Origin of the sequence: Bradyrhizobium sp. 6(2017) (assembly GCF_011058295.2) — a bacterium.
In the GTDB taxonomy this organism is placed as follows: domain Bacteria; phylum Pseudomonadota; class Alphaproteobacteria; order Rhizobiales; family Xanthobacteraceae; genus Bradyrhizobium; species Bradyrhizobium septentrionale.
Window position 1 is genome coordinate 1,816,073 of the sequence record NZ_CP049289.2, and the last position, 111,750, is coordinate 1,927,822.

Annotated in this window: 114 protein-coding genes, 2 tRNA genes and 5 pseudogenes (1 of these 121 running past the window's edge); 72 read left to right on the forward strand and 49 right to left on the reverse strand. The window is 63.2% G+C overall.

What is annotated here, in order from left to right:
- The first annotated feature begins 12 nt into the window (after positions 1–12).
- On the forward strand, positions 13–2,406 hold the full coding sequence (locus G6P99_RS08580) for a heavy metal translocating P-type ATPase (protein WP_029081979.1): 2,394 nt from the start codon (positions 13–15) through the stop codon (positions 2,404–2,406).
- Positions 2,407–2,511: 105 nt separating this feature from the next.
- Here G6P99_RS08580 and G6P99_RS08585 read toward each other — a convergent pair whose 3' ends face one another.
- The 3 genes from G6P99_RS08585 to trxB all read right to left on the reverse strand — a co-directional run bounded on the left by G6P99_RS08585 (position 2,512) and on the right by trxB (position 5,854).
- Complete coding sequence (locus G6P99_RS08585) at positions 2,512–3,429, reverse strand: 4-hydroxy-tetrahydrodipicolinate synthase family protein (protein ID WP_029081980.1); 918 nt, start codon at positions 3,427–3,429, stop codon at positions 2,512–2,514.
- Positions 3,430–3,965: 536 nt separating this feature from the next.
- Complete coding sequence (locus G6P99_RS08590; RefSeq protein ID WP_029081982.1) at positions 3,966–4,886, reverse strand: LysR family transcriptional regulator; 921 nt, start codon at positions 4,884–4,886, stop codon at positions 3,966–3,968.
- A gap of 2 nt (positions 4,887–4,888) precedes the next feature.
- Positions 4,889–5,854, reverse strand: a complete 966-nt coding sequence (gene trxB, locus G6P99_RS08595; RefSeq protein ID WP_029081983.1) for a thioredoxin-disulfide reductase — start codon at positions 5,852–5,854, stop codon at positions 4,889–4,891.
- 283 nt (positions 5,855–6,137) lie between these two features.
- Between trxB and G6P99_RS08600 the strand changes: the two genes are divergently transcribed.
- A complete protein-coding gene (locus tag G6P99_RS08600) occupies positions 6,138–6,617 on the forward strand; it encodes an Lrp/AsnC family transcriptional regulator (RefSeq protein WP_029081984.1) in 480 nt (159 codons plus the stop codon).
- Between the two features lie 52 nt (positions 6,618–6,669).
- On the opposite strand, the gene G6P99_RS08605 is transcribed toward G6P99_RS08600, so the two are convergent.
- Entirely contained in the window at positions 6,670–7,872 is a 1,203-nt protein-coding gene (locus tag G6P99_RS08605; protein WP_051346422.1) for an alpha/beta hydrolase, read from the reverse strand.
- A 371-nt stretch (positions 7,873–8,243) separates the two neighbouring features.
- On the opposite strand from G6P99_RS08605, the gene G6P99_RS08610 reads away from it, so the two are divergent.
- The 5 genes from G6P99_RS08610 (at position 8,244) to G6P99_RS08630 (ending at position 11,633) form a co-directional block, all read left to right on the forward strand.
- Positions 8,244–8,939 carry a thioesterase domain-containing protein gene (locus tag G6P99_RS08610; protein ID WP_165127766.1) on the forward strand — a complete coding sequence of 232 codons (696 nt, stop codon included), beginning with the start codon at positions 8,244–8,246 and terminating at the stop codon, positions 8,937–8,939.
- A gap of 129 nt (positions 8,940–9,068) precedes the next feature.
- The gene (locus tag G6P99_RS08615) at positions 9,069–9,608 is read left to right on the forward strand and encodes an SGNH/GDSL hydrolase family protein (protein ID WP_029081985.1); all 540 of its coding nucleotides are present in this window, start codon (positions 9,069–9,071) and stop codon (positions 9,606–9,608) included.
- A 256-nt stretch (positions 9,609–9,864) separates the two neighbouring features.
- Positions 9,865–10,449, forward strand: a complete 585-nt coding sequence (locus tag G6P99_RS08620) for a protein-S-isoprenylcysteine O-methyltransferase (RefSeq protein ID WP_029081986.1) — start codon at positions 9,865–9,867, stop codon at positions 10,447–10,449.
- A gap of 192 nt (positions 10,450–10,641) precedes the next feature.
- Positions 10,642–10,842: a hypothetical protein gene (locus G6P99_RS08625; protein WP_165127768.1), complete on the forward strand. Its 201-nt coding sequence runs from the start codon at positions 10,642–10,644 to the stop codon at positions 10,840–10,842.
- Positions 10,843–10,928: 86 nt separating this feature from the next.
- Complete coding sequence (locus tag G6P99_RS08630; protein ID WP_035977171.1) at positions 10,929–11,633, forward strand: hypothetical protein; 705 nt, start codon at positions 10,929–10,931, stop codon at positions 11,631–11,633.
- Between the two features lie 225 nt (positions 11,634–11,858).
- Here the strand turns inward: G6P99_RS08630 and G6P99_RS08635 are convergent, their stop codons facing one another.
- The 6 genes from G6P99_RS08635 to G6P99_RS08660 form a co-directional block, all read right to left on the reverse strand.
- On the reverse strand, positions 11,859–12,260 hold the full coding sequence (locus G6P99_RS08635; protein WP_371261186.1) for a DoxX family protein: 402 nt from the start codon (positions 12,258–12,260) through the stop codon (positions 11,859–11,861).
- A gap of 96 nt (positions 12,261–12,356) precedes the next feature.
- Positions 12,357–12,761, reverse strand: a complete 405-nt coding sequence (locus tag G6P99_RS08640; protein ID WP_029081990.1) for a DoxX family protein — start codon at positions 12,759–12,761, stop codon at positions 12,357–12,359.
- A 175-nt stretch (positions 12,762–12,936) separates the two neighbouring features.
- On the reverse strand, positions 12,937–13,410 hold the full coding sequence (gene greA / locus G6P99_RS08645) for a transcription elongation factor GreA (RefSeq protein WP_156928677.1): 474 nt from the start codon (positions 13,408–13,410) through the stop codon (positions 12,937–12,939).
- Between the two features lie 196 nt (positions 13,411–13,606).
- Positions 13,607–17,071, reverse strand: a complete 3,465-nt coding sequence (gene carB / locus G6P99_RS08650; RefSeq protein ID WP_029081992.1) for a carbamoyl-phosphate synthase large subunit — start codon at positions 17,069–17,071, stop codon at positions 13,607–13,609.
- Between the two features lie 301 nt (positions 17,072–17,372).
- Positions 17,373–17,448: transfer RNA gene (locus G6P99_RS08655), tRNA-OTHER, on the reverse strand.
- A gap of 77 nt (positions 17,449–17,525) precedes the next feature.
- Entirely contained in the window at positions 17,526–18,215 is a 690-nt protein-coding gene (locus G6P99_RS08660; RefSeq protein ID WP_165127770.1) for a class I SAM-dependent methyltransferase, read from the reverse strand.
- A 123-nt stretch (positions 18,216–18,338) separates the two neighbouring features.
- On the opposite strand from G6P99_RS08660, the gene G6P99_RS08665 reads away from it, so the two are divergent.
- Positions 18,339–18,866, forward strand: a complete 528-nt coding sequence (locus tag G6P99_RS08665) for a Dps family protein (protein ID WP_029081994.1) — start codon at positions 18,339–18,341, stop codon at positions 18,864–18,866.
- A gap of 274 nt (positions 18,867–19,140) precedes the next feature.
- On the forward strand, positions 19,141–20,529 hold the full coding sequence (locus tag G6P99_RS08670; RefSeq protein ID WP_165127772.1) for a hypothetical protein: 1,389 nt from the start codon (positions 19,141–19,143) through the stop codon (positions 20,527–20,529).
- Here the strand turns inward: G6P99_RS08670 and G6P99_RS08675 are convergent.
- Positions 20,502–20,714 (reverse strand): hypothetical protein, encoded by a 213-nt coding sequence (locus G6P99_RS08675; protein ID WP_165127774.1) that lies wholly within the window; start codon positions 20,712–20,714, stop codon positions 20,502–20,504. The genes G6P99_RS08670 and G6P99_RS08675 overlap by 28 nt on opposite strands.
- 9 nt (positions 20,715–20,723) lie before the next feature.
- Positions 20,724–20,927, reverse strand: coding sequence for an Arc family DNA-binding protein (locus tag G6P99_RS08680; protein ID WP_165127776.1), 204 nt, complete (start codon positions 20,925–20,927; stop codon positions 20,724–20,726).
- 90 nt (positions 20,928–21,017) lie between these two features.
- Here G6P99_RS08680 and G6P99_RS08685 point away from each other — a divergent pair, with 90 nt between their 5' ends.
- From G6P99_RS08685 to G6P99_RS08720, 8 genes are all read left to right on the forward strand, one after another.
- Positions 21,018–21,383, forward strand: coding sequence for an Arc family DNA-binding protein (locus G6P99_RS08685; protein WP_165127778.1), 366 nt, complete (start codon positions 21,018–21,020; stop codon positions 21,381–21,383).
- A 28-nt stretch (positions 21,384–21,411) separates the two neighbouring features.
- A complete protein-coding gene (locus G6P99_RS08690) occupies positions 21,412–21,747 on the forward strand; it encodes a hypothetical protein (RefSeq protein WP_165127780.1) in 336 nt (111 codons plus the stop codon).
- A gap of 403 nt (positions 21,748–22,150) precedes the next feature.
- Positions 22,151–23,071, forward strand: coding sequence for a hypothetical protein (locus tag G6P99_RS08695; RefSeq protein WP_165127782.1), 921 nt, complete (start codon positions 22,151–22,153; stop codon positions 23,069–23,071).
- 4 nt (positions 23,072–23,075) lie between these two features.
- On the forward strand, positions 23,076–23,768 hold the full coding sequence (locus G6P99_RS08700; protein WP_165127784.1) for a trypsin-like peptidase domain-containing protein: 693 nt from the start codon (positions 23,076–23,078) through the stop codon (positions 23,766–23,768).
- 118 nt (positions 23,769–23,886) lie between these two features.
- Complete coding sequence (locus G6P99_RS08705) at positions 23,887–24,195, forward strand: hypothetical protein (RefSeq protein WP_165127786.1); 309 nt, start codon at positions 23,887–23,889, stop codon at positions 24,193–24,195.
- Entirely contained in the window at positions 24,192–24,542 is a 351-nt protein-coding gene (locus G6P99_RS08710) for a hypothetical protein (RefSeq protein WP_165127788.1), read from the forward strand. Before G6P99_RS08705 ends, G6P99_RS08710 begins: the two co-directional genes overlap by 4 nt.
- Before the next feature lie 30 nt (positions 24,543–24,572).
- Positions 24,573–25,715, forward strand: coding sequence for a hypothetical protein (locus G6P99_RS08715; RefSeq protein WP_165127790.1), 1,143 nt, complete (start codon positions 24,573–24,575; stop codon positions 25,713–25,715).
- 981 nt (positions 25,716–26,696) lie between these two features.
- On the forward strand, positions 26,697–27,443 hold the full coding sequence (locus tag G6P99_RS08720; protein WP_165127792.1) for a DUF5131 family protein: 747 nt from the start codon (positions 26,697–26,699) through the stop codon (positions 27,441–27,443).
- On the opposite strand, the gene tcmP is transcribed toward G6P99_RS08720, so the two are convergent.
- The 3 genes and pseudogenes from tcmP to G6P99_RS08735 all read right to left on the reverse strand — a co-directional run bounded on the left by tcmP (position 27,401) and on the right by G6P99_RS08735 (position 29,775).
- The gene (gene tcmP, locus G6P99_RS08725; RefSeq protein WP_246709473.1) at positions 27,401–28,489 is read right to left on the reverse strand and encodes a three-Cys-motif partner protein TcmP; all 1,089 of its coding nucleotides are present in this window, start codon (positions 28,487–28,489) and stop codon (positions 27,401–27,403) included. The two genes, G6P99_RS08720 and tcmP, sit on opposite strands and share 43 nt — an antisense overlap.
- Before the next feature lie 458 nt (positions 28,490–28,947).
- Positions 28,948–29,222, reverse strand: a pseudogene (locus tag G6P99_RS08730) (SOS response-associated peptidase); the annotation flags it as partial.
- 19 nt (positions 29,223–29,241) lie between these two features.
- Positions 29,242–29,775, reverse strand: a complete 534-nt coding sequence (locus tag G6P99_RS08735) for a hypothetical protein (RefSeq protein WP_165127794.1) — start codon at positions 29,773–29,775, stop codon at positions 29,242–29,244.
- Positions 29,776–30,186: 411 nt separating this feature from the next.
- Between G6P99_RS08735 and kdpF the strand changes: the two genes are divergently transcribed.
- The 3 genes from kdpF (at position 30,187) to G6P99_RS08750 (ending at position 32,343) form a co-directional block, all read left to right on the forward strand.
- A complete protein-coding gene (gene kdpF, locus G6P99_RS08740; RefSeq protein ID WP_074274950.1) occupies positions 30,187–30,276 on the forward strand; it encodes a K(+)-transporting ATPase subunit F in 90 nt (29 codons plus the stop codon).
- Between the two features lie 606 nt (positions 30,277–30,882).
- Complete coding sequence (locus G6P99_RS08745) at positions 30,883–31,032, forward strand: hypothetical protein (protein ID WP_165127796.1); 150 nt, start codon at positions 30,883–30,885, stop codon at positions 31,030–31,032.
- A gap of 321 nt (positions 31,033–31,353) precedes the next feature.
- Entirely contained in the window at positions 31,354–32,343 is a 990-nt protein-coding gene (locus G6P99_RS08750; protein WP_165127798.1) for a PAS domain S-box protein, read from the forward strand.
- Between the two features lie 110 nt (positions 32,344–32,453).
- Here the strand turns inward: G6P99_RS08750 and G6P99_RS08755 are convergent, their stop codons facing one another.
- The 5 genes from G6P99_RS08755 to carA form a co-directional block, all read right to left on the reverse strand.
- Entirely contained in the window at positions 32,454–32,714 is a 261-nt protein-coding gene (locus G6P99_RS08755; RefSeq protein WP_165127800.1) for a hypothetical protein, read from the reverse strand.
- Positions 32,715–33,057: 343 nt separating this feature from the next.
- Entirely contained in the window at positions 33,058–33,579 is a 522-nt protein-coding gene (locus tag G6P99_RS08760; RefSeq protein WP_029081995.1) for a cupin domain-containing protein, read from the reverse strand.
- 72 nt (positions 33,580–33,651) lie between these two features.
- A complete protein-coding gene (locus G6P99_RS08765) occupies positions 33,652–34,752 on the reverse strand; it encodes a mandelate racemase/muconate lactonizing enzyme family protein (RefSeq protein WP_084518517.1) in 1,101 nt (366 codons plus the stop codon).
- 152 nt (positions 34,753–34,904) lie between these two features.
- Positions 34,905–35,402 (reverse strand): PaaI family thioesterase, encoded by a 498-nt coding sequence (locus tag G6P99_RS08770; RefSeq protein WP_029081997.1) that lies wholly within the window; start codon positions 35,400–35,402, stop codon positions 34,905–34,907.
- A 149-nt stretch (positions 35,403–35,551) separates the two neighbouring features.
- Positions 35,552–36,745, reverse strand: coding sequence for a glutamine-hydrolyzing carbamoyl-phosphate synthase small subunit (gene carA / locus G6P99_RS08775; protein ID WP_165127802.1), 1,194 nt, complete (start codon positions 36,743–36,745; stop codon positions 35,552–35,554).
- A gap of 160 nt (positions 36,746–36,905) precedes the next feature.
- On the opposite strand from carA, the gene G6P99_RS08780 reads away from it, so the two are divergent.
- The 8 genes from G6P99_RS08780 (at position 36,906) to G6P99_RS08815 (ending at position 43,430) form a co-directional block, all read left to right on the forward strand.
- Positions 36,906–37,607 carry an alpha/beta fold hydrolase gene (locus G6P99_RS08780; RefSeq protein ID WP_029081999.1) on the forward strand — a complete coding sequence of 234 codons (702 nt, stop codon included), beginning with the start codon at positions 36,906–36,908 and terminating at the stop codon, positions 37,605–37,607.
- Between the two features lie 138 nt (positions 37,608–37,745).
- Entirely contained in the window at positions 37,746–38,201 is a 456-nt protein-coding gene (locus G6P99_RS08785) for a GatB/YqeY domain-containing protein (protein ID WP_029082000.1), read from the forward strand.
- A gap of 15 nt (positions 38,202–38,216) precedes the next feature.
- Positions 38,217–38,684 carry a hypothetical protein gene (locus G6P99_RS08790; RefSeq protein ID WP_029082001.1) on the forward strand — a complete coding sequence of 156 codons (468 nt, stop codon included), beginning with the start codon at positions 38,217–38,219 and terminating at the stop codon, positions 38,682–38,684.
- An 80-nt stretch (positions 38,685–38,764) separates the two neighbouring features.
- Positions 38,765–40,285, forward strand: a complete 1,521-nt coding sequence (locus tag G6P99_RS08795; protein ID WP_165127804.1) for an FAD-dependent oxidoreductase — start codon at positions 38,765–38,767, stop codon at positions 40,283–40,285.
- Positions 40,286–40,443: 158 nt separating this feature from the next.
- Positions 40,444–42,054 carry an acyl-CoA synthetase gene (locus G6P99_RS08800; RefSeq protein ID WP_029082003.1) on the forward strand — a complete coding sequence of 537 codons (1,611 nt, stop codon included), beginning with the start codon at positions 40,444–40,446 and terminating at the stop codon, positions 42,052–42,054.
- A gap of 18 nt (positions 42,055–42,072) precedes the next feature.
- The gene (locus G6P99_RS08805) at positions 42,073–42,543 is read left to right on the forward strand and encodes a MarR family winged helix-turn-helix transcriptional regulator (RefSeq protein ID WP_029082004.1); all 471 of its coding nucleotides are present in this window, start codon (positions 42,073–42,075) and stop codon (positions 42,541–42,543) included.
- A gap of 96 nt (positions 42,544–42,639) precedes the next feature.
- Positions 42,640–42,993: a nuclear transport factor 2 family protein gene (locus tag G6P99_RS08810; RefSeq protein ID WP_035977144.1), complete on the forward strand. Its 354-nt coding sequence runs from the start codon at positions 42,640–42,642 to the stop codon at positions 42,991–42,993.
- Between the two features lie 2 nt (positions 42,994–42,995).
- The gene (locus tag G6P99_RS08815) at positions 42,996–43,430 is read left to right on the forward strand and encodes a hypothetical protein (protein WP_029082006.1); all 435 of its coding nucleotides are present in this window, start codon (positions 42,996–42,998) and stop codon (positions 43,428–43,430) included.
- Between the two features lie 176 nt (positions 43,431–43,606).
- Here G6P99_RS08815 and G6P99_RS08820 read toward each other — a convergent pair whose 3' ends face one another.
- The 4 genes from G6P99_RS08820 to G6P99_RS08835 are packed head-to-tail and all read right to left on the reverse strand — an operon-like array spanning position 43,607 to position 45,396.
- Positions 43,607–44,122, reverse strand: a complete 516-nt coding sequence (locus G6P99_RS08820) for an SRPBCC family protein (protein WP_029082007.1) — start codon at positions 44,120–44,122, stop codon at positions 43,607–43,609.
- A 32-nt stretch (positions 44,123–44,154) separates the two neighbouring features.
- A complete protein-coding gene (locus G6P99_RS08825) occupies positions 44,155–44,622 on the reverse strand; it encodes an SRPBCC family protein (protein WP_165127806.1) in 468 nt (155 codons plus the stop codon).
- Entirely contained in the window at positions 44,619–45,089 is a 471-nt protein-coding gene (locus G6P99_RS08830; protein WP_051346425.1) for an SRPBCC family protein, read from the reverse strand. The genes G6P99_RS08825 and G6P99_RS08830 overlap by 4 nt, the downstream gene beginning before the upstream one ends.
- Positions 45,082–45,396 (reverse strand): ArsR/SmtB family transcription factor, encoded by a 315-nt coding sequence (locus tag G6P99_RS08835; RefSeq protein ID WP_029082009.1) that lies wholly within the window; start codon positions 45,394–45,396, stop codon positions 45,082–45,084. Before G6P99_RS08835 ends, G6P99_RS08830 begins: the two co-directional genes overlap by 8 nt.
- A 120-nt stretch (positions 45,397–45,516) precedes the next feature.
- Here G6P99_RS08835 and G6P99_RS08840 point away from each other — a divergent pair, with 120 nt between their 5' ends.
- The 4 genes from G6P99_RS08840 to G6P99_RS08855 all read left to right on the forward strand — a co-directional run bounded on the left by G6P99_RS08840 (position 45,517) and on the right by G6P99_RS08855 (position 49,380).
- Positions 45,517–46,959, forward strand: coding sequence for an LVIVD repeat-containing protein (locus tag G6P99_RS08840; RefSeq protein ID WP_029082010.1), 1,443 nt, complete (start codon positions 45,517–45,519; stop codon positions 46,957–46,959).
- A 7-nt stretch (positions 46,960–46,966) separates the two neighbouring features.
- Positions 46,967–47,500 (forward strand): hypothetical protein, encoded by a 534-nt coding sequence (locus G6P99_RS08845; protein WP_165127808.1) that lies wholly within the window; start codon positions 46,967–46,969, stop codon positions 47,498–47,500.
- Between the two features lie 203 nt (positions 47,501–47,703).
- Positions 47,704–48,321 (forward strand): LysE family translocator, encoded by a 618-nt coding sequence (locus tag G6P99_RS08850; protein WP_029082011.1) that lies wholly within the window; start codon positions 47,704–47,706, stop codon positions 48,319–48,321.
- A gap of 75 nt (positions 48,322–48,396) precedes the next feature.
- Complete coding sequence (locus G6P99_RS08855) at positions 48,397–49,380, forward strand: DUF3592 domain-containing protein (protein ID WP_165127809.1); 984 nt, start codon at positions 48,397–48,399, stop codon at positions 49,378–49,380.
- Here the strand turns inward: G6P99_RS08855 and G6P99_RS08860 are convergent.
- From G6P99_RS08860 to G6P99_RS08870, 3 genes are read right to left on the reverse strand one after another with little or no spacing between them, the layout of a single operon-like run.
- Positions 49,377–50,318, reverse strand: coding sequence for an FAD binding domain-containing protein (locus G6P99_RS08860; RefSeq protein ID WP_165127811.1), 942 nt, complete (start codon positions 50,316–50,318; stop codon positions 49,377–49,379). The two genes, G6P99_RS08855 and G6P99_RS08860, sit on opposite strands and share 4 nt — an antisense overlap.
- A complete protein-coding gene (locus G6P99_RS08865) occupies positions 50,315–52,996 on the reverse strand; it encodes a molybdopterin-dependent oxidoreductase (RefSeq protein ID WP_165127813.1) in 2,682 nt (893 codons plus the stop codon). Before G6P99_RS08865 ends, G6P99_RS08860 begins: the two co-directional genes overlap by 4 nt.
- Positions 52,993–53,667, reverse strand: a complete 675-nt coding sequence (locus G6P99_RS08870) for a TetR/AcrR family transcriptional regulator (RefSeq protein ID WP_029082015.1) — start codon at positions 53,665–53,667, stop codon at positions 52,993–52,995. Before G6P99_RS08870 ends, G6P99_RS08865 begins: the two co-directional genes overlap by 4 nt.
- A gap of 196 nt (positions 53,668–53,863) precedes the next feature.
- Between G6P99_RS08870 and G6P99_RS08875 the strand changes: the two genes are divergently transcribed.
- Positions 53,864–54,097: a DUF6894 family protein gene (locus tag G6P99_RS08875; RefSeq protein ID WP_029082016.1), complete on the forward strand. Its 234-nt coding sequence runs from the start codon at positions 53,864–53,866 to the stop codon at positions 54,095–54,097.
- Positions 54,098–54,106: 9 nt separating this feature from the next.
- Entirely contained in the window at positions 54,107–54,286 is a 180-nt protein-coding gene (locus G6P99_RS08880) for a hypothetical protein (RefSeq protein ID WP_035977149.1), read from the forward strand.
- 12 nt (positions 54,287–54,298) lie between these two features.
- Here the strand turns inward: G6P99_RS08880 and G6P99_RS08885 are convergent, their stop codons facing one another.
- A complete protein-coding gene (locus tag G6P99_RS08885; protein WP_165127815.1) occupies positions 54,299–55,228 on the reverse strand; it encodes a helix-turn-helix domain-containing protein in 930 nt (309 codons plus the stop codon).
- A gap of 366 nt (positions 55,229–55,594) precedes the next feature.
- Between G6P99_RS08885 and G6P99_RS08890 the strand changes: the two genes are divergently transcribed.
- From G6P99_RS08890 to G6P99_RS08915, 6 genes and pseudogenes are all read left to right on the forward strand, one after another.
- A complete protein-coding gene (locus G6P99_RS08890; RefSeq protein ID WP_029082017.1) occupies positions 55,595–56,545 on the forward strand; it encodes a helix-turn-helix transcriptional regulator in 951 nt (316 codons plus the stop codon).
- A gap of 97 nt (positions 56,546–56,642) precedes the next feature.
- Positions 56,643–56,978, forward strand: coding sequence for a hypothetical protein (locus tag G6P99_RS08895; RefSeq protein ID WP_029082018.1), 336 nt, complete (start codon positions 56,643–56,645; stop codon positions 56,976–56,978).
- Between the two features lie 117 nt (positions 56,979–57,095).
- Complete coding sequence (locus G6P99_RS08900; RefSeq protein WP_165127817.1) at positions 57,096–58,301, forward strand: NAD(P)/FAD-dependent oxidoreductase; 1,206 nt, start codon at positions 57,096–57,098, stop codon at positions 58,299–58,301.
- A gap of 72 nt (positions 58,302–58,373) precedes the next feature.
- Positions 58,374–59,166 (forward strand): annotated as a pseudogene (locus tag G6P99_RS08905) (acetoacetate decarboxylase).
- A 33-nt stretch (positions 59,167–59,199) separates the two neighbouring features.
- A complete protein-coding gene (locus tag G6P99_RS08910; RefSeq protein WP_035977152.1) occupies positions 59,200–60,375 on the forward strand; it encodes a DUF3734 domain-containing protein in 1,176 nt (391 codons plus the stop codon).
- A gap of 43 nt (positions 60,376–60,418) precedes the next feature.
- Positions 60,419–61,201 carry a 3-hydroxybutyrate dehydrogenase gene (locus G6P99_RS08915; protein WP_029082021.1) on the forward strand — a complete coding sequence of 261 codons (783 nt, stop codon included), beginning with the start codon at positions 60,419–60,421 and terminating at the stop codon, positions 61,199–61,201.
- Positions 61,202–61,383: 182 nt separating this feature from the next.
- On the opposite strand, the gene G6P99_RS08920 is transcribed toward G6P99_RS08915, so the two are convergent.
- The gene (locus tag G6P99_RS08920; protein WP_029082022.1) at positions 61,384–62,481 is read right to left on the reverse strand and encodes a cyclase family protein; all 1,098 of its coding nucleotides are present in this window, start codon (positions 62,479–62,481) and stop codon (positions 61,384–61,386) included.
- Between the two features lie 114 nt (positions 62,482–62,595).
- Between G6P99_RS08920 and G6P99_RS08925 the strand changes: the two genes are divergently transcribed.
- The 3 genes from G6P99_RS08925 to G6P99_RS08935 all read left to right on the forward strand — a co-directional run bounded on the left by G6P99_RS08925 (position 62,596) and on the right by G6P99_RS08935 (position 65,246).
- Entirely contained in the window at positions 62,596–63,660 is a 1,065-nt protein-coding gene (locus tag G6P99_RS08925) for a CobW family GTP-binding protein (RefSeq protein WP_165127819.1), read from the forward strand.
- A 309-nt stretch (positions 63,661–63,969) separates the two neighbouring features.
- On the forward strand, positions 63,970–65,058 hold the full coding sequence (locus G6P99_RS08930; protein WP_245284724.1) for a PepSY-associated TM helix domain-containing protein: 1,089 nt from the start codon (positions 63,970–63,972) through the stop codon (positions 65,056–65,058).
- A 23-nt stretch (positions 65,059–65,081) separates the two neighbouring features.
- On the forward strand, positions 65,082–65,246 hold the full coding sequence (locus G6P99_RS08935) for a hypothetical protein (RefSeq protein WP_414645563.1): 165 nt from the start codon (positions 65,082–65,084) through the stop codon (positions 65,244–65,246).
- Between the two features lie 327 nt (positions 65,247–65,573).
- Here the strand turns inward: G6P99_RS08935 and lspA are convergent, their stop codons facing one another.
- Complete coding sequence (lspA, locus tag G6P99_RS08940) at positions 65,574–66,092, reverse strand: signal peptidase II (RefSeq protein WP_051346427.1); 519 nt, start codon at positions 66,090–66,092, stop codon at positions 65,574–65,576.
- Between the two features lie 157 nt (positions 66,093–66,249).
- A complete protein-coding gene (locus tag G6P99_RS08945) occupies positions 66,250–67,047 on the reverse strand; it encodes an N-formylglutamate amidohydrolase (RefSeq protein ID WP_165127821.1) in 798 nt (265 codons plus the stop codon).
- A 103-nt stretch (positions 67,048–67,150) separates the two neighbouring features.
- Here G6P99_RS08945 and G6P99_RS08950 point away from each other — a divergent pair, with 103 nt between their 5' ends.
- From G6P99_RS08950 to G6P99_RS08960, 3 genes are all read left to right on the forward strand, one after another.
- Complete coding sequence (locus G6P99_RS08950) at positions 67,151–68,053, forward strand: transglutaminase family protein (RefSeq protein ID WP_035977179.1); 903 nt, start codon at positions 67,151–67,153, stop codon at positions 68,051–68,053.
- A 2-nt stretch (positions 68,054–68,055) separates the two neighbouring features.
- A complete protein-coding gene (locus tag G6P99_RS08955) occupies positions 68,056–68,868 on the forward strand; it encodes a transglutaminase-like domain-containing protein (RefSeq protein ID WP_029082028.1) in 813 nt (270 codons plus the stop codon).
- Positions 68,869–68,975: 107 nt separating this feature from the next.
- Positions 68,976–69,374: a gamma-glutamylcyclotransferase family protein gene (locus tag G6P99_RS08960; RefSeq protein ID WP_029082029.1), complete on the forward strand. Its 399-nt coding sequence runs from the start codon at positions 68,976–68,978 to the stop codon at positions 69,372–69,374.
- A gap of 121 nt (positions 69,375–69,495) precedes the next feature.
- On the opposite strand, the gene G6P99_RS08965 is transcribed toward G6P99_RS08960, so the two are convergent.
- Complete coding sequence (locus G6P99_RS08965; RefSeq protein ID WP_029082030.1) at positions 69,496–70,050, reverse strand: chlorite dismutase family protein; 555 nt, start codon at positions 70,048–70,050, stop codon at positions 69,496–69,498.
- 208 nt (positions 70,051–70,258) lie between these two features.
- Here G6P99_RS08965 and dnaG point away from each other — a divergent pair, with 208 nt between their 5' ends.
- Both dnaG and rpoD read left to right on the forward strand, forming a co-directional pair.
- On the forward strand, positions 70,259–72,277 hold the full coding sequence (gene dnaG, locus G6P99_RS08970) for a DNA primase (protein WP_029082031.1): 2,019 nt from the start codon (positions 70,259–70,261) through the stop codon (positions 72,275–72,277).
- Positions 72,278–72,527: 250 nt separating this feature from the next.
- Positions 72,528–74,660, forward strand: a complete 2,133-nt coding sequence (gene rpoD / locus G6P99_RS08975) for an RNA polymerase sigma factor RpoD (RefSeq protein WP_029082032.1) — start codon at positions 72,528–72,530, stop codon at positions 74,658–74,660.
- A gap of 388 nt (positions 74,661–75,048) precedes the next feature.
- Here rpoD and G6P99_RS08980 read toward each other — a convergent pair whose 3' ends face one another.
- Together G6P99_RS08980 and G6P99_RS08985 are read right to left on the reverse strand one after the other, a co-directional pair.
- A complete protein-coding gene (locus G6P99_RS08980; protein ID WP_029082033.1) occupies positions 75,049–75,285 on the reverse strand; it encodes a hypothetical protein in 237 nt (78 codons plus the stop codon).
- A 161-nt stretch (positions 75,286–75,446) separates the two neighbouring features.
- Entirely contained in the window at positions 75,447–78,266 is a 2,820-nt protein-coding gene (locus tag G6P99_RS08985; RefSeq protein WP_165127823.1) for a CHAT domain-containing tetratricopeptide repeat protein, read from the reverse strand.
- Positions 78,267–78,717: 451 nt separating this feature from the next.
- Between G6P99_RS08985 and G6P99_RS08990 the strand changes: the two genes are divergently transcribed.
- From G6P99_RS08990 to G6P99_RS09010, 5 genes and pseudogenes are all read left to right on the forward strand, one after another.
- Entirely contained in the window at positions 78,718–79,128 is a 411-nt protein-coding gene (locus tag G6P99_RS08990) for an ester cyclase (RefSeq protein WP_051346428.1), read from the forward strand.
- A gap of 58 nt (positions 79,129–79,186) precedes the next feature.
- Positions 79,187–80,140, forward strand: a complete 954-nt coding sequence (locus G6P99_RS08995) for a DUF817 domain-containing protein (RefSeq protein ID WP_246709474.1) — start codon at positions 79,187–79,189, stop codon at positions 80,138–80,140.
- A gap of 55 nt (positions 80,141–80,195) precedes the next feature.
- Positions 80,196–81,002, forward strand: a complete 807-nt coding sequence (locus G6P99_RS09000) for a lytic murein transglycosylase (RefSeq protein ID WP_029082035.1) — start codon at positions 80,196–80,198, stop codon at positions 81,000–81,002.
- 127 nt (positions 81,003–81,129) lie between these two features.
- Positions 81,130–81,537, forward strand: a pseudogene (locus tag G6P99_RS47470) (hypothetical protein); the annotation flags it as partial.
- Positions 81,538–81,635: 98 nt separating this feature from the next.
- A complete protein-coding gene (locus tag G6P99_RS09010) occupies positions 81,636–81,977 on the forward strand; it encodes a hypothetical protein (RefSeq protein WP_246709475.1) in 342 nt (113 codons plus the stop codon).
- A 216-nt stretch (positions 81,978–82,193) separates the two neighbouring features.
- On the opposite strand, the gene G6P99_RS09015 is transcribed toward G6P99_RS09010, so the two are convergent.
- Positions 82,194–83,057: an SDR family NAD(P)-dependent oxidoreductase gene (locus G6P99_RS09015; RefSeq protein ID WP_029082038.1), complete on the reverse strand. Its 864-nt coding sequence runs from the start codon at positions 83,055–83,057 to the stop codon at positions 82,194–82,196.
- A 169-nt stretch (positions 83,058–83,226) separates the two neighbouring features.
- On the opposite strand from G6P99_RS09015, the gene G6P99_RS09020 reads away from it, so the two are divergent.
- From G6P99_RS09020 to G6P99_RS09060, 9 genes and pseudogenes are all read left to right on the forward strand, one after another.
- Complete coding sequence (locus tag G6P99_RS09020) at positions 83,227–83,631, forward strand: response regulator (RefSeq protein ID WP_029082039.1); 405 nt, start codon at positions 83,227–83,229, stop codon at positions 83,629–83,631.
- A 93-nt stretch (positions 83,632–83,724) separates the two neighbouring features.
- Positions 83,725–84,603: a dienelactone hydrolase family protein gene (locus G6P99_RS09025; protein ID WP_165127827.1), complete on the forward strand. Its 879-nt coding sequence runs from the start codon at positions 83,725–83,727 to the stop codon at positions 84,601–84,603.
- 22 nt (positions 84,604–84,625) lie between these two features.
- Positions 84,626–85,237 (forward strand): LysE family translocator, encoded by a 612-nt coding sequence (locus tag G6P99_RS09030; protein WP_165127829.1) that lies wholly within the window; start codon positions 84,626–84,628, stop codon positions 85,235–85,237.
- Positions 85,238–85,918: 681 nt separating this feature from the next.
- Positions 85,919–87,133 carry a GGDEF domain-containing protein gene (locus tag G6P99_RS09035; RefSeq protein WP_029082042.1) on the forward strand — a complete coding sequence of 405 codons (1,215 nt, stop codon included), beginning with the start codon at positions 85,919–85,921 and terminating at the stop codon, positions 87,131–87,133.
- 138 nt (positions 87,134–87,271) lie between these two features.
- Positions 87,272–87,892: a peptidoglycan recognition protein family protein gene (locus G6P99_RS09040; RefSeq protein WP_035977160.1), complete on the forward strand. Its 621-nt coding sequence runs from the start codon at positions 87,272–87,274 to the stop codon at positions 87,890–87,892.
- A gap of 531 nt (positions 87,893–88,423) precedes the next feature.
- Positions 88,424–88,564, forward strand: a pseudogene (locus G6P99_RS09045) (N-acetylmuramoyl-L-alanine amidase); the annotation flags it as partial.
- A gap of 289 nt (positions 88,565–88,853) precedes the next feature.
- On the forward strand, positions 88,854–90,413 hold the full coding sequence (locus G6P99_RS09050) for a winged helix-turn-helix domain-containing tetratricopeptide repeat protein (protein WP_029082045.1): 1,560 nt from the start codon (positions 88,854–88,856) through the stop codon (positions 90,411–90,413).
- A gap of 631 nt (positions 90,414–91,044) precedes the next feature.
- Positions 91,045–91,422, forward strand: a complete 378-nt coding sequence (locus G6P99_RS09055; protein ID WP_084518692.1) for a VOC family protein — start codon at positions 91,045–91,047, stop codon at positions 91,420–91,422.
- 238 nt (positions 91,423–91,660) lie between these two features.
- Positions 91,661–91,783 (forward strand): annotated as a pseudogene (locus tag G6P99_RS09060) (N-acetylmuramoyl-L-alanine amidase); the annotation flags it as partial.
- 12 nt (positions 91,784–91,795) lie between these two features.
- Here G6P99_RS09060 and G6P99_RS09065 read toward each other — a convergent pair.
- Entirely contained in the window at positions 91,796–92,143 is a 348-nt protein-coding gene (locus tag G6P99_RS09065; RefSeq protein WP_029084392.1) for a hypothetical protein, read from the reverse strand.
- A gap of 481 nt (positions 92,144–92,624) precedes the next feature.
- Here G6P99_RS09065 and G6P99_RS09070 point away from each other — a divergent pair, with 481 nt between their 5' ends.
- A complete protein-coding gene (locus G6P99_RS09070; RefSeq protein WP_084518691.1) occupies positions 92,625–94,409 on the forward strand; it encodes an adenylate/guanylate cyclase domain-containing protein in 1,785 nt (594 codons plus the stop codon).
- A gap of 259 nt (positions 94,410–94,668) precedes the next feature.
- On the opposite strand, the gene rpoH is transcribed toward G6P99_RS09070, so the two are convergent.
- Complete coding sequence (gene rpoH, locus G6P99_RS09075; RefSeq protein WP_029084390.1) at positions 94,669–95,565, reverse strand: RNA polymerase sigma factor RpoH; 897 nt, start codon at positions 95,563–95,565, stop codon at positions 94,669–94,671.
- Between the two features lie 217 nt (positions 95,566–95,782).
- Positions 95,783–96,763 carry an RluA family pseudouridine synthase gene (locus tag G6P99_RS09080; protein WP_029084389.1) on the reverse strand — a complete coding sequence of 327 codons (981 nt, stop codon included), beginning with the start codon at positions 96,761–96,763 and terminating at the stop codon, positions 95,783–95,785.
- A gap of 50 nt (positions 96,764–96,813) precedes the next feature.
- Between G6P99_RS09080 and G6P99_RS09085 the strand changes: the two genes are divergently transcribed.
- The 3 genes from G6P99_RS09085 to G6P99_RS09095 all read left to right on the forward strand — a co-directional run bounded on the left by G6P99_RS09085 (position 96,814) and on the right by G6P99_RS09095 (position 99,721).
- On the forward strand, positions 96,814–97,149 hold the full coding sequence (locus G6P99_RS09085; RefSeq protein ID WP_029084388.1) for a hypothetical protein: 336 nt from the start codon (positions 96,814–96,816) through the stop codon (positions 97,147–97,149).
- 127 nt (positions 97,150–97,276) lie between these two features.
- Complete coding sequence (locus tag G6P99_RS09090; protein ID WP_029084387.1) at positions 97,277–97,924, forward strand: ubiquinol-cytochrome c reductase iron-sulfur subunit; 648 nt, start codon at positions 97,277–97,279, stop codon at positions 97,922–97,924.
- A 66-nt stretch (positions 97,925–97,990) separates the two neighbouring features.
- Entirely contained in the window at positions 97,991–99,721 is a 1,731-nt protein-coding gene (locus G6P99_RS09095; protein ID WP_029084386.1) for a methanol/ethanol family PQQ-dependent dehydrogenase, read from the forward strand.
- Positions 99,722–100,008: 287 nt separating this feature from the next.
- Here the strand turns inward: G6P99_RS09095 and G6P99_RS09100 are convergent, their stop codons facing one another.
- The 3 genes from G6P99_RS09100 to G6P99_RS09110 are packed head-to-tail and all read right to left on the reverse strand — an operon-like array spanning position 100,009 to position 103,102.
- Positions 100,009–100,278 (reverse strand): hypothetical protein, encoded by a 270-nt coding sequence (locus G6P99_RS09100; RefSeq protein ID WP_029084385.1) that lies wholly within the window; start codon positions 100,276–100,278, stop codon positions 100,009–100,011.
- A gap of 51 nt (positions 100,279–100,329) precedes the next feature.
- Entirely contained in the window at positions 100,330–102,648 is a 2,319-nt protein-coding gene (locus tag G6P99_RS09105) for a xanthine dehydrogenase family protein molybdopterin-binding subunit (protein ID WP_165127831.1), read from the reverse strand.
- Position 102,649: 1 nt separating this feature from the next.
- Positions 102,650–103,102, reverse strand: a complete 453-nt coding sequence (locus G6P99_RS09110) for a (2Fe-2S)-binding protein (RefSeq protein ID WP_029084383.1) — start codon at positions 103,100–103,102, stop codon at positions 102,650–102,652.
- Positions 103,103–103,610: 508 nt separating this feature from the next.
- On the opposite strand from G6P99_RS09110, the gene G6P99_RS09115 reads away from it, so the two are divergent.
- Positions 103,611–103,685, forward strand: a tRNA-Glu gene (locus G6P99_RS09115).
- A 388-nt stretch (positions 103,686–104,073) separates the two neighbouring features.
- Positions 104,074–104,256 carry a helix-turn-helix domain-containing protein gene (locus tag G6P99_RS47475; RefSeq protein WP_165127833.1) on the forward strand — a complete coding sequence of 61 codons (183 nt, stop codon included), beginning with the start codon at positions 104,074–104,076 and terminating at the stop codon, positions 104,254–104,256.
- A 183-nt stretch (positions 104,257–104,439) separates the two neighbouring features.
- Here the strand turns inward: G6P99_RS47475 and G6P99_RS09120 are convergent, their stop codons facing one another.
- Positions 104,440–104,694 carry a tyrosine-type recombinase/integrase gene (locus tag G6P99_RS09120; RefSeq protein ID WP_246709476.1) on the reverse strand — a complete coding sequence of 85 codons (255 nt, stop codon included), beginning with the start codon at positions 104,692–104,694 and terminating at the stop codon, positions 104,440–104,442.
- A gap of 93 nt (positions 104,695–104,787) precedes the next feature.
- Here G6P99_RS09120 and G6P99_RS09125 point away from each other — a divergent pair, with 93 nt between their 5' ends.
- The 3 genes from G6P99_RS09125 (at position 104,788) to G6P99_RS09135 (ending at position 106,746) form a co-directional block, all read left to right on the forward strand.
- On the forward strand, positions 104,788–105,018 hold the full coding sequence (locus G6P99_RS09125) for a hypothetical protein (protein WP_246709477.1): 231 nt from the start codon (positions 104,788–104,790) through the stop codon (positions 105,016–105,018).
- Positions 105,019–105,318: 300 nt separating this feature from the next.
- Positions 105,319–105,822, forward strand: a complete 504-nt coding sequence (locus G6P99_RS09130) for a hypothetical protein (protein WP_165127835.1) — start codon at positions 105,319–105,321, stop codon at positions 105,820–105,822.
- Positions 105,823–105,996: 174 nt separating this feature from the next.
- The gene (locus tag G6P99_RS09135; protein ID WP_246709478.1) at positions 105,997–106,746 is read left to right on the forward strand and encodes a hypothetical protein; all 750 of its coding nucleotides are present in this window, start codon (positions 105,997–105,999) and stop codon (positions 106,744–106,746) included.
- Between the two features lie 26 nt (positions 106,747–106,772).
- Here the strand turns inward: G6P99_RS09135 and G6P99_RS09140 are convergent, their stop codons facing one another.
- Genes G6P99_RS09140 through G6P99_RS09165 form a run of 6 tightly spaced genes read right to left on the reverse strand, consistent with a single transcriptional unit; the run spans position 106,773 to position 110,964 of the window.
- Entirely contained in the window at positions 106,773–107,495 is a 723-nt protein-coding gene (locus G6P99_RS09140; RefSeq protein ID WP_165127837.1) for a hypothetical protein, read from the reverse strand.
- Between the two features lie 36 nt (positions 107,496–107,531).
- Complete coding sequence (locus G6P99_RS09145) at positions 107,532–108,431, reverse strand: SDH family Clp fold serine proteinase (protein ID WP_165127839.1); 900 nt, start codon at positions 108,429–108,431, stop codon at positions 107,532–107,534.
- Entirely contained in the window at positions 108,421–108,792 is a 372-nt protein-coding gene (locus G6P99_RS09150) for a DUF6527 family protein (RefSeq protein ID WP_165127841.1), read from the reverse strand. The genes G6P99_RS09145 and G6P99_RS09150 overlap by 11 nt, the downstream gene beginning before the upstream one ends.
- Positions 108,789–110,171 carry a ThiF family adenylyltransferase gene (locus G6P99_RS09155; RefSeq protein ID WP_334261965.1) on the reverse strand — a complete coding sequence of 461 codons (1,383 nt, stop codon included), beginning with the start codon at positions 110,169–110,171 and terminating at the stop codon, positions 108,789–108,791. Before G6P99_RS09155 ends, G6P99_RS09150 begins: the two co-directional genes overlap by 4 nt.
- Positions 110,171–110,554 (reverse strand): E2/UBC family protein, encoded by a 384-nt coding sequence (locus G6P99_RS09160; RefSeq protein WP_165127845.1) that lies wholly within the window; start codon positions 110,552–110,554, stop codon positions 110,171–110,173. The genes G6P99_RS09155 and G6P99_RS09160 overlap by 1 nt, the downstream gene beginning before the upstream one ends.
- Positions 110,555–110,565: 11 nt before the next feature.
- Positions 110,566–110,964 (reverse strand): multiubiquitin domain-containing protein, encoded by a 399-nt coding sequence (locus tag G6P99_RS09165; RefSeq protein ID WP_165127847.1) that lies wholly within the window; start codon positions 110,962–110,964, stop codon positions 110,566–110,568.
- Positions 110,965–111,047: 83 nt separating this feature from the next.
- On the opposite strand from G6P99_RS09165, the gene G6P99_RS09170 reads away from it, so the two are divergent.
- Entirely contained in the window at positions 111,048–111,266 is a 219-nt protein-coding gene (locus tag G6P99_RS09170; RefSeq protein WP_165127849.1) for a DUF6290 family protein, read from the forward strand.
- Here G6P99_RS09170 and G6P99_RS09175 read toward each other — a convergent pair whose 3' ends face one another.
- A protein-coding gene (locus G6P99_RS09175) for a Fic/DOC family protein (protein WP_246709479.1) crosses the window boundary here: on the reverse strand, positions 111,267–111,750 show its 3' portion. The gene runs 92 nt beyond the window's last position; 484 of the gene's 576 nt are visible here — the last part of the coding sequence; its start codon lies off the right edge, out of view — the gene reads right to left on this strand; it ends in the stop codon at positions 111,267–111,269.

Sequence of the window (111,750 nt, forward strand, 5' to 3'; positions counted from 1 at the left end):
GGGAAGAGTCTCGTGGCACACGCAGAGCATGACCATTCGCACGCGGATCACCACCATCATGGCGCGGCCGCGCATTCCTGCTGCGGCGGCAAGCATGATCACGACGCCGCGCCGGCCGAGACGGCGTCCGCGATCGATCCGGTTTGCGGCATGAAGGTCAACCCGGCGACCGCCAAGCAACGCTTCAGCTACAAGGGCGAGGAGTATCTGTTTTGCAGCGGCCGCTGCCGCGAACGCTTCGAGGCCGAGCCGGAGAAATTCCTGAAGCCGCGCGAGCCGGAGCCGCCGGCGCCCGCGGGTACGATCTACACCTGCCCGATGCACCCCGAGGTGCGTCAGGTCGGCCCCGGCTCCTGCCCGATCTGCGGCATGGCGCTCGAGCCCGAGCAGATTTCGCTCGACGACGGGCCGGATCCCGAATTGATCGACATGACGAGGCGGTTCTGGATCGCGCTGGCACTGACGCTGCCCGTGTTCGTGCTCGAGATGGGCAGCCATCTCGGGCTGGGACATCTGGTGCCGCAGGACTGGTCGAACTGGATCTCCTTCGTGCTCGCGACGCCGGTCGTGCTGTGGGCCGGCGCGCCGTTCTTCGTGCGCGGCTGGCAGTCGCTGGTCACGCGCAATCTCAACATGTTCACGCTGATCGCGATGGGTGTCGGCGTCGCCTATGTCTACAGCGTGGTTGCGACGCTGGCGCCGCAGCTGTTCCCGCCCGCCTTCCGCGGCATGCACGGCGCGGTCGCGGTGTATTTCGAGGCGGCGGCCGTGATCACGGTGCTGGTGCTGCTCGGCCAGGTGTTGGAATTGCGCGCCCGCGCCCAGACCTCGGGCGCGATCCGCGCGCTGCTCGGCCTTGCTCCCAAGACCGCGCGGCGCGTCACCGATCACGGCGATGAGGACATCGACATCGATGCGATCAAGGTCGGCGATCGCCTGCGCGTGCGCCCGGGCGAGAAGGTTCCGGTCGACGGCGTCGTCATCGAGGGCAACGCGGTGATCGACGAATCCATGGTGACGGGTGAATCGATGCCGGTCACGAAGGCCGAGGGTGAGAGCGTGATCGGCGGCACCGTCAACCAGAGCGGCGGCCTCGTGATGCGTGCCGAGAAGATCGGCCGCGACACCATGCTGTCGCGCATCGTCGACATGGTGGCGAAGGCGCAGCGCTCGCGCGCACCGATCCAGCGGCTCGCCGATCGCGTCGCCGGCTGGTTCGTGCCGGCGGTGATCGCCACAGCTGTGCTCGCCTTCATCGCCTGGACGATGTTCGGTCCGGAGCCGCGCCTGACCTTTGCGCTGGTCGCCGCCGTCACCGTGCTGATCATCGCCTGCCCCTGTGCGCTCGGGCTGGCAACGCCGATGTCAATCATGGTCGGCGTCGGCCGTGGCGCGCATTCCGGCATCCTGATCCGCGACGCGCAGGCGTTGGAGCGGATGGAGGCGGTCGACACGCTGGTCGTCGACAAGACCGGCACGCTCACCGAGGGCAAGCCGAAGGTCGTGCGGATCATTGCCGCCGAGGGGTTCGACGAGAACGATCTGCTGCGCCTTGCCGCCGGCGTCGAGCAGGGCAGCGAGCATCCGCTGGCGCAGGCGATCATCTCGGCGGCGACGGAGCGCAGGCTGGCTTCCGTTACCGTGAGCAACTTCGCCTCGCTCTCCGGCAAGGGCGCGACCGGCACCGTTGAGGGCAGGCAGGTTGCCCTCGGCAACGCCATGCTGATGGGCGACCTGAAGATCGCAACGTCGGCGCTGGATCAGGCCGCCGAGGCCGCGCGCCGGGACGGCGCCACTGCGATCTATGTCGCGGTCGATGGCCGCATCGCCGGCGCGATCGCGATTGCCGATCCGGTCAAGGCGTCGGCAGCCAACGCGCTGCAGGCGCTGCGCGCCGGGGGCCTGCGCATCGTGATGCTGACCGGCGACAATGAGACCACCGCGCGCGCGGTGGCGAAGACGCTTGGCATCGACGAAATCGAGGCCGGCGTCCTGCCGGAGCGCAAGAGCGAGGTCGTGCAGCGGCTGCGCGGCGAGGGCCGTGTCGTCGCGATGGCGGGCGACGGCGTCAATGACGCGCCGGCGCTGGCCGCCGCCGATGTCGGCATCGCGATGGGTAGCGGTACCGATGTCGCGATCGAGAGCGCCGGCATCACGCTGCTCACCGGAGATCTGATGGGTCTCGTCCGCGCGCGGCGATTGTCGGTCGGGACCATGCGCAACATCCGCCAGAACCTGGCGTTTGCCTTCGTCTACAACGCCGCCGGCGTGCCGATCGCGGCCGGCGTGCTATATCCGCTGTTCGGCATCCTGCTGTCGCCGATCGTCGCCGCCGCAGCGATGGCGCTGTCCTCGGTCAGCGTGATCGGCAACGCGCTGCGGCTGTCACGCGTGAAGCTGGATTGAGTCGACGAGATCGGTAGCCCGGATGAAGCGCAGCGAAATCCGGGGCCGATCTCACCAAGTGGTGAGGACACCGGATTACGCTTCGCTGCATCCAGGCTACGGTATTTACGCTGGCTGCAGCAGAAGCTGTGCGCGCCGCTCGATCTCCGCATCGAGCCAGGTCGCGAGATCCTCGCTCACCTCCACCATCGGCAGCCGCACCTCGGGGCTGTCGATCAGCCCCTGCCGCCACAGCCAGTGCTTCGCCGGCGCGGGGCTCGGCTCGGCGAACAACAGCCGGGTCAGGCCGACGACGCTCTGCCAGGCGGTCAGTGCCGCGTCGCGCTGGCCCTGCTTCAACAACGTGCGGATCGAAGCGAAAATGTTTGTTTCCAAATGTGCGGACAGCAGGATCGCGCCGTCGGCCCCGTCGGAGAGCGCATCGAATGTCTGTGCATCCTCGCCGGTCAGCACGCGGAAGCCCGCCGGCCGCCGGCTGAGGAAGTCGATCGACTGCGCGCGGTCAGCGCAGCAATCCTTCATGCCGGCGATGTTCGGATGTTCGGCGAGCGTCAGCAGCGTCTCGTTGGTCAGGTTCACCGCCGTGCGATAGGGAATGTTGTAGAGCACGATGGGCCATGCCGCATGATCGGCAAGCGCGTTGAAGTGCTGCACGAGCCCGCGTTGCGACGGTCGCGTGTAGTACGGGCTCGCGATCAGATAGCCGTTGATCGGCCAGTCGGCGGTGTCATCCAGCACATGCTTCATCCGGGCGGTCGAGGCGCCGGAGAGCCCGAGAACGACCGGCAGATGGCGGGAGCTGGCACTGAGCTCGGCGAGCACGACGCTCACTAACCCCTCGAGTTCATCGGTGCTGAGCGCCATGCCTTCACCGGACGTTGCGCCGAGGATGAAGCCGTCGACCGGGCCGCTGGCGTAGTGCCGCACGAGGCGGCGCAGCGAGGTGACGTCGAGCTCGCCGTCGCGGAACGGCGTGATCAGGGGCAGCCAGAGGCCCTGCAATTGCAGGTGTAAGTCAGTCATGTTCCATCTCCTAAGGGGGCAAAGCCGGAGACGGGACCAACAAAAAACCCCGTCCAGGCGGCGGGGTTCGGGATCGGTTTGAATGCGAAGGTGATCTTATCGCGCGCGATCTCGTGTCCCCGGGAGGGGAACTTTTTTCGACGACAGAACGGCGCACAAAGTCGTGATCATGGGATAATGATGCTGCGCTGCGAGGTTGTTGTCAATGCACGCGCTGATCGGGGCGTGCGGCAGGTCTGAGCGTGACATAGCGATGAAAAGATACGGCGATGAAAAAAAGCCGGGCTCGAGAGAGCCCGGCTTAAGGTATTGGCCACGTGAGGCCGACACAATCACCTTCCAAGAGGGATTACTGAACTTCCGCGCCACTGGAGGAGGGGGACATATGCGCGACGCGACCGCTCAGCGTGTAAGCAATATGATCCCCATCGGCGCCCTGCAGCAACTATCCAGGTCGCATGTCAGTCATGCGGAGATTCAGGGGCCTCTTGGGGCAGCGCGGAAAACCCATAACCCAGCCCATAAGGGCGGCTTAATCAGGACGGCCAGCGCTGCGCCTTGCTGACCACGAAGTCGCGGAACACCTGCACCCGGGCCACCGTCTTCAGCTCTTCCGGATAAACGAAGTAGGTGTCGAGCGCGATCGAGTCGGACTCGCCGAACAGCTGCACGAGATTGTTCTGTTCGACCAGATAGTCCGGCAGCGCGGCGATGCCGAGGCCCTGCTGGCAGGCGCGCACAAGGCCCAGGATGTTGTTGACCTTGAAATAGGGCTCGCGCGGACCGGAGCCGTTGCGGCCGGCATCGATCAGCCAGCTGCGGTTCTGCAGATGCGGCGGCACCTGCGAGTCGCCGAGCATGATGATGCGGTGCGAGTCGAGATCATCCAGCGTCCGCGGCGTACCGAAGCGCTTGATGTATTCCGGCGAGCAATAGGCATGGAAGCCGATCGAGAACAGCTTGCGCTGGATCAGGTCGGGCTGGGTCGGCTTGCGGGTGCGGATCGCGACATCAGCCTCGCGCATCGACAGGTCGAGATCCTCGTCGGTGACGATCAGCGAAATCCGGATGTCCGGATAGAGCGCAACGAACTCGTCGAGCCGCGGGATCAGCCAGTTGATGCCGAGCGCGGGCGGCGTGGTGATCTTGAGGTCGCCGCTCGGCCGCTCGCGGCTGTCGGTGAGCTTGGCGCGGGCCGCCTGCAACTGCATGAACACGTCATGCGCGGTGCGGAACAACAGGTCGCCCTGTTCGGTGAGGATCAGGCCGCGGGCATGGCGGTGAAACAGCGAAACCGAGAGCTCCTGCTCCAGCGCGCTGACCTGGCGGGAGACCGCCGATTGCGACAGGCCGAGCTGTTCGCCGGCATGCGTGAAGCTGCCAGCCTCAGCCGCTGCGTGAAAGACCTTCAGCTTGTCCCAATCCATATCTGTAAATCCGTCGCGAGATCGTGCCATGATTATTCCGCCGCTGCGCGATCGCTCGCGCGAAGAGCCAGGAAGCGTTCCGCCTCGAGCGCTGCCATGCAGCCGAGGCCGGCGGCGGTGACCGCCTGCCGGAAGGTTTCGTCCGCCACGTCGCCCGCGGCGAACAGGCCGGGCACCGAGGTCGCCGTGGAGTTCGGCGCCACCTCGACATAGCCCGACGGTTTCAGCCTGATCTGGCCTTTGACGAGCTCGGTCGCCGGCGCATGGCCGATCGCGACGAAGACGCCGTCGGTCTTGAGGTCGGTCAGCGCGCCGGTCTTGACGTTCTTCAACCGCACATGGGTGACCTTGCTCGGATTCTCCGAACCGCAGATCTCGTCGATCGCGGAGTCCCACACCACCTTGATCTTGGGATGCTTGAACAGCCGCTCCTGCAGGATGCGCTCGGCGCGGAACTGGTTGCGGCGATGCACGATGGTGACCTTCGTGGCGTGATTGGTCAGGTACAGCGCCTCCTCGACCGCGGTGTTGCCGCCGCCGACCACCACGACTTCCTTGTTACGGTAGAAGAAGCCGTCGCAGGTCGCGCAGGCCGACACGCCGCCGCCCTGAAATTTCTCTTCCGAGGGAAGCCCGAGCCAGCGCGCCTGGGCGCCGGTGGCGAGGACGACGGTCTCGGCGAGATAGACGTCGCCGGAGTCGCAGGTCAGGCGGAACGGCCGCTGGCCGAGCTCCAGCTTGGTGACGAGGTCGGTGACGATCTTGGTGCCGACATGGGCTGCCTGCTTCTCCATCTGCTCCATCAGCCAAGGGCCCTGGATCACATCGGCGAAGCCCGGATAGTTTTCGACATCGGTGGTGATGACGAGCTGCCCGCCCGGCTGAATGCCCTGGATCAGGATCGGTTCGAGCATCGCGCGCGCCGCGTAGATCGCTGCGGTGTAACCGGCGGGGCCGGACCCGATGATGACGACCTTGGCATGGGTAGGCGCGGGCATTGTGAGATCCCTCTCTTTTGGGGATTTTGATCAAGGACTTGTGCGGGAAGCGCCCCGGAAACGGTCACGGCGGCGCCAAAAGTGTCAAATCCAAGTCTAGGATATCTGGGAAGCTATGCAAGATTTGCAATCCATGGCAGCGATTTTTCCCCGGAACTGAAGGTCACAATCGCGAAATCCTGCGCTGCACGCGCAATAAAATTGCGCAAGGTGGGCTGGCTGCGCTATGAGAGTTGCCGGCAGACCTGCCAAGCCTTCCAAACCCCAGGGGAACTGTAGTCGCGTGTCGAAGAACCTTGACGAGATCGACCTCAAAATCCTCGCCGAGATCCAGGCTGATGGTCGAATCACCAACGTGGAACTGGCCAAACGCGTCGGTATCTCGCCGCCGCCCTGCCTGCGCAGGGTCCGGGCGCTGGAGGAGGAAGGCTACATCCAGGGATATCGCGGTCTGCTCGATCCGCGCCGCCTCGGCTACGACGTCACGGTGTTCGCCTCGGTGCATCTGTCGAGCCAGGCCGATGCCGATCTGCGCGCCTTCGAGAATTTCGTGCGCGCCGAGCCGTTGGTGCGGGAATGCTGGATGCTGTCGGGCGAGGTTGATTTCATCCTCAAATGCGTCGCCCCCGACATGGCGACGTTCCAGGATTTCGTCACGCATCTGACGGCCGCACCGCATGTGCGCAACGTCAGGACCTCGCTCGTTCTGCACAACTCGAAATACGAAGCCGCGGTGCCGCTGGGACTGAAGGCGGCGGGTTAGCGCCGTGGCGCGTCATTTCGGGGCGATGCGTTGGCTGGAGCGAAGAGTCTACTCAATTTCGGGCTGTCATCACCGAACCGTTTGCCTCGAATAGTTCAACAGCCCCGGACGGTGAAGTCGCGACGTTGAACTCGAGCGGGCCGCAAGTAATCACGCAGTAGTCGTAGACCGAGCGCCGGTCGTTTCCCATCAAGAACTGATAGTGCATCTGCATAAAGTTGAATCGATGACGTCTGAAGCGGATCGGATCCACCATTGAATGTATTTGGACGCGCCGAATCTTTGGGCGCCCTTCTGAATGGCCTCGACCGATACGTTTCAGCGTGACGGGGTCGAAGCGATAGAAACTGATTGCGTCATCTCGCGCCTGGTATTCGACCCAGCCGATGGCAGGCGTTCCAGCTACAAGTTGTGCCGCTTCCCGTATTTGGTTGCCCATCGGATGCAACGAGAATTTGGGAATAGTGGCGCCTATAGTGAGAATGCACAACTTCGGTCCTCGCGTTTCAAGCAGAGGATCCAACTTTAGCGCGCGCGCGACCGCCGCTATCGAGAGCGCAGCGCCGAGGGAATGGCCAACAATCAGAATTTCATCAACGTCTGCGGCCCGAGCTTTTCTTGATATCACGGCCGCAAAATCGTTGAGTCGTTCATCAACTTCGCTTCTTTGCCCGTAAAGAAACTGGTGGGAAAAAATAGCGTCGTCGAGAATGTGATTTATCCGACGCTTGGGTCCAATCCAGAGGACCGCGCTGATGAAGATGGCAAGTGATAGAAAAATGCCAAGCAGCAACTGCTCTACCCAGAATGTAGCGGGTATCGGCCTGACCACCAGATAGGAGAGCCCGGCGCTGAAAAGTGCAATCAACAGCAAACAGCAATATGGAAAGAGGAAGAAGAGAGCGTATTTCCAGCTTGCGATCGCATATCTGAATACTGTTCCGGTCAAGATGAAGTCGAACAGCGCGACCGTGGACTGAACCAGCCGAGGTACCATCCCGACTCCGGAATCGCGCCGGATGAGATCGTCCCAGCGGAGCATCTCGAAGGTGATGCAGGTCTTCCAGTTCGGTCCCCATGCTTCCAGGTTGCATGAAGCATTGACTGCAGATGCGTTCGAGATTTCCGACAGCCGTGAAGAAGCGCCCCAAATCTTTTCGAAGCTCGACAGCGAGCGGCGCAAGCGTTCAACCTGCTCTTCTGGAGTGATTGGATCGTAACCACCAATGTGGAAGACGTGCCGTCGTTGAATCATCCAGCAACTCGAATCTGCAAACGGATCGATAGTTTACCGGGAAATCTTACGACGCTGATCCTGAAATCCCAGGTGAACTTGACATGGATCATGTGGATCTAGGCTTACGAATTTACCACTCGATCTGCTTGGTGCACCATGGAGATTGGCCTTGACTGAAAAAAATGCGGCTGACGGCTCCAGAATGAGAGCCAAGTGACCGCCGGGTGGTGACGAACGGTCGTCGCTTGATCGCTTCTTTCGGTGTGGCAAATCCGTGACAGCCAGCCAATTGGCGTGCCTCGACACGTTTCCAGCAATGGTTTCTTGATTGTCCGATTCCAAAGTCTGATTTAATGCCGCTGGACTTGAGGTTGGCGGGGAATCCAGAAATGGAGAGATTGCGTTACAGCGCGGCGCTGGTATGCGCCGTCTTGACGGTTCTTTTTGCGAGCAGCTTGCATTTGAACGGCGCGGCTCAGGCGAGTCCTGCAATAACCGTTGCAATGAGATCGACCGGTTCGCCCGCTCGACTGCATTCTTCCACGGCGCACGTCTATTTGTTCCGCGGGTTATTGAACGTCTTTTCCTTGGGCATGGACGGCCTTGCCGCCCAGTTGCGAGCGGCTGGCATCGCCGCGGCTGTCGCCAATCACACTCAGTGGAGAAGCGTTGCCGACGACATCGTCGCAAAATATCGAGCGGGCCAGCGTGGGCCTATCATACTGGTCGGGCACTCTCTTGGTGCGGATGCCGTGATGTCGATGGCGGAGTACCTTGGCCAAATGGGAGTGCCGGTCGCCTTGGTTGTGCCATTCGACGGAACATCGCCTCACGTGGCGACGGCGAATGTCGCGCGGGTTCTGAATTTGTACAAGAATGAAGGCGTCCGAATAAGCCGCGGCCCCGGCTTCCGTGGCGAGCTTACAAACTTTTATGTTCGTGATGCAAACGTCAGTCACTTCAACATCGACAAAAGCGCGGCGCTGCATAGCATGGTCATACGAAAGATCAGGGCGATCGGATCCGCCCGCCCGCGGCTACACCAGAGTCCTTTGCCTGCAACCGGAGCTTCCTCCAATTCCTAGCATGATGTCCGAAAGGCAGTTTGAAGGCGCTGTTCGACGCAACGAGCGGGGCTGGACGTCGCACCTCTCCTGAAACCCGGTGTCGGTGTATATCCTCCTTTAGCACTTCAGCCGGTGAGGCAACTGGTGATGACGTTCAGGAAAGTCTCGATTGCCATAGCCATGTGTATCCTGGCGATCGTGTGCGCCGGCTTTACAAAGCCGATTCGTGTCGTGGCGGTCGGCGCAAGCAACACGCAAGGGTGGTACGTCGGGAAGCAGGGCGCTTACCCAGCCAAGTTAGAGGTCCTGCTGAGAGAGAAGGGCGTCAGTGCGAACGTCATCAATGCCGGCGTTCCATTTGATACCACGGTCGGCATGCTCAAGCGCATTGATAGCGATGTGCCAAGGGGAACCGACATCGTCATCCTGCAGCCCGGGGGCAATGACAGGCGTTTCCTTGTTACGAAAGAGCAGCGGGCGGCCAATATCGCGGCGATGGAGCGGCGATTGCGTGATCGCGCCATCAAAGTGATCGTGTATGACGAAGAAATTCCTCCGCAGTATTACGCTTTTGACTTCATCCACCTCACGGCTGACGGCCATGCTTTCATTGCGTCGCGGTTACTCCCGCGCGTGTTGGCGATGATAGACCGGAGAGCCATCGTGGCTTCGCCGCAGGCGAGATAGATAGAGCTGACACGACCACTGCCGCCCACCGCGTTGGGTCAACCGTCCCAAAAGAGCGAACCCGGCAACGCGTCCGCCTTGGATTCTACCCGGCGCACTGTCAACTTATCGGTGGCAACGACCTGCAAGCCCTGTATGATTGCTTCATGTTGGTCAGTGGATCTGTTTCAGTCAAATCTCAGACGCTCGCTAAGGACGGCGCCGTTTCGATGGTCGGCAAGGATGGCGCGCCAGCGAAACGAGCCCTTGGCCCACGATGACGCCTGGCATTGCCAAGTTCGTGTTCGTGATGATGGCGGTTGGTTGGTATCTGATCCGCTACAGATACGCACGTCGTGCTCGCCGTGAAAAGGTCGTGCGGAGCGCCCGCGGCGCTCGCGAGAACGCCCTGCTGCTGATATCGCTCACGGGTCTTGGCATTGTGCCGTTCATCTATGTGGCAACGGCCATACCTCATTTCGCATCGTACGACTTCCAGCCAGCTCAAGCCTGGCTGGGCGTTGTCGTGGCGATCGCAGCGCTGGTCATGTTCCGGCTAACCCATCGCGCTCTCGGTCGAAACTGGTCGTTAAGCCTCGACGTGCGGGAAAATCATCACCTGATCACAACCGGGATCTATCGAAAGATCCGGCACCCCATGTATTCCGCATTCTGGCTTTGGGCTGTCGCCCAGGCATTGCTGTTGCCGAATTTGGTAGCCGGTTTTGCCGGCCTGATCGGATTTGGCGTGCTGTTTTTCGGCCGTGTTGCCAGAGAAGAGCAGATGATGCTGGAAACGTTCGGCAACGAGTATCGCCAGTATATGGCCCGGACCGGGCGCATTATGCCGAGGTTGTTCTAAGCCGGCTGTACCAGGTCGGGTCTTGCCCGAATCTGCATTCAGATACCGAGGCCAAGCAATCATCCGTGTCGATTTTGCCACATCCGGCAAAGAAACGACCGCACGACCACAACCTTCGGCACAGCGTTAATTACACCGCACCCGTCAGAGGGTATGGTGTTCACACTCAAGTTTTCCACCTCGGAGATGACGATGCTGAAGTTTCTGGTTGCTGGAGTTGCAACGTTTGGTTTCGTGGCTGCTGCCAGCGCAGCTGACCTCCCCCGCCCGCAGCCGGTCGCTGAACAGGCTCCGATTGGCAAGGCGCCAATCGGCAAGTACCCGGTCGGCAAGTCCCCGGTCGGCAAGTACCCGGTCGGCAAGGCTCCGGCCCCGATCGTAACCAAGGGTTAATCCGAGGATCGCCCGGGCAGCGCATTCCTGCAGTTTTTGCGGACGGCGCTGTCTGGGGGATGTCTTGCCCTTGTGAGGGTCTGAAGGTGCCAAAATCGAAGCGGACACAGACCGGCCTGCGGCTGCTCGCCGGAATCGGTGTCGTTGCGGCTTCCGTGACTTTGGAGGTCGGCATCAGTCATGCGCAGCAATTGGCTGCGCAAACGGATCAAGCCCCGCTGCAGCAGGACAAGCCGCGCAAGCCATCGTCAAGGTCGGCTGTGGCGGCGGCCGTTGCCGGACCGGGTGCTTCTGTTTCTGGAGCAGACGCGAAACCGGTTCGAAGGTCTGCGGCCAAAGGGCCGTACTACGTGGACTTTCGTGCCCGAACCGCTGCCTCTTACGGGCATGCGTTCGTTTGGTACGGCAAGACAAGCGAGAAGATGGTCGAAGTCGCCGGGCTGCACCCGGCGGGCGACGTTCTGCCCTATATGCTGGGACATCTGACCTGGGTGCCCTCTGAGACGGGGGCAAGTTACGGCGACCTTGACGTGCAGTATTTGTTGGCCAGCTATCGCGTGTACTTAAGTGAGGCCGACGCGAAGAAGGTCTTTGCGTACATCAAGCATCTTCAGGCGACCTCGCCCCTCTGGAACGCGGAAACGACCAATTGCACGGCTTTTATTGGTCGCATAGCCAGCTTCATGGGCTTGAAGACTCCATTTCATTTGCAGAAGCCTGAGGACTACGTAAACCAGTTGAAAGACATGAACGACGGGCGCCAGACGGTGCAACTCGCGTCGGATCGTTAGCTTTCTCGGTCAAGGATGTTCAGGCGCTGTCTGGGCCGGTTTGAAGATCGGCCCCGGGGCCCTGCCCATCTTGCAACGCTCCTCGGGTTGCTCCCATCGCGCTTGGACAGCCTCCTCAGGCTCTCCTGGCTTATTCCTTCATTGTTCGACGGGATTGCCGCTGTCGGTCGTATGGCGCCGCCGCGAAGAATCCGTCCCGGCTGAGCGGGACGGATCTCAGCGTTGTCACTTCCTGCCCATCGCGGCGTCGACGCTGATCGGACCTGGGCCCGAGGTCGCGAGATACAGGCAGGCGAAGCAGAACAGGATCGCAAGTGTGCCATTGTTGAGCAGCGGAAAGAAGCTTACCGGCGCGTGCTCGATGAAATATGCAAAGGCCATCTCGCCGGAGAGGATGAAGGCAACGATCCGGGTCAACAGGCCCAGCGTCAGCATTCCGCCGAGCACCAGTTCGAACATGCCGGCGACGCCGAACAGCGAGAACGGCGTCACCTCGGCGAACATCTCGACGTGCGGAAACTTGAACAGCTTGGCGACGCCGAACTGCAAGAGCAGCAGCCCGGTGATGAAGCGAAAGAGGCTCAGCAGATAGGGCTGAGCGATTGCGCCGAGGCGATCCAGGTCCATGTTGCTCTCCAAAAGAAAACGCGCGCCGTTGCGAGCGCGCATTATGGAGAATGAAACGGCGCTGTCACGCCTTGCGTGCGGTTCCTTGCTGGAGCCCTAGGCGGTCTTACCCTCGCGGATCGCGTCCAGGCTCAAGGGTCCGGGGCCGGCGAACACGAAATAGAGGAAGACGAAACAGTAGACCGCGGCGAGTTCGCCCCCGTTCAGGATCGGATAGAAGCTCTTGCCCGCATGCGCCATGAAGTAGGCGACGGCGGTGAAGCCCGAGAGGATGAAGGCCACCGGCCGGGTGAACAGGCCAATCACGAACAGGACGCCGCCGATGAGTTCGATCAATCCGCCGATGCCCGTCAGCGAGCCGATCTGAACATTGGCGAAATTCGGAACGGTGGGAAAGCCGAGAATCTTCGCGGTGCCGTGCTGGAGCAGGCTGAGGCCGGTGAAGATACGAAGGATGCTTAGAAGGCTGGGCGAATACCGCCCGACGAGAGTGCTGATCATGTATGCTGTCCCCGGATAGTTATGCCATATAATCATTCCGGGGCGGAGCTATTAACAAGTTAAGCAGATTTGACAACTCACAATCCTGTCAGAGCGGTGAAGGGTTGACAGACCGTGCAGCAAAAAGGGCCGCGTGCGATACGCGGCCTTTTTCGCACAAGTTACTTGAGAGTAACTATCGCCATTCGACCTTGGTGATCTCGTAGGCCTTGGCGCCACCGGGCGCCATCACCTCGACGGTGGCGCCCTTCTTCTTGCCGATCAGCGCGCGCGCGAGCGGCGAGGTGATGGAGATGCGGCCCTTCTTGGCGTCGGCCTCGACCTCGCCGACCAGTTGCCACACCGCTTTCTTCTCGGTGTCCTCATCGATCAGCGTCACGGTCGCACCGAACTTGATGGTGTCGCCTGACAGTTTCGAAATGTCGATGATGTCGGCGCGCGCGAGCTTATCCTCGAGCTCGGCGATGCGGCCCTCGTTGTGCGACTGCTCTTCCTTCGCCGCGTGATACTCGGCGTTCTCGGAGAGATCGCCGTGCGAGCGCGCCTCCGCGATGTGTTCGATGATGCGCGGACGATCCACCGATTGGCGATGCTTCAACTCGTCCGTCAGCGCGGCGTATCCACCCGCGGTCATCGGAACCTTATCCATCATCTTGGTCCTTCATCGTGCGCACCCGGCGGCGTGCACGAATATCCAGTTCAGCTAACGCAGGAATCAGGGCGCCAACGCGCCCGGAAGCCCAGTGATATTCGGCCCCGCTAAGGGCCGTGACAACATCCATTCGCGCGGTGAGTTCCAGCCATTCGGCCAATTGACCGCGTCAAGCCTTCAGCCCGGGCAGCGGTCAGCTTTCGGAAAAGTAACTCTGAAGCGTGCGGACCTCAAGGTCCCCGTCCCGATAGGCCCGGATCCCCCGTGCGGCCGCCACCGCACCCGAAAGAGTGGTGTAATATGGCACTTTATGCAAGAGGGCAGCCCGACGCAGCGAACGGCTGTCGGCCAGCGCCTGCGGACCTTCGGTGGTATTGAAGACCAGCTGGACGTCGCCATTGGTGATGGCGTCGACGATGTGCGGCCGGCCTTCGAGCACCTTGTTCACCTTTTCCGTCGGCACGCCGTGGTCGCTGAGGTAGCGCTGCGTGCCCGAGGTTGCCATCACCTTGAAGCCGAGCGAGTGCAGCAGCCGCACCGCATCCGCGATCCGCATCTTGTCGTCGCCACGCACAGAAACAAACACCGTGCCTTGGCGCGGCACGCGGGTGCCGCCGCCGAGCTGGCTCTTTGCGAATGCGACCTCGAAGGAGCGGTCGATGCCCATCACCTCGCCGGTCGAGCGCATCTCCGGTCCGAGCACGGTGTCGACGCCCGGGAAACGCGCGAACGGGAATACCGATTCCTTCACGCCGACATGGCCGAGCTTCTTCTTCTTCAGCTTGAAGTCGGCGAGCTTTTCGCCGGCCATGATCCGCGCCGCGATCTTGGCGACCGGCATGCCGATCACCTTGGCGACGAACGGCACGGTGCGGGATGCGCGCGGGTTGACTTCGAGCACGTAGATATCGCCGTCCTTGATGGCGTATTGCACGTTCATCAGCCCGACCACGTCGAGGCCGAGCGCGAGCTCGCGGGTCTGCCGCTCCAGCTCCTCGATGGTCTTGGCGTCGAGCGAATGCGGCGGCAGCGAGCACGCTGAATCGCCGGAGTGGATGCCGGCTTCCTCGATATGCTCCATGATGCCGACGATGAAGGTGTCCTTGCCGTCGGAGAGGCAGTCGACGTCGACTTCGGTCGCATCCGACAGATAGCGGTCGAACAGCAGCGGGTTCTTGCCGAGCACGGTGTTGATCTGCCCGGTCTTGTCGTTCGGGTAGCGCGCCTTGACGTCGGCGGGCACGAGCTCAGGCAGCGTTCCCAGCAGGTAGTCGTTGAGCTGAGTCTCCTCGCGGATGATCTGCATCGCGCGGCCGCCGAGCACGTAGGACGGACGCACCACCAGCGGCAGGTCGAGATCGGCGGCCACCAGGCGGGCCTGCTCGACCGAATACGCGATGCCGTTCTTCGGCTGCTTGAGACGCAGCTTGTCGAGCACGCGCTTGAAGCGGTCGCGGTCCTCGGCGAGGTCGATCGCGTCAGGCGAGGTGCCGAGGATTGGCACTTCGGCGGCTTCCAGCGCCCGGGCAAGCTTCAGCGGGGTCTGGCCGCCGAACTGCACGATCACGCCATGCAGCGTGCCGTTCTTGCGCTCGGTCGCGATGATCTCGAGCACGTCTTCGCCGGTGAGCGGCTCGAAATAGAGCCGATTGGCGGTATCGTAGTCGGTCGACACCGTCTCCGGATTGCAGTTGACCATGATGGTCTCGTAGCCGGCGTCCTCGAGCGCGAAGCAGGCATGGCAGCAGCAATAGTCGAACTCGATGCCCTGGCCGATGCGGTTCGGCCCGCCGCCGAGAATGATCACCTTCTTGCGGTCCGACGGCGCGCTCTCGTCGGCAAGCTCGCCCGCGAACGGCCGCTCATAGGTCGAATACATGTAGGCGGTCGGCGAAGCGAACTCCGCCGCGCAGGTGTCGATGCGCTTGAACACCGGGCGCACCCCGAGCGCGTGGCGCTTGGCGGTGACGTCGGCTTCGATGGTCTGCGTGAGCACGGCGAGCCGCGCATCGGAAAAGCCCATCGCCTTCAGCATCCGCATCGCGAAAGCGTTCGCCGGCAGGCCGTTGCGGCGGACCTTGTCCTCCATCTCGACGATGGTGCGCATCTCCGCGAGGAACCAGGGGTCGATCTTGCAGGAGTTGAAGATCTCCTCGTCGGTCCAGCCGAGCCGCATCGCCTGCGCGACCTGCAGGATGCGGTTCGGCGTCGGCGTGCCCAGCGCTGCGCGGATCGCGTTCTTGTCGTCGCCGCGGCCGAGCCCGTCGATCTCGATTTCGTCGAGGCCGGTCAGGCCGGTCTCGAGCCCGCGCAGGGCCTTCTGCAGGCTTTCCTGGAAGGTGCGGCCGATCGCCATCACCTCGCCGACCGACTTCATCGATGTGGTCAGCGTGGAGGAGGCGCCGGGGAATTTCTCGAACGCAAAGCGCGGAATTTTTGTGACGACGTAATCGATGGTCGGCTCGAACGAGGCGGGGGTGGCGCCGCCGGTGATGTCGTTGGCGATTTCGTCGAGCGTGTAGCCGACCGCGAGCTTGGCCGCGACCTTGGCGATCGGGAATCCGGTGGCTTTCGAAGCCAGCGCCGACGAGCGCGACACGCGCGGATTCATCTCGATCACGACCATCCGGCCGTCGACGGGGTTGATGCCGAATTGCACGTTCGAACCGCCGGTCTCGACCCCGATCTCGCGCAGCACCGCCAGCGAGGCGTCGCGCATGACCTGGTATTCCTTGTCGGTCAACGTCAGGGCCGGCGCGATGGTGATGGAATCGCCAGTATGCACGCCCATCGGATCGAAATTCTCGATCGAGCAGATGATGATGCAATTGTCCTTTTTATCGCGCACCACCTCCATCTCGTACTCTTTCCAGCCGAGCACGCTTTCCTCGATCAGCACCTCGTTGGTCGGCGAGGCGTCGAGGCCGCGCTCGATGATGTCGAGGAACTCTTCCTTGTTGTAGGCAATGCCGCCGCCGGTGCCGCCCATCGTGAAAGAGGGGCGGATGATCGCGGGCAAGCCGATCTCCGACAGCGCCATCAGCGCCTCGCCGAACGCGTGCTCCTGATAGCGTTTGCGGCGGTCGTTCTCGCCAAGCGTCCACTGTCGCTCGAGTTCTTCCAGCGCCTCGCCGGACAGTTTCTCCCGCTCGGCGTGGTATTTGTCGCGGTAGGACTTCTTCAGCGCCGAGGCGTTGGCGAGCCGCGATTTTGGCGTCTCCAGCCCGATCTTGGTCATGGCCTCGCGGAACAGCTGGCGGTCCTCGGCCTTGTCGATCGCATCGGCGGTTGCGCCGATCATCTCGACGTCGAATTTTTCAAGCGTGCCCTGGCGGCGCAGGCTCAGCGCACAGTTCAATGCGGTCTGGCCGCCCATGGTCGGCAGCAGCGCGAAGCCGCCGGGAATGACGTGGCGTTCCTTTTCGATGATCTTGCCGACGATTTCGGGTGTGATCGGTTCGATATAGGTGGCGTCCGCCAGTTCCGGATCGGTCATGATGGTGGCCGGATTGGAATTGACGAGGACGACGCGGTAACCCTCCTCCTTCAGAGCCTTCACCGCCTGCGTGCCGGAATAGTCGAATTCGCAGGCCTGGCCGATCACGATGGGACCGGCGCCGATGATCAGGATGGTGGAGATGTCGGTTCTTTTGGGCATCAGCTCTCGCGGACTGGATTTTGGGCACAAAAAAAGGGCGCGCTGGTCGCGCGTCCCTCGGGCCATGCGCTACATCTTGTAGCGCAGGAAGCGCGATCCCTCGCGCGCGGGTGGTCTTTAGACCAGTTTCCGCACCCGCGAAACCCCCAAAAACGCCCAATCAACCGCGATTCTGGGGGAAATTCCTCATTGGATGGGGGCGGTTGGGAAGGCTCGGGATGCGAGGAGGGCTTGCCGAGGCCCGGCTTTGCCCCGCCGGTCCAGCGTGGCTGCGCCACGCGTAGCCCGTCAGGGCGAAGCGTGGAGGCCCGGCCTGGATTTGAACCAGGATAAACAGTGTTGCACCACTGCCGCGTCGACGCTTCCGCCACCGGGCCGAGAGGATCATTGCCGATTATTTCAGGGTCGGCCACGTTTACCTTTGGTTAAGGTTAATATTTTGTGCAACCCTTGATCAGTGGTGCGCCACGAACGTCATCCGCCACGGATTGTGTCCGATGTTGCGCGGCGCGCGCGTTGCGCTGAACCCCGCGGCGCCGAGCTTCGCGATCATCTCGTCCTCGCGGTAGCGCTGCAGCCCGATCTTGGTGCGCAACTGCCGGTAATCAGACAGTGCGGTTGAAGCTAGCCCGATCAAAGCATCGCGCAGGAAGCCGTGGGTCGCCGCGAAGCGCAGCAGCGCCACGACGTCCGTGGGCATGCCGACCTCAGGCCGCAGGATGTCGCCGAGCGCGAAGCGGCCCGTCGGTTTCAGCAGGCGGTGGATCACGTCGAATGCGTTGTCGAGCTCCTGCGGCGTCATGTATTGCGCCACCGAGTTCATCACCACGAGGTCGATCGAATCCGCTTCCATGTTCTTCAGATCATCGAGCGAGCGAACGCGGATCCTGGTGTCGTGCGCGAAACGCGCGACCAGGCGCCCGCGGACGCCGGGCGCCGGCTCCGCCAGATAGAGCCGGGCGCAGGCGTTGGCGACCTTGGTCGCCGACAGCGCCTCGCCGCAGGCATAGTCCAGCACCACCGCGTCGGGTGAGGTGATGTAGCCGACGATGTCGTTTGCGATGACCTGGAAATGCAGGTCGCGGTGCAGTCGGCTTGCATAGATCGTATGCGTGGAATCGTAATAATCGATCCATTCATCCATCGCGTTTGGTATCCGGCAGAACGGGTTCCTGGCCCCAGGAACGGGTGGGCTGATGATGCGTTAGCGGTCCGGCGGCCAATGTTCAATGCGCCGAAGTACCGGTTCCTAACAGGAAGGTCCAACGTGAGCAAAGCCAAGACTGACAAGATCTCGCCCGATCTCGAGACGCCGAGCGACCTGCCGCAGGCTGCGGTGGACACGATTTCGGCCTCGCTCAACACGCTGCTGGCGGACGCCTTCGCGCTTTACCTCAAGACCAAGAATTTCCACTGGCACGTCAGCGGCCGGCATTTCCATGATTACCATTTGTTGCTGGACGAGCAGTCGGACGCGATCTTCGCCACCACCGACCAGCTCGCCGAGCGGGTACGCAAGCTCGGCGGCGCGACGTTGAGGTCGATCGGCGACATCGCCAGGCACCAGACGGTCAAGGACAATGACGAGGATTATGTGCCGCCGCGCGAGATGCTGCGCGAGTTGATGGAGGACAACAAGCACATGGCGGTAGCGATGCGCAAGGCGCACAAGATCGCCGACGACCACGAGGATTCCGGCACCGCCGGCCTGCTCGAAACCTTCATCGACGAAACCGAGCGGCGCACCTGGTTCCTGTTCGAGGCAAGCCGCCAGGAAGGCAGCAACGCGGCGTAGAATTCACCCTCTCCCCTTGTGGGAGAGGGTGGCGCAATCGAGCGGAGCGAGATGAAGCCGGGTGAGGGGTCTCTATCCGCGGATACAGACCCCTCATCCGGCTCGCATCTGCCGATGCGAGCCACCTTCTCCCACAAGGGGAAAATCCGGCCTCACGGTAATATCCAGCAAATTCAATATTTTAACGAATTTTCAACAGCTTACGTGCCACGGTAACTGGATAATCGGGATACATCAGGGTATACACGACTGGACCCAACCGAGAGACCAGCCATTGCCCCAGACAACTCCCTACCTCATCGATCAGAACGGCTGGTGGCACTACCGCCGCCGCGTCCCGCTCCACATGGCTGAACTCGACAAGGCGCACAAGCGCTTCGTCAAGGCGGCGACCAAGATCAAGGTCGAGAACGACCCGAATGCCATCGCTGCCGCCAAGGCCGTCGCCATCATCAACAACGAGACCGAAGCCTACTGGCGCGACCTCGTCGCTGGCCGCAATGCCGACGCGCGCAGGCGCTACCGGCTCGGCGTGAAGCGCGCGCAGCAGCTCGGCTTTGCCTACGCCACGCATCAGGAGGTGGCGAACGATCCTCGAATTGACGTGCTGCTCAATCGCGTCGAAAAGCTGATCAAGGTCGGCATCGACGATCCGATCAATCAGGACGCGCTGCTCGGCGGCACCATGCGGGCGTCTGCGGTGCTGCTCTCCCAGTTGGTCGATCAGTACATGAAGCTGCCGAAAGTCATGTTCTCGAACAAGTCCGGCGGCCTGCTCGGCAAAAGCGAAAAGCAGATCGCCGTGTTCCGGAAACACCGCGAGAAAGCCGTCGAGCTGCTGATCGCGCAGATCGGCGACAAGGACATTCTCGCCATCACCGTTGCCGATGCCAACAAATTCACGGACTGGTACACGGACCACGTGCAGGTCAACCAGATCGGCACCGATGGGCCGCGCAAGCACATCGATGTGATCCGCAAGATGATCCGCTCGATCTGCGAGCGCGACCGGCTGACCTATCAGGATGCGTGGGCACAGAACCCGTTCCCGCGCCATGACGGCCAGCGCAACGCCTTCTCCATCGCGTTCGTCAAGGACACGATCCTTGCGCCCGGCGCGCTCGATGGGATGAAGCCGACCGACCGTGACCTGCTCTACGTATTGATCGATACGGGTGCGCGGCTCTCCGAGATTTGCAACCTGCGCAAGCCGTTCATCCATGTCGGGCCAAAGGACAACATTCCCCACATTCGCATCAGGCCGGTGGGCAGGCAGCTCAAATCCAGAAACGCGCTGCGTGATGTCCCCTTGATCGGCGTCGCGCTGGAGGCGATGCGGCGCAACCCGGACGGCTGGCCGCAGTACCGCGACAATGCCAGCGCAGCTTCGAAAGAGATCAACAGATGGATCAAGACGCTGCTGCCTGCGGATGTCAAGGTCACCGACAGCGACGATGAAAACAAGGAAGGCACCTGCCTCTATGGACTGCGCCACGCCTTCAAGGATCGGTTGCGCGCGATCCGCGCCGAAGACGAAATGAAGGTCGCGCTGATGGGCCACGATGTCGGCATGACCGGCAAGACGCCGGACTATGGCCGTGGGTTTTCAATCGAGGCAAAATTTGAGGTGATGTCTCAGATCGACTTCTCTCGCGCCGCCTGATCCTCATCAAGGATGGCGCGCGCTCTCGACATCGGGTCTCGCGCCTCCCTGTACATCAGCAGCTCACGCTCCAACCGCTCCATCAGCGGCCCGTATTCCGTCCGACCGTATTCGCTGATGACATAGGCAACAGCCACCAGCGCCTGCTTGATCCGCGCCTCAGTGATCGGCTGATCGCCTTGCAAAGCGCACCCCTATTCCGCAGCAGCAGCAACGCCACGCAGCTTGGTCTTGGCCAGTGAAGCGGTGGCCCTCTCGCCCTCCATGCGCTCGCGGACACAGCGGATGACCTCGCTATTGATCGAAGTGCAGTTGTGCTCCGCCACCCGCGTGAGCCATTCCTTCTGCGGGTTAGGAAGCCTGACCAGCATCCGCGCTGATTGGCGCTTCTTAAGCATGATATCACCTTGACCCTGATGACGCTCACGATACTATTACCCGTGCGAGTATGGCGTCAAGGCAATGGCAACACGTGCAAGAAGGTTCGTATGGCAAAGAAGAAGAGCCTGCCGAGACACGTCAAACAAAACCTCGCTTCGCTTGATCGCATGGTGGAGGCGAGCAAGGAACTCGCGGCACCGGCCAAGCCACCGGGTCGAGGATCGCCGCAATTCGTGCTGCGCTACTCGCCCGAGATGCGCGACAAGATCGCCCGGCTGGCGAAGGCAAATGGCCGCTCGATCAATTCGGAGCTGATCGCCTTGCTCGAACGGGCCTTGAGCTACGGCGACGATGTCGAGCAGCTTCAAACATCGACCGGCGAGCTGTTCGACCGTCTCGAAAAACTGGAACGTTTAGTCCGTGAGCATGATGACCGGCTGAGCGGTCGCGATCCGTATAACGTCGAGAAATAAGCGCGAGCAACCAGAAGGAGCATGAACCATGAACCGGCGCGACAGACGCGCAGCCAGAAAGCGCGGAGACATGATCCTCATCGACTACGGTCACCTGTTGGAGCGCGACCAAAACTATGGGTTGTCGGTCGCGTGCTACGTCTGCGCCACGGCGCACAAGGCATCAGGCATCGCCCGCATAGAGGACAAGCGATCCTCCACCATCGTTCCATTGTGTGAGGCGTGCCCTACTTCGGACGACCGGGGAAACGATGTCGCGCGGAAGTACTTGAATGCGCCCGACCTCGAAATCAGCGAAGGCGGTGAGGCCACGACCGAGCAGGTTCTGGCGATGGCCGAAAGACAGCACGGGACCGCGCATTGAGCAAAGACCGTGACATCGCTACGCGAGAGCGATCAAGACCGCAAAAATGTGGTCTCGACATCTTCAAGCGCTGGTGCTGGAATGAGTTGAAGGCGGCGACGTTCTCGCGTCCCGCCTTCGTGGAGCAAGCAAATCATAACGCCAAAGGAGCTTTGGCGATGAAGTCTTGCTCGAATGAACCCTACCTCAGCCAGCCAGAAAAACCAACGCAACCTGCGCCGTGCCGTCGTGCGCTCGCATCGCTGCGCGCTGTCGCGACCACCATGAAAAACGCCGCTGCCGGTGGGAGCAGCGGCGTTTGCTTGTGCTTCGACCGACCAGCCCGCCTGCAAAGCGGATCAATCGAACCGAAATTTAGAACTCCCCGAACACCGTCCAAAGCGTCCAGCAGGAGACCCTGCAAATGCACCCGCACAATTCATTTGGCAAGTCCCGATTTACTCCCACCGATCACCTCAAGCCCGGACGCCCGGCGCGCAACGATGACGAACGCGCAGCCCGCCACGCTGAGATTGAGCGCCGCTATGGCAAGAAGGCGCTCAAGAATTGTAGCGCGCAACGGCGCATCGCCGTTGTGCGGTTGCACGACCTCGAAGCCCTTTGTCGTGCGTCAGAAATTCCCGCCGACGATGGCTGGAACTGGCTGACGATCGCCGCCAATCACATCGCCTTCGTCTATCGCAAGCCTGCCGCCCAACTCGCCGCCGCCGTCGCATGGGGCCGCCGCTTCACGCCGCTGCCGCTCAACGCCGTGAAGGTGCTGGCAGAACAGGCCATCGCCGAGCCGTGCATGCCTACTGCCGACAAACTCGCTGAACAGCTTCAGCTCGACTATGCGACCCGGATGTCGCTCGGGATCACCACGATCGGCGCGATCGATTGCGACAAGGCGAAGCGTGCCGCATTGCGGAGGAACCGCGCCGCTGACCGCGAGAGCGCCCGCCGCGCCAAGGCAGGTGCGGTTCCACACTCGAATTCGGCAGAGCGAACCAAGCCATGGCTGGCGCTCGGCATCAGCCGCCGGACCTACTATCGCAAAGTAAAGGGCACCGCTGGCACTAATTCGTGCGCAGCCCACGCGAAGTGTGTAGGGGTTGCCACGAAATGGTGTCACAACGACGCTGTTGCGCCATCGAGGCCGCGCGCGGGTGACCCGGCGCGGATCGGCGCGTCAACCCGGCTTTCCGGCACCGGGCGTTTCACGATCAGCATCCGTGAATTGCGAGCGATGACCTTGCGACGAGTGGCAAGCATCATCGCCAACGGCGTACCGCTGCCGCCATGGCGCGCAACCGCACCATTGCGCAGCAACATTGGAGCATGAAGCAATGACTGGCGACGCAATCGAGAACCTGAAAACCGCCAAAGCCGCCGTCGTACAGGTGGGTGATGGTCGCGGCTTCATCGTCAGCGCAGGCGACGAACGCTACGTCATCACCGCCGCGCATTGCCTGCCGCATCACCCGTCACCGCATCTGGCGAACAGCCCAACCGAGCTGGCCTATCCGAACATCATCGGCCCTCTCGCCAGCAATAAGCAGACGATCTGGGCCGAGCTGGCGTTCGATAACCTCGCCGACGATGTCGCGGTGTTCGCCGCACCTGACGGGCAAGAGCTGTACGACGAACTCGCGGACTATGAAGCGTTCACCGCAGCGGCGATGATCATCGGCAAATTGCCCGATGTTGTCGCGCCCTCCCTTCCGGGGATCGATGCCGATCCGACCGCTTTCGCTTCAGCGCTGGAGGAATGGACACGCCACGATGCCGATGCATCGGTGGTCGCTTACGTTTTATCGCTCAATGGCGAGTGGCAGCGCTGCACGGTGCGCAATGGCGGCAGGTTTCTGCGGATCGTCAATCAGGCGGGCAACCACATCATAGGCGGCATGTCCGGCTCGCCGATCATCGATGAGAACGGTGGGGTCATCGGACTGGTCTCGACAGGCGACGGCGACATGAACCCGAGCCTGATCGACTGCCTGCCGCCATGGCTGCTGCGCAAGCTCGACAAGGCGTGAAGGACAGTCACCGAGAACAAGCACCAGCGCAGGATCGAAGTCAGGGAGCAGCGCCATGAACCGCCACGCTCGCCGCAGTGACATGCGAATGTTCCGTCGCAGCAACCTGCTCACGCACATGGTGGCCGCCGACGACATCGCGCTCGAAGATCAACCGTTGCTGAAGAACGCGCTTGCAAACTGGCGGGCTGGTCGCGGCTCGCGCAAGCTGACCTGCGTTAGCTGCAAGCTGCTGTTCGCTGGCGATGATGCGCGGGCCGGTGGCTACCTGTTCGCGATGCCGCTTAACATCGATGGTCTGGTCTCGACTTCGGTGTTCTGCGACCGATGCTGGCGCGAATTGCCGCCCGCCGACATCGAGCGCGAGGCAACGCGCGTGTTGCGGCAGTTGCTGCCCGGCGGTCGGTTTTTGGATGCGAGGCCATGAAGCCGAACCGTCATCCGCTGGCATCCGGTCCCGGTCATCGCACGCCGCAGACGAGGCTGCTGCTGGACGAACGCGATGCGCTGCTGGTCGAGGCGGCGGCGAGGTTTTATCCCGGCCTGTATGATCGTGACGTTGCAAGGCGGCTCCACAGCGCACTGCTGCGATACCGGACCAGCGGCTGGCGACGTGATTGCAGCGAGGCGACGTGTCCGCCACGGATTGCTGGACGCCTCGACGGGCTGCTCTGGGCGGTCTTGAAGGTCAGGGACACGACGCCGCCGTCAGAAAGAACAATCCGGCGCGCGCTGTCGCTGACCCCTATTCGTGGCCCAGCGTTTGGGATGTGATCCGCGACCATCGAGACGATGGAGGCGCACATGGCCCAAGGCGAGCAACCCAGTTGGCAAAAGTTTGTGATGGAGGCTGGCAAAACCGGCGGCTTGCCACCCGCATCGCTGTCCACGGTCGTCACGCCGACGACGTTTTCCACTGGCCCTGACCTCCTGCCGCAGTTCGATCCGCTTGACGCTTTGCCGTCTTCCGCTGCCGAACGGTTGCGGATGCTGCGCCAGAGGGCCAGCGATAGTCACGCGGTCATTCCGCCGTTCGAGACTGTCCACGAAGCGAGCATGGCGCGTGTCGATGCTGAGAATGCGCTGCGCAAGCGCACCAACCACGCGCAAGATTTTGGCGACGGCCTCGCGCCTGACCACCCGCTTGTGGTAGCTGCGCAAAAACATCTCGACATGATGACCGACAATCTCGCGCGGTTGCAAGCGCTGCAACAGCAGCGGACGTTGGCGTGGCAAGCGGCGAGCGGCGCGCTGGTTGTCTGCGAGGACTTCTTGCGCTTCGCGGTGCCGGGCAATTGTCAGCTCGCAGAGGAAGAGGTCGAAGCGCCGAAGGTTGCGACTGGCGCGCTGCTGGATGCCATCGATGCGCAGCGGCGGAAGGGCCGCGAGCTGCGGGCCACGCTGCACACCATCCGGTCATCGGCGTTCCCATCGAGCTTCGCCAAGGCTCGCCTGCGCGAAATGATCGACGCGGCGGCGATGCAGGGTGCGCCCGTGATCAGCAACATGATCGAGCACGCAGACGGAAAAATCATCTGGCCGACGCAGCGGGTGCAGGCGATGGTGCTGAACGTCGCGACGGCTCCGGCTGCGGTCGCGTTCCATGAAAGCATCGATGTCATCGCGGTGCTGTGCTGGCTGCATCGCGATGCGCTGATCAAGCGGCTCGATGCCGAGATTGACGCCGAAGCCGATGACGGCAACGCGCTGTCGCCAGCCGACCGCGAGAGGCGCGAGGCCGAGACGCTTGGCGATATTCTGGCGCAGGACCGCGTCATTGCGGAACTGGTGTACGCGGCGCAGCGCGCGGGCTTGCCGTGCGAGCACGACAGTTCTTGCTCACCGCTCGCGTTGCTTTCTCTGCGGTTGGTCACGGCTCCGCGTGCAGAGCCGTCAGGCACCAGCTTCGGCCTCTCTTGGGACCTCGCCGGAGGGCGACAGCGATGACACCGATCGTGCAGCCGGGGCTTGCTGCCTGCTCCTCCCGGCACTGCACGGGCGGCGGGGATGTCGTCGCGGCTGTCCTCGCCGCCACCACTACACGAACTGCGTTGCCGGAGCCACTGCCCGGCGGCGCTCCGGACGGTGCGACGGGGCCAATGGTTGGCCGGTGTCGATCCCGTCGCATCACGGGCCGGGGATGGTAGCGCGCATGCCATTCCCGGCCCGGCGCGGCCCGCTATGCACGCGCTGGCGGTGCTCTTCAAACGCGATGTCGGCCCGAAGCCGAGTTGGCGGCACCTGCTGATCCGCCGCGACACACGCCGCGAATTTGGACCGGGCAACGCCCGCTGGCAGGTTGCGCGATGGTTCCTGCGGCGGCGACCATGCGGAACGGCATGATCCAGATCAACGCTGCCGCGCGACCGCCGCCAAACATGGCGCATGGCATCAAGACGGCTTTCCAACATCGAACTGGCTGCGATTGTTGTTATCGTTCTCAGCGTGGCTTTACTTGCCTACGTCGGGTTCGCCATTCTGTCAGAACCATGAAGGCCGGGACCGGCCCCGGCGCTTGCTCCGCAGCGCATGGAAGTCCGGCGTGCCATCGTCGCGGGTAATCACAGCCTCGCCGTCGATGAGGAACGGACGATGCCAGGATTTTGCTGGCGGCTTCAACGATGGCCGGGAAACGGTCGGCCCAGTCATGGCCGCCGCGCGTGAAACAGCGGATGCGCAGGCCATCCCGGCGCACCATCAGCCGGTAGCCATCGTGCTTGATCTCATGAACCCAGTCAGGGCCGGACGGTGGCCGGGCCACCCTCGACGGCAGGCACGGTTCGATGAAGCCGGAGGGACGCCCGCCGCTGGATCATGATCGGAGGATAGGCTGGCGACCCCGCGAGGAGCAACGCCGCCCTCGCGTTAACCTTCAACCTGCGGCGGTGTGGTAAATGCTTTGGGATTGTTTTCTGACGGGAACTTCACATGGCTGACACCTCGATCGAATGGACCGACGCGACATGGAACCCGGTCGCAGGTTGCACCGTGATATCTCCCGGCTGCACGAACTGCTACGCGATGCGGATGGCGGCCCGGCTCGATGCCATGGGCATGAAGAAATATCGCGGGCTGACCCGCAAGAGCGGCAAGCGGGCGGTCTGGACCGGCAAGGTCAGGCTTGATCACGACGCGCTCGGCATCCCGGCAGGCTGGAAGAAGCCACGCCGGATTTTTGTGAACTCGATGTCGGACCTGTTTCACGAAGCAGTTTCAGCAAAGTTCGTCGCCGCCGTCTGGGATGCGATGCAGGCAACGCCGCAGCACACCTATCAAATTCTGACGAAGCGACCGGATCAGATGGCGAAGATCACCGCATCGCTGCCGGTGCTGCCGAACGTGTGGCTCGGGACCAGCGTCGAGAGCGCGGACTATCTCGGGCGCATTGATGATCTGCGCAAGGTCGATGCTGCCGTCAGATTTGTTTCGTTCGAGCCGTTACTCGGGTCCGTGGCTCGGGCTGATCTGCGGGGCATTCAGTGGGCGATCGTCGGCGGCGAGAGCGGTCCGCGTTCGCGGTTGATGGACGAGCAGTGGGTCGCGGAGATTGAGACCGCATGCCGCAAGGCACGGACGGCGTTTTTCTTCAAGCAGTGGGGCGGAAAGAACAAAAAAGCGACTGGTCGCTCGCTTCATGGACGCACCTTCGATGAGATGCCAGACTTGAGAATGTGATGCGCGATCCGCGAGGCCAGACCGATAGCGGCGGGCCTGGGATTTGAAATAGCGAAGAACAGCGCAAACTGCGGAATGCCTCTGTCATCATTCAGACGCAGCGGTGGCAGGACAGACGAAAACAGCCCCGCCAGCCGCGCGCCGAAATACTTTTCCATATCATCGACCTCCGCTGTGCGTGCGAGGCGTTCGTCCGTATCGCCGAAAAGATTGGTACGTCGGCTCATCTCGTACCAGTCCTTCTCCCAATCTGGCGTGCCGATCATTCTGGTAAGCGCAGTGCGTTTTGATGCGTCCAAATCTTCAGCATCGCGCGTTGCTTGACGGAACAGCCCAGAAAGTGAAACCAAATACCAAACGTCGATTGCTTCCGTCCTCCTGATCGCCTCCAACGTTCGCCATTCAACCGACATCCCGTATGGATCGAGGAACATCACAGCTCGTGTCCCGGCCCAGCTTTTTTGCTCCTCCAAGAGGTTCATGATTTCGGCGTTGGCGTCACCCGGAACGACAGAGATGTTTCGGGTTGGGTTTGCGGATCGCAAGTCGTTCAACGCTGCGACGTGTCTCGGCCTTTTGTCCATGAATACTAATCTGTCGAAGGCTGGCGAGACATCGATCGCAATTTTCGCGGATCCAGCTCGGCGCTCCACTCGCGCATCGACTTCAGGCCCCAGCATATCGGCGGCGCGACCGGGAAAAAAAACGGTTCTCTCACCGGTGCCCGCGAAGGCGTCGACATACCAAAGGTTTGAGAATTGAGGGCGCAACGCCTTGGTAAACTGCTGAAGATACTCACCGACCAGAGACAATTTAAGGTCCGTGGATATGCCGCCAAATTCATGGTCGCTCTGAGCCATCGCCACCCACACCAGCTTTTCCCAGTCAGATAGTTTCGCAACTGGAAGGCGAGAGCAAGGGCAGATATGACCGAATTGCGCGAGAACCGACTTGTCTTCTTTGTCGGCCCCGCGCATCACGATCCGTAGCGCATCGTCCGGCAGCGGTCGCTGCAGTGTCTTGGCCTCATCCCACGGGGCGCGCATCCACACTTCCCCGCTCCGCGAGCGGTCGGTCGTCGTTCAACGGCGCGGGCCGGTCTCGACGTGAACGAAAGAGCGCGCACAAATCATCAAATGCGGCACGTCTTCTTCAAGCAACCGAAGCGTCGACGTGGCTAAAACAGACTGACGATGCAGGCGGGCGCGTGCCGCCTGGAGGCAGGCGCTCTAAAACAGAATTTAATGGGTATGGGCCGCTTGTGAACCCACATAGGACCGTGCCGGGTCCCCTTGCCGCTGGGACCTTTCTTTGGGGTCAACGATGGCAGTCCGGTCTGAGAGCCTTGCATACGCTTGTTGAAGAATTCAGCGTCTTGGGCGTCCACGTTCAGTATTGGATGCTGATAGCCGCTCTGATTACTGCGATCGCCGTGGTCTCCGGTTTGCGGAAATGACTGCATTCATTAGCGAGGCAGCCCAGCGCTCCAAGCGGACGTTGGCGAGCAGCGGCGCTCGGGCTTGAGCCAGCCGCGCGCCAGTGGGGTGATGACGTGTTGCGGATGTTGGTCACCGGCGGCCCGCCGGTACGCGGCGGCGGCGGCATGCCCCACCGCATCACGGATAGCTCGCGCCCGGTGTCGGTGTTGCGCACCACCGGAGCTGGATAATCCGGAAACACGCCCGGCATCGGCGCGAGGTTGCCGACATAGCGGTTGATGACGCGGAATAGCGCGATGATCGCGGCTTGGTTTGTGGTGATGCTGTAGAGGTTGCACATTCTGAAGCGCCGGTCAGTCCTACTCATCCATCGGCGGCTCACCGGCCTTGTCGGCCATCGTCTGGCAGACCTTGGCCATCTCGGTGCGCACCTCGAACACGACGCGCTCGATATTGCGCCGGGTCGCCAGATCGCCACGCGGTGCACAGCGCGCCGCCATCCCGGACAAGTGCGTCAGCACCACGCCGCACAACTGGTCGGTCAGCTCGTCGACATCGCTTTGGAGTACCAGTTCGCGCCGCTTCTGCATCAGCCGCGTCTGCAACATCTCAGTCTTGACCCTGACGTAGTCGGCATCAGCCGCCGAGCGCGGCGATTGCTGTCGCTCGCGCCGCAAGTATCGCAGATAGGCAACGCGGCACTCGTCGAGCGGGAAGCCGTCACCTTGCCGCTGGATCACGCCATCGGCTTCGAGCTTGCCGATGTAGGTCCGGCTGCAATCGAGGTGCTGCGCCAGTGCAGATGCGCTGACGGTCGCTGCCTTTCTGGATCGCGGTTGAGAGACCGCCGCCCTGGCGGCGGGCGGGCGATCAATGGGGACGGCGTCAGTCATCGTGTCCGTTCCTGCTGTGTCGCGACAGGATAGCTCACTTCCGCTTTCGGCGGCAAAGCCGACATGGCCGAACTTGCCGCTGGTTCGACCGGGCCGCGAATGACCCTGAGCCGACTTCCTTCGCTGCACCTTTAGAGGGACAGTTCCTTATGCGATTTCTATAACATTACCTCCGTGACCATCTGGAAAACCTATGCGTGGAGTGGCAGGCATCAACCAGTGAAATAGTAATCGTTGCGCCGAGGCTCTACCGCGCAAATGTCACCCGAGAGCGCGCGAAACAATAGCAACAATCAAGCGCACAAGGGATGTCCCATGATGGACGTTCTTATGATTGGGATCGCGCTCGGCCTCTTCGCACTTGCGATTGCGTACGCCCACGCCATCGGAGAGAGATGAGAAGGTTGAGCCATGGTTTTTGATTATTCGCTCGCTGCGCTCGTGGCCCTCGGCCTGCTGGGCTATCTGATTTTCGCGCTGCTGCATCCCGAGCGGTTCTGAACGAACGTTCGGTCGGGCATCTGTTGTCTCCTCTCTGCTCGGAGCGTAGAAGTATGGCGCTAAAAATTGCGATGCTCGGCCCATTCCTACTTGCCGCAGCCCAATGGTTGACGGGCGATAGCGACAAGCGGTCGCGAGTTAGCGCGTGGCTTTTGTTGGGCGTTGGAGTGGTGGCGGCCACGCTCTATGCCTTTCGTTCCTGAGCAGGCGCGTGTAAGGCCACCTCGGTTGGCCCGTCCTTCATTTCGCAAGTCGCCTTTTGGCCCATCGCGTCATTTCGCTGCGCTGCGGAAGTTCGTCGCTATCAGCGCACAGCGGACGTTGAGTGCAATGCACGTCCCCTGTAACTGCAACCACGGATTTTCTCGAACCAGATGTCCTCGACAAATGAGGTCGCGCGGTCCCCGCAGAGGGTGACCTGCCCGGAAGGACCCGGCGACCGGCAAGTTGTCGGCGACCAAGAAAGAGCTGTTCGCCAAGCTGGCCGCGCATCACCGGGCGCTGGCTGATGAGGTCGAGCGGACCATGCAGGCGAGCGAACCATAAATTAGCGAACATGTTCTGTTTTGCTCAGACGGGCCTCACGCCGTCTGATTTGATCGAGCCATGTTCACCGCAGCAGAATGCCGGGAAAAAGCAGCCGAGAAGCTCGCGCAAGCTGAGCGCAATATTGGGCACCGCCAGAAGAGGCTTCGGCGCGACGCGGAAGCGTGGCTGGTCCTTGCGGGTATAATGGACGACTGCCCGAAAGAGTGAGGCCGCCTTCTGGCACAAATTGCGCTGGCTTGCCATGTTCCACGGGCGTAGGCTTCATTTCCCACGCAGGGGTTGTGTCATGGGAAATGACCTACTTGGAAGAATTTGCATCGTTCTATTCGGGCTAAGCCCGCTCGTGATCATCGGCATAGCGCTGTTCCTGCAGTAACCTTGGCCTCCCGCTTCAAGCGGGCTGGTAGATGGCCCAGCAACTGCCTGACCTGAAGACATCGGAATTCCCATCGCTGGACGAGTTGCTATAGTGATGTCTCAAAGGCCGGGCCAGCGGCGGGGTGGGTTCGGTGTGAGGCAGAAGAACAAGTGGGAATTTCGTCCAAACCGAAGGCGATCGAAGCGGCGCTTCGCGAAAGCGAGCAGCGGCTGCGTTGGCTGGCTTCCATAATCGACTTCAGCGACGACGCGATTGTAAGCAAAAATCTCGATGGCATCATTAGAAGCTGGAATAGCGGTGCTGAGCGCATCTTCGGCTACTCTGCCAGCGAGGCGATTGGTCAGCCAATTACGCTTGTGATACCTCAGGATCGGCAAAGCGAAGAACGTGAGATTTTAACGCGCATCCGACGAGGTGAACGCATCGACCATTTTGAGACTGTTCGGCAACACAAGCACGGCAGCTTGATCGTCGTTTCGCTGACGGTGTCTCCTGTCAAGGATGCCAACGACAAAATTGTCGGCGCGTCAAAGATTGCCAGAGATATTACCGAGCAGAAGAGAAATCAGGAGCTGATCGTGACCTTGGCACGGGAAGCCGAGCATCGCAGCAAGAACCTGCTTGCGAACGCGTTGGCCACGGTCAATCTTTCTCAGTCAAACTCGCCAGAAGGTCTCAAACAGATAATTGCCGGACGCATCCAAGCACTTGCAAATGTTTGCTCGCTTTTCGCGGAAACACGTTGGATCGGTGCCGAGCTATCCGCGATTGCGAGACAGGAATTAGCTCCCTATTCCGAGAAGAACGGCGAACGGACTTTCATTGATGGTCCGCAGACCATGTTGGAGCCAGACACGGCCCAAGCAGTTGCGATCACATTGCACGAGTTAGCGACCAACGCCGCGAAGTACGGCGCTTTGTCCACACCAAACGGCCAAGTCCACTTGGGATGGTCACACGGGGCTGATGGTCGATTGCGCCTGCGCTGGATGGAGACTGGTGGCCCAGTCGCGCAGGAACCTACGCGAAAGGGGCTTGGCAGCCGTATCATTGAACAAATGATCGTCCAGCGTAAGGGGAAAGTTCGCTTTGACTGGCGCAAAGGCGGGCTTGTCTGCGAAATTAAACTCCCGGTGTGATGACAGCCGGACTTCGACCCTTCGCGGTGGCTCGCGATAAAACCGATGGCGCTATTCGCTTCAACCGGCAAGATACAGAACGGAGCGCCGGAGCCGACAGCGGCAGCCCGTCAATCGTAGCCCTCCAGCGTCTCCAAAAACTTGAATTCCCGCCGCAGGTCTCGCTCGATCTGCCCAAGGTCGGCATCGAACGGCGCTTCATCGAGCTTGCGGATGGCTTCCAGCACCGACTTGCAGGCGTCCTCGATGTGGACGATCTTTTGCGCGAAGGCGTGGCGCTCAGGTTTCCACTCGCCCGGACGCGCGTTGCGCCCGGCCAGCTTCTTGTAAATCTCATCGACCCGCCCGCTATCTTGCTTGGCCATCAGCACTCTCCGCCCGCCGCATTTGCTCGATCATGCACGCTCCTGTCGATGGACCCAAGCAGACGACTGGCACCGTCAGGCGCAACGGGGCAGGAAGACCGCGCAGCGCGGGCTATAGGGGCCGTTCGCCCATCATGTTAGGACGATCGGCGCGGCGCGCTGGAAGGCCACTCAGCGGGCTTCTAAAGGCGTCTAAGCGGCCATCGCTCCGTGTCACATTAGGATACACGCAGGGATACATGGAAAACGGCGAACTAAAAATTACCTCGTAAATTCAAGGCGTTTGGCAGGTCACCCGAAAACGACTTCTCCCACAAGGGGAGAAGGGAGGGTAAGTGTCCCCGGCGAGCTACCGCTTCCACAGCCGCAGCAGCGGCCCGCTCTTGCCCATCACCGGATCGGTCGCGGGGATCGCGACCAGCGGGATCGTCTTCAGTGCCTTGGCATGGCTCTCCGGCGTCGGCCGTTGCAGATCCATCGGTGGCCCCGGCGGATAGGCGCCGACCACGCTGAAATCGTCGCTCGAGGCCAGGCATTGATGTCCGGTGCCGGCCGGCAGGATCGCGACATCGCCGGCTGCGATCTCCAGCGCCTGCCCGTGCGCGCCGCCGAATTGCACGCGCGCGCTGCCGCGGGCGACGCCGAGCACCTCGTGCACGGTGGCGTGATAATGCGCGAAGTCGTAGACGCCGTTGCGCCACATCGCGCCCCAGCCGTTGCTGGCGAACAGCTGCTCGATCGTGGCCTCGGGATTTTTGCGGACGTCGACCGCGCCCCTGTAGACCAGGAACGGCATCGGATTGTTCGGCACCAGCCCGTCGTCCTGAAAGACAAAGGTCAGGGGTTCGGCATCGGACCTGACGACCGGCATGGTGGCTCTCCGCCGTTTCGAGGGACCGTGATCTCCGGACAAACCAAGCCGTCGGTCCGGAAACCGTTCCCGCTAGATCTTGAACTTCAGGACCTCGTCCTTGAATCTGAGCCCGTGCCCCGGCCGCTCCGGCGCCGTGATCATGCCATTGGCAATCGCCGGCGGATCAACCCAGAGGTCGTCGATCAGCGCCATGTTCTCGCACCAGATGCCGTTCGGAATCGAGGCCAGCAGGTGCACATTGAGCTCGGGAAACAGATGCGGCGCGATGGTGATGCCGAAGGTGTCGGCGAGCGCTGCGATCTTGCGCAGGTCCGTCATGCCGCCACGCATCGGGTCGGGCTGCAGGATCGGCAGGCAGGGATTGAGGAAGAACGGCCGCAGATCGTAGCGCGTGAAATGGGTCTCGCCACCGACGACGCGCATGTCGAGCGCCGCCGCGATACGCTGATAGCCGGCGAAATCGTCCGCCGGCACCGGCTCCTCGAGCCAGTAGATATCGTATTTTTCGAACTTGCGTCCCATCTCGATGGCGACATCGGCGCTCCAGCCCATGTTGACATCGATCATGATGTCGATGTCGGGCCCGAGCGCCTCGCGCATGCGGCGCACATTGTCGAGGTCTTGCGCGGGCGTGTGAACATGCGCGACCTGCATCTTGATCGCCTTGTAGCCCTGCTTCACGAAATGCAACGCCTTCTCGATCATGCCGTCGCCGCCCGCGCCGCGGAAGCAGCCGGAGCCGTAGATCGGAATTTCTGAGCGATAATGCCCCCACAGCCGGTGCAGCGGCAGGCCGGCGCGTTTCCCCACCGCATCCCACAGCGCAATGTCGAGCGCCGACATCGCCATCGCGGCGATGCCGCCGCGGCCATAGGTCATCGTCGCCGTCCACAGATCGCGCCAGATCGCCTCGATCGCGGTGGCGTCCTTGCCCTTGACGCGCGGGATGATGCACTCGTCCAGACAGGCCGCGATCGACTTCATCGCCGGGCGGAACACGAACAGATAGCCCATCCCGGTGATGCCGCCCGCGGTCTCGACCTCGCAGATCAGAATGTCGCGCGTCTCGCCCAGCGCTGCGCCCTTCAGCCAGCGATCATCGGCCCAAGGCAGCCGCAGCATCGTGACGCGGATGTCGCGGATGGTCATGTCTGAACTGGCTGACATCATCGGGCGTTTCCCTTTTCTGGCCGGATCAGGTTTGCCTGATCTCGGAGACGGAAACTCAATCACAGAACGCCGGCGCCAATCCAGCGCTGTTCGTCATGCCTCCAATGCGCCAAGACCTTACGCCAAGAACTTATGCCAGGACGCGATTGCCTTCAGCCATTCTTGGGAAGTTCGAATACCAGGCAGGTTGTCGTGGCATGCGCGATCAGCTTGCCCCTGTCGTCGGTAATGCGTGCTTCAGCAGTTGCGACGCGGCGGCCGGCATTGAGCACCTGGCCCTCGGTGCGGATCGTCCCGGTGTCCTGGCTCATGCCGCGGACGAAGGAGATCTTGAACTCCAGCGTGGTGTAGCCAAAGCCCTTCGGCAGCGTGCTCTGCACCGCGAGCCCCATCGCGGAATCCAGCAGGATCGCGGCGTAGCCGCCATGCACCGAGCCGATCGGGTTGTAGTGGCGCAGGCCCGGCACGCTGTGGATCACGACATGGCCGGCCTCGGCGGTGCAGTCGAACGGCTCGACATTCTCCATGATCGGCGGCTCCGGCAGGGTGCGGGCGAAGATGCCGCGCACGAAGTCGAGCCCGGACATCGACGCCATCACCTCCATCGAGGAGACACCGTATTCGGGCTTCGGGGCGGCGCTGTCGGTCATGTCGGCATTTCCCGTGATTTGATGCGAAGGCGCGTTGCTCGTCGGTGCTCGGAGCACATGACAGTCCGTCGTGCCCGGACTTGATCCGGGCATCCATCTTTCTTCAAGGGATGGATTGCCGGGTCAAGCCCGGCAATGACAGGTCGCGTCTAGGCCGCGCGCTTGTTCTGCCGCATCAGATCGGCAAACCGCTGGAACAGATAGTGCGAGTCGCGCGGGCCGGGGGAGGCCTCGGGGTGGTACTGCACCGAGAATACCGGCTTGCCGTCGAGCGCGATGCCGCAATTGGAGCCGTCGAACAGCGAGATATGGGTCTGGGTCGTGCCCTTCGGGAGCGTCGCCTGGTCCACCGCAAAGCCGTGGTTCATCGAGGTGATCTCGACCTTGCCGGTGGTCTCGTCCTTGACCGGGTGGTTGGCGCCATGATGGCCCTGATGCATCTTCATGGTCTTGGCGCCGACGGCGAGGCCGAGCATCTGATGGCCGAGGCAGATGCCGAAGGTCGGTGTGCCCGAATTGATCACTTTCTGGATCACCGGTACCGCATATTTGCCGGTCGCGGCCGGATCGCCGGGGCCGTTCGACAGGAACACGCCGTCCGGCTTCATCGCCAGGATGTCCTCGGCTGTGGTCGTCGCCGGCACCACGGTCACCTTGCAGCCGACGCCGGCGAGCAGGCGCAGGATGTTGCGCTTGATGCCGTAGTCGATCGCGACCACGTTGAATTCCGGCGCGGTCTGCTGGCCGAAACCCTTGCCCCATACCCAGGGAGTCTCATCCCAGGTGAAGCGCTGGCCGGAGGTGACCATCGGCACCAGGTCCATGCCCTCGAGGCCGGGCCATTCGCGGGCCTCTTCCTTCAGGCCGTGCAGGTCGAACTCGCGGCTCCTGGCGTGCGCGATCACGGCATTGGGCATGCCCTTGGATCGGATCAGCGCGGTCAGCGCGCGGGTGTCGATGCCAGAGAGGCCGATGATGCCGCGGGCCTTCAACCACTGGTCGAGGTGGCGGGTTGCGCGGTAGTTTGAAGGATCCGTGATCGCCGAGCGCAGGATCACGCCGCGCGCACCCGGCGTCGCGGCCATGTTCACCGTCTCGATATCTTCCTCGTTGGTACCGACATTGCCGATATGCGGGAAGGTGAAGGTGATGATCTGGCCGGCATAGGACGGATCGGTGAGGATCTCCTCATAGCCGGTCATCGCGGTGTTGAAGCAGACTTCGCCAACGGCGTGGCCTTCCGCGCCGAGGCCAAAACCTTCCAGCACGGTGCCATCGGCGAGCACAAGGAGCGCGGTCGGTTTATGGTCCGGCCAGGCGGGAGCGTTTTCAGGGGTTGTCATGAGCCCTTTAAATAGTCGCCGCACCCTGCGGCGTCAAAGCGAAACGGCGCGGATTCACACGGCAATCCCGGTCGATTTGACAGGCCGGAACGGCCTTTTAATCTAAAGTTCCCGCAAGCGGCCGTTTGCTTGCCGAAAATGACCCGGACCGGAGCCCCGCATGGACAACACGATGCCGATCCTGCTCGTCCCGGGCCTCATCTGCTCGCCGCGGATTTTTGCCCCGGTTATCCCGGCGCTGTGGCGGTTCGGGCCGGTCACGGTCGCCAACCACGTCAGGGACGACAATATGGGGGCGATCGCCCGCCGCATCCTGGCCGAGGCGCCGCCGCGCTTCGCGCTCGCCGGGCACTCGATGGGCGGTTACATCGCCTTCGAGATCATGCGGCAGGCGCCGGAGCGGGTCGCCAAACTGGCGCTGATGAGCACCCAGGCGCGCGCCGACACGCCGGAAGCAACCGCACGCCGCCGCGGCATGATCGAGCGGGCGAGGGGCGGCCAATACCGGAGCGTGGTCGACGAGCTCTATCCGGGCTTCGTGCATCCATCGCGGCAGGGCGACGCAAACCTGCGCCAGATTGTAAATGACATGAGCGAGGATGTCGGCGCCGAGGCCTTCATCCGCCAGCAAAACGCGGTGCTCGGCCGGCCGGATTCGCGGCCGAGCATGGCCTGGATCAAGTGCCCGACCCTGGTGCTGACATCGGACACCGACAACACCGTTCCGAACGCGCTGTCGGACGAGATGGCCAACGGGATTCCCGGGGCTAAGCTCGTCGTGCTCGCCAATTGCGGTCATCTTCTGCAACTGGAGCAGCCGCAGGCCTGCGCCGATGCGCTGGTCGAATGGCTCAGGAACTGAAGCGTTTTCGAGCGAAGCCTGCCCCGCACTTGATGCGGGGTGGATGCCGGTTCGCGCCAGGAAAACGCGGCGAAACAAGAGTTGTCCAGTCGTCCCAAACTGCCTACATGTGGGGATTGCTGGTTTAAGGACACCGAGATGCTGCGCGACGACATCAATACTGCGGTCAAGGAAGCGATGAAGGCGAAGGACGAGCGCAAGCTCTCCACGCTGCGCATGGTCAATTCGACCATCAAGAACGCCGACATCGACGCGCGCGGGCAGGGCAAGCCGCCGCTGTCCGATGCCGACCTGCTGAGCGTCCTGCAGAAGATGATCAAGCAGCGCCAGGAGTCGGTCGAGCTCTACGACAAGGGCGGCCGCGCCGAGCTCGCCGCCCAGGAGCGCGAGGAGATCGCCGTGATCTCTGCCTATCTGCCGAAGCAGATGTCCGACGACGACGTGAAGGCCGCGATCTCAGCCATCATCGCCGAGACCGGTGCCGCTGGGATCAAGGACATGGGCAAGGTGATCGGGGCGCTGAAGGCGAAGTATGCCGGCCAGATGGATTTCGGCAAGGCCAGCGGCCTGGTGAAGGCGGCGCTTGCGGGCTAGCAGTGGAGGCTTCCGGTGTTTCGTGTCGCCGCGGACAGTCTGGAAGCCTACCTCGCCTTTGATCCCGCCCGGACCGCGGATCTCGAACAACTGCATGCGGTGATTCGAAAGGCCGCGCCTGCGCTGAAGCGGCACTTTCATGCGGGCTCGCCGGCCGGCGAGGCCGGCATGCGCATGTGCATGATCGGTTACGGCCAGTTTCACTATGCGATCAAGTCCGGCAAGACGGCAGCGTGGCCCGTGATCGGGGTGGCACTGCAGAAGAACTATATCAGCGTCTATGTCGCGGTGACCCGAGGCGGCAAGCCGCTGGTGTCCTGTTACGCCGGCCAGCTCGGCGCATTGCGGACAGGCGGCAACAATTTCAGCTTTGAGACGTTTGTTGATCTGAAGGCGTCTGCCGTTGCGGCGCTGTTCACCGAGGCCGCCGATATCTTCAAGGCGGATAAGGAGAACCCGGTCCGCTATATGCAGGGAAGCTGATATCGGTTTGCCGAAATGGGGCGATGCCCTGTGAAAGCGGCGCCATCGGGGTGAAGTTCTGGATAAACTGGAGATAGGCCATGGCTGATCAGCAAGCCCCTTCCGGTCCGGATTTGACACAAGGCGTGGCACTCTCCGAATTCCCGGGCCCGATGTTGCTCGGCCATGTCGGCGACGAGGACGTGCTGCTGGTGCGTTCGGGGGCGGATATCTTCGCCATCGACGCTCATTGCAGCCACTACCACGGCCCGCTCGCCGAAGGCCTGGTGGAGGGCGTGACTGTCCATTGCCCCTGGCATCACGCCTGTTTTGATGCTCGCACCGGTGAAGCGACCGCCCCGCCCGCCCTGAACGCGCTCGGCGTCTGGAAGGTCGAGCGAGAGGGCGATCGCATCATCGTGCGGGAGAAGCGCGAGCAGCCGAAACCCCGCGTCAAGGGCCCGGTCGATGCGCCCGGCAGGATCGTGATTGTCGGCGGAGGCGCGGCAGGGTTTGCCGCTGCCGAGATGCTGCGACGGCAGGATTATCGCGGCAGCATCGTCATGCTGAGCGGCGAGGCCGAGCCGCCGGTGGATCGGCCGAACCTGTCAAAGGACTTCCTTGCCGGCAGCGCACCGGAAGACTGGCTGCCGCTGAAGCCGAACAGTTTCTATACCGACGCGGCGATCGATTTGAAACTCAGGACCGAGGTCAAGTCGATCGACACCGGCCGCCGCAATGTCGCGCTCGCCGGCGGCGGAGCGCTTCAGTATGACCGGCTGCTGCTGGCGACCGGCGCGGAGCCGGTACGGCTGCCGATCCCGGGCGCGGACCAGCCCCACGTTCATGTGTTGCGCACCGTCGATGATTGCCGGGCGATCATCGCCTCGGCCAGCGGAGCACGCCGCGCGGTTGTGATCGGTGCAAGCTTCATCGGGCTCGAGGTTGCGGCCTCGTTGCGCGCGAGGGAGATCGAGGTTCACGTGGTCGGGCTGGAACAGCGGCCGATGGAGCGCGTGCTCGGGCCTGACATGGGCGATTTCGTCCGCGCGCTGCACGAAGAACATGGCGTCGTATTCCACCTCGGTGACACAGTGACCGCGATCGACGGCAAGCGCGCCCGCCCGAAGAGCGGGCCCGTGCTTGATGCCGATCTCGTCGTGGTCGGTGTCGGCGTGAAGCCGCGGCTGGCGCTGGCGGAAGGGGCTGGGCTCGCAATCGATCGCGGCGTGAAAGTGGACGCCTATCTCGAGACCAGCATTCCCGGCATCTACGCGGCCGGCGATATCGCGCGCTGGCCCGATCGGCACAGCGGCGAGAATATCCGGGTCGAGCACTGGGTGGTGGCTGAGCGCCAGGGCCAGACCGCCGCGCGGAATATGCTTGGGCACCGCGAGGTCTTCGACGCGGTGCCGTTCTTCTGGAGCCAGCATTACGACGTGCCGATCAACTATGTCGGCCATGCCGAGCAGTGGGACGAGATCGCGGTGGATGGCAGCATTGCCGGCAGGGATTGCGTGCTCCGCTACAAGCGCGGCGGGCGCGTGCTCGCAGTCGCGTCGATCTATCGCGACCTCGAAAGCCTCAAGGTCGAGGTCGCAATGGAGCGGGCGGCAGCCTGACCGCGTTCCCCTCAAGGAGGGGTTTGTGGTCTGACGGCAATGGTCTGGAGCGTTTTCGAGCGAAGTGGATACCGGTTCGCGTGAAGAAAAAGCGTCAAACAAGAATCTAGAGCCCCGTTCCGATTCCATCGGAACGGAAAAGGCTCTAGTCTGCGGCCATGCTTCAGGAAGCCAAAACCTACGACGAGCTCTATCGCAACTTTCGCTGGGACGTTCCCGCGCGCTTCAACATGGCGACCGCCTGCTGCGACCGTCATGCCGACGGCACGGGCCGGCTCGCGCTGCTCTATGTCGACGAGGATGGCGGCACCGTGCGCACCTCGTTCGACGAGGTCGCGGAAGCCTCGCGCCGCTTCGCCAACGTGCTGACCGCTGACGGCCTGATGCGTGGCGACCGCGTTGCAGTGTTCCTGTCGCAATCGCTTGAATTGCCGGTCGCGCATCTCGCGGCGTTCCGCGCAGCGATGATCTCGATCCCGCTGTTCGCGCTGTTCGGTGAGGATGCGCTGGAATTCCGGCTCTCGAACTCGGCAGCCAAGGCCATCATCACCGATGAGGCCGGCTGGCAGAAGATCGCAAAGATCCGCGATCGCCTGCCCGACCTGAAGAGCGTCTACATCGTCGGCGAAACGACGCCGGCGGGCACAAAATCTTTCTGGGGCGCGATCAAGTCGGCGTCTCCCGAGTTTGCCACTGTAGATACGTCGGCCGACGATCCTGCGTTGATCATCTACACCTCGGGCACCACGGGCAATCCGAAGGGCGCGCTGCATGCACATCGCGTCGTGCTCGGCCATCTGCCCAATGTCGAGATGTGCCACAACTTTCTCCCCAAGCCGGGTGATCTGATGTGGACGCCGGCCGACTGGGCCTGGATTGGCGGCCTGATCAACGGCCTGTTCGCGTTCTGGTACCATGGCATCCCGATGGTCGGTCACCGCGCCCGCAAGTTCGAGCCGCAGGCGGCGATGCAGATGATGGCCGAACTCGGCATCCGCAACGTGTTCCTGCCGCCGACCGCGCTGAAGCTGATGCGGCAGGCCGATGTGAAAAATTCCGGCGTCAGGCTGCGCAGCATCTTCACCGGCGGCGAGTCGCTCGGCGGCGAATTGCTGGGCTGGGTGCGCGACACCTTCGGCATCGATGCCCACGAGGTGTTCGGCCAGACCGAATGCAATCTCGTGATCGGCAGCAACTCCAATTTGTTTCCGATCCGCCCGGGCTCGATGGGCCGCGCCACGCCGGGCTTCGACGTCCGCATCGTCAACGACAAGGGCGAGGAAATGCCGCGGGGACAGCGCGGCATCATCGGCGTCCGCCAGCCGTGCCCCTGCACCATGATCGAGTACTGGCGCAATCCGGAGGCGACGCGTAAGAAATATGCCGGCGAGTTCCTTTTGACCGGCGATCTCGGCGTGCAGGATGAGGACGGCTATTTCTGGTACGTCAGCCGCGAGGACGACGTGATCACGTCAGCCGGCTATCGCGTCGGCCCGTCCGAGATCGAGCACACGCTGATGAAGCATCCAGCGGTTGCGATGTCGGCCGTGGTCGGCATCCCCGATCCGATCCGCACCGAATCGATCAAGGCCTGGATCGTGCTTCGCCCGGGCTACGCGCCGAGCGACGCACTGGCGCGCGAGATCCAGGAGTTCGTCAAGATCCAGCTCGCCGCCCACGAATACCCGCGCTTCGTGCAGTTCGCCGACAGCCTGCCGATGACGGCGACCGGCAAGGTGCTGCGGCGGGAGCTGCGGGCGCTGGGCTAAGTTCGGTTCGGGGGACCAATGAAGAAAGCCGCCACGCGCGCCGCGGGCTTGCATCGCGCCTCGCTCGAGAAGGTCCACGATTTGGACGCCGCGCTGGAGCTGATGTATTACGGCTGGCGCGGGATGACGCTGTCGGCCGACCAGTATCTTGCCACGCTTGGCCTGTCGCGCCCCCACCACCGCATTCTCTACGTCGTTGCGCGACAACCCGACATCTCGATTGGCGCGCTGATCGAAATTCTCGGCATCTCCAAGCAGGCCTTGAACCGGCCGCTCGGCCTGTTGCTGCAGCGTGAACTCGTGACATCAAAACGGTCGGCGGAGCAGCATCGCTCCAAATTGCTGCGCCTGACGCCGGCCGGACAACGCATCGAGCAGCGCGCATCGGGCTACGAGCGCAAGGTGATGCGCGAGGCGTTCGATCGTGTCGGCCAGTCCGGCGCCGCCGCCTGGATGGCCGTGATGGAGGCCATCGCCGACAGCAACTGATCGCGCCTAACGTCAACATAGTTGACGTTAGGATCTCGCCGTGTCACTCTTCCGTCAGAAGCAGCGGAGGAGGGCGGGAGCGTGGGCGAACAGGCAATGGACCGGGCAGCCGTCGGACGCTTTGTCGAGGCGTGGTGCGCCAACTGGTGCAAGGTCGATATCGACGCCGTCGTCGCGCATTTCGCCGAAAACGCCGAGATGCGCAGCCCCCTGGCGCTTAAATTGACGGATTCCCCCGTGGTTGCCGGCGCAGAGAACATCCGCGCCTACTGGCGCCAGGCTTATGGAAGCATTGAGAGCGCAGACCTCAAAATCCTGAACTGGAGCTGGGACGACACCATCGCGCGGCTGACGGTGTGGTGGCAATTGGGCGACACGCGCGCCAGCGAGTTCATGGACTTCGACGATGCCGGCCGTGTGGTGCGCAGCGAAGCGTTCTACGGAAAATAGCCATGCGATTTGCAGATTTCGTCCTCCTCCTCAACGCACTCTGGTTCGGCGGCGCATTCATCCAGTTCAGCATTGCCCAGGGCAATACGCTGAAGATCCTGGTGCCGCGGCAGGAGCATGCAAATCCGATCGCGCCAACCCTGTCGGCCAGCGTGGCGTTCCTCGGCGGGATCAATCTGCCGATCGGGCTATTGTCGCTGTATCTCCTTGCGGCAAGGCCGCCGTTCTTCCAGGCCGGCGACGCGCAGCTCGCGCTGTTCCTGTTCTTCGCCGCGTGTCACTTCAGCCAGTTCGCCTACAACCTGCCGGTCTTGATGCGCGGCGGACGCGTCGGGGTGGCATATTGGCCCGTGTTGACCGGCCCGATGCTCAGGATCTTCGTCATCGATGCGACGCTGTTCGTGGCCAATCTCGTCGTCGGACTCCTTCTCGTGTAGGGATTCGCTCGCGCCACTCCTGCTTAATCTCTCCGTCGTCCCGGGCAAGCGAAGCGCGACCCGGGACCCATAACCACAGGGTGAAGTTGTTGCGCGACGCTGTGGCCCCAACAAACTCTTACCGCTTGGAGCGGTGGTAATGGGTCCCGGCTTTCGCCGGGACGACGGAAGAAGTTTCACATCGGCAGCGCAATCCCCAATTCCTTCAGCGCGGCCATCATGCGTTGCGGGGGCTGCATCGGGATCACCATGGCCTTGCCGGTTTCCAGCAGGCTCTTCAGGCTGGAGAGGATCGCCGGCCAGCCGGTGCGGCCGCCTTCGAGGATGTCGTCGCTGATCGGGCGATCATGCGACTGCAGCAAGGTCAGCTTCACGCCGTCGCCGGCCGGCTCGATCTCGTAGGTGACGAGCGTCGGCCCGAGCTTTTCGACGAGTTGCGGCCAGTTGACGTTGAAGGTGACGGTCAGCCGCTTCAGCGGATCGCACTCGATCACCTCGCCCGAGATATGCAGCGCGCCGTCGGGCGTGCGCACGATGTAAGCGCCGCCGACCCGCAGATCGACCTCGACCGCGTGGCCGGAAAAATACTGCCGGCTGAATTCGGCACGCGTCAGTGCCTGCCACACCTTCTCGGGCGTGGCGGCGATGTAGATGGCATAGACGATCGCCGGCTTGAATTTCTCGATGTTCATGTCCGCACGTGTCCTTCGATAGATTCTCATGGTCACTCGAAGCCCTCGATCCCGAGCGCCTCCGGCGGAATCGGTGACACCTTGCCGGTCTCGAGCAGGCTCTTGAGCCCGGACAGGATCGCAGGCCAACCCTTGGAGATGGCGCCGAGCAGCTTGCTGCCGGCGGAGAAGCCTTCGTGGGTTACGGTCAACTTCACGAGATCGCCGAACGGCTGCAGGATGAAGACGACTTTCGTCGCCGGCTCGTCGCGCATGCCGTCGAACAGCTCGTGCTTGAACGTATAAGACAGCCGCCGCGGCCGGTCCGCCTCGAGGATCTTGCCGGTATCGGTGGTCTTGCCGCCCATCACCAATGCGAACGGCGAGCCAACCTTCCAATCGGATCGGACCTCGGTGTCGAACCAGTATTGCTTGGTGAACGCGCTGTCGGTCAGCGCATCCCAGAGCTTGTCGGGCGTGGTCTCGATATAGGTGACGTAGACGAATTCGGGCCTGCTCATTGCGCTTGCTCCGTCGTTGCCTCGTTCTCGTACCAGGGCGCATGCAGCACCCGGCCGCACTCGACGTAGCTCTTCAGGCTCGACAGGATCAGCGGCCAACCGAGGCTGATCTTTTCGAGCGCCACGCTGCCGGGTTCGAAGCGGTCATGGATCACCGTGAGCCTGACTTGATCTCTCTGACGTTCCAGCTCGAAGGTAACCCGTGAAGCCTTGCCGCCATCGGAGCCGTCGTGGGCAAGGAACGAATAGGACAGCCGCCTCGGCGGATCGTATTCGAGCACCTCGCCGGTGATTTCCTTGTTGTGCCGGGGCATCCGGATCGCGAATGGCGAGCCGATCTTCCAGTCCGAGACGACGGAGCTGCCGTGCCAGTACTGCTCCGACATTTTGGCGTCGGTCAGCGCGGCGAACACCTGCTCCGGTGTCGAGGCGATATAGATGGTGTAGACGAATTCCGGCTTACTCATCACGCTTCTCCAACTGTCTTTTCAATTCGCTGAGCGCGGCAAGTTTCCCGCGCTCGAACTTTTTGATCCACCGCTCGCCGATCTGATGGATCGGAACCGGGTTGAGGTAGTGCAGCTTCTCGCGGCCATGCCTGATCGTGGTGACGAGGTTGGCCTCCTCGAGAATCACAAGGTGCTTGGTGACGGCCTGACGCGTCATGTCGAGGCCGTCGCAGAGCTCACCGAGCGTCTGCCCGTTCTGATCGTGAAGCCGGTCAAGCAGCGTCCGCCGTGAGGCATCCGCGAGGGCTTTGAAGACTTCATCCATGGCTTGGATAATAGGCAACCAAATGGTTGCATGTCAACAGCGTGTGTTTGGGTGGTCATTTCGCCGTGCTATCGTCACAGACAGCCAACGCAGATTGGCAGGGAATACGGGGTGGTGCGCATGGGTGGTCGCGTTACGGCAGTTTGCTGCACGTTCTTTGTTGTCCTGCTCGCAAATGCTGCGGGCGCCCAGCCGCCGAAGATCGGCGACCCGCCCGAAGCCTCCAACATGAGGCTGGTTGGAACCAGCGATTTGCAGGCGCGCAGCGCCTATCAGCCGACCATCCATCATCAGGGCGACCGGTGGATCGCCTATATCGGCCATCACGGCGGCACCGACGACATTCCCGATCCCGTCAATCCGATGACCGGCAAGACCGAGCCGAACGGCACCTCGATCGTCGACGTCACCGATCCCGCGCATCCGAAATATCTGCGGCACATTCCCGGGCAGGAAGGCAAATACGAATCCGGCGGCGCGCAGATGGTGCGGATCTGCGACGGCAAGGATCTGCCGAAGGGTGATCGCAACGCGGTCTACATGCTGCGTACCTTTGGCAGCGAGGCGCATGAGATCTGGAACGTCGCCGATCCCGCCAATCCGGTGCTGGTCACCCGGATCGGCGGGCTGAAGGACACGCACAAGAATTTTTGGGAATGCGGCACCGGCATCGCCTTCCTGGTGTCGGGCGCGCCGGACTGGCGCACGCGGCGGATGACGCAGGTCTACGATCTCTCAAATCCCACGCAGCCCAGGAAGATCAGGGATTTTGGTCTGCCCGGGCAGGAGCCCGGCGCCACCGGCGCGGTGCCGACCGAATTGCACGGGCCGATCTCGACCGGGCCGAAGGGCAACCGCGTCTATTTCGGCTACGGCACCAACAAGGGCGGCTTCCTGCAGATCGTCGATCGCGACAAGTTGTTGAACGGACCGAAAGAGCCGACGCCGGACAATCTGAAATATCCGGAGATCGCGCGGATGCCGCTGTCGGCAATGAACGGTGCGCACACGGTGTTCCCGATGCCTGGCATGCCGATCGCCGAGTTTGCGCACGACAAGGACGGCAAGACCCGCGACATCGTGATGATCGTCGACGAGGCGATCCAGAACGAGTGCGGCGAGGCGCGGCAGATGGTGTGGTTCGCTGACATTACCACCGAAGCGCGGCCGATGCTGATTTCGAGCTACACGGTGCCGGAGGCCTCCGGCTCGTTCTGCGAGCGCGGCGGCCGGTTCGGCTCGCACTCGTCGAACGAGAGCATGGCGCCGGTCTATTACAAGAAGCTGGCCTTCATCGCCTTCTTCAATGCCGGCGTCCGTGCGCTCGACATCCGCGATCCCTATCACCCCAAGGAAGTCGGCTACTTCATCCCGTCGATCACGTCGGCGACCGACAAGCGCTGCGTCACCCTCGACGGCAAGGAGCGCTGCAAGGTCGCGATCCAGACCAACAATCTCGAGACCGACGAGCGCGGCTATATCTACGCGGTCGACCGCGCCAACACCGGGCTGCATATTCTCGAACTGACCGGCGCGGCGCGCGCCATCGCTGGCCTACCGTGAGCGCGCGATGAAGCGATCGTGGTCGGTCATCGCGGCGCTGTTCCTGGCGCTCGGCGGCCTCTCAGCCGTAGCGGGCTACGAGATGGGACCGCCGCGCGCTGCGGCGTGGCGCGAGATCGCCTGGCCGTTTCCGCGCGACGGCTGGCCCGCCGGCCGCGCCTTCCGCTGCGGCGTGGCCGATTGCGGCGCCGACGTCGAGGTCTATCTCAGGCCAAAACTCGGCTTCTGCAACTGCGACAGCGGCGTCGCTGATGACGACGAGGTCGACCGCGTTTCCGATGTCGACATGATCAGCCCGCGCTTCGTGCCGCTGAAGGCGGGTGAAGTCGTTCATGTTGCGGGCATGTCCGGGCGGATCAGGGCCTATGATCTCGACGGTAAGCGCGCCGCGATCGGCATCGCGGCCTCGCATCGCTGCGATCTCATGGCGGTGGCGGCGCAGGGCAGGGGTGACGCCGTAAAAGTGCAACGGGCGACGTTGAAGTTTCTGGAGTTGCAAGAGATCAAGGAATGGATGACGGTGGCCATGGATGGCCGTTGAGGAGCCCCTCTCTCGCATGCGAATATGGTGTCGTCTCCCGCGAAAGCGGGTGACCCAGTATTCCAGAGGCGCTGATGTTCAGCAGATAGGCCGCGGCGTACTGGATACCCCGCTTTCGCGGGGTATGACGGAGATGAGCATGAACCACTTCCTCTTCACCTCTCCTATGTGCATAATTCGCACTCACCGTCAGTGAGATTTCCATGTCCCTGCAAGCCTATTTCGCCTTCGTCGCCGCCTGCATGGCGCTGGCGCTGTTGCCCGGTCCGATCGTCACGATGGTGATCGCCAACGGCCTGCGTTACGGCACGCGCGCCGCGCTCACCAACGTGCTGGGCGCGCAGGTCGGGCTCGCCATCGTGATCGGCATCGTCGCGGTCGGCCTGACCTCGCTGATGGCGACGATGGGGTACTGGTTCGACTGGGTGCGCTTTGCCGGCGCGGCCTATCTGGTCTGGCTCGGCATCAAGCTGATCCGCTCGCCGGTCGAGGGCGTCGGCACCGACGAGACGCCGCCACCGCCGCGCGGCGGCTTCTTCCTGCAGGGCTTTCTGGTGCTGCTCTCGAACCCGAAGGTGCTGGTGTTCTTCGGCGCCTTCATTCCGCAGTTCATGGACATGGACAAGCCGCACATTCCGCAGGTCGCGCTGCTCGGCGTCACCTTCATGGCAACCGCCGTGCTGACCGACGCGGCCTACGCGCTGGCGGCCGGCCGCGCCCGAAAGTTCTTCTCCAAGGAGCGGACGCGGTTGATGTCGCGCATCTCCGGCGGCTTCATGATCGGCGGCGGCATCTGGCTGGCGCTGACCCGGGCCCGATAAACCCCGCCGGGTGGTTGAACCCTTCACAGGGGTGGCGCGTCAAACCGGCGCTGCCTCCGATGAAGGACCCTTCCCGTGCCCGATTTGCCCTGGCTTGTTTATGCGATGCTGCTCGCGCCGCTCGGGCTGATCCTGATCGCCGCCGTCGTCAAGACCTGGCAGGTGCGCGAGGCGAGGGGCTGGCCGGACACGTCCGGCAAGGTCGTGACCGCGGCCGCGGAGGTACGCGAGGTCAGGGTCTCCGACGATGAGCGCGAGGACGGCTATCGGATGGAGCAGCGCAACTTCGCCAATGTGGTCTACGAGTACCAGGTGGACGGCAGGAAGTTGCGCAATAACCGCGTCAGCATCGGCGAAGACCTCGGCAATTTCCAGGTCGCGGAGACACTGGCGAAGTATCCGGCCGGCAGCATCGTGACCGTCTACTACAATCCGCGACATCCCGATCAGGCGGTGCTGGAGCGTGATCTGCCCAAGGGCATCTGGGGATGTCTGGGCATCGGCAGTGCGATCGTGCTCGCGATCGTGTTCGGCTCGGCTTTCGGTCTCAATCGGATCAACGATGTTCTCTCGCGCCACATGGCGCGGCCCGATTTGTCGGGGATGGTGATCGGCTTCGGTGCGTTCGGCCTCGTCGTCGCGCTGTTTGCGCTCGCCGTGCGGCGGCAGGCGACGATGGCGAGCCACTGGCCGGTGGTATCAGGCATCATCCATGTGTCCGAGATGGAGGAGTATCGTGGCGCTGCCCCCGATGGCGACGGGCGCGGGATGGAGATGTTCGGCAAGCGCGTGTCCTGCACTTACACCTACGAGAACGTCAGCTACACCAACGAATGCGCGCGGGTCGGCGCGGAGTCCGCTGCGAGCTCGAACAAGTTGCTGCAGCGCCTGATGTCGCGCTACCAGGATGGCGCCGCCGTCGAGGTCCATGTCAATCCCGCCAATCCCGCCGAAGCGTCGCTCGACGCGCGCGGCGACGGCCGGCTCGCCTGGGTGCTGTGGACCATCGCAGGACTCTTTTTCGCGGCCGCGCTGTTTGCTTCCACCCGTGGCGGCTAGCGCGCGGTCTCGTTGACGTTGAGCGTCCGCTCCATCACATCGCGCAGCAAACCGACCAGCAAATCAAGCTTGTATCCTGTCATCGGCAGCGGCTTCGCGCCTGATGTCGCGAGCTCCGCGGCTTGCGCGATCGTCGCTGCGTTGGCGGGCTTGCCCCGCAGTGCCGCCTCGCATGCCGCAAGCCGCAGCGGCACCGGAGCGATGCCGCCGGCGGCGATATAAACTTGCTGGAATGCACCGCCTGAGATCACGGTTCGTACGCAGATCTCGACCAGCGGCCATTCCGCATGCGAGCGGCTGATGGCGCGCTTGTAGAGCGCGCGTTCGCCGGCCAGCGGGGCGGGGAGCTCGATCCGCTCGATCCGTTCGCCTGCCGCAAGCAAATTGTCGGCCGTGCCGTTGCTGCCGTTGCCGAGCAGGTCGGAGATCGACAATCCGCTGCGCCGGTCCGTGGTGACCTTCGCATCATAGGCCAACAGCGCCATCGCCATGGTCGACGGATGCGGCGCCACGCAAGGGCCGAGATCGAACGCGACGTGATAGAGATGGTTGCCCGATCGCGCCGGGCAGTCGGAGCCGCCCTTCTTGAGACAGGCGATCTGCGGATTGCGGAAATACCAGCAGCGCGAACGTTGCGCGAGGTTGCCGCCGAGCGTCGCCATGTGCCGGATCTGCGGCGTGGCCAGGCCCTGTGCGGCCGCGGCGATGCCGGGATAGGCCTGGGCCAGTCGCCCGTCGGATGCGATGGTTGCGATCGCGGTCAGGGCGCCGATGCGTGCCGAGCCGTCGGCGTTCCACGCGATTCCGATCATATCGGGACTGGCGGCGAGATCGATGATCGTGCCGCACGACAGGCCGCTGCGGCGGCGCTCCGACAGGTCGGTGCCGGCGGCACGGAATTCGGGCGCGAACATTGCCTCTGCGGTTGCGGCACTCATGCGGCAGCCCTCCCTTTCAGCGCGGCGACGATGCGGTCGGGACGGATCGGAATCTCGGTGAGGCGGACGCCGATCGCATTGTGGATCGCGTTGGCGACGGCCGCCGAGGTCGGCACCGTCGACGCCTCGCCGATGCCGACGCTGTTGCCGAGCACATGGTCGAAGCCGGCTTCGTCGAAATGGACATCGATCTCGGGCGTGTCGGCGATGCCCGGGATGCGATAATCCTCCATCCCCGCGGTCAGGACGTCGCCGCTCGTCGGATCCAGCTCGCGCGCCTCATAGAGCGCGTAGCCAAGGCCCTGGATCACCGCGCCGCAGGCCTGGCTGTGCGCCAGCGCGGGCGCTGCGATCTTGCCGACCGCAATGCCGGTATGCACGTTGAGCACGCGCACATGGCCGAGCCAGGTGTCGACCTCCACCTCGATGACCTGCACCGAGCTCGGCACGCCGGCGCCGACCGCGATGTTCGAGAAGCGGCGCATCATCCAGCCGAACACAAATCCCATCAGGCCGACTTCGCGCAGCGGCGAGCGGATGCCGGGCGCGGTGTTCTTGCCGTCCTCGCCGCGCGTCTCCGTGACAGCGATGTCGGGCGAGCGCGCGATCAGCTCGCGCCAGGGCGCGTTCGAACCCGGCGCAGGCTTTCGTGTGGCCTGTTCGAGGATCGCGGCCTTCAGCTTCCGCACCGCCTGCAGCGTCGGCGGCAGCACGGAGGCGGTGACGCGGCTGCCGCCGGAGCCGGGCCCCTCGGGCAGCGACGAATCGCCGATCCGTACCTCGATGTCAGCTGGTTCGAGATCGAACTCGCGCGCGATCGTGTCGGCAAGCACGCTGCGGGTGCCGGTGCCGATGTCCTGCGTCGCGGTGCTGGCGATGATGCGGCCGGCCTTGACCGCGACCTCGACCTTCACGTTGGGCTGCCACAGATAGAGCCAGTAGCCCGTCGCCACCCCGATGCCGCGGCGATAGCGTCCATTCTGTGCCGGCTTGCGATTGCGCCAGATCTCGAGCCCGGATGCCCAGTCGTAGAGCCGCTGACGGTTGGGATCGGGATCCCAGCGCTTGCGCAGCGCGATCGGATCGACGTTGAGCCGCAGCGCGGCCTCGTCGATCGCCTGCTCCACCGCGAATGCCATCGGCGGACCGCCGGGGCCGCGGAAGGCGGTGCCGGGCGGCAAATTGCTGATGACGTCGAAATCCGAAAGGTCCTTGGCCTCGGCCGGATAGATCAGCCGCGCCAGGCCCGCGATCGTCGAATTGGTCGCGGCCCCCGTATCGGCATGCGCAGTGACGGAGAGCGCCTTCAGGCCGCCCTGCTCGGAGGGAAGCAGCGCGACCTTCAGTTCCGCGGCCGGCCGGTAGCCGGCGACGGAGAGCTCCTCCTGTCGATCGTAGGCGACCCGCACCGGTGCCTTCGCCTCGCGCGCGAGCTCGATCGCGGCGATCGTCTCGACGCCGAGACTCGCCTTCGATCCGAAGCCGCCGCCGACGTGATCGGCGATCACGCGAACCTTGTCGTGACCGAGCTTGAAGCGTTTTGCGATCTGCTCCTTCAGGTGAAACACCTGCTGGGTCGAGGCGTGCAGGGTCAGCCCGTCGCCGTCGAAGCGCGCCACCGCAGCGTGCGGCTCGAGGCATGCGTGCTGTTGTGTGGCGGTGCGAAAGGTTGCTTCGACGAGCAGCCGGTTGTTGGCCTGGCGCGCCTCATCCACCCAGTTGCGGGCCTTTTTGGCGCGTGTCGAGAACACCGCGGTCGGCCCGCGGATGTTCTGCTTCCAGGGCGCCGGCCCGCCGGCCGCTTCCGAGACGTTGCCGGCCCGCTTGCGGCTTGCTTTGTCGAACACGACAGGCGCGTCATCCTTGCGCCCGGCGTCGAGCCCGATCACGGAGGGCAGGCGTTCGCTGGTCAGCTTGATCGCGGCGAGTGCGGCATGCGCGGTCCTGCGGTCCGGGGCAGCGACCGCCGCGATGGGCTCGCCGACATAGCGCACGATGCGGTCGTCGCCGAGCAGCGATACCGCGGCGACGCCGGGGATTGCTCGCGCGGGAGCCAAATCAAGCGTGGTGATGCGGGCATGCGCCTCGCGCGAGCGCAGGATCACGCCTTCGAGCTGGCCATTATGGTTGATGTCGACGGTGTACTTTGCCGCGCCCGTCACCTTGTCGCGCGCCTCGATGCGGGGCGCTGTGACATTGTCGCCGTCGAAACGGCCGGTGCAGGCATCCGCCACCGCGCGGAAAATCCCGTCATAGGCGCCGCAGCGGCAGAGATGGCCGGACAGCGCCACTCCGATCTCCTCGCGCGAGGGCACTGCCGTTCCCTTGGTTGCACGCCAGCGGTCGCAGAACGCGGTCGCTTCCACGATGAAGCCCGGCGTGCAGAAGCCGCACTGCAGCGCGTCATGCGCCATGAACGCCCTCTGCACCGGATGCAGCGTTGCGGCGCCGATGCCTTCCACCGTCGTCACCGATTTGCCGGCAGCTGCGCCGGCCGGCATCAGGCAGCTTGCGACCGGCGCGCCGTCGACCAGCACCGTGCAGGCGCCGCAGACGCCGGCGCCGCACACCAGCTTGGTGCCGGTGAGCTTGAGCTGGTCGCGCACGACGTCGATCAATAACGCGTCGGGATCGTCGGGCAGGGATTCAACGCGGCCGTTGATGGTCGTCGTGCTCATGGATGTCCTCCGGTCTTCCTGCGTGTCGGCTTTTGGCTGATCGCCGCCTTCTTGACGGGCGGCCTCTCGGATTTCGACATGGATTTCGACATGGCACCCGCGCAGAGCGTCCGCACCATCATCGCCATGTCCTTCAGGAACGCATCGGCCGGCTGCATCGCCGGGTACTGCGACTTCGATGCGTACATCGCCATTTCGACCAGCCGGGCGAATTCGGCCGGCGACAGGCCCTGCGGCAGCACAAGCTGCTGCTTGCGCACGATCCGCGAGATCGTCGTGACCATGCGCTCCGCGTAGCGCGCGGCATAGGTCTGGTAGAGGTCGCGCGCGTGCAAGAGGTGCTCGGAATACAGCTCCTCGAGATGCGGCGAGCCGTCCAGCGACGCGATCATGGTCGACATCCGCGCGATCATGCCTGCGGCAAGAATGTCGCCGAGATCGCCGCCCGCCGTCTCCGCCTCGGCAACGGCGGCGTCCTCGGCCGCGATCGCGGACTCATGCACGCGCTCGATCACGGCGCGGAACAGCGCTTCCTTGGATTCGAAATGGTGGTAGAGCGCCTGCCGCGTCAGGCCGGCCGCTTCGGCGACCTGCTCGATCGAGGATCGGCGAAAGCCGTGCCGGCGGAACACCAGCATCGTGGCATCGAGAATGCGGGTCTTCGGTCCCATTTGACGATTTTGACAAATATAGACGAACTGTCAAATCGCGATTTGGTGAGGGTGGTGCTGGCGCCCCTGATCACCATTCCGCGAGGTCGCCGCGCCGCCGGCACCGGTGTGAACCGCATCACGGATGGTCGCGTCCAAGAAACGTAGAGCTTGTTAAAGGCGAGCCTGCTCGCCCGGAGCTTGCAAGGACACTGACATGGCCCAGGTTTATTTCCATTGCTCGACTACGCGCGGCGTGTTGATGGATCGCCGCGGCACCGCGGTGACCAGCCTTTCCGAGGCCTGCGAGGCGGCGACGTGCATGATGCGATCGTTGGTCGCAACGGCCAGCCTGGAAGACTGGCGCGACTGGGCCGTGCATGTCAGCGACGAGGCCGGCGACGAGATCGTCATCCTGTCCTTCGCATCCGTTCTCGGCAAACCACACTGAGAGGACGCCATGCCGTCGCTGCAGCCAGCATTGCTGCCCTTTCGCCACGGCCTGCACGCGATCACGACCGGCTGGCAGAATCTGATCGAGCGAATTCGCGATCCTTACCGGCCCGAGCTCCACTACATGCGCGGGCCGGGCCCCAAATGGCATGCCAAGCATACCGTTCAAGCCGCCCCGGCCGGTTGAACGCGGACCGGTTCAGCTCGCGCTGTTCGCCGGGCGATGCGTCTCGCGGCGCCACACCGCCGGGCTGACGCCGATCACGGCCGAAAACACCCGCGTGAAATGGCTCTGATTGGCAAAGCCGGCCGAAATCGCGATCTCGGACAGCGACAGGTCGCGCACCGCCATCAATTGCTTGGCCGCCGTCACCCGTTGCTGCAGTAGCCATTGGTGAGGCGGCAGGCCGGTGGAGACGCGGAAGGCCCGCGAGAAGTGGCTGACCGAGAGGCCGAACTCGGCCGCGATCTGCTTCAGCGGGATTTTTCCTCCGAGGTCGGCTTCGAGCCGTTCGCACGCTTGCCTCGCTTGCCAGGCGGCAAGGCCTCCGCGGGTCGGCGCGGTGATGCTCCGCAGTCCGCCGTAGGTCTGCGCGACTTGTGCGGTGAAGGCGAGCATCATGTGATCGACGAACAGCTGGTTGGTCTCCTCCGGCCGGCGCAATGCTTCAAGCAGCGAAGCGCCGAGATGACGGACGATGGCGTCGTCATGGCCGATACCGGGTTGATAAGCCAGTTCATCGATACGTGGCGCGCCGGCCTGCCTTGCGATGTCGTCGAGCGCCGAGCGCGGCAGATAGAAAAAGATCGAGTGGAACGGCTTGTCGATCACATAACGCGGATCGCGCTTCAGGTCGTACAGGTAGGTTGCGCCGCTGCGGATATCCGACTTGATGACGCACCGGCCGCGTTCCCAGCACTCGCAGTCCGGATAATCGCGAAACTTGAGGCTGAGGAGATAGGCATCGTCGGCGGGCAGCGACCCGGACAGGTCGCGCACCGGGCTGTCGTTCCGCGTCTCGGTGACCGCGAGCTCGGCACTGCGCAGCGAGCGCGTGATCAGCGAGGGCGCTTCCGCCAATTGCAGCGGCTGCCCGAGCCTCCGTCCGTAGACGCCTGCCTGTGCCATATCGATCAAGTCCGACTGTGATGGGCGACCTCGGATACCGTCACCGTCATCCCGCGTGGTCGGGGCTTATTTATCCGGATTGTTGCGGTGCCGTCCAGTTCCTCACGCGATGATGAACGCCCCGCCGCGTCGATCATGACGATGCAATTCCAGAAGGAATTCAATTGCTTTGGTCCGATCGAATTTGTCGGAGGCAGAATGTCGCAAAGGCACGCTCGCAACAGAATTAGATAAAGCATGGCCGTTTCAGGAAAGACATCCAAACTGCGTGGCGCTTAGGTCCCGCAGACAGTTCCGCACCTCATCGGTCGATAGACCCTGCCCGCAGGGAGGTAGCGCATGAGCTTTCAAACGCGAGCACAGGTCATGACTAAGCCGATCCTGCACGATGCTTTGCGGGATTCGTCCGCCGCATCCGATGCCAAGCCGCCCGAGACGCCGGTCGGCCCGCGCGCTCCCGCCGACCAGGAGATGGCCCGTGTGCTCCACACGCGGCCGCTGCGCATCGCGGCCGACCCGTCGAGCGGCGCGTTCGCCTATTGGAAGCACGAGGCCCTGCACGACGTCGTCCGGCCGATGGTCGATCACGTCATCATGACCTATCCTGCCGGCTCGCAGCAGCTGGAGCGGCGCACCGGCAAGGTGACCTCGATCGGAACGGCGCGTTCCGGCGTCGTGACGATCATTCCGGCCGGCTCGACCTCGCGATGGGACATCCACCAGTCGATGCATGTCGTTCAGCTCTATCTTCCGCATGCGACGCTGCAGCGCGTGGCCGGCGAAGCCGACACCGCCGCGCCCGGCGACCTCCTGGAGCGCACCGCGCATCCCGATCCCATTACGTCGCGATTGCTGTTGAGCGCCGCCGACGCCCTCGACGGCAGCCAGGCGCTGGATGCGCTGTTCAGGCACCAGCTGACAGATCTTCTGGCGAACCGCCTGCTGTCGGCGCATGCCGGCGCGCCTGCCATGCTACAGGCGACCATGGGAGGGCTGTCGCCGACCGCGCTGCGCCGCGCCGTCGAGCGGTTGCGCTCCGACAGCGATGCGGACGTCTCGCTTGCGGCGCTGGCCATGGACGCCGGCCTGTCGCGCTTTCACTTCTGCCGTGCCTTCAAGGAAAGCACCGGGCTCTCGCCGCATGCCTGGCTGCGCCAGCACCGGCTCGAGCAGGCCATGAACATGCTGCGCGACACCGATGCATCCGTCGTCTCGATCGCGGCGGCGCTCGGCTACAGCTCGCAGACCGCGTTCGCCGCGGCATTCAGGAAGTTGACCGGCGAAACCCCGAGCGATTGGCGTCGTCGTCTGCGGTAGCAGCAATCGCTCTTCAGGTCGGGCAATCGCTCTGGGGCACGGACAAGCTCAATTCGCTAGATCACCGTGGCGCCCACGCCAACAACGGAGACAAGCGATGGCCTGGAAGGATTTCGGCAGCTCCCTCGCAATCACGCGGCGACGCCGGGCCGTCGCGACCGCACTGATGTACGGGCTGACGCTCACCGTCCGCTTCACCACGGCAACCGGCGACGATGCCGACGCCCCGGCGCAGGCCGCTCACGGCGTCCATCCGATGACCTCGGTGATGATCAACGACGCGGCTCAGGGGCTCACCCGGGACCTCTTTCCGGGCGCCGCGCAGCCGATCTCCTTTCACCGCGGTTCGCTGCCCGGCACGCGCGGCTGTCGTGCGGCGTGTGGGCCTGCGCCGCGCACGCCGTTCGTATCGGGCTGCGCCGCCCGTCAATAGGCACTCACTTTCATTTCACAGCTTCGCGTCGCAGCTCGCGGCAGGTTTGACCGTCAGCGGCAAGTGGCGGCGGCGACGCGCGGACATCAGAGACTGTCAACCCAAAGGAGATATCCCATGCGACTGGTCATCATCGGCGCCGGCTTTGCCGGCATGTACGCCGCACTTTCCGCAGCCCGCCTGCGCGACATCAAGGGCGTTTCGCCCGAGGAGCTCGAGATCGCGCTGGTCGCACCGGAGCCGACTTTGGTGGTCCGCCCGCGGCTCTACGAGCCCAAGCCGGAGACGCTGACCGCACCGCTGCTCGACGTCTTCAACGCGATCGACGTCGTCTATGTGCAGGGCAGCGCCGAAGCCGTCGACACCAAGGCGCGTACCGTGCAGATCGTCACCGCCAAGGACGCACGCAAGACGCTGCCTTACGATCGGCTGGTGGTGGCGACCGGCAGCCGGCTGTTCCGCCCGAACGTGCCCGGCCTTGCCGAGCATGGCTTCAGCGTCGACAATCTTCAGGACGCGATCGCGCTCGACCGTCATCTGCATGGTCTCGCCAAGCAGCCCGCATCGGTGGCGCGCGACACCGTGGTCGTTGCCGGCGGCGGCTTCACCGGTATCGAGGCCGCGACCGAGATGCCGGCGCGGCTCAAGGAGATTCTCGGCAACGACGCCAGGCCGCGCGTCATCATCGTCGAGCGTAACGCCGCGATTGCGCCCGACATGGGCGAGGAGCCGCGTCCGATCATCGAGGAGGCGATGCGCAAGCTCGGCGTCGAGGGCCGCTTCGGCGCCGGCGTCGCCGAGGTCAGCAAGTCCGGCGTCACGCTGTCCAGCGGCGAGCATATCGAGGCCGCGACCGTGGTCTGGGCGGCGGGCATCCGCGCCGCGCCGCTGACCGCGCAGATCCCGGCCGAGCGCGACAATTCCGGCCGACTGCTGGTCGACCGCGATTTGCGCGTGCCGGCGGTCGCGGGCGTGTTCGCCACCGGCGATGCGGCGCGCGCCGCATGCGACGACGACGGCAACTACGCGCTGATGTCGTGCCAGCACGCCACGCGGATGGGCGCCTTTGCCGGCAACAACGCCGCCGCCGAACTGCTCGGCGTCCCAACCAAGCCGTATCACCAGAAGGCCTATGTCACCTGCCTCGATCTCGGTGAGGCCGGCGCGCTGTTCACCCGCGGCTGGGAGCGCAAGGTCGAGATGGTCGGCGACGTCGCCAAGAAGACCAAGCGGGAGATCAACACCGTCTGGATCTATCCGCCGCGCGCCGAGCGCGCCGCCGCGCTCGCATCCGCCGATCCGGAGCACGTCACCGAAGTCTAACACTCCCGACATCGGCCGCGCCCTGCACGGGGGCGCGGCCACCCTCGACCGCCATATCTGGAGCTCACCAAAGTGAAACACGACACCGTGCGTACATCGTCGTTCGCGATGCCGCTGACCAGTCCGGCCTTTCCGCCCGGGCCCTACCGCTTCATCAACCGCGAGTACTTCATCATCCAGTACCGGACCGATCCCGACGCGCTGCGCCGCGTGGTGCCTGAGCCGCTGCAGCTGACCGATCCGGTGGTGAACTACGAGTTCATCCGCATGCCGGACTCGACCGGCTTCGGCGACTACACCGAGAGCGGCCAGGTCATTCCGGTCCTACAAGGGCCAGCTCGGCGGCTTCACCCATCAGATGTTCCTCAACGATCATCCGCCGATCGCGGGCGGGCGTGAGCTGTGGGGATTTCCCAAAAAGCTGGCACAGCCGAAGCTGGAGGTCGAGATCGACACGCTGGTCGGCACCCTGAACCACGGTTCGGTGCGGATCGCGACCGGAACCATGGGCTACAAGCACCGCGCGCTCGACATCGCTGCCGAAGCCAAAAAGCTCGCCGCGCCGAATTTCCTCCTCAAGATCATTCCGCATGTCGACGGCACGCCGCGCATCTGCGAGCTGGTGCGCTACCACCTCGAGGACGTCACGGTGAAGGGTGCCTGGACCGGACCGGCTGCGCTCGACCTGTACTCGCATGCGCTGGCGCCCGTCGCCGAGCTGCCGGTGCTGGAGGTTCTCTCCGCCAAGCACATCCTTGCCGACCTCACGCTGGGGCTTGGCAGCGTGGTGCACGACTATCTCGCCACGAGCCAGGCGGCACCGCATCGCGGCGGCGACGTCTTGACCGCTGCGAATGCCGGCTGACCGGCCCCAACCCGTCCATCAGGAGATCCAGCCATGCTGAACGTGATGCGCGAGCAGATCAATCCGCTGTCGCAGCAGACCAGGTCGCTGCCCTACGATGTCGTGGCGCTGGTGCTGCAGGGCGGCGGCGCGCTCGGCGCCTATCAGGCCGGCGTCTATCAAGGCCTGCATGAGGCGGGCATCCGGCCGAACTGGCTCGCCGGCATCTCGATCGGCGCGCTCAACGCCGCGATCATCGCCGGCTCGCCCGAGGGAGAGCGCGTCGAGCGGTTGCGCAAATTCTGGGAAGGCATCTGTGCCGCGTCGGTGGAATGGCCGGCCGGCGAGGGGCTCGCCAATGCCCTGCCGTTCGCCTTCGACATGCGCTCGGCGCACAATGCGCTGGCGGCGATGCGCGCCTTGTTCCAGGGGCAGCCCGGCTTCTTCAAGCCGCGCTTCCCGCCGCCGTTCCTGTCGCCATTCTCAGGCGCCGCCGCGACAAGCTTCTACGACACCTCCGCATTGCGCCAGACGCTGGAGCAGCTCGTCGACTTCGATCGGCTGAACTCGGGAGGGGTGCGCGTCAGCGTCGGCGCGGTCAACGTGCGCACCGGCAATCTGACCTATTTCGACACCGCCGAGCGCCGGCTCGGACCGAAGCACTTCATGGCGTCGGGTGCGCTGCCGCCGGGCTTCCCAGCTGTCGAGGTCGACGGCGAGCACTATTGGGATGGCGGCGTGGTTTCGAACACGCCCTTGTCCCGCGTGTTGTCCAGCGAGCCGCGCGATACGCTGACCTTCCAGATCGATCTGTGGTCGGCGAAGGGCCGCGTGCCCAACGACCTGATGGAGGTATCGAGCCGGCAGAAGGACATCCAGTATTCCAGCCGCACCCGCGCCATCACCGACCAGGCGCTGCGAATGCAGAAGATGCGTCAGGCGTTGCAGCGGACGCTCGCACTGCTGCCGGAGAGCGCCAGGCAGGATCCGGAAATTCGCGAGATCGCCGAGATGGCTCGCCATCGCTCCTGCAACATCATTCACCTGATCTATCAGTCCAAGATCCACGAGCGTCACTCCAAGGACTATGAGTTCGGGTTGAGCGCGATGCGCGCGCACTGGCAGGGCGGCTTGGAGGATATCCGCCGCACGCTGGCGGATCCGAGCCGCCTCGACCGGCCGGCGCCCGAGCGCGGCATCGTCACCCACGACGTCCACCGCCGCGACTGAGTTGCGGCGCCTCACATCCTCACAGCATCGAAAGGAAATTCCCATGTTGAAAGGCAAGGTTGCCATCGTCACCGGATCGACCAGCGGCATTGGGCTCGGCATTGCCAGGGAACTCGCCAGACTGCGCGCCGACATCGTCTTGAACGGCTTCGGTGACGCCAATGAAATCGAGGCGATCCGTAGCGGCATCGAACGCGAGCATGGCGTGCGCGTCACCTACGACGGCGCCGACATGTCGAAGGAAGATGCCGTGCGCGGCCTGGTCACCGCGACGGTTGCCAAGTTCGGCCGCCTCGATATCGTCGTGAACAATGCCGGCATCCAGTTCACCGCGCCGGTCGAGGAATTTCCGGCCGCCCGCTGGAATGCCATCCTGGCGATCAATTTGTCGGCTGCATTCCACAGCATTGCCGCCGCGGTGCCGCAGATGAAGAAGCAGCGCTGGGGCCGCATCGTCAACATCGCCTCCGCCCACGGCCTCGTTGGGTCGACGCACAAGGCGGCCTATGTCGCGGCCAAGCACGGTCTGATCGGCCTGACCAAGGTGGTAGGCCTGGAGACCGCCGGCAGCGGCGTGACCTGCAATGCGGTTTGTCCCGGCTGGGTGCGCACGCCGCTGGTCGACAAGCAGATCAACGACATCGCCGCGGAGCGCGGCATCAGCCAGCAGGATGCTGCGAGAGATATGCTCGCCGAAAAGCAGCCGTCGCTCGAGTTCGTCTCTCCGGCACAGCTTGGCGGCACTGTCGCCTTCCTGTGCTCGGGCGCAGCCGACCAGATCACGGGAACCGCGATCTCGGTCGATGGCGGCTGGACGGCGCGGTAGCGCTCGGCCGTTTGGCCGGGTTCCTTCTGGGCTGTGTGATTGCCGCGGCGGCGGTCTCGCTGGCCGGAGATTGGACCTGCTCGCTTCCCGCGGCACTCGCCGGTGCTGCGATCGCGGTGCGGTAGCGCGGTCGGAAATCCGCGTGGGCGGTTTGTCCGCCCACGCGTCCCACGGCAGGCCGTTCAGGTGATCGCGATCGGGCAGCCATTGCTTCCCGTCGCGCCCTTGATCGGCGCCGGCGCGAAGCAATAGACGAACTGGTATTTCTTGTCGGCAATCAGCTCGTCGAAGATCAGGTTCTCGTGGTTATGGATGCCGTGCTTGGTCTGCAGCTCGGCGTGCACCGCGAAGGCAAGCGATTTGTCGGGATTGGGCACGACCTCGACCGCCCAAGTGTCGGCGCCGGTGACCGAGAGGTCCTTCTCGACCACCCATTTCGCGGCGTCGAGACCGATGCCCGGCTCGCCGCTGTTGAAGCGGTCATTGTTCTTCATCCACAGTGAGCCCCAGCCGGTGTGGAACATGATCGCGTCGCCGGGCTTGATGTCGCTCTCATTGATGTTCTGCTTCTGCAGCGCCGCCTTGATGTCGGCTGTGGTGATCTCCTGGCCGGCGTCCATCATCCCGCCCTTGAGTGCGACCATGTCGACGAGATGCGCGCGGGTGAACAGCGGCTTGAGCTTCTCGACGCCGAGCTTCTTGAGGCCGTAGGCGTCGCTGATCTCCAGCGCGGTGTGGCCGTTGTAGAATCGCATCTCGCTCTTGTCGCCATCCTTGCCGAGCTGGATGCCGATGTGGCCGAGACCGTCGAACTGCGTGCCGGTCTGGCCGATCTCGCTGGCGAGGAATTCGTCGTGATAGACCAGCTTGTTGTCGCCGAACGGGCCGCCGGTCGGGCCGCCCGGGATACGCAGCGTGAACGCACGCGGCCCGAACAGCGGCATGCCGCCCTCGTAGACGCGGCCGATCTTGTAGATCTTGCCGTCCTTGATCCATTTCGCCGTGTCGAGCACCTTCTCCGGCGTGATGTGGTTCGATGCGCCGGCCTCGTCGTCCGCGCCCCATTTCGAGGGCCACCACGGCTTGTCGGTGCCCTTCGGCATCGCGGTCGGGGTTTGCGCCTGGGCTGCGGTGATCGGTGCAAGCGAAAACTTGCCGTGCATCGCGCCGGCAAGCGTCGCGCCCGCTGCGCCGGCAAGGCCCGCCGTGCGCAGCAGGGTCCGCCGATCGGTCGTGACCGGCCCGTTGTTCGGTTCGTCGCTCCTGACGTCGTCGTCCATGCTTTCCCTCCCAGGTTGCGCCCGCGGTTTCGGGCTTGAAATTTGTTTTCGGCATGCTCCTCCTCGGTTAGGCTGTTGTCCAGCGACAAAACGATGACGGTGGGACGCGCGTCCATGAGCCTGTTCGAGAACGACAAGTCCGCCGATCGGCTGCCGGTGTCGGTCATCACCGGCTTTCTCGGCAGCGGCAAGACGACCCTGCTCAATCATCTGTTGCGTCACGAGGCGATGAGCGACAGCGCCGTCGTGATCAACGAATATGGCGAGGTCGCGCTCGATCATCTGCTTGTCGAGCGTGTCGATGGCGAGGTTGCGGTGCTCGCGAGCGGTTGTATTTGCTGCACAATCCGCAGCGATCTCGAGGAGACGCTGCGCGCGCTGCTGGTGCGGCGCGATCGAGGCGAGGTGCCGCCGTTCGGGCGGATTCTGGTCGAGACCACGGGGCTGGCCGATCCCGCGCCGATCGTGCAGCTCCTGCTCAACAATCCGCTGGTGTCGCATTTCCTGCGGCTCGATGCGGTCGTGACGACGGTCGATGCCGCCAACGCCGATCGCCAGCTCGATCGGCAATATGAAGCAGTGAAACAGGTGGCGCTGGCCGACCGTCTGCTGATCACCAAATCTGATTTGGTCAATGACATTGACGCATTGGAGGCGCGGCTTCACCGCCTCAATCCGGCGGCGCGGATCGAGCGCGTGGCGCATGGCGAGATCGATCCCGCCAGGCTGTTCGGTGCCGCCCTGGTCGATCCCGAAAAGAAGACGGCTGACGTCGCACGCTGGCTGAACGAGCAGGCGTTCGCGGGGTCCTGCGGGGAAGGGCATGGGCACGCCGCACGTGACCATCACGATCACGACGGCCATCACAGCCACGATGCCGCGATCACGAGCTTTGTGCTCGCGTTCGATGAGCCGCTCGACTGGATGGCGGTTTCACAGTGGCTCGCCTATCTGCGCAACGCGCGCGGCGAGGATCTGTTGCGGGTCAAGGGCATCCTCAACCTGCACGGCGAGACGACGCCGGTCGCGATCCACGGCGTGCACCATATCTTCCACCCGCCGGTCGCGCTCGCCAAATGGCCCGATGCCGATCGCCGCTCGCGCATCGTGTTCATCACCCGCGACATCACGCGCCACGAGGTGATGGCGCTGTGGGAAGCGGGCCGCGTGCCGGCGTGAGGCTCCGCCGGTTGCGTGCCGCGCAGCGGGCCGCGATTTAGAACGATCCTTAGAAGCGGTCGAAAAAATCCGAGGCGCATTGTCGCGGTTTTACTGCGTACGCGTTGCGAGCTCGCAACACGGATCAACGATAAGTCCAACACTGGACGAGTTCTAATTCCCGAGCGGCTGTACGCATCCTTCGTCGTGGTAGTGACGGCGAGGAAAAGCGTACCTAGAATTAGGCGACGGAAATTGACTGCGACCACCACTTCCCTGCGGCGATGGGGCGCCGTCCACAAATGGACCAGCCTGATCTGCACCTTGTTCATGCTGCTGTTGTGCATCACCGGCCTGCCGCTGATCTTCCACGAAGAGATCGATGATCTCCTGCACAATCAGGTCAAGCCGGCCGAGGTGCCGGCGGGCACGCCGCCGGCCAATCTCGATCATCTGCTTGGCAACGCGCTGGTGCGGGCGCCGGGCAAGGTGCCTCACTTCCTGATCTGGGATCGCGACGAACCCGGCGCGATGTGGGTCAGCGTCGGTCCGACGATCGATGCCGATCCGACCAACAACCTCTTGGTCCGGATGGATACGCATAGCGGCGCCTATCTCGATGCCCCCGATGTCACCGGCCGCTTCACCTACATCATGCTGAAGCTGCACACCGACATGTTCGCGGGCCTGCCCGGCAAGCTCTTCCTCGGACTGATGGGGATCCTGTTCTGTGTTGCGATCGTTTCCGGCATCGTGGTCTATGCGCCGTCGATGCGGAAGCTGCGTTTCGGCGCCTATCGTGCGCAGCGGACCCGCGTCGTGCGCTGGCTCGATGTCCACAATCTCGCCGGCATCCTGCTGGTCGCCTGGACGCTGGTCGTCGGTTTCACCGGGGTCATCAACACCTGGGCCGATCTCGTCGTGAAGATGTGGCAATTCGGCCAGCTCGCGGAAATGACTGCGCAGTATCGCGACCGGCCGGTGCCTATGAGGCTGACCTCGCTGAATGCTGCGGTTGAGGTGGCCAAGCATGCGGTGCCCGGAATGACGCCGAGCTTCGTCGCGTTCCCAGGCACGACCTTCAGCAGCAAGAGCCATTATGCGGTCTTCCTGCGCGGCGATACGCCGCTGACCTCGCGACTGCTGAAGCCGGCGCTGATCGATGCGGAAACCGGCAAGCTGACCGACAGCCGCGACATGCCCTGGTACGTGACGACGTTGTTCGTCTCGCAGCCGCTGCATTTCGGCGACTATGGCGGCATGCCGCTCAAGATCGTTTGGGCGCTGCTCGATATCCTCACCATCTTCATCCTCGTGACCGGCGTGTATCTGTGGTGGCGCCGCCGCAAGGCGTGCGTGAGCCAGGAACGCGCCATCGCCAACGCCGCCTCCATCGACACCCCTGCGCTCTCGTCGTGATCAGCATGGTCTCGCATCGCTCCGTGACCCAGATCTTCGCCGCGCCGCTCGTCATCGCGATCGTGAGCACGGCGGGATTGATCAGCGCACTTGTCGGTGACGGCTGGTGGGATGCCGTCTCATGGGCGGCGCTCGGCCTGCCAGTGCTGCTCTACCTGGCGTTCATCTGGCGGCGCCGGCCGAATTGATCGGGCCCAGCCTGATCGCTGCTCGAAGCGATGGGCGGCCAAGTTCAATCGGAATATGCGCATCTCTGTGGTGTTCTCAACCGCCGAGATGCGTAAGAAATCGAAAAAGCAGTCGCCACCGCGCAAGTGCCTGGCATGCGGCGTCGCGCCGGTGAAAGCGCCACAGATCATCTGCCACGGTTGCGTCGGTACGGCCGCCGCGATCGAGGCGGTCCGTAAATCCAGGGTCGCGCCGACCTCGGCCAAGAAGCGCAAGACAGCGTCGGACCGACGCTCACCGAAAAAGCGGCGGCTTCATCCGCGGCAGCCAAGTACGTAGTCAAAAGATCAGTTAGCGGGATCGCGCTCCCTGTCCGCGTAAACGTCAGGCGTCTCCAGATATGGGGATACTAAGGCAGCGATGGCGCCGCTCGTTATGGCCGCATCAGCGAGGTTGAATATGGCGAACGACCAATCCTTGTAAGAAACGTGAACGAAGTCGATCACCGAACCGATTCGGGCGCGATCCAACATATTGCTGAGCGCCCCGCCAATGATCAGAGTGAGGCCAATTGCCAAGACTGGCTTGCCAGAAGGTACGCGAGCGAGCCACCAACCGAGCAGCCCAGAGGCTAGAACAGACAGGCCGACCAGCGGCCAGCGCTGTGCATCGTCCACAAACTGGAGGAAGCTGAACGAGATGCCCTTGTTGTAAGACAACACGAACTCGACCGACGGCAATATGACCATCGAGCGGTCGGGTTGCAGCAAACTGACAACAAGCTGCTTCGTGCCTTGATCCAGCAGCACGATAAGAACGATCAACCAGGCCCAGTGGAGGCTGACGTGTGACGGCTTGTGAGGCATGCTCAAATTGTCCGGCCTGATGGGCAGTCGAACCATACCGGCCTCGCCTCGAAAGCAACAGTCATCCTGCGAAGGTCCGGGGTGTTGTATTTAACCGGACGCCCGTGATTCAAGCTTCCGAACCGGATACTAAATCATGCGCTCGTGAGACGACGTCCTAGATCAGCGCTTCCGCGCGCAGCGCCGTCTCGATCTCGCCGAGCACGCGCGCCAGCCGCTCGGCCCATGCGGTCTCGCCGGCCTGGTCGCAGATCAGGTCCTGGCGGATCTCGATGCCGGAATTCATCAGGCCGCGCTTCTCGCCATGCGCCGGGATCGTGTAATCGGTCTCGTCGCTGACCGCATAGGGCTCATTGTCGCCGACCACGAGATCGCCCTCGTTGCGCAGCTGCTTCAACAGAAGCGGCGGCAGCACCGTGTCGCGGTGGTAGAGCGTGCCGATGTGCCAGGGACGGGCGATGCCGGCATAAACCGGCGTGAAGCTGTGCAGCGACACCAGCACTGTCGGCATGCCCTGACGCGCACGCGCGTCGATGATCTCGTCGATGCGCCGGTGATAGGGATCGAAGATCTGCGCGCGGCGCATCTCGGCGGCCTCGCGCGACAGGCCCTCGTTGCCCGGCACGGTGGTGGCCTCGCTGATCAGCGGGATCGCGCTTGCGACATGCGGCGGACGGTTGCAGTCGATCACGAGCCGCGAATAGCGCTGCGCGATCAAATGCGCATTGAGCCGGTCGGAGAGCTGTTCGGCGACGCCGGCGATACCGATGTCCCAGGCGATGTGCCGCGCGAGCTCGCTTGCGGGCAGGCCGAGGTCGCCGAGCGGAGAGGGAATCAGCCTGCCGTAATGATCGCAGGTGAACAGGAACGGCGAGCGGCCGGAGGCATTATGTTCAAGAACCGGTGAAACGTCGGTGCTTGCGAGCAGGAACGATGGATCACCGCCGTAATTCAAGGGCCTTTTCCTCAACTTTGCCTATTCAAGGGGCATGCTGGTCTGGAATCGAGCAGCATTCTCTATAGATTAAGCGGTCCGAAATCACGATGATTGTTTGAAGATGCCGCTGCTGACTATTCATCACAAGACCGTTTATCGCTACGCGCGCCCGGTGGCGTTCGGCGAACACCGCATCATGCTGCGTCCCCGCGACGGCCACGATCTGCGCGTGCTCGACAGTGCGCTTGTGATCGATCCGCAGCCGATGTCGCTGCGCTGGATTCACGACGTGTTCGGCAACAGTACGGCGATCGCCGGCTTCGACGAGCGCGCCGACACGCTGACATTCGTCTCGACCGCGACGGTGGAGCACAATCCGGCCGACACATTCGCGCTGACGCCTGACGACGCCGCCTACTTCTATCCGTTTCTCTACGACGATGAGGAATTCCCCGATCTGCAGCAGTTCGTCACGCCGCAATATGGCGACCCGAACGGCGAACTGTCGGCCTGGGCGCGGCGCTTCCTGGATGTCGAGGCTCCGACGCCGACTTTCAATATCCTGAGCGGCATGACCCATGGTATCCGCGAGAGCTTTAGCTATCGCAAGCGCCACGAACATGGCACCCAGCATCCGCTCGACACGCTGCAGACGAAGTCCGGCACCTGCCGCGACTATGCGCTGTTGATGATCGAGGCGCTGCGCCGGCTCGGCTTCGCCGCGCGCTTCGTCTCCGGCTATCTCGCGATGCCCACAGACAGCGCGCATGGCTATGTCGGCGGCGGCTCGACCCATGCCTGGGTGCAGGTCTATCTGCCGAGCGCCGGCTGGATCGAGTTCGATCCGACCAACGGCATCGTCGGCACGCGCGATCTGATCCGCGTCGCTGTGGCGCGCGATCCGCGCCAGGCGGTCCCGCTGCACGGGGTCTATCTTGGCCCGCCTGACGCCTTCCAGCGCATGGACGTCGACATCAAGGTCGTGTCGGTCGGCGAGAGCGTAACGGAGCGGGAGGCAGTCTGACGATGCAGATCAGGGTCGGCTTCGAGATCACCTACACGGCTCCGCAGCCGACGCCGATGGTGATGATGCTGTCGATCCATCCGTCGCGCTACGCGGACATCGTAGGCACAGAGCAGATCGTGACCGAGCCAGACGTGCCGTTCGGCCTGTATCGCGACGGCTTTGGCAATGTCTGTGGGCGTCTCGTCGCGCCAGCCGGTGGCGTCACCTTCCGTGGCAGCGCGCTGGTGCGCGATTCCGGATTGCCTGACGTCGTCAATCCGGCGGCGCAGCAGGTCCCGATCGAGCAGCTGCCTGACGATATGCTGCTCTATCTGATGCCGAGCCGCTATTGCGAGACCGACAAGCTGACCGACATCGCCTGGTCGCTGTTCGGCAACACACAGCCCGGCTGGGCGCGGGTGCAGGCGATCACCGATTTCGTGCATCGCCACGTGACGTTCGGCTACGAGCACGCCCATCACATGAAGTCGGCGCATGATGTCTATGAAAGCCGCGCCGGCGTCTGCCGCGACTTTGCGCATCTGGCGCTCACCTTCTGCCGCTGCATGGGCATTCCGGCGCGTTACTGCACCGGCTATCTCGGTGACATCGGCGTGCCGCCGGATCCCGCGCCGATGGATTTCTCCGGCTGGTTCGAGGTCTATCTGTCCGGCCAGTGGTACACCTTCGATGCCCGCCACAACACGCCGCGGATCGGCCGCATCCTGATGGCGACCGGCCGCGACGCCGCCGACGTAGCCCTCACCACGAGCTTTGGCCGCATGACGCTGGCGAAGTTCGTCGTGGTGACGGATGAGGTTGCGGCGGCCTAGCGTCCCCTGGATTTTTCTGTCATTCCGGGGCGCGTCGCAGACGCGAACCCGGAATCTCGAGATTCCGGGTTCGATGCTGCGCATCGCCCCGGAATGACCAGGTAACAATGATCTCCGATCTTCTCTTCGTCTATGGCACGCTGATGCGCGGCTTCGACCATCCGATGGCGAAGCTGCTTGCAGGCAATGCCGAATTCCTCGGGCCGGCGCAGTGCCGCGGCCGGCTCTATCTGGTGAAGCACTATCCGGGCCTGGTGGCGTCGGATGATCCGGCCGACATCGTGCACGGTGAATTGTTCCGCTTGCGCGAGCGCGAGGCCATGCTGCGTGAATTCGACATGTACGAGGCCTGCGGCGAAGGATTTCCGCCGCCGACCGAATATGTCCGCGAGATGCTGAAGGTCACGCGCGCCGACGGCAGCGCGAGCGAGGCGTGGACCTATTTCTACAACTGGCCGGTCACGGAGCTGCCGCGGATCGCGTCAGGAAAGTTTATCGAGCATTAGCGCGCAGGTGTAACGGCATATGTCGTCATGCCCGGGCTTGACCCGGGCATCCATCTCACTTCGCGAGAGTCCTTGGTTTGACGGATTGCCGGGTCAAGCCCGGCAATGACGGAGGGAGATGTTACACTTCCCGCACCACGCGGATGTCGACCTCGCGCTCGACGAAGGTCCATTCCTCGGTTGCGCGCAGCACGCCGACCAGTTCGTCGAACAGGCTGACATGTTCGGGCGCGAATTCGAACCAGGTCAGGAAGTCGAAGGGCATGCCGAGGTCGCGGGCGTGAAACAGCTGGCGGGCGATCGCCGGCAGGAATTTCATGGTGTCTGCGATGTGGTGCGACTTGTCCTCGAAGATCTTGCGGCGCTCCTCCTGCGTGAGCTCCCACCAGGCAGCGGATTTCCTGATCGGGATCAGCGCCGCATGCGTCGCCTCGCTGCGGCCGAGAGCGGCCTGCACGGCGGCGAGCTTCTCGCGCTCCTCCTTCTCGGTGTAGCGCAAATGGCTCGCGACGCCGGCCAGCCGCCAGGAGGTCTGCGCCGGCAACAGCGGCAGCGCGATCGCGTCACTCGAGATCACCGAGAGCGCCTCGACCTTCGGCAAGGTCTCGCCCTTCACCCGCGTGATGGAAGTGACCTTCCAGCCGCCGCTCTGTCCGCCTCTGAACGTCGTGAACATGGCGCTATCCAATCCCGGAAGCGGGGAAGGTTCAAGTTGGCTGAAACGGCTCTCCACCGTGAATTCAGGGGTAGCCCGCTCGACCGGGCCCGACAGACCAGCCTGTGAATAGCCCGGAAAAGCCCCACATTGTTCGTCATGCCGGGCCATCCCGCTATATGGCTAACCGGTTGTCCGCGATTCGTCGCCCGAGCCCAGAATCAAACTGATGCGTTTCACGCCCGAATTCCTCGATGAGTTGCGCGCCCGGCTTCCGGTCTCGGAAGTCGTGGGCAGGCGCGTCAAGCTCAAGAAGGCCGGGCGGGAGTGGAAGGGGCTGTCGCCGTTCCAGCAGGAGAAGACGCCGTCGTTCTTCGTCAACGACCAGAAGCAGGCCTGGTTCGACTTCTCGTCCGGGCTGAATGGCAACATCTTCGACTTCCTGATGAAGACCGAGGGCGTGACTTTCCCCGAGGCGGTGGAACGCCTCGCCGCGATGGCGGGCGTTCCGTTGCCGGCCGTGACGCCCGATGCAGCGCGGCACGAGCAGCATCGCCGCACCCTGCACGACGTGATGGAACTCGCGACAAAATTCTTCGCCGACACGCTGGCCTCGCGCAACGGCGCCAAGGCGCGCGGCTACCTCGCCGACCGCAGCATCTCGCCGGCAACCCAGCTCCAGTTCCGGATGGGCTATGCGCCGCCGGATCGCTTCGCGCTGAAGGAGCATCTCGGCGGGCAGGGCATCTCCACCGAGGACATGGTGGAGGCCGGGCTCTTGGTGTCCGGCGAGGACAAGCCGGTGCCGTTCGATCGCTTCCGCGACCGCGTCATGTTCCCGATCACGGATGCGCGCGGCCGCGTCATCGCGTTCGGCGGCCGCGCGCTGGAAAAGGACGTTCCGGCAAAATACCTGAATTCGCCGGAAACCACGCTGTTTCACAAGGGCGACAATCTCTACAATCTGTTCACCGCGCGGCAGGCCGCGCATGACGGCGCACAGCTGATCGTCGTCGAGGGCTATGTCGACGTCATCGCGATGGTCACGTCGGGCTTTCCCGGCGCCGTCGCGCCGCTCGGCACCGCGCTGACCGAGAACCAGCTCGGCCTGCTCTGGAAGATGGTCGACGAGCCGATCCTCTGCTTCGACGGCGACCGCGCCGGGCAGAAGGCGGCTTATCGTGCTGCGGACATCGCTTTGCCGCAGCTCAAGCCGGGAAAAAGCCTCCGCTTTGCGCTGCTGCCGGAAGGCCAGGACCCCGACGATCTCGCCCGCTCCGGCGGCCGTGGCGCGGTCGAGGACGTGATATCAGCCGCGCGGCCGCTCGCCGAGATGATCTGGTCGCGCGAGATCGAGGGCGGCAATTTCGACACGCCGGAGCGCCGCGCGGCACTGGAGGCGCGGATCGGCGAATTGACCAACGGCATCCGCGACGAGGTGGTGCGCCGCTATTATCGCCAGGACCTGCAGGAGCGGCTGCAACGCAATTTTGCCCCGGAGGGCGGCCGGGGCGGTTATGGCCGCGGCGGCTACGGCAGGGGCAATTTCGGCGGCGGCCGGGGCGGCGAATCACCCCGCCAATTTGCCCCCCGCGGCCCGGCCCAAGGGGGCCAAGCCAGCCGGTTTGGCGCCAAAGGCGGCGTCACCCCCGGGATTTCACGGGGGCCCTATCAGGCGGCGAGCCCCCAGCTTGCCAACAGCCCGATCATGCGCGGCCAGCGCAGCGCGATCTCCCGCCGCGAGGCGCTGATCCTGCAATCCCTGATCAACCACCCCTGGCTGCTGCACGACCATCTCGAGGAGGTCGCCGCCCTCGAGCTCGCCCATCCCGAGGTCCACAAGCTGCGGGCGGCCATCATCGCGGCCTTTGCCCACGACCATCACCACTCCCCTGATGTCGAGGAGCAGGCCGAAAAGATGCGGGCCGACCTCGAAGCAGGCGGATTATTACAGATTCTTCAAAGGGTTGATCGATCAATCACAACCCAGGCGGTGTGGGGCGCGCAGATCGGCGCAGCGCGCGAGGATGTTTTATCGACCTGGCGTCAACTCGTTGCCTTGCATCAGAAAACCCACGCCCTACTTAGGGAGAGAAAAGATGCGGAAGTGGCGTTGGCTGAGGACTCCAGCGAGGCCAATCTGGCATGGTTGCAGGATATCCAGGCCCGGATGGCAGAAGCCGATGGGACCGAAGCCCTGATTGAGGGATTCGGGGAATTATCGGGCCGGTTCCAGCGTAATGTCTGATAACAAAAATGCTGCGGACGGCGCTGGCCGAACCCGCAAAAAGACTCGCCAAATCCATGGTTTGGCTGCAAAAACAGGGTTAAGCGAAACTTAATAGCCTCGCGGCTATTGCAGATGGAAACCATCGAGACGGATGACAGGGGTGGCGATTTCTTGCGCCGCCCTTTGTGCGTCGAGAGTAATTCTAGATAGCGTGTAAACATGCGTGCGTGGCACCATTTTGCACGACCGCGTTTCGGGAGCTTAGTGAATGGCCACCAAGGCAAAGACGCTGCAGGTTAAGGACAAGGAAAAAGACGACAAGGCAGCGGACGCTCCTGAGAAGGATTCCGCTGACGCGCCGTCGCCGTTGCTCGACCTGTCGGATGCCGCGGTGAAGAAGATGATCAAGCAGGCCAAGAAGCGCGGCTTCGTGACCTTCGATCAGCTCAACGAAGTGCTTCCCTCCGACACCACCTCGCCCGAACAGATCGAAGACATCATGTCGATGCTCTCCGACATGGGCATCAACGTCACTGAAGCTGACGACTCTGAGGGCGAGGACGAGAAGGACGACGGCGACGACGAGACCGACAACGAGCTTGTCGAGGTCACGCAGAAGGCCGTCACCGAGGTCAAGAAGTCGGAGCCCGGCGAGCGCACCGACGATCCCGTGCGGATGTATCTGCGCGAGATGGGCACGGTGGAATTGCTCTCCCGCGAGGGCGAAATCGCAATTGCAAAACGCATCGAGGCCGGCCGCGAGGCGATGATCGCGGGCCTCTGCGAAAGCCCGCTTACCTTCCAGGCCATCATCATCTGGCGCGACGAGCTCAACGAAGGAAAGATCTTCCTCCGCGACATCATCGATCTCGAAGCGACCTATGCCGGGCCGGAGTCGAAGGGCGGCATCAATCCGAACCTGATCGGCAACAACGGCGCCGAGGGCGCCGCCGCTGAAGGCAATGGCGGCGATGCGCAGGCCGCCGCGCCCGCCTTGGTCGCGCCGCCCGCCGCGCCGCCGTCGCCGACCCCGTTCCGCGCTGCGCCCGCCGGTGGCGAAGCCGCCACCGAGGAGAAGGATCCCGGCGAGGCCGCGGCCGAAGCCGACATGGACGACGACGAGTTCGAGAACCAGATGTCGCTCGCCGCCATCGAGGCCGAGCTGAAGCCGAAGGTGGTCGAGACCTTCGACAAGATCGCGTCCGAGTACAAGAAGCTGCGCCGCCTGCAGGAGCAGGACATCGCCAACCAGCTGCAGAGCGAGTCGCTGTCGCCCTCGCAGGAGCGCAAGTACAAGAAGCTGAAGGACGAGATCATCGTCGAGGTGAAGTCGCTGCGCCTCAACCAGGCCCGCATCGATTCGCTGGTCGAGCAGCTCTACGACATCAACAAAAAGCTGGTCTCGTTCGAGGGCCGCCTGCTGCGCCTCGGCGACAGCCACGGCGTCGCGCGCGAAGATTTCCTGCGCAACTACCAGGGCTCGGAGCTCGATCCGCGCTGGCTCAACCGTGTCTCGAAGCTGTCGGCCAAGGGCTGGAAGAACTTCGTCCATCACGAGAAGGACCGCATCAAGGACCTGCGCCACGAGATCCAGTCGCTGGCGGCGCTCACCGGGCTCGAGATCGGCGAATTCCGCAAGATCGTGCACGGCGTGCAGAAGGGCGAGCGCGAGGCTCGTCAGGCCAAGAAGGAGATGGTGGAAGCCAACCTCCGTCTCGTGATCTCGATCGCCAAGAAGTACACCAACCGCGGCCTGCAGTTCCTCGACCTGATCCAGGAAGGCAATATCGGCCTGATGAAGGCGGTCGACAAGTTCGAGTATCGCCGCGGCTACAAGTTCTCGACCTACGCCACCTGGTGGATCCGGCAGGCGATCACCCGCTCGATCGCCGACCAGGCCCGCACCATCCGCATCCCCGTGCACATGATCGAGACGATCAACAAGATCGTCCGCACCTCGCGCCAGATGCTGAACGAGATCGGCCGCGAGCCGACCCCGGAAGAGCTCGCCGAGAAGCTCGGCATGCCGCTGGAGAAGGTCCGCAAGGTCCTCAAGATCGCCAAGGAGCCGCTGTCGCTCGAAACCCCGGTTGGTGACGAGGAGGATTCGCATCTCGGCGATTTCATCGAGGACAAGAACGCGATCCTGCCGATCGACGCCGCGATCCAGTCCAATCTGCGCGAGACCACGACGCGCGTGCTGGCCTCGCTCACGCCGCGCGAGGAGCGCGTGTTGCGTATGCGCTTCGGCATCGGCATGAACACCGACCACACGCTGGAAGAAGTCGGCCAGCAATTCTCGGTCACCCGCGAACGCATCCGCCAGATCGAAGCCAAGGCGCTGCGCAAGCTGAAGCACCCGTCCAGGAGCCGCAAGCTGCGGAGCTTCCTGGATAACTGATGCTGTCATTGCCGGGCTTGACCCGGCAATCCATCGAGACAAGAACGGCGGGCTTGGCCCGCCGTTTTTGTTTGTAGAGATCTCGCGAAATTTCACGCGCCAGCACCCGCGGCCACCCCTCTCCCCAACCCTCCCCCGCAAGGGGGGAGGGAGCGTGGAGAGCGTGCTCACCTCACGTCGCGCGTGGCTTATTGTACTTCGCGTCACGACGCGTGCGGCACGCTGCTGCGTGCTGCACGGTGGTCGCAAATGTGAGTGAGGCACCGGCGGGAGGGCTCCCCCCCCTTGCGGGGGAGGGGCGGGGAGAGGGGGTGCCGCTTGCTCCGATGCTAATCGAGCGTGCAATTCGGCAAATGCGTCTGTCTGACGATGCGCCGCGCCCGCGCCGCTACTTCTTCTTCACCCCGACGCGCTCGATGGTCTTGATTTCGAGCGGCGGGCGGCCGCCCTTTTCGGCGATCTCGCGGTCCTGGTCGCGCAGGAAGGCGCGGACCGGCTCGTCGCCGTCGAGCCCGCCCAGCAGCTCCGATGGCACGCGGCGGTTGGAGCGCTGCGAGCCGTCTTCATAGAAGACGTTGAAGAAGGCGAATTCGCCTTTGGGATTGGTTCCGGGTTTTTTCGGCATGGCGGCTTGTCCCCGATACCGGCAGCGCTGTCAAAGCAAATCACGCGGATTTCCGCGCCGATCTGCCTTGCACCATTGCACGGTGACGGTCTTGCGACATGTAAACCGCAACCCACAGCTCATTTTGGACCGCGCGCCAGCCGTGCGATCAGGCGCCCGCCTCAGCCCTCGAACAGCACGAATGCCGCCCACACGCTGGAATCCCGGGCACCGGCGATCTTGCCGTCGCGCGCGTCGCGCCGGGTCTGGCGCAGCGCATCCGAATAGGTCAGTCCATCAGCGAGGTGCTCGTAGAAGCGGACGGTGAAATTCGCGGTGCCTTCGTCGGCGACCGGCCACAATGTGAGCAGCGCGCGGCGCGCGCCGGCGATGCCGAGCGCGGTCGGCAGCCCACGAAGCCCGCTGACGAAGCTCTCGTCGCCGCGGCCGGTCTCGCAGGCCGACAGCACCAGAAGATCGAGCCCGGACAGATCCCAGTCCATCAATTCGAAGGCATAGAGATAGCCGTCGCCGTCGTCGCGCAGCGGAAAGCGGCTGTCGCCGGCGCCCGACAGCACGATGCCGCTCTGCCACAGCGTGTCGAGGCCACTTGCCGTGCTGTCGTGATAGAAGCCGTGCGTCGCCAGATGCGCGATGCGGGCCTTGCCGATCGCCTCGCGCAGCGTGCCTTCGCTGACGCCGCGCCCGCTCAGCATCTCGACCGGCGCGCCGCGCGCGCGGGCGAGCCTTGCGATCGCCTCGATCTCGGTCTTGGTGCCGGGCAGCGGCATCGGCCCCGGCTGGCCGTATTCGATGCCGCCGGCGAGCAGCATCGCTCCTCGCGTGTCGAGCTTCTCGCGGGCATGGATTGCGATCAGCGCGTCGGGGCTGGTCAGCATCCGGATCGCGTAGCGGTCCTCCAGCAGGCCGCCGTCGGTATCAGGCAGCAGCGAGAACGGCACGGCGAACAGGAAGCCGTCCGGCACGACATAGAGCGTGGTCTTGTCCAGCAGCAGCGGCTCCAGCGGCGCGAACAGCCGCTCGCGCACGTTCTGGAAGCGGCCCCTGACATCGAGGGGCTTGGCATCGAGTGGCCTGGCATCGAGATCAGGCACGGTGGCGCGTGTCGCGCGCAGCCGCGCGATCTCGATCCGCACCCCCGTATCGACCATGCGGCCGGGATCGCCGAGATCGACCACGCGCGGCGCGCTCTGCGCGGTCTCGACGATAGCGTACAGCACCGTCGCCGCCAGCGGCTGCTTCGACTGGCGATCCGCCTTCCATTGCCGCGTGATGAAATAGTTGACGACGGCCTCATCGCCGGCGAGCAGCTGCGCGGGGCGGAGCGGGTCGCGCGGCGGCCTCATACCGATCGCATCGAGCCGCTGGTTCAGCGCCGTCTCGGCCGCGTCCTGCCGCTGCCAGACTGATCTGGCCCAGTCGTCGATATTGCCCGACGAGAACAGCTCCTGCTTCTCGCCATTGAGCCGCAGTGCGGTGCGCACCAGCGCCGCGGTCTCCTCGTCCTTGCCCGCGACCTCCGTCTCGAGCCGGCGCAGCGCCGTGGCGTCGCCGCCGCCGAGCGACTTCCAGCGCAGCACGGCGCTCGCAAACGCCGGCTGCGCGACCGATGAACCGGCGCCGGTGGCGAAGCGGCCGAACGCGAACAGCAGGTGATCGGCATGGGCGCGGATCGCCTCCGCGACGGCGCGATCGCCGGATGTGCCGACCTCGCGCTTCATCCAGTCGAACATCTCGCGATCGAGCGCGGTGAAGGCCTGCAGCGCGCGGTTCGGATCAACAGCGATCAGGGCTGTCGCGATGCCGAGCTTGATCTCGAAGCTCACCGGATGCTGCGCGGTGAAGGCCCGCGTCGAGATCGCAAGCGCGGTCTCGCGCAGCCGCATGCCCGCATCTGGATCGCCGCGCTGTTCGCGCTTGGCGGCGGCCAGCCCAGCTGCCTTGATGCGCAGGAAATCCGCAAAATTTTCCTCGTTGGCAACGATCGCCTCCAGCCGCTCCAGATCGGGTGCCGCCGTCGCAGCGTCGCCGGCGGCGAGCATGTCGGTGTAGAACAGCCAGGCATCAGCCTGTCCCGCAAAACTCGGATCGTTCGGCGCGAGCACGGTCGCGATCGCGCGATGCCGGCGGAAACAGCGGCGGGCATCGTCGAAGCGGCCGAGATTGAGAAAATCCTGGCCGGCGTTGTTGACCGTGACCAGCGTGTTGAGGTGGTTCTCGCCATAATGCTTGGCGCGCTTCTCGATCGCGAACAGATCGAGCTCGAGCGCGTTCGCCGGCGCCCCGATCTCGCGCAGCATGTCGGCATAATTGTTGGCGAGCTTCCAGGTGGTGCGGTGGTCGGGCCCCAGCGCCTTCTCGGAGAGTTCGAGATTGTGCCGGCCGAGATTGGTCGCCGACGCGGCCGAGCCGTTGGCCGACAGCGCGACCGCGAGCTTGTCGTTGGCGATCAGCGATTCCTCGGAGCCTTCGCCCCAATAGGCGTTGTAGGCCGTGATCGCCTTCATGTAGAGCGGCACCGCTTCGGCGATCCTGGCGTGGTCGGATATCAGGATGGCGTATGACAGCAGCACGTCGGCGTTGCCGGGCGGCGATTGCGCCGCCGCCTTGCCCTGCAGCGCCCGTGCGAACAATTTCTCGGCGAGATCGTCGCGCTTCACCGCGCGCAGCGTGGCGGTCGCCTGGTAATATTGCCCCATGACGAACTGGGCGTCGTCGAGTCTGTCCGCGGCGTCGAGCGCGGCATTGAGCTGGGCATAGCCGGCGTCGATCTTGCCGCCGCGCGTCAGCGCGATGGCGTTGTTCATTTGCGCGGTGATCGCCTGCGCGCTGCCTGCACCTTGCGCCGGCGCGCGTTTGGCGCGGGTGTCCTGCGCTGCGGCGGTGCTGAGTGGTCCGGCGATGGTCGCGCCGAGCGCGAGGACGATGCCAACGGATGCGGCAGCCCGGCGCGCGCGCACAAATCCTCCGGCTGATGTCATCGGCAGCACATCCTCGTCGTGAAGTCCGTCATCGGATGGTGTCGCCCGAATGACAGCGTCGTTGCAGCCAGCCGGCCTGGCTTTAGCGGCGTAGCCTTGCATGAACAAGACACGGCGGACGGTCGCGCGTCAGCGCGGACCGGCCCGCGGCATGTGTCCTCGTTGGTCGCGGACGGTGCCTTCGGCGTTCATCCGCCGTGCCCCGAACGGTTTCCCAGTTGGTTGGGCGCGGCGTCGCTTGCATGCCGGCGGCGCTGCCTGCCATCGGACGATGTTACCGCCCGCAGATGAACGGCCTGCCGGCAACCGCCTTTCGCATCGGGCTCGAAACGCGCGCGGGCCGAAAGCCCCGATCTTTCTGACCATCGTCACTTGCGCGGCTACGCCAGATTCGCGTATGAGGCGCATCCTGCCTTTACTACAACTTCTCATTTTTGAGAGCCGATCGCCGATGTCCAACGCCACCCTCGACGCCAACAAGGCGCTCGTGCTTGCGCATTATGACGCCGTGACCAACCGGCATAATCCCGAGGCGATCCGCGCGCAGCTGGCGCCCGACTTCTTCGACCATGCGGCGGGCAAGCGGATGAGCGCCGAGGAGGTGATCGCGCATTCGGCTGCACTGCACGAGACCTTCGCCGACCTGTCGGCGGTGGCCGAATGCCTGGTGGCCGACCGCGACATCGTCGCCGGCCGCTTCGTCTGGCGCGGCCGGCACCGCAGCCCGTGGCGCGGCATTGCTCCAACCGGCCGCCACGTCGAATTCCGCGGCATGACGTTCTGGCGCATCCGAGATGGCAGGATTTCCGAGCGCTGGGCCGAGATCGATTTTGCCGGGCTGGAGCAGCAGCTCAGGGACTGAGGGAAATCTGCACAACTCCGCCGCGCTGAGACCCTGATCCGCCGCCATCGTCCGCGGCGTGCATCACCCGCTGAGAAGCCAACCCAAACCGATCGCGAGCGCCGCAGCCAACTGGCCGCCGCTGCGCCGCTTCATCGCCGCCGAACATCGCCTCGGCCTCGTCATGGCCCAGCGCCGCTGGACCGCCGGTCTTTACGAATTCCTGCGCTTCGGCGCGAAGCAGGCCTGGGCCTGCCTGTTCGGCGGCATCGCGGTGGCGCTGATGATCGGCACCTGGCGCTTCTATCCGCCGGACGCGGCGCTTGCGCGCTACGACTTCCTGTTTCTCTGCATGCTCGCGGTCCAGGCCGCGCTGCTGATCGGACGGCTCGAGACCTGGGAGGAGGCCAGGGTCATCCTGATCTACCACGTCGTCGGCACCGCGATGGAGCTGTTCAAGACTTCGGTCGGCTCCTGGATCTATCCGGAGCCCAGCATCTTCCATATCGGCGGCGTGCCGCTGTTCTCCGGCTTCATGTATTCCTGCATCGGCAGCTACATCAGCCGCTGCTGGCGGCTGTTCGATTTCCGCTTCTCGCAGCATCCGCGCCGTCTCAGCCTGATCGCCCTCAGCATTGCTGTATACGTCAACTTCTTCAGCCATCACTACCTCGTCGACATGCGCTGGCTGCTGTTCGCCTGCGCCGCCTGGCTGTTCGGCCGCACCAGCGTCCATTTCAGGGTCTGGACCCGCCACCGCGCGATGCCGCTGCTGCTCGGCCTCGTGCTGGTGTCGCTGTTCATCTGGTTCACGGAAAACATCGGCACCTTCACCAAAACCTGGCTCTACCCGTCGCAGCGGCTCGGCTGGTCGATGGTCCCGATCGACAAGCTTGGGTCGTGGTTCTTGCTGCTGATCATCAGCTACACACTGGTCAGCCTGGTGAATGCGCCACGGGCGTGGAGGGGCGAGAGCGCCGGTGCCGGCACGCGGGGGGATGTTGCAGGAGGAGTGTCCGTGCCGACGCTTTGACTGCATCGTTTCTCCCATGGCATGATCAGCCGTTCGAAGCAGGAGGGATTTTTGCATGCTCAGGTGTCGTTTGGCGATTGTGTTCGGCGCCCTGCTGCTTGCCACCCCCTCCTACGCCGCCCGCTGCGGCGGCGGCTTTCCCACCTTCGTCCAATCCATCTCGCAGGAGGCGGCCGCGGCCGGCATCTCGCAGGACGTGATCTCGTCGGCGCTCGGCGGGGTGCAGCAGGATGGCGGGGTGCTCGCCTTCGACCGGCGGCAGCGCTACACCTTCAACAAGACCTTTGAGCAGTATGTCGCAACCCGCGTCGGCGCCGGGCGCATCAATGGCGGCCGCGCCATGCTGCAGCGTCACGCCGCGCTGCTGTCGAAGATCGAGCAGCAATATGGCGTGCCGCGCCAGATCCTGGTCGCGATCTGGGGACTGGAGACCGATTTCGGCAAGGGCGACATGGGCAAGCTGCCGGTGTTCCGCGTGCTTGCCACGATGGCGCATGATTGCCGCCGCACCGACCTGTTCCAGGGCGAGCTGCTCGCGGCGCTCAAGATCGTGCAGCGCGGCGACCTTCGTTTGAACGATATGATCGGCGCCTATGCCGGCGAGATCGGGCAGACGCAATTTTTGCCGTCGTCCTACATCAAGTACGGCGTCGATTTCGACGGCGACGGCCATGTCGATCTGCGCCACTCGGTTGCCGACGTGCTGGCCTCGACCGCGAACCTCCTGCACACCAACGGCTTCAAGATGGGCGCGCCCTATGGCGAGGGCACCGCGAATTTCGAGGCGATGCGCGAGTGGAACAGGGCGGTGATCTACCGCAAGACCATCGGGTATTTTGCCGATCAGCTCGTGGGGCGGTGAGGGCGCGGATTTCGTAGGGCGGATTAGCGAAGTGTAATCCGCCGCCGTCCCGCTCGCGATTGGCGGATTACGCCTTCGGCTAATCCGCCCTACGTTCTGTCCGCTTGTCGCAGAGTTCGGGCTATCCATGGAAACCATCGGCAGCCAAAAGATCTGGTCGTTCTTCAACCGCCGCGGATGCCAGATCGCGAAGAACGCGGCGGTGCGGGAGGGGCCGGGCCATCGGGTCGGCTCCTATCTCGAGCTCGCGACAAAAATCGCCGAGCTGCAATTCCTCAACCGCGACCATGTGCTGCTGTTTCGCGGCCAGGGCGCCGACTTCAGGAACATCAAGCGCAACTCGTCGCTGAAGCCGACGCTGTTCCGGGGCGGCCGCGGCAATCCCGATTCTGCGACGCTGGTGGCGCGGTTCGCGACGATGACCCGCGCCGAGCAGATCCTGATCGCGGAGTATGCGAAGGCAAAACTGCTCGGGCTGGAGCGGCTGAAGCGGCATCGCATCCTGCGCTGGTCGATCCTGCAGCATTACGAGGTCTGCACCACGCCGCTGCTCGACGTCACCCATTCGATCCGGATCGCGGCGTCATTCGCCTCGCTGCGGAGACCGGCACCGCCTTCCTCTATGTGCTCGGCGTGCCGAACCTCAGCGGCGCGATCACCGCCAGCGCCGAGGCCGGATTGCAGATCGTGCGCCTCTCCAGCGTCTGCCCGCCATCGGCGGTGCGGCCGCATATCCAGGAGGGCTATCTGCTCGGCGAGTATCCGGAGATGTCTGGCACCGAGCAGAAGGAAAACTATTTTCCATATGAGATGGATTTCGGCCGTCGGCTGGTCGCAAAATTCGCGTTCGCGCCGGCCTCGTTCTGGAAGAACGACAATTTTCCGCAGGCGACGAAGAGCGCGCTCTATCCGTCGGAGAAGAGCGATCCGCTGTTTCGGCTGGCGCTTGGGGTCAAGAAGCAGTTGGGCGGGTGAGGACGAGCTGCGTGGGCGTGACTCACATGCTGCAACACCCTGAGCGTCATCCCGGGCAAGCGAAGCGCGACCCGGGACCCATAACCACAAATGCCTGTTATGTACGACGCTGTGGCCCCAGCGGATTTCAACAACCAACCCCTGTGGTTATGGGTCCCGGCTTTCGCCGGGACGACGATGGTGTACGCGGCGCCCTTGCGCGCTGCCGTGGCGCATTCAATCCGCTCTCGCATCCCGCGCCATCCGCCGCGCCGCGGTCTTCTCCATCTGCCGCTGCATCACCTTCCAGTAGGTCCCGGGGAGGAAGCGTTGCAGCAGGTCCATCAGGCGGGCGTCCTTGCCGATCAGGATGCGCGGCTGGTTTTTCTCGATGCCGGTGATGATGCATTGCGCGGCGCCGGCCGGCGTGGTCCTGGCCAGCGAATCGAAGCGCTCGATCGATTGCGCGCGGCGGGCGTTGTCGGTGATGCCGCTTCCGGTGCGCGAGTTGCGCGCGATGTTGGTGGCGACGCCGCCGGGATGCACGACGGACAGCCTGACCGGACTGTTCGCCACCGCAAGCTCGTGGCGCAGGCTTTCCGAGAAGCCGCGCACCGCGAACTTGGCCGCGCAATAGGCGCTCTGGCCGGGCGGGGCGAGGATGCCGAAGATCGAGGAGATGTTGACGATATGCGCCTCGCGCTGCCGCGACAGAAGCGGCAGGAAGGCGCGGGTGCCGTGCACCACGCCCCAGAAATTGATGTTGAACAGCCACTCCATCTGCGCCTGCCCGATCTCACCGAACTCGCCGAGCAGCGCGACGCCGGCATTGTTGACGAGGATGTTGAGGCCGGGATGCGCTGATACGGCGGCTTGCGCGAACGCCGTGATCTGCTCCGGCTCGCTGACATCGAGGCGGTGCACGCTGACCTTGCGCGGGCCTGCTTTCGCGATCTCGGCGGCGACGCCCTGCAGGCCGGCCTCGTCGCGGTCGGCGAGCGCCAGGTCGCAGCCGCGTTGCGCAAGTTCGTGCGCAAGCGCGCGGCCAATGCCGCTGGCGGCTCCGGTCACGGCGGCGGCGGATCCAGCGATCGCGGTCATGTCGGGTCAGCTCCATTTCAACGAGGGGTGACGGTGGCCGTGCGGGAACACGGCGGCTGTCCCCACTTTTCTCAAATTGGAACCGAACCATCCAGTGATTTTAGGCATTGAACCCGTGCTCGCTTTGAAAAACTGCAATCAAAAGGGAGGCCCAGCCATGGGATATTCTATGGGACAGTCGAGGCCCCACCGTGCGAAGGCCCTGGTCGTCGAGGACGATCCGATGCAGCGCGAGATGATCGAATTGCTGCTGGCGGAGAGCGAGTTCGACGTCATCGCCTGCGCGAGCGCGGAAGCCGCCGAACTGGTGTTGCAGGGCAACGGCGACAATGTCGTGCTGATGATGACGGATGTCGAGCTGGCCGGAAACATGACCGGCGTCGAGCTCGCTTACGCCGCCAAGCGATACAACCCCGATCTCGATGTCGTCGTCACCTCGGGCCGGCCGCTGCGGCAGCGCCTGCCCGATGGCGCGCTGTTCTGGGCCAAACCCTGGGCGCCGCTGGACGTGATCCGCCTTGCCGAGACGACGGCGTCGGCGCTGTCCGGCCGTGGGCAGCGCGGGTCTTCATAACGCTGGTCGTCATAACGGAGTTGTCAGCGCGGGCGAGCCGCGGCCGGCCGACCGCCGCTTCCGCCGCCCCGGACGCCGTGATATTGGCGGCTGATGTCCCGCCCGTGGTCGATCGTCGGACTGGTCTGGTTCATGTTCGCGATCGCGGTGCCCGTCGCGGCGGCGGAGGCGATTGTCAATTTCCCCTCGCTGGACGGCGCGACCGACCTGATCGGCCATCTCACTCGTCCCGAGGGCGACGCGCCGCGGCCGGCGGTGGTCCTGATGCACGGCTGCTCCGGCCTCAACGACAAAAAGGGCCGCATGTTCGGTCTCTACCGCGCCTGGGCGCGCGCGCTTGCCGTGCAAGGCTACGTCACGCTGATCGTCGACAGCGCGACGCCGCGCGGTCTCGGCCAGACCTGCTCGCGCGGACCGGACGCCCGCCGGATGTGGCGCGACCGGCCGAAGGACGCCTACGGCGCGCTCGGATATCTGCAGGGGCAGCCGTTCGTGAAGCCTGACCGCATCGCGCTGATGGGCTGGTCGCAGGGCGGCGGGGTGGCGCTGCTCTCGATCAACGACAAGAGCATCGGCCGCCCCGCCGCGCTGGTACAGGATTTCGCCGTCGCGGTGTCGTTCTATCCCGGCGTGTGCGCCGACATCTACCAGTCAAGGCCGTACACCAATGTCGAGCCGGACAGCTGGACCACAAGGGTGCCGCTGCTGGTGCTGATCGGCGAGGCCGACGTCTGGACGCCGTTCAAGCCGTGCGATGCCTTCATCGCGGCGGCCAGGGCGCGCGGCAATCCGGTCGAGCTGAAGAGCTATCCCGGCGCGGTGCACGCCTTCGACGCGCCGAACCTGCCGCGCACCGAGCTGCCGCAATATCAGATGCACGACGGCTCAATTCCCGTGATCGGGACCGATTCCGAAGCGCGCAAGGATGCCTTTCCCCGTGTGCTGGACTATCTGAAGCAACATCTGGAATGACGTGACCCCGTGAGGATTTGAAATGACCTGGTCCTTCCTGCTGACCACCCTGATCGTGGTCGCTTCCCCCGGCACCGGCGTGCTCTATACGCTGGCGGTGGCGCTGACCCGGGGCTCGCGGGCGAGCGTGGCTGCGGCGTTCGGCTGCACGCTCGGGATCGTGCCGCAGATGATCGCGGCGATGCTGGGGCTCGCCGCCATCCTGCACACCAGCGCACTGGCGTTCGCGGCGCTGAAATGGGGCGGCGTGATCTATCTGCTCTATATGGCCTGGCAGGCGCTGCGCGAGCGCGGCGCGCTCGCCGTCGACACCGGGATCAAGCCGCGCTCGAGCGGGCGGGTGATCGTCACCGCCATCCTGATCAACATCCTCAATCCAAAGCTGTCGATCTTCTTCCTGGCCTTCCTGCCGCAGTTCATCGCCGTCGACGAGCCGCATCCGCTGGCGCGGATGGTCGAGCTGAGCGGTGTGTTCATGGCGATGACTTTTGCGGTGTTCGCGGTCTACGGGCTGTTCGCGGCGTCGGTGCGCGACCGCGTCATCACCCGGCCGAAGGTGATGGCCTGGCTGCGGCGTAGCTTTGCCGCGGGCTTTGCCCTGCTCGGCGCCAAGCTTGCCTTCGCGGAGCGCTGACCGCGTTTCGCCACCGTTGATGCAGGCAATAAAAAAGCAGGCCTTGCGCCTGCGGTGTTGCCCCATCCGTCTGGGGCCGACTTATTTGGATTGGTGAATTTGAAGTTGATATTGTTGCGGCCGGTGGTCCTGATCTGGATGCCCCGATCTGGGTGCCCGGGCAGGGCAGAGCCGCTACCCGGGCAAGAAACGGGTTACTTCTTCTTGGCGGCCTTCTTCTTCTTGGGGGCCTTTTTCGCCTTCGCCTTCTTCGCTTTCTTAGCCATAGTATCCTCTCAAGGTTTCATGGATTGAAACGCGACTCCGAGGCATGCTTGGCGGAGGGCCAGCCTCGCAACATCCTCAGTAGCAAACTCAGCAGATTCGGAGGCGGCTGCCGCGTGCTGTCACGGCGCTGTCATTGTGTTATCCACAGTTGTTAGCTGTTTTAGCCAGCTTTTTGCCGCGCTACGTGCGCCGCGCGTCACATCCGTCATGCTTAACGATGCGCAAACGGCCGATGCGCGCATCTTCATCAATTCAAAACCACAGCTTGGATTGGAGCATTGCGGGTGACAGTCCGTTAAGCGGCGCGGCCGCATCCTGTCCCGCAAGACAACGGGGATTGTCATTGGGGAAGCGCCCTAGGGGCGGCGGTCATTTCAGGAGAGGCGAGACCGATAGGGGTCTCGAACAGGGGCGATGTTGAGCGTTCCGACGCTTTGGACGGTATTCGTTATCAATTTTCTCGCGCTCGGCCTGATCTGGGCCTATGTCGCGCGCAGCTATCCTGCCTTCGGTGCGGCGCAATTCTGGACCGCGTCGGCGTTCGCCGCGGCGGCCGGTGCCTCCTGTGCCATGCTCCGCGTGATGCTGACGGACTCGCTGCTGCCGCTGCTGGCGGCGGGGACGCTGATGGTGTTCGCCGCCGGCCTTGCCGCGATGGGCATCGAGCGGTTCTACGGCAAGCCGGTGGGCTGGCGCAGCACCATGCTGACCACCGTGCTCACCTTCGCCGGCCTTACCGTCTTCATCTTTGCCTATGACAGCATGCCGATGCGCATCCTGGTCTACACCATCGCGCAGGTCACGCCGTTCGCGTTGACGCTGAAGCTGCTGCTGTCGCCCGAGAACGGCCGCGTCAGCCCCGGCGCGCGGCTTGCCGGCATCGTCGCTTCGCTGCTGATCGGCATCTATGCGCTGCGTGCCATCGGCGCGCTGCTACAGCCCGGCGAATTCTCCTTCGTTCGCTTCAGTGCCGGCCAGTCGCTGGTGATCCTGCTGATGGTCTTCCTGTCGATGGCGCTCAATTTCGGCTTTCTGCTGATGGCGATCGACCGGCTGCGCAACGAGGTCGCCGACCTCGCGCTGCTCGACGACCTGACCGGCGTCGGCAACCGCCGCCATCTGCTGCAGCGGCTGACCGAGGAATGCGCGCGCTCCGACCGCAACGGCGAGGCGTTCGCGCTGCTGGTGATCGACCTCGACGGCTTCAAGGGCATCAACGACACCCATGGCCACGCCGCCGGCGACGCCTGCCTGCAGCACTTCACGCTGATGGCGCAGACCAGGCTCCGCCCCGGTGACATGCTGGCCCGCACCGGCGGCGACGAGTTCTGCATCGTGCTGCCGTCCTCGACGCTGCGCGAGGGCGCGATGATTGCCCGCCGCGTGCTGGAGGTCTGCCGCGCCGATGCCGAGCAATGCACCGGCCAGGACATTCCGATCGCGGTGTCGATCGGCGTTGCGCAATGGAGCCGCGAGATCGGCATGCATCCCGACCGCCTGATCGCCGCCGCCGACCATGCGCTGTACGACGCCAAGAAAGGCGGCAAGAACGGCTATGCGACCTACGAGCCCAGGCTGCCGCCCGAGATCGCCGATCTCGTGGAAGCGACCCTGCGCAAGCGCGCCTGAGCATGCTAGAGCATGATCCGGAAAAGTGTGTAGCGGTTTTCCGAAAAGATCATGCTCAAATCAAAAAGATAGAGTCGGATGACGATTCGGAGAAAAGTCATCCCGCTCTATCGAGGGACGACACTGGATCCTTCCGTGATGATGTCTCGCCTGCTCGCCGTACTTGCTGCGCTCGTGCTGTCCTCCGCGGTATCGGCTGAAACGCCCGATCTCGCGACCATCGCGCGATCGCAAGGCACGCCTGAGATTCCCGGGTTGAAAATGGTCTGGCTGTCGCCCTGGGGCGACGTCGCCAAGTCCCATCCCTGGCGCAACATCATCGTGCACCAGACCGAGGGCCCGCAGGGCTCGGCGCGGTTTGGCGCAGCAGAGCAGCACAACCACCCGACCCGGCGCGGCGTCATGGTCTGGGTCGAAACCGACGGCACGGTCTATTGGGCAGTTGCGGACAATTTGGTCCCGACCCACACCGACGGCGCCGACCGCAACGACAACAAGTATATCGATAACAGCAAGACCTATCGGCAGGTGAACAAGGACACCTCGATCGGCGTCGAGTTCGCCGGCAACTATCCCGACGTCGCGAAGGGGGCGACCGATGCACAGATCGCGGCGTGGCGGGTGCTGGTGAAGGTGTTGCGCGCGCGTTACGGCATCCCGCTCGACCGCGTCTATGCGCACAACTGGATCGACTTCAAGGACGCCCGCTACTGCGAAGGCTGCGCACTCGCGACGATGGCGCGCGAGTGGGGGGAGTAGTCGTTAACGACGCTCAGCAATTTCCAGCCTGGGCGAAATCGCTTCGAAGCCTGTTAAATTTTGCTGGGTACCTCTTCCGAGCATAGGGATGAGGGGAAAGATATGAGTAAGCGGGCCAAACGTGGGAAGACAGAGACGCTCGCACTACCGGTGGTCGGAAGAGTTGCAATTGGCGCCATGGCCGCTGCCGCATTGGGGTACAGCTTGCTGTCGCGCCCGGCGAGCGTTCAACCGATACGGAGGCCGTCCGCGCACCAAGTTGTGGCACCGTCGACTCCACCTCATGTCTCGACTCCAACTCATGCACTAGCGTCAGCTCCGGCGCCAATCCCGGTCCCGACGCCTCAGGTCGAAACACCGAAGGCCGCTGACGTTCCCGGAAGGCTCGTTCGCCAGGTCTACAACTGAGAGCAAACAGACATTCAAGTCGTCGGGTTTAATTCGGCTTCTGGCCCTTAGCCGACATCACCAAGTGCGCCTCGCTTGTCCGCTCCCGAAGCTGATGCCCCAGGGCGCAACATCAAGGCGCTAACGGACGCGCAGATCGCGGCGTGGCCGGTGCTGCGCGCGCGTTACGGCATTCCGCTGGAGCACGTCTACGCGCACAACTGGGTCGACTTCAAGGATGCCGGCTGCGCGCTCGCAACCATGGCACGGCAGTGGGGCGAGTAGGGGTGGGTACTCGTTAAGATCCCGGAGGTCTGCTTTCGAGGATGAAGCGGAAACCCGATCCGACCTCCGGGATATCGCCTTCTGACCCAACTCGGACATTCGAAGGGTTTTGTCCGCTGGCAGTGTTCGCTTCAATAAGCGAAGCGCTGGATTGGCCTTGGGACTACCGCGAGAGTGCGAGGGCATGAGGGCGCGTGACAAACGGCTTACATTTTCCTTAGCGCCGGCCTATTCTTTTGGCGTGAGGCGTCACTCTGGTGACCTCAAAGGGCAACCGGGGGAATGTGCATTGCGCTATTTCTTCGAGCACTTCGCGTTCGACATCGACCGGCGCGAGCTGCGGCGTGGACCAGACGTAGTGCCTACAACGCCTCAGGTTTTCGATTTGCTCGATTACTTGATCCGCAACAGGGCGCGGGTCGTCAGCAAGGACGACCTCGTAAACGCCATCTGGAAAGGACGTGTCGTATCCGACGCGGCACTGACGACCCGCCTGAACGCTGCTCGAAGCGTCATCGGCGACACAGGCGATGAGCAGCGCCTTATCAAGACGCTGCCACGAAAGGGGTTTCGTTTCATCGGACGAGTGCGGGAAGAACGGGGCAGGACCCCATCAGGTCCCGATGACTTAGCAGACCCGGAAGAGCTCTCTCTCGCGCTTCCCGAAAAGCCCTCGATCGCTGTATTGCCGTTCGAGAACATAAGCGGTGATCCCGAGCAAGAGTATTTTGCCGATGGAATGGTGGAGGAGATCACTACGGCGCTTTCGCGGTTCAAGACCTTGTTCGTGGTCGCCCGAAATTCAAGTTTCACCTTCAAGGGTAGAGCCGTGGACATCAAGGAGGTCGGGCGCAGGCTTGGCGTGCGCTATGTGCTTGAGGGATCTGTGCGCAAGGCATCGGGAAAGGTTCGCATAGCAGGACAATTGATCGATGCCGCTACCGGGGCGCATATGTGGGCGGACAGTTTTGATCGAGACCTGAGCAGCGTCTTCGCTCTCCAAGATGAAATCACGCTCGCCGTTGTCTCCGCGGTTCAACCAACGCTGCTCCAAACGGAAATTGCAATGGCGACGCGGCGCCGACCCGAGAATCTCACTGCATATGATTTCTATCTCCGGGCCGTGCGCGAGTTCCGTTCGATGACTCGGGAAGGGCTTGCCGAGGCGATAAGGCTGGCTCATCGCGCCTTGGACCTCGACTCTGGGTTCGGCCTAGTTGCTGCCTTGGCGGGCAACTGTCACGCGCTCAACGTTGCTTTTGGCTTTGCTGTCGACCCTCAATTCGAGCGTGAGGAAGCAATTCGACTAGTTCGCCTGGCGTTGAGCGTCGACGATAGTGACGCAGACACGTTGGCATGGGCAAGCTTCATCTCGGCAATCGTGATCGGAAATCATGAAGCCGAGATCGAAATGGCGGACAGGGCGGTCGCGCTCAACCCGAATTCATTTCACACCCTCGCCTGTAGAGGTCATGTCTGTAGGATTGCGGGGCGGCCCGAGGAAGCAATTCGGACCTTTGAACGTGCCGTACGCATGAGCCCGTTAGACCCGGTTCTTCACGTGGTGTTTACCGGGATCGGGATGGCCTTGATTGAGCTTGGCCGCTTTGACGAGGCCGTCGAAGCAGGAAAGAAGGCTCAGCGTCAGAACCCTTCCTATTCGTCGGCTTACCGCTGCCTCGTTTCCGCATACGCCCATCTCGGACGCGATGCAGAGTCACGCGAGGCAGCGAAGCATCTGCTCGAAACCGATCCTGCCTTCACAATATCAACGTGGATGGCCCGCGGCGGGCAATCAAACGCGAAGCTGCTGACCGAAGGGCTCCGGAAAGCGGGGTTACCCGAATAGATTTCCGATGGCACCAAGGTGACGGGGTCGTGGCGCCCAGGTGCGGTCAATGCGTCCGCTTTTGGCCCGAGGCTGACGGCCTGCATGACCGTCGCGAACTTTCGCTCTTCGAGGTGAACCGGAGGTCCCCCGGTTCGGTCGCTATCGGCGGCTTCTGACCCAAAGAAGACACTGAGGGCTCGCTTCGACAGGCCACTCCGGCTCGCGCGCGACCAAAATAATTCAGTCTTCCGAGCGCAGGGCCGCCTCGACGCGCTGGATCAGCCGCTCCCGCATGTCAGGCATGGCCCCGCCGAGCAGGAGGAAGACGCGGACGATCGGCAAATAGGGCTGCATCGCCGCCGTCAGCGCCGCTGGGGCTATGCCGGCCAGCCGCGCATACTCCGCCTGCAGAACCGAATTGACCGTGGCCCGCTCCGGATCGTCGGCGTGTTCGGGGCCAATCTCGGCAAGCAGGACTTGGCACTGTGCAATCTCGTAGGCGGCGGGCGCACGAGCCGCGCCGAGCCAGTCGATCAGTCTCGGACCCTGCGGCTGGCTGTCCCAACTCCAACTCCCACCTTGAAGGTGACAAATTTTCAGACATTGAGAAGAGCGGACGAAAGCTGTTGCATGACGTCGGAGTGCACTAATGAGCCCTTCTGGAGCTTTGATCGCGATCCTGCCGTGTAATGACCTTGGTGCGTCGGAACGGTTCTACAATCGGCTGGGCTTTGCGCGCCCGGACAGCGAAAGGCCTGCTCCGGGAGAGCCCGACACCTATCGCATGCTGTCGAACGGCAAGGGCGGATATTTACATCTGACGGACGCGGTCGAGGGATGGCTAACGCCGGGCAGAAACCCTTTTGGGCTTTATCTATACCTCGAGAGTGTTGATGCTGCGGCGCGCGAATTTCAGCAATCACCCGAAGACAAGCCGTGGGGGATGTACGAATTTGCGATCTCTGACCCAGATGAAACGTTGGTCCGTGTCGGTTGGCCAAGCCGTCTCCGCGCCGGAGCGCAATAATTCGTCCGCACTGGCCCTTGGCTGACATGACCAAGTGCGGCTCGTTTGTCCGCTACCGAGGCTGATGCGGACATTCGTCGGCAGGCGGATTTCTGGCTACACGCCCTGGATCGAGGTGCGTGCCGAAGCATCATGGCAAAAACCAGCTTCGTAGGATGGGTGGAGCGAAGCGATACCCGTCAACCTTGTGCTGCGCGGTGGGATGATGGGTATCGCTGCGCTCCACCCATCCTACAGACTGCGCGCGCGTTACGGCATCGCGCTGGAGCACGTCTACGCGCACAACTGGATCGACTTCAAGGATGCCCGCTACTGCGAAGGCTGCGCGCTCGCGACCATGGCGCGGCGGTGCGGTGAGTAGGATAGCGCTCGTTCAGATCGGCTGCGCCATCCAGCGGAAGAACCGGCCGATCGCGCCGGGCGGCCGCGCCACCTCCGGCTCATCGGGCCGTTCGGCCGCGAGGAAGCGGTCAGAGATGTAGGCCAGGAACTGCATGTCGTTCGGCTCGGTGACGGTGAAGCTCTCGCCGTCGGTGAACACGGTGTAGTCGTAGAAGAACGGTCCGACGAACGGCATCGCCGCCGGCGCGGCCGAGTCCTTCGAGAACACGAAGTCGGCGGGCTCGAGACCGCCCTCGGTCATCGCCCGCTCCAGTGCGGGCAGCTTGCTCGTGAACTCGGCGGAGAAGCCGCCGACGGTCGATTGCAGTGTGATCGGCATCACAACCTCGCATCCGCGCCCGCCCCCGTGGCGATCGCTTCCTGATTGGTCGATCGAGGGGGAGCGGAGGTTCGTGGGCGTCGGCGAAGCGCGTGCTGAAAATCACGCCCAAACAAAAAAGCCGGCGTTGCCGCCGGCTTTCGCGTCTCTTGGTTCGACTCCGCGCGTTAGTGCGCGGCTCCGAGAGCAGCTTTCCGACGGGCAATCGTGCCCTTGACGGCGGGCTACACCTTCTCCAACGCGCGGGACGACTGGATCGACTTCAAGGACGCCCGCTACTGCGAGGGCTGCGCTCGCGGCAGTGGGGCGAGTGGGGCGCGTACTCCATCAAAATCCGGGAGGCCCGCTTTCGGAGACGAAGCAGAAACCCGATCCGACCTCAGGCATATCGCCTTCTGACCCATCTCGGACACTGGACCTATCGGACATTGGCCCACTTTTCTGCTAAGCTGGCCCTTGATTTTCCGGTCCGAGGTGCGTCTTGAGCAACGAGCGCGTGGAACGGCGACTGGCAGCGGTGCTGGCGGCGGATGTTGCGGGATATAGTCGGCTGATGGGGGCCGACGAAGAAGAGACGCTGGCCCGGCTAAAGGCTGTAAGGAAGACCACCGTTGACCCCACCATAGCCTCGCATCGAGGCCACATGGTCAAGACGACCGGTGACGGCATGCTGATCGAGTTCGCCAGCGCCGTCGATGCGGTGCGCGGTGCAGTTGAAATCCAGCGCAGTGTGGCCGAGCAGAATGCCGGCGTGCCGCCCGATCAAAGGATCGAATTCCGGATCGGTATTCATGTCGGTGACGTCATTTTTGATGACAACGACATCTTCGGCGATGGTGTCAACATTGCCGCCCGCCTTGAGAGTATCGCCGAACCGGGCGGGATCTGCATGTCCGATGATGCTTATCGGCAGGTGCGGGGCAAAGTTGAAATTGCCTATGATGACATAGGACAGCAGTCCCTCAAAAACATTGCCGAGCCTATGCGGGCGTGGCGGGTTCGGCCGTCTGGTCAAACCCCTTCCGAAGTAAGATCAGGTTCGGCTGTGAGCCAGCCTCCGGTGCTCTCGCTTCCCGACAAACCATCCATCGCCGTGCTGCCGTTCCAGAACATGAGCGGCGATCCCGAGCAGGAATATTTCGCTGATGGGCTCACAGAAGATATTATAACAGAACTGGCCCATACCAGCACGATGTCGGTAATCGCTCGCAACTCGACATTTGTCTACAAGGGCAAGGCTGTCGACGTGAAGCAGGTTGGACGCGACCTCGGTACCCGTTACGTGCTTGAGGGCAGCGTCCGGCGCATAGACCGACGTGTTCGTGTCACTGCGCAGCTAGTCGAGACCGCAATGGGGCGCCACCTATGGGCCGAGAAATACGACCGCGATCTCGCTGACATCTTTGAAATACAGGACGAAATCACGCGCAGCGTCGTGGGCTCGACCCAATGTCAAGTTGTCTTTAGCGAAGGGGTTCTGGCTGAACGAAGCGAGAGACCGGATTTTCGCACGTGGGATCTCGCCAAGCGCGGGTGGAAGGAAATTTACGGGCTGACGTCGGAAAGCATCGCAAGAGCGCGCGAAATCGGGGTCGAAGTCACGCGCATCGATCCATCATTTGCGAAGGGTCATCAGCTTCTTGCTGCTGCGACATATCATTTGGCGTTGATGGGCTTTTCCAGCAACCCACGGGAAATGCTTGAGGCAGCTTTGCAGTCAGCCCAACAAGCGATCCGGCTCGATGATGCCGATGAATATTCGTATTGGATGCTGGGCGGTATTCTGGGTCAGGGTCTTGGGTACCATGACAAGGCCATCGCGGCCTATCGACGAGCCCTTGAGCTCAATCCAAATTTCTTGATTGCTTTTGGCAGTCTCGGCACGGTGCTTGCCCTCGCTGGACGGGCAGAAGAGAGTATCCAAAATTCGGAGACATGCCTCAGATTGAACCCGCGCGAACCGGGCAACTTTTTCCGCTTCTCTGGGCTTGCGCTGGCATATTTTGTTGCCCAGAACTACGTCAAAGCTCGCGAGTGGTCCGAAAAAGCCGTGCAACGTAAGCGAGACTGGTGGCAAGGCCATGCCCTTCTTGCCGTTAGCTTTGCGCTGCTCGGCGAGCAAGATGCGGCGCGCGCGGCGATCGGTGATTGGCTTCTCGCGATCCCGAGCGCAACCGTGAGCAATTTGCCACCAATACCATTCAGAAATGCAACGGACGCGGAACGTTTCCGAGACGCCCTTCGCAAGGCGGGTCTCCCGGAATGACGCAATAATCACCTCCAGCTAGAGTTGTGAAAGTCCACTCCTGGGCCCTTAGCGGACATGGCCAAGAGTGCCTCTTTTGTCCGCTCCTGAGGCTAATGCGGACATTCGTCGGCAGGCGGATCTACGGGCAATCCTAGATCGACGTGCGCCGAAGCATCATGCCAAAAACCAGCCTATCCTACAGACAAAACAAAAAAGCCGGCGCTGCCGCCGGCTTTCGTGTTTCGCTTTCGCGTCTCTTGGCTCGTTCGCCGCGCGGTTAGTGCGCGGCTTCGAGAGCTGCTTCCTGCCGGGCAATCGTGCCCTTGACGGCCGACTGCACCTTCTCGAACGCGCGGACCTCGATCTGCCGCACGCGCTCGCGCGACACGCCGAACTCGGCGGCGAGGTCTTCCAGCGTCATCGGCTCATCCGCCAGGCGCCGCGCCTCGAAGATGCGGCGTTCGCGCGGGTTGAGCACGCCGATCGCACCGTTCAGGGCCTGGCGGCGATGATCGAACTCCTCGCTCTCGGCCATCACGGCCTCGGCGTTGGGCGAGTTGTCGACCAGCCAGTCCTGCCATTCGCCGGCTTCGCCGTCGTCGCGGATCGGGGCGTTGAGCGACGCGTCACCGCCGAGGCGGCGGTTCATGTCGACCACGTCCTGATCGGTCACGCCGAGGCGCTTGGCAATCAGCTTCACCTGGTCGGGGTGGAGATCACCCTCTTCCAGAGCGGAGATCTTGCTCTTCGCCTTGCGCAGGTTGAAGAACAGCTTCTTCTGGTTCGCGGTGGTGCCCATCTTCACGAGCGACCAGGAACGCAGAATGTACTCTTGTATTGACGCCTTGATCCACCACATGGCGTAGGTGGCGAGACGGAAGCCCTTCTCGGGCTCGAATCGCTTCACCGCCTGCATCAGGCCGACATTGCCTTCCGAGACCACCTCGGAGATCGGCAAGCCGTAGCCGCGATAGCCCATGGCGATCTTGGCCACGAGCCTGAGATGGCTGGTGACGAGCTTATGCGCCGCGTCGCGATCGTCATGCTCGCGCCAACGCTTGGCGAGCATGTACTCCTGCTGGGGCTCCAGCATGGGGAACTTGCGGATCTCGGCGAGGTATCTGGAAAGACCGGATTCTCCATTGAGAACCGGTAACGTAGCTGTACGGGCCATTACTTGCGCCCTCCAGTGGTTCAGGCCCCCGATAGCGGCGGGCCCGGCAGGTGGCCGCTGGGTTAAAGCCGGCCATGCTGCGATGTTCCGCGTTGGATATTCAACGCAGGTGCAACATACACCAAACTGTCCGTGATAGGGAAGGATTGCTGACGTCACGTCCCCGTGTGGCAGGTATAACCTGTTGTCATAACGAGGCTTTTCATCAGGGGGTGCGTCATACCGCCGCTTCCAGCGCCCTTTGCAGGAGAAGCAAATCCTCCGGCAAAGGCTGTTCCCAGCGCAAAAGTTCCCCGGTCCGGGGGTGCTCCAAAGCCAGCAGATAGGCGTGCAGGGCCTGCCGGTCGAGGGCGGTGAGTGCGTCCTTACCTTCCGCGCTGAGCTGCCCGGCCTTGGTCTTGAAGTGGGCGCCGTAAACGCTGTCGCCCATCAGCGGATGACCGAGATGTGCGAGGTGCACCCGGATCTGATGGGTCCGGCCGGTCTCGAGCTGGCAAGCCAGCAGCGAAGCGACCGGCTTGCCGTCGCGGCCGGCAAAGCTCTGCCGCACCTCGAAATGCGTGATCGCCTCGCGGCCGCTCTGACGGACGGCCATCTTCTCGCGGGCGTACGGATGGCGGTCGATCGGCGCGTCGATGGTGCCGTGAGGCCGGTTCGGCACGCCCCAGGCGAACGCCATGTAGCCGCGCTCCATCGGGCCGGTGCGGCCATGGTCGGCGAACTGCGCGGTCAGCGACTGATGGGCGTGGTCGTTCTTGGCGACCACCATCAGGCCCGTGGTGTCCTTGTCGAGCCGGTGCACGATGCCCGGCCGCTTGACCCCGCCGATGCCGGAGAGGCTGCTGCCGCAATGCGCGATCAGCGCGTTGACCAGCGTTCCCGTGGCGTGGCCGGCCGCGGGGTGCACGACCAGGCCGCGGGGCTTGTCGATGACGATGATGTCGTCGTCCTCGAACACGATATCGAGCGCGATATCCTCACCCTTCGGCTCGGCGGGCGCGGCCTCCGGCACGTCGATTATGATCGTATCGCCCTTGGCGACATGATAAGCGGGGTCGCGGACGACGGCGTCCTTGACGGTCACGGAACCGGCGAGGATCAGCGCCTTCAGCCGGGACCGCGACAGCTCCGGGATGCGCTGCGCGAGCACGCGGTCAAGCCGGGCCGAGCCCTCGTCGCCCGCGACGATGACCTCCAGCTTCCGACCGCCATTCGAAGAGACTTCTTGCAAAGATATAGAGCCTTGTAATGACCGACACCGCTGTGACCGAACCGACCCCCGACCAGGCCGCGCTGATCGCGCGGGTGCGGCGCATGATGCTGATCGCGGGGCTGACCTCGGCACTGGCCGTGGCCGTCGTGTTGATCGCCATCGGCTACCGCCTTTATCGCAGCGAGGGAAGCCCTGTTTCGGTGTCCGACGTCACTGCTGCGCTGCCGAAGGGCGCCCGCATCGTCTCCACCGGCGTCGCCGGCGAGCGGTTGGTGCTGACGCTTGATATAGGCGGTGCAACAGAGATTCGCACATTTGATGCAAAGACGCTGAAACCTGTCGGCAGGCTGACCTTCGTCAACGAACCCTGATCGACGCAACCGCGAAGCGGCGCAGTTAAATCAACCAAAAGCTGTAGCGTATTTTTTGCGCATGCGTTCGTGCATCGAGAAGGTGTGCCGCCATCTTTTCGGCTGAGTTGCACGCTCAGCTTGCGCCATGTCGGAGTCCAACCCCAGCGCTTCCGTCGAACAGACCAGTGAGTCCGATGCGTCGGGCTCGTGCGCCGACCCGACGCGCCGCGCGGTGTTGACCGCGCTCGCGGGTTGCGCCTGCCTTGCCGCGATCGAGCCTGCATCCGCCGACGACGAAGATCAGCCTGGCGCCAGTGAGCGACCGCAAAAGGCCGACCTCCTGGTGCGGGCCGAAGGCGACAAGGCCGGCGAGGTCATCAAGTCGGATGATCTGACGCTCGGTGGACCGCCCATTCGCGCCTGGCCGAAGGATCCGAAATCCTCCGTCGTCCGCAAAGGTTCGCGGCTCAATGAGGTCGTGCTGGTCAAGCTCGATCCGAACGAACTGGACGATGCGACGCGTGCCCGCGCGCCTGACGGCATCGTCTGCTACTCCATCATCTGCTCGCATGCCGGATGTCCGATCACCGCCTGGGTGAAGGAAGAGCAGGGCGACAGGAACGTCCTGAAATGCCTCTGTCACAACTCCGAATACGACCCGCGGCAGAATGCGCAAGTCGTGTTCGGGCCGGCGCCACGTCGCCTCGCGGCATTGCCGCTGACGGTGGCCGACGGCGCGATCACGGTCGCAGCGCCATTCGTTGGGAAGGTGGGTGCTCAGCAAGGAGGATGAGGCCACACCGGGATTTCTGCATGACCTAAGCTGAAAAAACAAAACAGAGCAGGGAGGTAGCATCTCATGACAAGCAAGCAGTGGTTACTGTCGGGTTGCGTCGCATTCACGTGTCTCGTCTCGACCTACGCCGTCGCAGGGCCGATCGAAAACTACAGTCCGGTGACGTCAGCGCGTCTCGAAAATCCCGAACCCGGCAACTGGATGCTCTATCGCCGGACCTATGACGGACAGGGTTATAGTCCGCTCAATCAGATCAACACCTCCAACGTCAAGGACCTCAAGCCGGTCTGGACTTTCTCCACCGGTGTGATCGAGGGCCATGAGGCGCCGCCGATCGTCAACAATGGCGTGATGTTCGCCGCGACCCCGATGGGGCAGGTGATCGCACTCAACGCCAAGACCGGCGAGGAATATTGGCGCTACAAGCGCCAGCTTCCCGACGATCTGTTCCAGTTGCACCCGACCAGCCGTGGCGTCGGCCTGTGGCAGGACAAGGTCTACTTTGCCACGACCGACGACCACGTCGTGGCGCTCGACGCCAAGACCGGCAAGGTGGTCTGGGACACCAAGGTCCAGGACTACAAGAAGGGGCAATATTTGACGCTGATGCCGCTGGTGGTCGACGGCAAGGTGATCGTGGGCGGCTCCGGCGGCGAGTTCGGCGTGCGCGGCTATGTCGTCGCCTACGATGCCGACAGCGGCAAGGAGCTCTGGCGCACCTTCACCATCCCCGGCGAAGGCGAGCCCGGCCATGAGACCTGGACCGGCGACGACTGGAAGTCGGGCGGTGGATCGGCCTGGATGACCGGCGTCTACGACAGGGACAACAAGACGATCCTCTGGGGCGTCGGCAACGCCGCACCGTGGCCGGGCTCGGCTCACGCTGGCGACAACCTCTACACCAGCTCCGTGATCGGCCTCGATCCCGAGACCGGCAAGATCAAGAAGCACTTCCAGTATCACCAGAACGATTCCTGGGACTGGGACGAGGTCGATGCGCCGATGCTGGTCGACCTGCAGCGTGACGGGCGTTCGTTCAAGAGCCTGATCCACCCGGGTCGCGACGCGATCTTCTGGGTGCTCGAGAACAAGCCCGACAAGATCAACTACGTGTCCGGCTGGCCGTTCGTGAAGACCAATGTCTGGAAAGGCATCGAGGCCGAGACCGGCCGGCCGATCGTCGATCCCGACCACAAGCCGGTGATCGGAAAGCGCGTCGAGTTCTGCCCGTCGCTGTGGGGCGGCAAGGATTGGCCGTCGGCGGCGTACAGCCAGAGCACCAAGCTCGTCTATGTTCCCGCCAACGAGAATTTCTGTGGCGGCTTCACAGGCGAGAAGCAACCGCTGGTTCCCGGCCAGCTCTGGCTCGGTACCAAGCCCGAAGACATCGGACTGACGCCGGCACCGAACGCCGATCATTTCGGCGAGTTGCAGGCATGGGATCCGGCCACCGGCAAGAAGGTCTGGCAGCACGACTTCAAGACCTCGCAGCTGTTCGGATCGGTGACGGCGACCGCAGGCGACCTTGTTCTGGCCGGCGGCACCAACGACCGGATGTTCCGCATCTTCAATGCCAAGACCGGCGAGCTGTTGTGGGAGCAGAAGACCAACTCCGGCATCATGGCGATGCCGATGTCCTATGAGGTCGATGGAACGCAATACATCGCGGTCCAGTCGGGCTGGGGCGTCGACGCGCAGCGCATCCAGGACGCGCTTGCCGGCAAGGTCGCGGGCTTCGAGAACAACGTGCCGCAAGGCGGCGTGATCTGGGTGTTCGCGCTCAACAAGAAGTAGCGCGCGACCAAAGCGCGATGAGATCAGGTTGAATCGTCATCGCGCTTTGGATTCTTGTTTAAGCATGATCTTTTCGGAAAACCGCTTCGCACTTTTCCGGATCATGCTCTTGAGCTTCGGTTCTGATCAGAACCGAAGCTCTGGCTTTCTGTTTTGACGCGTTTTCTTCACCCGAAGCGGTGTCCACTTCGCTCGAAAACGCTTTAGCAGACAGGGGGCGATGCGATCGGGAAGCGGCGGCTGGGGAGACCGCCGCTTCCCGGTCGGCTTCCTGCTACTTGTTCCCGCTACTTGCCCTTGGTGTCGACCTTCTGCTTCTCGTCCTCGTTCATTTTCTTGATCATGGGATCACGGCTGGCCTCGCCGGTGGCTTGGCCGGTGGTCGCTGGCGGCCCATTGCTTGGAACCGAACTCTGGTCGGGCAGCACCTTGGCCGGACGCGTTGCCGTAGTGCTCGGCGGCGACGCTGACTGTGCGAACGTCTGCGCGGCAAAAAGAAAGACGCCCGCGGACAGGGTTGCCGCGAGCGTCCCGAATTTTTGAAGTGGGGTTCTCATCAATCTGCTCCTGTCAGATCGATGAGAACTTCCCGTCTTGCCTAACGTTCCTCAGGTCTCAAGCTGCTTGCCGATCGGAAGGGCGCGGATGCGCTTTCCGGTCGCGGCGAAGATCGCGTTGATCAATGCCGGTGCAAACGGCGGCACGCCGGGCTCGCCGACGCCGCTCGGCGGGGTGTCCGGACCGGGCGGCACGATGTGGACATTGGTGATCGCAGGCGACTCGTCCATCCGGATCACCGGGAAGTCGTCGAAATTGCTCTGCTGCACCTTGCCGTCCTTGAAGCTGATCTCGCCGTATTTGGCGAGGCTCAGCCCCATGATCGCGGCGCCTTCGATCTGCGAGTGGATCCGCTCCGGGTTGACGTAAGTGCCACAATCGATCGCGGTATCGACCCGCGGCACCGTGAACTTGCCCTTGTCGTCGATCGCCACCTCGACGATGGTCGCGATGTAGCTGACGAAGGAGCGGTGCACGGCGATGCCGAGACCATGGCCTTTTGGCACGCTGCGTCCCCACTCGCCCTTTTCCGCGACCAGCTCGACCACCTTGCGTAGCCGCGCGGTGTCGATCGGGTAGCTGTCATAGGGCTCGCCGTAGTTCCAGAGGTCCTTCACCGAATCGAGTTTGACGATCCGGGGGCTCCCGATCAGCTCCAGCAGCATGTCCTTCGGGTCGCGCCCCGTCGCCTGCGCGATCTCCGCCACCATGGATTGCACCGCGAAGGCGCGCGGGATGTTGGAGACCGAGCGGAACCAGCCGATACGCGTGAACGCGGTGGCTTCCGGGTTCTCGCACTGGATGTTGGCGATCTCGAACGGCATGTCGACCAGCCCCATCCCGAGCTCGAACGCCGCCTCGTGATTGGCGCCGGCGGCGAAGGTCGAGGCGATGGTCGGCGCCACGCTGCGGTGCCGCCACGCAGTCACCTTGCCGCTCTTGTCGAGGCTAGCCTCGATGCGTTCGACCGAGACCGTGTGCAGGAAACCGTTGTGGACGTCGTCCTCACGGGTCCATTGCACCTTGACCGGCGCGCCGAGTTCCTTCGACAGCAGTGCCGCCTCGAGCGCGAAGTCGCATTTCGACTTGCGGCCGAAGCCGCCGCCGAGCAGCGTCACGTTGACGGTGACATTGTCCTCGGGGATGCCGAGCGTCTTGGCGACGTCCTCGCGGGTGCCGCCGGGGCTCTGCACCGGCGCCCAGATCTGGGCCTTGTCGCCCTTGACGTCGGCAACCGCGACCGGCGGCTCCATGCTGACATGGGCGAGATGCGGCAGATAATATTCGCCGGTGATCACCTTGTCGGCGCTCTTCAGGGCAGCATCGACGTCGCCCTCCTTGCGCACCACGAGGCCCGGCTTGCGCGCGGCCTCTTCGAGTGACGCACGATAGGTGACGGAGTCGTACTTGGCATTGGCGCCGTCGTCCCAGACGATTTTCAGCTGGTCGCGGCCCTTGATCGCGGCGCCGGTGTTGCGCGCGATCACAGCCACGCCGCCGAGCGGCTGGAACTTGGATGGCCACGGCCAGCCCTTGACCTCCATCACCTTCTCGACGCCGGGGATCTTCATCGCCGCGCTGTCGTCGAACGACTTGAGCTTGCCGCCGGTGACCGGCGGGCGGGCGATGACCGCGTATTTCAGGCCCGGCAGCCGGATATCGGCGCCGTAATGCGCCTTGCCGGTGGTGATGTCGTGCAGGTCGACGATCGAGACCTGGCCCTTGCCGAGATAGCGGAAGTCCTTCGGATCCTTCAGCTTGAGGCCCTCGATGCTCGGCACCGACTGCTTGGCGGCGTCGGCGGCGAGTTCGCCGAAGCCGGCCTTGCGGCCGCTCGCGCTGTGGACGACCTCGTGGTTCTGCGCCTTCACCTCGGTCACCGGCACGCCCCATTTCTTGGCGGCGGCGGCTTCCAGCATGGAGCGCGCCGAGGCGCCGATCTGGCGCATCGGGATCAGATAGTGCCGCGTGCTGCGCGACCCGTCGGTGTCCTGGTTGCCGAACTTGACCTCGTCGCCATGCGCCTGCTGGACATGGACGCGCGACCAGTCGGCCTCCATCTCCTCGGCGACGATCAGGGGCAGGCTGGTGCGGACGCCGGTGCCCATCTCGGAGCGGTGTGCCACGATGGTGACGATGCCGTCGGGGGCGATCGCGACGAACACGCGCGGGTCGACCACGACGCCATGCGGCATCTTGCCGGCGCCGGTCTCATAGGCGGCGAACGCCTGGCGCGTCATCACGGGCGCGGCGAGCACGAAAGAGCCGGCGATGCCGAGCCCCTTGAGGATGCTGCGGCGCGAAACGTTCTCGACCTTCACGTGCTTCTCGAAGCCGCGAAGCTTGCCCGGATTGGTGCGAATGTTCATGTCACACCCCCGTCGATGCGAGGTGCACGGCATTCTCGATCCGCTGGTAGCAGCCGCAGCGGCAGATATTGCCCGCCATGGCTTCGCGGATCTGGTCGTGGTTGGGCTTCGGGTTCTGGTCCAGCAGCGCTGCCGCCTGCATGATCTGGCCGGCCTGGCAGAAGCCGCACTGCGGAACATTGACCTGGCGCCATGCCTTCTGCACCGGATGATCGCCGCTCGGGTGCAGCCCCTCGATGGTGGTGACCTCGCGGCCGACGACGTCGGAAACCGAGGTGATGCAGGCGCGCACCGCCTCCTTGTCGACGATCACGGTGCAGGCGCCGCACAGGGCCTGGCCGCAGCCGAACTTGGTGCCGGTGAGGCCGGCTTCGTCACGGAGATACCAGAGTAGCGAAAGGTCGGGGTCGCCATCCCAATTCTGTTCCTGGCCGTTGATTTTTAGCTTGATCATGGTCTGTCCTCGCTCTGCTTAAGCTATTGACCGATGCGGGCAGGGCGGAACGTCTTCCATGGCCTGCGGCCGCGATGATGTTTGTTTTGCCAAGATGTTGGTGAGCCAAATTGCCGTGCGCCAAGGATTTGCGCTTTGTTCCAAGCACTCCTCTTGCTTCTCGAGCGCCTTGCCGGGCGCGCAGCGTGGTGAATGGCTGCGATGTTAGCAGAGCCGGGCGCCGCGTGACTTCACAGGCAAGTGTTTTGCATTTCCGTTTGGCGAAAGCAGGGCCGTGCACGCTGCAGGCATGACATCCGGAGGTGGCCATCATGCGATCGGCGCGACCGCATCGCTGGGTCCGTGCAGGCGAGCCGCGCCGGGGGCGCCCTCATGGCAGGGCGTTTTGGGGCTGCTTCCGCGGGAAATAGCGGCCCGGCGCGTAAAGCATGGCCGACAAAATCCCCACCGCAATGCACAAGCCATCTTGCGGCAGGCCGATTTCAAGGCTATTGCCTTCCCCCTCAACGCTCCCTTCGTCTAGCGGTTAGGACGCGGCCCTCTCAAGGCTGAAACAGGGGTTCGATTCCCCTAGGGAGCGCCAGCAAACTCAGGCACTTAGGTAGCCATCAGCCGCGTTCGTTGAATAATGGTTGAATAAGACGCTGGTGAACAGCGGGGAACGCTTGCGGAATTTGCTGCCGATATTCGCCAAATAGCCTCAGCGCGATGCCTCAGTGTGGCTGGCGCATTCGCGAAAAATTTCCTCGTCGCCCTTAGTGTCCGCAAATATTCAAACCGCCGCTGACGTGCGCTGTCGTACGCGAGCGCGCTCGGATGTTCGCATTGACGTTGATCGTCGCACAATCAAGTCTTGTCCTGTCGAGTTGTTCGAATAGGAGGGCCACGTGAGATATAATCGAGGAGAGAAAACTGGCAGACAACAGTCACACGTGAGTCTAGCCGGTCCGAAAGCTGCGGAACCGAGCACGATGCCATTCGCCCAGCGGCTCACCTGCACGATTGACGATGCATGCGAAGTGACCGGCTTGGGACGCACGAAGCTTTACGAGTTGATAGGAGCTGGGCGTATCGTCACGACAACGATCGGACGTCGGCGACTAGTAGTGGTGCGCTCACTTCTGGCGCTCCTTGACACCAACACGTCGAACTAACGGGCGGGCGACTCAAGGGAGCAACCGCACTTTCAACGCGCTTTTCCTCAGGCACTCATTTTGATGACACGACCGTGCTCCCTTAGCCGGTCGAACTTGTCCGCCCACCACCGCATCATCCGCACGGTGCTCCTGCCAGAATTCGGCGGCATGGGTATAGGCGGCACGAATTTCATTCGGCTCCTAATGCGCAAGTTGACGTTCGATCGGATCCGCTTGCCACTTGCCGCTTTCGTTCAGGAGCGTTGACGCGATGGATCGCAGGCGATGAATGGTCAATTCGATCTGGTCGTATTCGAGACGGCGCAGCGCTGCGTTAAGGGTGTTGTCACTGATTGGGCGATGCCAGGATCTCACCGACGGGAAGAGATATCTCGATCCGCCAGTGATTTCCTGGAGCTCGCGAAGAATGGCGAGAGCTTGAGACGCCAGCGGCACCCGGTGTCTTCATCTTTTTGGCGGTATGCGCCATTCCCCGTCAGCCGGGCTGAACTCGGTCCATTCCGCCTGTCGCAACTCCAGCAGCAGGCCATGCAGGCGCGCATGGCGCAGAGCGTCGGCGCCGAGCACTACAACCGGTTGTTTGCGGACGTCGTGTTCGGCGAGGTCGCCGACAAGCTCCTTTATGCGTTTGCGCCGATCGACGTGCAGCCAACGCTGTTTGGTAAATGGGCTGCCGTCCGCGAATGGGACGGATTGGACGTGCAGGGACTGTTCGCATTGAAGCGCATCCGGCTCGTGGTAAGGCTGGTCTCGCCTTAGTCTTGAAGTGGACCGAAAAGCAAAGGCGCGGGTACCGCTAGAGGGGGAACGGGGGCGCGCACCAAACATGAACCGCTCGGCTTGGCGATGTCCGAGCTACACCACGGGCAACGAGAGGATCATCTAATGTGGTACGACGGGTTACCAGGAAACTCGTGGTCGAGCCTCTGGTCTGGTTACGTGAGATGCGGGAGGGAATGCCACGGTATTCGCAAGATTGACGTGTGTTGCCCGGCATGTGGTTCGGCCCCATTAGATACTTCACCCCAAACGGTAATCATAGATGGTCGGGAGTTCACCATGCCTGCCGCCTTCATGGGTGCCGAAGGCCGCTATGAGGACTACATCTATCTGCAGATGCTCCAGCGCGAGTGGGAGCGTCCAGTCGCCGAGTTTCAGACTTTTGCACACTTTGCCGATGCTGAACGCCCATCCGCACGCGCGGCCTTGGTGTTGCTGTTCTGGGGTTACTTCGAGACCCGTATCGAGCGACTTCACCGCACAGCGATGCGCAAGCTTCCACAGCGGGTTTTAGATGACCAACTCCGGCGTTATTCCGGAGTCGGTAGCCGCCTAAATGATCTGTATAAGATATTCTTCGGAACAAACTATTCTGACGACCTTCGCGGGCACGGATTTGCGGCTGTTGCCGACCTACTAAACGACATTCACAAACGTAGAAACGAATTTAGCCGTGGAAAGCCACAGGCCATCAGCGAAGCGGTGGTGAATGCCCTCGTCGAAAATCTCAAAGCCGAGCATGAAGCCTGGATCACCGTATACAACAGCCGGGTGGGATCCTGAACGAGCGTGGGTGAAGCGAAGCGAAAGAAAGCAGCTGCCTTGCATGGCCCCTGTCCGTGCGGTTCGACAAGGCCTGCGCGTCTCTGTTGTTTCAACGGCAAGGACTGGCATAAGCCTCCAGCCGTTCTTGGGTTAAAAACACTGCCCAAGATGTCGAGTCTAACCAAGTGCTACATGAAAGAGTTGGGTTCGTGCGTGGGCCCGGTCTCGGGCGAGCACATCGTTTCAGAGGCGGTCATTCGGGTTTTGATGGCTGATGGTGATTTCTCGATCTCAGGACTTCCTTGGCTGGCGCCTGGCGAGGCAAAGATTTTGCCGCCGCAAAGCCTTCGAGCAAATTGTCTTTGCACCAAACACAACAGCGCGCTTCATCCTCTTGACGACGCGGCCAAATGCTTTTTCGCGTCGCTCAAATCATTCTTAGAGCACGATACGGGGTCGAGGCACGCGCTTGTGTCGGGACATGATATTGAGCGGTGGCTGCTAAAAACAGCCAAAGCCGCAGCCGTCTCAAAGAACTTGGCGAGGGGTAGGGAACGGCTATCGGGCGCATTTTCGCGCGACGAAGCGATATTGGACATGCTCGACAGTCCTGACCGATGGCCGGAGGGTGCAGGGCTTTATTGCACGATGAACACGGGCGACCGAACGGTCAATCACCCGCGTTTCCAACTCCAGCCACTTACGAACGAGCAGGAAGATATCGAAGCGCTGGCGCTTAATATCCTGGGCCTTCAGTTCGTGTTGTTGCTCGAACCCCCGGATGAAAGCAAATATCCGTTCTTGCGTGGTTCCAGGTATCGACCGGGAAGAATTACCATATCGTACCCTGCCTCGACCAACTGGCTCACGATGAGCTGGGATGACGGCAGGAGCCACGAAGCGTTGACGGTCCAATTCGTGCAACCGATATCGCCCCCTTGATAGTGCGCGCGGCTATCGCCGACGCGTTATCCGGGCTTGTTGTATTTCTCGCAGCCTCGCTCGCTTCCTTCTGTATTGTTCACTGGATCAAACGAGTAACAAAAGTCGTAAGGCCATTCGTTGCCGAAGATATCTTGGTATCGCACGCGCCCGAATAAGTAGAAGACCTGCAATCCGCCCGCGAGCCTGTCACGGCTCCGCTTCTGAATCTCGATTGCGTCATTCGAGTTTTGCGGCATCGAGATTGTCTGCTTGATGGGCTCGGTTCCGTAGAGCGCTCCAAACTCGTATTTCGGTATCCCTCCGGTCGGCAGGCTGAGCTCTTCGGCATCCGGCAAGGGAAAATGACCGACCTCAATATCAGCCTCAAGTATGATCTTGTACGCGGGCGTTTGCCCCGAATGAGAAATGCGAATCTCGGCGCTGGCCGTGTTTTCACTCACGGTAATCGGGCCATGGTTGATATGTAGATAAGCGCGCAACTGCCGATGCTCGGTATCTCGCGCAACGTCGATCTGGGTTTCGGCAGCTTTGGCCTGCCGCTTGGTGGCGACATAGGCACCATAGGCAAATATTGCGCTGACAAATACGCCAATGACGGTGAGGGCGGTCAGGACAATATAGGCTTTCCAGAACGTCCCCTCCCGCCGGCGATGCTCTCGTTCGTCGGCATGCCAGCCGGACACTGGTACGCAAGCGTCACCTTTGCCGCCTGCGTCGTCTCCCGTTTGTTCGTTGCTGGCGTCCATATCGCTCTCTGGCTAACTATGTGGCGCTTCGCCGCATTACACAATCAGCGAAGCGTAACCCGATTCGTAGATTTTCTTCCCCTCTTCGGTTTCGAGACGAAGCAGGCAGTACAGCTGCCAATAACGGCTCCAGCGCTCATCGTCCGGCGATAAATATTCGACCGGCAGGCCGATCTGTCTGGCATCATCGTAATCGATGGGTTGGCCGTGTGTTTTCCATTGGCTGGCGCTCATCAGGGCCTGCGAAATCGTTGAACTCGGCGCGCCACGACGCTTCAGCATGTCTTCTGCAAACGTCCTCACGCGGTCGCGGATGCCCTGAAATTTCGCAACCGTCCTGGCGTCAAAGCTATCAAGCATCAACAGAGCAATCGGGTCTTGAGCATTTTTGCGCATCGCATCGCAGTGTTTCTCGTAAGCCTCTAAATAGCCGGTGACGGAATAATGCAGTTCGTTGCCGCGAGCGTCCTTCAGGAGGAATTGCGGATCAATCATGCCAAGCTCTGAGGTGTTGCTCATGATGATCTTGCTGGCGGCGAGTGCCATCAGCGTGCCGGCGCTCTTCGCCAGGTCGGGCACGATCACCCGGAACGGCTGGGTGCCCGCTTTTGCCAGCATAAGCTTGACCAGTTTCTCACAGGCGTCGACATCGCCGCCCCCGGTATTGAGAAGAAGATCAATCGGCGCGTTTTCGGGGATGTTGTGGAGCATTTCCACGAACCCGATCACATCGTTCCGGTCTATCTCGGTTTCCAAGCTGCCGACGTAACAGATCAGGTTGGTATGCTCAGCGGCGTTTATATGCTTGATCAGTTCCTGCCGTTGATAGCGGCCAGCATTCATCGCCGTGTACATGGGCGTCTTCGTAAGCGGTCGCTCTGCTTTGAGCGGCGCGGCTCCGGACGACGGCGTGGGCTCCTGGCCGTTATCGCTCACCAAACGAATCCCCCATCCAATCGACTTTTCCGTTTCTTATGAAGTAGTGGCATCTGCGCTTTCCATCATAGTAGTTCACGCTTGGCGAAAGAGAAAGAGGGCCGTCAACCTTAGATAAACGCCAGAACGGGGTGCGTGCGCTATCGAGGTTGAGCATGATGCGATGGCCACTCCGGCACGGACAATCGAACGCGATCCACTTCGGCCGTGCTGCCGTCCCGACCACGATGGCGGTATTTCTCGGCAGCTTCTCCGGAACCTCGTCAGCCGACTCGACCAGGCCGATGCAATGCGCCGGTTGACGCGTCAGCCACTGCGGAAGCCAGTTCAGCCAAACCCACTGCCACCAACGAATCTTCATGCGCCAGGCCACGCCTGTTCAAGGAAGGGATCGCTGTCACCCTTGCCGATCTTCTGGCTTTCCGGGTTGCAGTAATGATCGGGGCGAGGCTTGGCGTTGTTGGTCGAAATTTCTCGCTCGTGCCAGCGGAAAAGCACTTCCGTTGGGCGTGGGCTCGGCCCGAACCCGATCAGGCGCTCCAGAAGCTCGTTAATAGCGGCGGAAGCGATGCTGGTGGTGAACGTCACCACTGCCGGTTCAATGCCCCCTAATACGGGCGCATAGCCTTCGTTCTCAAGCCGTATCCGCTCCTCCGGCGTGCGTAACTCGGTTGCCGCACGACCAAGGTCGATCCTGTCGCGGCAGACCAGGCAGGCGGAGCCAGGCGTAAGAGTGGTCACGCGGCCGTTGATGCTTGCCAAAGCCCCATCGCCGCCCAACAGCACACCGCAATCGATAACGGGTGTCGCAAGGAAGGTCGAAAACCGCGAGAGAACCAGGCGGCCGGCGTTGTCGTCGGTGCAGCCAAAGACCACATCGCAGGGGATCAGCTCGCGCGCCGTCTTTTCGAGCGTCACCATCGCGGTGACGGCATTGCATTCCAGGTCAGGGGCGATGGCCGTCAGGTGGCCTTTCAGGATCGAGGTCTTGGGTTGGCCAACCGCGCCTGGCGTTGAGCCGTAGACGCGGGTGACGTTGCTTTCGGTCAGCGTGTCGGCATCCATCAGGGTCAGGTGACGAACGCCGAGGCGTACCAGCTGTTCGGCGACCGCCGAACCGGTGCCGCCGCAGCCAACGATGCCAACCCGCAGCGCGCCGAGCGTCTGCTGAATATCCGGGCCGAACGCGCGCACGCTCCGGTCAAAGATCGCCGGTATCTGTGGCGCCGCCGAGTTGAATGAGTTGACCAACTGCCATTTGTCGCCAACGCGCAACAAGCGGTCGATCGACGCTTTGCCGCCGTCGCCGAAATGCACCTCGCCAGTGAAGGTGATGCCGTCGTCGCGCGGCGATGCGATCAGCGTGACGTAGAGTTCGGAGCCCGAACGCAGCCGGAAAAGGTCGGAAATGTCCTGGTCAACCTTGCGGTCGGCCATGCTCGGGGTTGGGTGGCCGACTATGCTGGGATGGGTGTGAAACCAGATCGGAATGGCGGCGATGCGCTCAGCTTCCGCGAGGGCAGGGACGTAACCTTGCGAGGCGATCGACAGATGATCACCTTCACGGGCAAGATAGGCGTCTTGTGGCACCCAGCGCATTCCACGGCCAAGAAGCCGGATATCGCCGTTCGGCGCCCGGGCAATTCCTGCGAGCAGCACGCCTGCGGTTTCAAGCGGCAACCTGGCGGTCTGTTCAATTTCTTGGAAGAGCGTGTCGGTCAGGACCAGTGTGATCGTCATCATGCCCCCGGAGCCGCTTTCAGCAGCTCATTCCTGATCAACGCGAAGTAACTTTGAAGTGAGTCGATGCCCGAGCGCCATTGGCCCGCCGTGAAATGCCGCGACCAGCGCTGCCATTGGCGGCCGAGATGGCCCTCACGCGATTGCGTGGCGGGGATCTCGGCACCGTCAGTTCGGCGGACGGGCGGATCGAACCACCACATGTCGGGCGGCACGTCCGGGTAGCCGGGAGCCAGACGAATGAGGAGATCGCAGTCCTCCCGGTCAAATCCCTTGGGCAAGGGGTAGGCGGGCACAACCACGCAGATAACGCCGCCTTCGGTCGTGACCTGATGGCCCGGCGCCTTGGCGTTGAGATATTCAATGTCATGTGAAGGCAGCACTGCGATTGTCCTTAGATTGAGCCCGGGTTGATTTGGGCCGGTGCGGTAAAGAAGCGCAGGCCATCGCGCATCTTCACTTCCTGCGTGTCAGCGATCTTCTCGTCCGAACCGCCCGGGACGACCTCGAACAGGTCGCGGTCAGGGCCAATCGGCGGATTGGGCAGGGCCCGCAGTTGAGCGCCGGTCAGGAAGTGCTCCTTCACCTTGAACTCCGTGCGGTCGATCTTGATGTCGTACGGGTGCTGCCGCTCCTCGAACTCCTTGAGCTCTTCGTGCTCATGGCGCTCGAACTCCTCCAGTTCCTCCCTTTGCCGTTCTTCAAACTCCCGCAGCTCTCGCTGTTGGCGCTCTTTCAGGGCCTCCAGCTCTTTCTCGCGGGCTTCCCGTCCGAATTCGTCATGCTCAGCCATCGTGGTACCTCCATTGCTTGCCACCAAGATACCACGACACCAAGCCACTTGACAAGCCCGGTGCTAAGGTGCATCTTCCGGGCATGAAAACCAGCAAAGCAATGACCATTCGCCTGACCGAAGAGCAGGCGGAAGCCTTGGAGACCGTTGCTTCGGTGGAGCAGCTGGCGGTTTCGGACGTGATTCGGGCCGCAATCAGCGAGCACATCGAAACCCGGCGCAAGGACCCGGCTTTTCAGGAAGACCTGAAAGCTCGGCTTGCACGCGCGCGGAAGCTGCTGGCACGTCAGGCCGGCGAATAATCAGAGCAGTTTCTGCAGCTCGGATTTTAGCGGACCCAGATCGCGGTCAAAGCTCGCGATCATCGCGGGCATGAATGTTTCGGGGGTGACGCGCTTAAGCTCCAAGGGATGGCCGGCTCGCTGCCCGACCAGGTGCATAAAGGACAGCTGAGATCGCCCGTTGCCCTCACGAAAGGGATGGATGGCGTTGAGTTCGGCGAGAAAATCGGCGGCCGCAGCGAGGAAGTCCGCTTCACTTGAGCTGGGCTTCATGGCCGGCAGCGCAAGCTTGCCGAAAACCTGATCCATGTAAGAGGGTATATGTTCAGGATAGGCGAAAGGATTCCCGCCCTTTGACGTGCGCACAGTCCGGTATTTTCCGGCCCAGGAATAGACGTCCTGAAACAGATGGTGGTGAACGCGTCTATAGTGGGCGGGAGTGAATTGCCCATCGGGGAGGGGCTCTTGCGATCTCAACGTCGACATTTCGAGCTCGAAATCGTTC

Coding starts and splice junctions, on each gene's coding strand:
- G6P99_RS08585 (WP_029081980.1), bottom strand. CDS start 3,429: ATGACTGACTTACACCTGCAATTGCAGGGCCTCTGGCTGCCCCTGATC.
- G6P99_RS08590 (WP_029081982.1), bottom strand. CDS start 4,886: ATGGCACGATCTCGCGACGGATTTACAGATATGGATTGGGACAAGCTG.
- trxB (WP_029081983.1), bottom strand. CDS start 5,854: ATGCCCGCGCCTACCCATGCCAAGGTCGTCATCATCGGGTCCGGCCCC.
- G6P99_RS08605 (WP_051346422.1), bottom strand. CDS start 7,872: ATGATTCAACGACGGCACGTCTTCCACATTGGTGGTTACGATCCAATC.
- G6P99_RS08610 (WP_165127766.1), top strand. CDS start 8,244: ATGGAGAGATTGCGTTACAGCGCGGCGCTGGTATGCGCCGTCTTGACG.
- G6P99_RS08615 (WP_029081985.1), top strand. CDS start 9,069: ATGACGTTCAGGAAAGTCTCGATTGCCATAGCCATGTGTATCCTGGCG.
- G6P99_RS08620 (WP_029081986.1), top strand. CDS start 9,865: ATGACGCCTGGCATTGCCAAGTTCGTGTTCGTGATGATGGCGGTTGGT.
- G6P99_RS08625 (WP_165127768.1), top strand. CDS start 10,642: ATGCTGAAGTTTCTGGTTGCTGGAGTTGCAACGTTTGGTTTCGTGGCT.
- G6P99_RS08635 (WP_371261186.1), bottom strand. CDS start 12,260: ATGGACCTGGATCGCCTCGGCGCAATCGCTCAGCCCTATCTGCTGAGC.
- G6P99_RS08640 (WP_029081990.1), bottom strand. CDS start 12,761: ATGATCAGCACTCTCGTCGGGCGGTATTCGCCCAGCCTTCTAAGCATC.
- greA (WP_156928677.1), bottom strand. CDS start 13,410: ATGGATAAGGTTCCGATGACCGCGGGTGGATACGCCGCGCTGACGGAC.
- carB (WP_029081992.1), bottom strand. CDS start 17,071: ATGCCCAAAAGAACCGACATCTCCACCATCCTGATCATCGGCGCCGGT.
- G6P99_RS08660 (WP_165127770.1), bottom strand. CDS start 18,215: ATGGATGAATGGATCGATTATTACGATTCCACGCATACGATCTATGCA.
- G6P99_RS08680 (WP_165127776.1), bottom strand. CDS start 20,927: ATGCTTAAGAAGCGCCAATCAGCGCGGATGCTGGTCAGGCTTCCTAAC.
- G6P99_RS08685 (WP_165127778.1), top strand. CDS start 21,018: ATGGCAAAGAAGAAGAGCCTGCCGAGACACGTCAAACAAAACCTCGCT.
- G6P99_RS08690 (WP_165127780.1), top strand. CDS start 21,412: ATGAACCGGCGCGACAGACGCGCAGCCAGAAAGCGCGGAGACATGATC.
- G6P99_RS08695 (WP_165127782.1), top strand. CDS start 22,151: ATGCACCCGCACAATTCATTTGGCAAGTCCCGATTTACTCCCACCGAT.
- G6P99_RS08700 (WP_165127784.1), top strand. CDS start 23,076: ATGACTGGCGACGCAATCGAGAACCTGAAAACCGCCAAAGCCGCCGTC.
- G6P99_RS08705 (WP_165127786.1), top strand. CDS start 23,887: ATGGTGGCCGCCGACGACATCGCGCTCGAAGATCAACCGTTGCTGAAG.
- G6P99_RS08710 (WP_165127788.1), top strand. CDS start 24,192: ATGAAGCCGAACCGTCATCCGCTGGCATCCGGTCCCGGTCATCGCACG.
- G6P99_RS08715 (WP_165127790.1), top strand. CDS start 24,573: ATGGCCCAAGGCGAGCAACCCAGTTGGCAAAAGTTTGTGATGGAGGCT.
- G6P99_RS08720 (WP_165127792.1), top strand. CDS start 26,697: ATGGCTGACACCTCGATCGAATGGACCGACGCGACATGGAACCCGGTC.
- tcmP (WP_246709473.1), bottom strand. CDS start 28,489: ATGCGCGCCCCGTGGGATGAGGCCAAGACACTGCAGCGACCGCTGCCG.
- G6P99_RS08735 (WP_165127794.1), bottom strand. CDS start 29,775: ATGACTGACGCCGTCCCCATTGATCGCCCGCCCGCCGCCAGGGCGGCG.
- kdpF (WP_074274950.1), top strand. CDS start 30,187: ATGGTTTTTGATTATTCGCTCGCTGCGCTCGTGGCCCTCGGCCTGCTG.
- G6P99_RS08745 (WP_165127796.1), top strand. CDS start 30,883: ATGTTCACCGCAGCAGAATGCCGGGAAAAAGCAGCCGAGAAGCTCGCG.
- G6P99_RS08760 (WP_029081995.1), bottom strand. CDS start 33,579: ATGCCGGTCGTCAGGTCCGATGCCGAACCCCTGACCTTTGTCTTTCAG.
- G6P99_RS08765 (WP_084518517.1), bottom strand. CDS start 34,752: ATGATGTCAGCCAGTTCAGACATGACCATCCGCGACATCCGCGTCACG.
- G6P99_RS08770 (WP_029081997.1), bottom strand. CDS start 35,402: ATGACCGACAGCGCCGCCCCGAAGCCCGAATACGGTGTCTCCTCGATG.
- carA (WP_165127802.1), bottom strand. CDS start 36,745: ATGACAACCCCTGAAAACGCTCCCGCCTGGCCGGACCATAAACCGACC.
- G6P99_RS08780 (WP_029081999.1), top strand. CDS start 36,906: ATGGACAACACGATGCCGATCCTGCTCGTCCCGGGCCTCATCTGCTCG.
- G6P99_RS08785 (WP_029082000.1), top strand. CDS start 37,746: ATGCTGCGCGACGACATCAATACTGCGGTCAAGGAAGCGATGAAGGCG.
- G6P99_RS08795 (WP_165127804.1), top strand. CDS start 38,765: ATGGCTGATCAGCAAGCCCCTTCCGGTCCGGATTTGACACAAGGCGTG.
- G6P99_RS08800 (WP_029082003.1), top strand. CDS start 40,444: ATGCTTCAGGAAGCCAAAACCTACGACGAGCTCTATCGCAACTTTCGC.
- G6P99_RS08805 (WP_029082004.1), top strand. CDS start 42,073: ATGAAGAAAGCCGCCACGCGCGCCGCGGGCTTGCATCGCGCCTCGCTC.
- G6P99_RS08810 (WP_035977144.1), top strand. CDS start 42,640: ATGGACCGGGCAGCCGTCGGACGCTTTGTCGAGGCGTGGTGCGCCAAC.
- G6P99_RS08815 (WP_029082006.1), top strand. CDS start 42,996: ATGCGATTTGCAGATTTCGTCCTCCTCCTCAACGCACTCTGGTTCGGC.
- G6P99_RS08820 (WP_029082007.1), bottom strand. CDS start 44,122: ATGAACATCGAGAAATTCAAGCCGGCGATCGTCTATGCCATCTACATC.
- G6P99_RS08825 (WP_165127806.1), bottom strand. CDS start 44,622: ATGAGCAGGCCCGAATTCGTCTACGTCACCTATATCGAGACCACGCCC.
- G6P99_RS08830 (WP_051346425.1), bottom strand. CDS start 45,089: ATGAGTAAGCCGGAATTCGTCTACACCATCTATATCGCCTCGACACCG.
- G6P99_RS08835 (WP_029082009.1), bottom strand. CDS start 45,396: ATGGATGAAGTCTTCAAAGCCCTCGCGGATGCCTCACGGCGGACGCTG.
- G6P99_RS08840 (WP_029082010.1), top strand. CDS start 45,517: ATGGGTGGTCGCGTTACGGCAGTTTGCTGCACGTTCTTTGTTGTCCTG.
- G6P99_RS08845 (WP_165127808.1), top strand. CDS start 46,967: ATGAAGCGATCGTGGTCGGTCATCGCGGCGCTGTTCCTGGCGCTCGGC.
- G6P99_RS08850 (WP_029082011.1), top strand. CDS start 47,704: ATGTCCCTGCAAGCCTATTTCGCCTTCGTCGCCGCCTGCATGGCGCTG.
- G6P99_RS08860 (WP_165127811.1), bottom strand. CDS start 50,318: ATGAGTGCCGCAACCGCAGAGGCAATGTTCGCGCCCGAATTCCGTGCC.
- G6P99_RS08865 (WP_165127813.1), bottom strand. CDS start 52,996: ATGAGCACGACGACCATCAACGGCCGCGTTGAATCCCTGCCCGACGAT.
- G6P99_RS08870 (WP_029082015.1), bottom strand. CDS start 53,667: ATGGGACCGAAGACCCGCATTCTCGATGCCACGATGCTGGTGTTCCGC.
- G6P99_RS08875 (WP_029082016.1), top strand. CDS start 53,864: ATGGCCCAGGTTTATTTCCATTGCTCGACTACGCGCGGCGTGTTGATG.
- G6P99_RS08880 (WP_035977149.1), top strand. CDS start 54,107: ATGCCGTCGCTGCAGCCAGCATTGCTGCCCTTTCGCCACGGCCTGCAC.
- G6P99_RS08885 (WP_165127815.1), bottom strand. CDS start 55,228: ATGGCACAGGCAGGCGTCTACGGACGGAGGCTCGGGCAGCCGCTGCAA.
- G6P99_RS08890 (WP_029082017.1), top strand. CDS start 55,595: ATGACTAAGCCGATCCTGCACGATGCTTTGCGGGATTCGTCCGCCGCA.
- G6P99_RS08895 (WP_029082018.1), top strand. CDS start 56,643: ATGGCCTGGAAGGATTTCGGCAGCTCCCTCGCAATCACGCGGCGACGC.
- G6P99_RS08900 (WP_165127817.1), top strand. CDS start 57,096: ATGCGACTGGTCATCATCGGCGCCGGCTTTGCCGGCATGTACGCCGCA.
- G6P99_RS08910 (WP_035977152.1), top strand. CDS start 59,200: ATGCTGAACGTGATGCGCGAGCAGATCAATCCGCTGTCGCAGCAGACC.
- G6P99_RS08915 (WP_029082021.1), top strand. CDS start 60,419: ATGTTGAAAGGCAAGGTTGCCATCGTCACCGGATCGACCAGCGGCATT.
- G6P99_RS08920 (WP_029082022.1), bottom strand. CDS start 62,481: ATGGACGACGACGTCAGGAGCGACGAACCGAACAACGGGCCGGTCACG.
- G6P99_RS08925 (WP_165127819.1), top strand. CDS start 62,596: ATGAGCCTGTTCGAGAACGACAAGTCCGCCGATCGGCTGCCGGTGTCG.
- G6P99_RS08930 (WP_245284724.1), top strand. CDS start 63,970: ATGCTGCTGTTGTGCATCACCGGCCTGCCGCTGATCTTCCACGAAGAG.
- lspA (WP_051346427.1), bottom strand. CDS start 66,092: ATGCCTCACAAGCCGTCACACGTCAGCCTCCACTGGGCCTGGTTGATC.
- G6P99_RS08950 (WP_035977179.1), top strand. CDS start 67,151: ATGCCGCTGCTGACTATTCATCACAAGACCGTTTATCGCTACGCGCGC.
- G6P99_RS08955 (WP_029082028.1), top strand. CDS start 68,056: ATGCAGATCAGGGTCGGCTTCGAGATCACCTACACGGCTCCGCAGCCG.
- G6P99_RS08960 (WP_029082029.1), top strand. CDS start 68,976: ATGATCTCCGATCTTCTCTTCGTCTATGGCACGCTGATGCGCGGCTTC.
- G6P99_RS08965 (WP_029082030.1), bottom strand. CDS start 70,050: ATGTTCACGACGTTCAGAGGCGGACAGAGCGGCGGCTGGAAGGTCACT.
- dnaG (WP_029082031.1), top strand. CDS start 70,259: ATGCGTTTCACGCCCGAATTCCTCGATGAGTTGCGCGCCCGGCTTCCG.
- rpoD (WP_029082032.1), top strand. CDS start 72,528: ATGGCCACCAAGGCAAAGACGCTGCAGGTTAAGGACAAGGAAAAAGAC.
- G6P99_RS08980 (WP_029082033.1), bottom strand. CDS start 75,285: ATGCCGAAAAAACCCGGAACCAATCCCAAAGGCGAATTCGCCTTCTTC.
- G6P99_RS08985 (WP_165127823.1), bottom strand. CDS start 78,266: ATGACATCAGCCGGAGGATTTGTGCGCGCGCGCCGGGCTGCCGCATCC.
- G6P99_RS08990 (WP_051346428.1), top strand. CDS start 78,718: ATGTCCAACGCCACCCTCGACGCCAACAAGGCGCTCGTGCTTGCGCAT.
- G6P99_RS09000 (WP_029082035.1), top strand. CDS start 80,196: ATGCTCAGGTGTCGTTTGGCGATTGTGTTCGGCGCCCTGCTGCTTGCC.
- G6P99_RS09015 (WP_029082038.1), bottom strand. CDS start 83,057: ATGACCGCGATCGCTGGATCCGCCGCCGCCGTGACCGGAGCCGCCAGC.
- G6P99_RS09020 (WP_029082039.1), top strand. CDS start 83,227: ATGGGACAGTCGAGGCCCCACCGTGCGAAGGCCCTGGTCGTCGAGGAC.
- G6P99_RS09025 (WP_165127827.1), top strand. CDS start 83,725: ATGTCCCGCCCGTGGTCGATCGTCGGACTGGTCTGGTTCATGTTCGCG.
- G6P99_RS09030 (WP_165127829.1), top strand. CDS start 84,626: ATGACCTGGTCCTTCCTGCTGACCACCCTGATCGTGGTCGCTTCCCCC.
- G6P99_RS09035 (WP_029082042.1), top strand. CDS start 85,919: ATGTTGAGCGTTCCGACGCTTTGGACGGTATTCGTTATCAATTTTCTC.
- G6P99_RS09040 (WP_035977160.1), top strand. CDS start 87,272: ATGATGTCTCGCCTGCTCGCCGTACTTGCTGCGCTCGTGCTGTCCTCC.
- G6P99_RS09055 (WP_084518692.1), top strand. CDS start 91,045: ATGAGCCCTTCTGGAGCTTTGATCGCGATCCTGCCGTGTAATGACCTT.
- G6P99_RS09065 (WP_029084392.1), bottom strand. CDS start 92,143: ATGCCGATCACACTGCAATCGACCGTCGGCGGCTTCTCCGCCGAGTTC.
- rpoH (WP_029084390.1), bottom strand. CDS start 95,565: ATGGCCCGTACAGCTACGTTACCGGTTCTCAATGGAGAATCCGGTCTT.
- G6P99_RS09085 (WP_029084388.1), top strand. CDS start 96,814: ATGACCGACACCGCTGTGACCGAACCGACCCCCGACCAGGCCGCGCTG.
- G6P99_RS09090 (WP_029084387.1), top strand. CDS start 97,277: ATGTCGGAGTCCAACCCCAGCGCTTCCGTCGAACAGACCAGTGAGTCC.
- G6P99_RS09095 (WP_029084386.1), top strand. CDS start 97,991: ATGACAAGCAAGCAGTGGTTACTGTCGGGTTGCGTCGCATTCACGTGT.
- G6P99_RS09100 (WP_029084385.1), bottom strand. CDS start 100,278: ATGAGAACCCCACTTCAAAAATTCGGGACGCTCGCGGCAACCCTGTCC.
- G6P99_RS09105 (WP_165127831.1), bottom strand. CDS start 102,648: ATGAACATTCGCACCAATCCGGGCAAGCTTCGCGGCTTCGAGAAGCAC.
- G6P99_RS09110 (WP_029084383.1), bottom strand. CDS start 103,102: ATGATCAAGCTAAAAATCAACGGCCAGGAACAGAATTGGGATGGCGAC.
- G6P99_RS47475 (WP_165127833.1), top strand. CDS start 104,074: ATGCCATTCGCCCAGCGGCTCACCTGCACGATTGACGATGCATGCGAA.
- G6P99_RS09125 (WP_246709477.1), top strand. CDS start 104,788: ATGCAGGCGCGCATGGCGCAGAGCGTCGGCGCCGAGCACTACAACCGG.
- G6P99_RS09130 (WP_165127835.1), top strand. CDS start 105,319: ATGCCTGCCGCCTTCATGGGTGCCGAAGGCCGCTATGAGGACTACATC.
- G6P99_RS09135 (WP_246709478.1), top strand. CDS start 105,997: ATGAAAGAGTTGGGTTCGTGCGTGGGCCCGGTCTCGGGCGAGCACATC.
- G6P99_RS09140 (WP_165127837.1), bottom strand. CDS start 107,495: ATGGACGCCAGCAACGAACAAACGGGAGACGACGCAGGCGGCAAAGGT.
- G6P99_RS09150 (WP_165127841.1), bottom strand. CDS start 108,792: ATGAAGATTCGTTGGTGGCAGTGGGTTTGGCTGAACTGGCTTCCGCAG.
- G6P99_RS09155 (WP_334261965.1), bottom strand. CDS start 110,171: ATGACGATCACACTGGTCCTGACCGACACGCTCTTCCAAGAAATTGAA.
- G6P99_RS09165 (WP_165127847.1), bottom strand. CDS start 110,964: ATGGCTGAGCATGACGAATTCGGACGGGAAGCCCGCGAGAAAGAGCTG.
- G6P99_RS09170 (WP_165127849.1), top strand. CDS start 111,048: ATGAAAACCAGCAAAGCAATGACCATTCGCCTGACCGAAGAGCAGGCG.